Genomic DNA, 110,710 nt, shown 5'->3' with positions numbered 1-110,710 from the left:
GCCCCGAACCCAACCACTTGACAAACACAGAGGAACCCTCAAGGAGTCCTTCACGGACTTCAGGACGCGGCCACATGGCGACAAATCGGGCATTCCGACACTGTTAGCGTCCTTTGTGGATAGTCAGCGGATGTGGGCTGCGCAGCTTGAGTCCCTGGCCGACGGCAATCAGCAAAGCGGCAGCTGCCCGGCGACCTCGGCTCGAGCGCGGTCACCAGCCTCACCGCCGCCCAACTGACCGCGAACGGCGAGCAGTCGCACACGTTCTCGCGACCCGCGCCCGAACGCAGCTGAAGCCTCCCCGATCTGCCGGGCTGCCCGCGGAGGCGGCTATCCGGACAGCTCCTTCTCCGCCGGGGTGCGGAACTTCGGCACCACTCGCGCCTCCCCCAGCCATTCGCTCAGCCGGGCTGCCTCGGCGTCCACCGCGGCGGTCTTGTCGGCTCCCACGTCCTCCAGCAGGCGAACCACGACTTCGCCGGACGGGCGGTGAGACCAGGCTCCGACGATCCGGCCGTCGCTCCAGACCGTGGGGCCGATATTGCCGCTGCGATCGAACAAGGCGGCGTGGTGCGGGCCGACGTACCAGTCTCGCGACTGCCAGCCCATCGCCGTTGGGTCCAGGGCCGGGAGCAGGGCGATCCACGGGTCGGGTGCGGGGACCGGGGCGAGGTCGTCGGGCAGGGCGATTGCCGGTTCGCCGTCCAGGTCCACCTCTGCCGGGCCGACGGCGGCCAGCGCCGTTTTCGTTTGGCCCGCATTCCAGCCGGTCCACCAGCGGAGGTCGGCGACCGGGGCGGGACCGAAGGCGTAAAGCCATCGCCGGGCCAGGGCGGCTCGGGCTTCGTCTTCGGAGAGGGCTGGCCAGTCAGCGGAACCAGGGGCGGGACGAGGTGGCCGGGCATCGGAGCGGCCCGAACGGGCACCGGCCGCGGGGCGGCCCGAACCGCCAACAGCGCCCGAACTGGAGCTGCCTCGCCCGGCTGCGCCACCGGAATCGGAGCGGCCCGAACCGCCAACGGCTTCCGAATCGGAGCGGCCTCGCCCGGTTCCGCCGCCGGGGTCGGCGTGACCCGAACCGGCACGGGCGGCGGGGCGGCCCGGGTTGTCGTCAGGGCCAGAGCCGGATCCGGCGGCGCCTTCTGCCAGCCAATCGGTCAGCGGGGACCAGTAGTACTGCGTGCTTTGCCAACTCCCCCGCGGGCGGCCCCGCACGATGTGTCCTTCTGCGGCCAGCTGGAACAACACCCGGCTGGTCACGTTGCCGATCGACTCGTACGGCTTTCCCTTAGCCATCTGCAGTTGCTGGCGCAGCCGCGGTTCGTCGTCCGCCAGTTGCTGGGCGGTTGCCGATCCTCTGGCGCGCAAGGCTTTTTCAACACTCGCCATCACCTCGTCCAGCCATTCGGCGGGATTCGGGACGTTGTCCGGGTGGCCCAGGGTGCCCAATTGCTTTTCCAGCAGGCGGCGTTGGCGGGCGGCGATGTCGTAGGAACAGGCCGCCTGTACCTGGGCGGCGGTGGCGACATCGGTGACGAACACGGTGCGCCGCATGCCCAACAACCGCAAAAGGGTGCGCCGGGAGTACAGGGCTTCTTCGACATCGGCGACCGAGACCCCGTGCACGCGCGACCACGAAGACAGGTACACCGAGGCGGGATCGGTGGCGTGCAGCGCGACGACGCCGTCGACTGCTTCCTCGACGGTCGTCGTCCGGGCCGCCAGGTGGTGGCGTACGCCGAGGCGGGCCCGGCGCTGGGCGAGGGTCATCTTCACGACTCGATTCCTACCAGGAGGGTCCGACAGAAATCGCCTCCGCGCTGGTCAAGTGGACATACCGGCGAGCATGGCGGTGCGTACACGAGCCCGGAACCACAGTTGGGCGGGGTCTGCGGCGGTGCGCGGGTGCCAGGCCAGGCCCAGTTCGATCGGGGGCAGGTCCAGCGGGATGTCGAAGGTTCGCAAGCCCAGAGCAGTCAGGAACGGGTCCAGCCAGCCCGCGATGCCGATGGTCACGAGATCGCTGCTGCTCGCCAGGATCAGGGCGCTCGGGTGGCCGGGGACTACTACGGCGACTCGGCGATGCAGGCCCAGCTGAGCCAGCGCGGTGTCGATCGGGCCGGATTGCTTGCCTCGGCGGGAGATGCCGATGTGCTCGGCGGCGGCGAAGCGCGCTGGATCCACCCGCGCGTCGAAGAGTGGATTTCCTTGCCGTGCAATGCCCAGGACTGCCGATTGCACCAGAGGTTCTGTGCGGGTTTCGGGGTCGTGATGACCGGCGGCACCGATCTCGAGGTCTACCCGGCCGTCGCGCAGGGCACCACTGTCCTCAGTGGACTCAGGCAGGAAGACGACCTCGACGTGCGGGGCTTCGGCCTGGATGCACGCGGCAAGGGGGCCAGCTAGGCCGCTGACCACCAGGTCGGCGGCTTGGATGGTGAAGGTGCGACGCAGGTCCGCGGGGGTGAAGCCGGGGCCGGGGCCCAGGATGCGGTCGGCGCGGTGCACCAGGGCGGTGACTTCGTCCTTCAGTTCCAGCGCGCGCGGGGTCGGGACCAGGCCTTGGCCCGCGCGCACCAGCAGCGGGTCACCGGCGGCGCGGCGCAGTTTGGCGAGGGTGCGGCTTACCGCGGCGGGCGAGCTGCCCAGTCTGGCCGCGGCGCGCGTGACGCTGCCTTCCTGCAGAAGGACGTCCAGTACGCGCAAGAGGTTGAGGTCCATGGCCATCCGGAAGGTTTGCGTGCAGCGGAAGAATTCCGTGCCGATTCTTGCATCGACGCGCAATCCGCGACAGCCCAGAGTGGAGCTGGCAAGCCACCAGAGGAGAAAACCTATGCGAGAAGCGATACTCGCGGTCGCGGGAGCGAAGGGGCCCGCGGTCGCGTTCTTCGACGTCGGGTCCGGGAAGCATCTCGGCACCGTCGAAGTGCCTGCCCAGCCGCACGATCTCTGCTTCGACCCGGTCCACCGGCTGGTCTGGTGCGCGAGCGCGTACCGCGACGGGGCCTATCACCGCCACGGCGAGCGGGCGACCGAGCTGACGGCGATCGATCCGGATTCGCGTGAGATTCTGGAGGTCGTCGATCTCTCGCCGGATCACGCGCCGCACGGGTTGGCGGTCGACCCGATGCGAGGGCTGTTGTACGCGACCGTCGAGGCTGGCCCGGGGAGCGAAGGTGGTCTCGTGGTGGTCGACACCGCGACGCGGCGACCGGTGCGGCATCTCGCGACCGGCGCGCCCGGGCCGCATTGGGTCACGATCAGCCCGGACGGGCGGCGCGGGTTCGTGACCAACAAGGAAGCGCCGTTCGTGTCCTTTGTGGACTTGGACAGTGGAGAGGTCGAACGCGTCTCCGTGCCGGGCAGCGAGGGGCTGGAGGTTTCCCGGGACGGCAAGCGGTTGTACGTCGCGACGCCGTATCTGGACAACGGCACCGAGCCGGTTCGCGCGACGCCCGGAGTCCGGGTGTTCGACGCGGTTACCGGGTCGCTCGAAACCGTCCTTCAGACGGAACGTCCGGTGCTGCCGATCCACTGCACAACCGCGGGCGAGGTGCTCGCCGCCGAGCTGGGCGGGCAGTTGCTGGCGTTTTCGGCTGCCAGCAACGAGTTGCTCGGCTCGATGGAGCTGCGGACGGAGTTTCCACTGGCCATCCTGTCCGATCCGGACGGCCGGATCGCCTTCGTGTCCGGAGCGGCATCGACCGCGGTGGAGGTCATCGATCTCGAGACCCGCACCCTGGTGACCACTTTGGACACCGAAGCGGCGGGAGCACCGGGCGGACACGGGCTGGCATACGTGCCCGTCGGCTGACGGGTCTCGGCGCGCGGTGTGCCGCCAGGACAGACCGCGCGCCAGCCGTCAGGCCGGTTGTTCTTCTTCGGCAGGCGAATCCACCGAAGGAGAAGTAGATGCCCGGCTGAACATCCGCGTCGCCGAAAGCCGTGCGACCCCGTCCGGATCCCCGAGGTCGTCGAGGGAGTTCCGGATCGTCGCGTCCACCGACAGGTACTTCCGCCCGGCGCGCAGGTCCGCGTCGTTGCGCAGCCGCACGATCAGCGGGAATTCCGCCAGCGCGCCCGCGTCGAACAGGCCAGTCGTGTAGATCAGCTGCACGCCCAACGCCTCCGCCACGGCCCGCTGCAGTTCCAGCAGGTACCCGGCAGAAGCACGGCCGATCGGGTTGTCCAGGAACAGCACACCCGAATGCCGGTTCCGCGCCTTGCCCCGGTTGTTGGCGCGCAAAGCCGCCAGCGTGCAGTACAGGATGATCGCCGCGGTCAGCTGCTGGCCGCCGGAGAAGACGTCGCGGATTTCGGACACCCGCTGACGTTCGGTGCGCAGCACGGAGTCCGGCTTGAGCATGTCGACCCGGTACCCCTTGGGCGAGGCGACGTGCACCCCGCGCAGCACCAGCGACAGCCCGTCGCGCTTCACGTCGCGGCCGTCGGCGGTCTTGCCCGCGGCCGCCTCGTCGACGACCTCGCCCAGTTTTTCCGCCAGCACATGGTCTTCCAGCTCGGTGAACCGGATCCGCAGGAATTCCTGGCCGGACCAGTCGCCGAGCCCGTCGGGCAGCCGCGACACCCGCTGCGCCGAGCGCAGGGTGCGCAACGCGCCCTCGACCATGCCCTGCAGCCGCGTGATGATGCCGCCGCGGTGCCGGTCGATCTGCGCGAGGTCGTCGGTGAGGGTCCGCAACCGGGGCCGCAGCGCCTCGCCCCATTCCGCCGCGTGCGCGGGAAGCTGGTCCCGCTTGACGGAAATCACCTGCTGCCGCACCGGCGTGCTGAGCTTCTCGAACCGCTTCTCGGTCGCGTACTGCGCCAGCTGGTCCGCCGCCGCGCGCACCCGCCGGTCGCCGGAGTCGGCCGCCGACTGCGCGTCGTTCAGCACGGTGTTGAGCTGGTTGTACCGAGTCCGCGCGGACTCGACATCGCCGTCGTACGCATCGGCCGGATCCTCAGAACGCAAGTGCGCCAACGATTCCGACAGCAGCCCGAAGCCGGACGCCGAAACCTTGGCCGCGTCCAGCGTCGCGTCCGCCGCCGCTCGGCGTTCCTGCAGCTCTTCCCACTTCCGGGCCGCCGCGGACACTTCCAGCGAAGCCGCGTCGATCAGCTCAAGACCGTGCTCGATGTCGCGCGGTCGCTCGGCCGGAGAAGCGACGCCGGTCTGCAACGGCAGGACGTCCAGCTCGGCCCGACGCGTCGACACCTGGCCGATCGCCTCGGTGCGCTCTTCCTCCAAAGCGTCGACGACCCGCCGCGCCCGCGCCAACGCCGCCGCCCGCGCGGAAGCGTCCGAACCGTCCGCTGTCTCCAGCAAGGTCGCGGCACGCACTCGGACCTCTTCGTCCAGTGCCTCCAGCGCGGACGAGGCCGCCGCCTCAGCGGATTCCGCCTGCTCCAACTCGGCGCGGAGGTCGCTGCCGACCTCGACCTTCGCATACGACTCCGACGCCGACGCAAAGGTGCGCCGCAAGGCGTCCACCGGTTCCGAAGGCGCTTCGACGTCCTCCGGCAGCTCCGCCGCGCCCGGCACCTCAGCCAGTTCGGAACGCGCGGTGGTGACGGTGCGGCGGTGTCCGTCGGCGGTCCGCTGCTCCTCCCCCGCCTGCTCGCGCAACCGCGCCGCCCGCGCCGACGCCTCGGCTGCCGACGTCTCCGCGCGTTCCGCGATTTCCGTTGCCCGCTCGACTTCTTCGGTCCATTCCGCGACGCGTGCGGCCCGAGTGGACAGTTCGCCGAGCCGACGCGCCTTCTCCTCGGCTTCCGCGGCAGCCGTCCGCAATGCCGGGACACGTTCCCGCAAAGAGGTGGCTTTTTCGCTCAACCGGGCGAATTCCGCCTCCGCCTGCCCGAGCGCGGTCTGCGCGGTCTCCCGCGCGACGCGAGCGGTTTCGGCCTGCTCAGCGAGCGTCCCGATCGCACCGGCCGGGTAGTCCTCGCGCCAGGTGGTGAGCTTCCACGTCAACGCGCCGTCGTTGGCCAGCGACTCCGACAGCTGCTCCAGCCGGCGCTGCCGTTCCGCATGCCGCTGCGCCACGGCTTCCCGCTCGGTGTCGGCGGCTTCCTCGTCGTACATCGCCGGGTTCGGCGGCACGAGGAACTCGACGCCCGCCGCCGCCGGGACATCGGCATCCTGGAACGCGTCCGTGGTGCCGACCGCGACGACCGCGCTCGGCAGCAGCCGCTCGGAGGACAGCACCTCACGCGCCCGCTTCACCTGCGCCGCGTCGTTCAGCAGCACCCCGGCGACGAGCTGCGGCATCCGCTCCAGCACCTCGTCGCGCCGCACCGAGTCCAGTTTGGACAGATAACGCCAGCCCGACCACGCGGTGATTCCGGCCTGCTCCAACGCATCCAGCGCGGCCTGCACGTCCTCCGGCGGCGGCAGCAGCCCGCCCGAACCGAGCGCGGCGAGCGCGCGTTCGTCGGCCGACTCCTCCATCCGCAGCGCGGTCTGTTCCTTCTCCACCGCCGCGCTCGCGTCCCGCAAACGCTGCAGCAGCACCGGAAGGTCGCTCTCCAGCTTGACGTCGTCCGCGCCGAGCAGCTCCATCAACCGCGGCTCAGCGGCCAGCGCGTCAGTACGCCGGTGCGCGCGTTCGAGGTCTTCGGCCGCGCGCACGAGACGGTCCTGAGTGGATCCGGCGAGCTGGTGTGCCTCGTTGACCGAACGCTGCGCCGCCTGCAGATCCTCGCCGGCCCGGTCGAGTTCCTGTTCCCGGCGAACGGATTCCGCCGTCGTGGCCTCCGCTTCGGCCCGCGCCGCCCTGGCCGACTCGGCGACGTCCGCACCGGACGTCAACAGTCCACTGCGGACCGACTCCGAGATCTCCTCGCGCAGCTCAGCGATCCGCGACGACAGCCCGCGTGCCTCAGCCCGACGGCCAGCGGCCAGGTTCGCCGCCTCGTCCCGCTCGGTCTGCGCCTTTTCCGCTTCAGCGCGCAACGCGTCCGCGTGCGCCTCGGCTTTGTCCGCCTGCCGCTGGGCATCACGCGCCAGCGAAATCAACCCGCGCCCCAACGCGACCGCCGCCGCATCCCGCGCGGCCAGCGCCGGTTTCGCCTTCTCCTCGCGGTTTCCGACCAGCTCGCGCAGGTCTTTCGCCTTGCGCGCGGCGTTCAACCGGTTCAGCACAGTCGCGGTTTCGCGCCACGCCTCGGCTTGCGTCTTCGCCTCGGCCAGCTCGCCGTCGACGCGCTCCCGTTCGATCTGCGCTTCTTCCAGCCGCAGCACCGCGACCAGCCGACGCAGCTCGGTGACACCCGCGGTCAGCCGCCGATGGTCGCCCTCGGCGAGCTTTTCGGCGGACCGCACCTCCTCGACGTGCTCCTCCAGACCCGACAGCCGCGCGTTCTCCAGCTCGTTGCGCGCGTGGATCCGCCCGGCCAGCTCGCCGAGGTCTTCCCGCGCCGATTCCGCGATCCGCCGCGACGCCGCGGCCACGCCCTCTTCCTCGGCAAGCGGGCCCAGCAGTTCCAGCGCACCCTCGACGAAGTCCTTCTCCGCCATCAGATCGCCGCGCTGCGACAGGTTGTTCGCGTACGTCGACACGACCTCGGCGAGGTCCTTCGGCTCGTCCTCGGACAGCACCGCGCGCAGCAGGAACTCCACGAACGCCTCGTCGGTGGAGAACTGGAACGCGTCGGCCGCCTCGCCCTCGCCCGCGTTCATCGCGCGCTGGTAGCGGAACAGCTCCGTGTCCAGGCCGAGCAGGTCGAGCCGCCCGGTCCACTCGTGGTGCCGGCGCGTCCAGAACAGCTCCAGCTCCGGTTCGGCCATCGCCGCGCCCGCGATCCGGTCGTGGAACCCGGACATCGTCAGCAGCCTGCCGTCCTCGGTCAGCGGCAGCGAATCGAGCGCGACGTCGGCGGTCGGGCGGAAGCAGTACCAGGAGTCGACCAGGTTTTCCGAGTCCGCGGACGTCACGTGCCCGCGCCACTCCGACACCTTGCCGGTGATCACCCGCTGCCCGGTCTCGACGTGCAGCCACTCCAGCACCACGTGCGCGACGTCCTTGGCCGTCACGAACTTCTCCAGCACCTTCGTGCTCGTGGTGCCCACGACCTGGCGCCGCCCGGGCAGCATGACCGAGAAGATCAGCTTGATCAGCACGGACTTGCCGCCGCCGTTCTCCAGGAACAGCACGCTCGCCGGCGACGGGCGGCGCACCGGGCCGCCCGCGTGGATGCCCGCGGAGAACAGCGCGTCCTGCTTCGGCGCGGTGATCGTGGCCCCGACGCCGCTGAAGTCCAGCACCACGTCCTGGTACCGGGCGCCCGCCGGGCCCACCGAATGCAGGCGGACCCGCGAAAGCTCGTACATCCGTTTCCCCTCTACCGCGCCTGTTCCGCCCGCTGGTCCGTGAAGGGAACCCTGAGGGACTCTGATTCCCTCAGGGTTCCCCTCACGGACTTCGGTTCCCTCACTGCAGCGTGTCCGAGGCGGTCGCGCGCAGTGTTCCCCCGGCCCCGGCGACCGCGACGACGTCGAGCGCGAGCAGGTCGTCGAACGCGGCGTCCGCGGCCAGCTCCCGCACCTGGATCTGATACCGCGGCGTCGTCCGGTAAGTGCCGCCCTGTTCGTCGCTCACCTGCACCAAAAAGCCTTGATCGGCAAGGAAACGCAGCGCCCGCGACACCATGCCGCGCGTCGTGTCCGCCGCCATCCGGCCGTCCTTCGTCGCCGCGGCGGCGGGACGGCGGGCGTACGCGCGCCATGCCTGCTCCAGCTCCGGCGCGTCCGCGAGCGGGTCGTTGTTCGCCTCGGCCAGCTGCGCCCGCTCGTCAAGCACGCGCGCGGCTTCGCGGACCATCGCGTCGACCTGCTCGACGCTCACGCGGCCGATGTAGGTGTCGTTGGCCAGGTCGTCCGGCCGCGGGTAGCCGAGCGCGGCCGTCGCGAGGTGGATCAGGCCGTGCAGCACCTTTTCCGTCTCGCGCCGCTCGCGGATCTTGGCTTGCCGCGCGTAGCTGTCCATCTTGATCTCGAAGACGGACTCGTCGGTGGCGGCGAGCACGCAGCCGGCCTGCTGCGTCACCTCCAGCACCATCAGCCCGAGCCCGGACGCGACGGCGTGGGTGAGCGCCTTGAACGCGTTGTCCTCGCCGTAGCGGCGCACCAGCTCGCCGTACACGACGTCGCGGGCGGGCAGTTGCTTCGGGCGCATGCCGAAAGCGACGAGGCGCGCGGCGGCCTCGGCGTCGACGCTCGTGTGCGTCACGGGCATCAGGCGACCTCCTCGGTCTCGTCGTGCTCGTCGTGGCCGATCGCAAAGCGCCCCAATGTGGCATTGGGTGCGTCGCACGCACCCAACGCCACATTGGGTGCGTCCCATGCACCCAACGCCACATTCGGTGCAGCACACGCACCCAATGTGGCATTGGGGCGTTCGAGGCGCGCCGAGAGAAACTTGCTCAAGCGACCTCCTCGGTCTCGTCGTCAGCTCGTTCGACCTCCGCGGTGGACAGCAGCAGATCGGCCCCGCCGAAGTCCGGGTCGTCGAGCAGGGTGCCGTCGTCGACGGCGAGCAGCACGTGGCGTTCCCCCTGCCGGCGCGCCGCGCCGACCTCGGGACTGTAAGCGTGCACCGCACGCAGCGCGACCAGGGACGCCAGGTTCGGCTGTCCGGAGCGGCGCGCGTCCTCCAGCAGCCCGGACAGCCGGCGCGGCACGTCGGGAAGGTCGAGCAGTTCGTCGGCGAGACGCCACACGTCGTCGCCGAAGCGGTCGGTCACCTCGGCGGGCACCAGCTCCGGTTCCGGCACCTCGCCGACCAGTTGGTCACGTTCCGGGGCGGGCCGCAGCAACAGCGACACCAGCGAGGACAGCGACGGCACGACCGGCGTCGTGATGCCCGCGACGGCGTGGAAGAAGTGCTCGGCGGGCGCGGTGGCGTCGGCGAGCGGCAGTCCGAGCGTCGGCATCAGGAGCTGGCCGAACAGGTCGATCGTGGCCCGCTGCGGCGGTCCGGAGAACTGCTGGCGGTCCTGTTCGGCGCGGAAGACCGCACCGGCGTCGGCCAGCCGCGACTGGAGCCGGGTGTGCCGCCGGATGCAGTCGGCGACGATGTCGACCAGTTCGGCCGCGCGGCGCTTGTGGTCGGCGTCCTCGGATTCGTCCCGTGCGGTGGTGATGTTCTTCAGGATCGCGTTTTCCGCGCGGAACCGGGACTCGATGTGCCCGAGCGCCGATTCGATCAGCTCCGGCACCTCGCTCTCCCAGTCGACCGCGCGCACGTCGCGGCGGGTGGCATCGAGCTTCGCGCGCAGCGTCTCGCCGTACTGCACGGTGCGGTAGCGCGCCTGTTCCGCGGCGAGCTTCGCGTCGGCGAGGCGGCCGCGGTTGATCAGGTTCTCCAGCTTCACCTCGGCCGCGATCTGCGCCGACTCGACGTCCGTGTCCAGCGCGCCGACCAGCACGTTGATCGCCTCGTCGGTGGCGCGCAGGTACACCTCGCCATCCGGAGCGGCCAGCTCGACCAGGAGCTTGAAGTCGAACTGGCGGCGCTGGTAGCCGCCGGGACCGAGCGAGCCGTAGACGCGCCGGAAGCCGCGGTCGGTGGTGCCGACGTTGATCAGGTTGTCCAGCACCCACTTCGCGACGCGCACGTGCTCTTCCGGCATCCGCGAGGGCGCCTGCAGCGAGATGAACGGCAGCAGCCGGTCGATGACCTGGTCGTGGCCCGCGCCGGTGTCGAAGTCCATCGCGATGGTGACCTGGTCGATCGTGTGCAGCGCGATCTCGGCCATCTGGTAGACGGTGGCGTCGGCCCAGTCGAGCTTCGCCTTGCGCGCGTCGAGGTCGTGCAACGGCGCGGTGCAGGCGAGCGCCTTCAGCCGACGGGTCAGCCCCTCGTCGGCGAGCCCGGCCGCGCCCATCTCGTCGTATCGCACAGCAGGTCAGGCTAGTCGGCCTGCCCGGGCGCCCGCACACGCGGACGGCTAGCGTGGCGGGCATGCGGGAGATGAGCAGGGCGGAGTGGTGGGAGTTCGCGAGCGAGGGCACGCGGACCGGGATGCTGGGGATCGTGCGGGCCAACGGGGCGCCCGTCGTCACGCCGGTGTGGTTTCTGCTGAACGAGGGGCCTGCCGGTGACGAATTGATCTTCACCACCGGCACCGACACGCTGAAAGGCAAGGCCCTGCGCCGCGACGCGCGGCTCTCGCTGGCCGTCGACGACCAGCGGCCGCCGTTCTCGTACGTCCAGTTCACCGCCGAAGCGGAGCTGCACCACGACCTCGACGAAATGCGGGAGTGGGCCACCCGGCTCGGCGCGCGGTACATGGGCGAGGAGAACGGCCCGGCCTACGGCGAGCGCAACGCCGTCCCCGAAGAATCCCTCGTCCGGGCGAGGATCACGAAGGTGATCGCGCGGGCGGACATCGCCGGCTTCTGACCTTCGGTTCACCCGGCAGCACGCTCCGCGGCACTCGCTGCGGAGCGTGATGCCGCGATCGCACTATTGACACCGCACCTGCCGAGGGTGTGTGATCTGTCCCGATAAATAGGAAACTTTCCTAACGAAGACTCTTGAGCATTTCCGCCGCCGCCCCGATCCCCCTCAAGCAGGAGGCCCCCGTGGCACGACGCTCGACGTTGAGCGCGCTGTTCGCCGGTACCGCGGCGACCGCGCTCGGCTGCGCACTGCTGACCCCCGTGACCGCGACCGCGGCGACCGGGGATTACGAGTCCGAGGACGCGACACTCTCCCAGGCCAAGATCGCCACGAACCACTCCGGGTACTCCGGCAAGGGATTCGTGGACTTCGACAATCTCGTCGGCAGCTACGCCGACTACTCGGTCAACGCGGCACAGGCCGGCACGCACACGCTGACCTTCCGCTACGCCAACGGAACCGCCGACGACCGGCCGATGAAGCTCGTGGTCGACGGCGGCGACAAGGGCACGGTTTCCTTCCCCGCCACGGGTTCCTGGACGACGTGGAAGACCGTCACCGCGACGGTGCAGCTCACCGCGGGCGTCAACCACGTCCGCACCGTTTCGGCGTCCGCGAACGGCGGGCCCAACACCGACAAGATCACCGACAGCTTCAGCGCACCGGCCGACAACGAGCCGCCGACGCCGCCGAAGAACTTCCAGGCGTCGAACATCCGGCCCACCGCGGCCGATTTCCGCTGGGACCCGGCGACGGACAACGTCGGCGTCACCCGGTACGAGATCAACCGCGGCGGCAACACGCTGAAGGTCGTGGACGGCAAAACGACCTCGGCGACCGTCGACCAGCTGACGCCGAACACGTCGTACGACATCTCGGTGATCGCCTACGACGCGGCGGGCAACCCGTCGCAGCCGAGCAACGTCGTCGGCGTGAAAACCCCGCCCAGCGACGACAAAACCCCGCCGAGCGTGCCCGGTTCGCTCAAGTCCACCGGCAGCACGTCGGACAGCATCTCGTTGTCCTGGAAGGCTTCCACCGACGACAGCGGCTCGATCGCGGGCTACGACGTGTACCAGGGCAAGGACGTCGTCTCGACCACGACGCAGACTTCGGCGACGGTCACCGACCTCAAGCCGAACACGTCCTACACGTTCACCGTGAAGGCGCGTGACCCCAACGGAAACGCGTCCGCGGCGAGCAACGCGGTCACCGCGAAGACCACCAACAGCAGCGGTGCCGGCGGTGGAATCCCTTCGTACGACAAGGACATCGCGAAGGTCGACCTCGGCTGGGCAGTCGGATTCCTGCCGAACGGCAACGCGCTGGTGACCGAACGGGACCGGTTCGAACTGCTGCAGATCACCCCGGACGGCAAGAAGACGACGCTCGGCAAGATCCCCGGCGTGGTCACGACGAACGGCGAGGGCGGGCTGCTCGGGCTGGCGATTTCGCCGCAGTGGAACACCGACCACGCGGTGTACCTGTACCACACGTCGTCCAGCGACAACCGGATCGTGAAGGTCACCTACGACGGCACCACGCTGTCGAAGACCACCACCCCGGTGCTGACCGGCATGTCGAAGAACCAGTACCACAACGGCGGCCGCATCGCGTTCGGCCCGGACGGCAAGCTGTACGCCACCGTCGGCGACGCGAAGGTGAAGGCCAACGCGCAGAACAAGAGCTCGCTCAACGGCAAGATCCTGCGGCTCAACCCGGACGGTTCCGCGCCGAGCGACAACCCGTTCTACGCCACCGGCGGCAACGCCCGGTATGTCTGGAGCTACGGGCACCGCAACCCGCAGGGCCTCGCCTGGGATTCGCAAGGGCGGCTGTGGTCGTCGGAGTTCGGCGAGAGCAGCCAGGACGAGCTGAACCTGATCCAGAAGGGCGGCAACTACGGCTGGTCGGCCTGCGAGGGCACGATCGGCGACTGCAGCGGGACGATCGCGCCGAAGAAGACGTGGCCGACCTCGCAGGCCGGGCCGTCGGGGATCGAGATCGTGAACGACTGGATCTACATCGCGGCGGTGACCGGCAAGCAGCTGTTCGCGACGCAGATCAAGGGCGACAGCATCGGCACGGTGTCCGCGGTGTTCTCCGGCCGCTGGGGCCGCCTGCGCTCGGTGACCAAGACCCCCGACGGGCACCTGTGGGTGACCTCGACGAACAACGACAAGCTCGGCGGCACGCCGGACACCATCGACAACGTGGTGGTGCAACTGAAGTTCCCCGGCGCGGCGATCGCCGGATAAGCCGCGGCAGGGGTGACCGGAGCGGCGCCGGTCACCCCTGCCGCACCTCATTCTTTCAGGCTCCGGCCACCAGTTCGTAACAACGGATGCGCGCCTTCGCGTCGAAGACCGGGACCGTGACCATGATTTCGTCCGCACCAGTCTGCTTCGCCAGCTCAGCCAGCCGCGCTTGGACCTGCTCCGGTTCGCCGTACGCCTGCGCCGCGCGGAAGTGCGCGAGCTGCGGAACCATCTCCGGCGCGAACTCGTACTCGGCGGCCTGCTCCGGCGTCAGCATCGGCTGGTCTCCCCCGCCGCCGGTGAGCAGGTGGGATTTGAGGACGTTCATCGGCCCGGACAGGTATTCGGCCTCGGCGTCAGTGTCCGCGCAGATCGTCTCTACGCACAGCAGCACGTACGGCTCGGACCGCCACTTCGACGGCTGGAACTTCTCCCGGTACCGCTCCAGCGAGGGCGCGGTGTTGTCCGGCCGGATGTGATGCGCGAACGCGATCGGCAGCCCGCGCTCGGCCGCGACCTCCGCGCCCGCCGGACTGGAGCTGAGCAGCCACGGCTCCGGAACGGTCACTCCGCCCGGGAGCACCTTCTCGCCGCCGAGATGCCTCAGCAACTCGTCGACATCCGCGTGGTAGTCGGCCTCTCCCGCCGGTTCGGCTCCTCGGCGCAGCGCCCGGATGATCTCCGGATCAAGCGCGCCGGGCCCGCGTCCGACGCCGAGGTCAACACGGCCGCCGCTAAGAGCGGAGAGCGTGCCGAACTGCTCGGCCAGCGCGAACGGCGCGTGGTTCGGCGCGAGGACCCCGCCGGACCCGACCCGCACCTGCGACGTCACCGCGGCCGCGTACGCCGCGAGCACCTGCGGGGACGCGCTGGCGATGGCCGGGGAACCGTGATGCTCGGCGAACCAGAGGCGGTGGTAGCCAAGGTCGTCGAGCCGCCGAGCGACTGTGGAAAGCGGCCCGAGCGCCGCCGTGGCCGACTGCCCGGCTTCGACGAGCGCGAGTTCAAGTGCGGAAAGCGGCACATCGATCATGGCCCCCACGGTAGCGAACCCGGTGGTGTGGCGGGGGTGATTTGTCCACTGTGGACGGGGTTTTGCCGGGGCGACGCCGCTGAGCCGGGCGGGGTGCGGTCCGGGTGCCCTCGTGAGCGCTAATCCCGGTTCTCACCGGCATCGCCACGCACGAGCCCGCCTGGCAGCGGACCAGGGCTTCCTCGCGGGTTCGTCGCGGCTGGGACCGCGGGCGTTGCGCGCCTCTCGCCTTGGCTGGCACCGGCTGCCGTCCTTCTTCTCGGCCACAGCACCAGCAGCCGCGCCGCCCCCAGCCAGGTGCCAAGCGCCTCTCGCCTTGCCTGGCACCGGCTGCCGTCCTTCTCCTCGGCCGCAGCACCAGCAGCCGCGCCGCCCCCAGCCAGGTGCCAAGCGCCTCTCGCCTTGCCTGGCACCGGCTGCCGTCCTTCTCCTCGGCCGCAGCACCAGCAGCCGCGCCGCCCTCAGCCACGTGCCGAGCGCCTCTCGCCTGCCAGCGCCGCAGCCGTCGTTCCCCTCGGCCGCGGCGCCAGCAGCAGCCGTCAGGCTTCTTCTTCCAGCATTTCCGGCGTCACCGCTGATTCGGTGTCCGGGATGCTCAGTTCCTTCGCCCGCTTGTCCGCCATCGCCAGCAGCCGCCGGATTCGTCCGGCTACCGCGTCTTTCGTCATCTGCGGGTCGGACAGCTGGCCCAGTTCCTCGAGCGACGCCTGGCGGTTCGACAGCCTCAAGCGGCCGGCGGCGAGCAGGTGGTCCGGGGCGGTGTCGCCCAGGATCTCCAGCGCGCGCTCCACCCGGGCAGCCGCCGCGACTGCCGCGCGGGCCGAGCGGCGCAGGTTCGCGTCGTCGAAGTTGGCGAGGCGGTTGGCGGTCGCGCGGACCTCCCGGCGCATCCGGCGTTCTTCCCACTGCAGCACGCTCGTGTGCGCGCCCAGGCGGGTCAGCAGGGCTCCGATGGCGTCACCGTCGCGGACCACGACCCGGTCCGCGCCCCGTACCTCGCGGGACTTCGCCTGGATGCCCATCCGGCGGGCGGCACCGACCAACGCCAGCGCCGCTTCCGGACCCGGGCAGGTCACTTCCAGCGACGACGAACGGCCCGGTTCGGTCAGCGAGCCATGCGCCAGGAAGGCACCGCGCCAGGCCGCTTCGGCGTCGGCCACCCCGCCGGACACCACGGCGGCGGGCAGGCCGCGCACGGGGCGTCCGCGCTGGTCGATCAGGCCGGTTTGCCGAGCCAAGCCCTCGCCGTCCTTCACCACGCGCACGACGTACCGCGTCCCCTTGCGCAGGCCGCCGCTCGCGGTGATCACGTGCACGTCCGAATGATGCCCGTACAGCTCGTGGATCTCCTTGCGCAGCCGCCGCGCGACCGAACCCGTGTCCAGCTCCGCCTCGACCACGACGCGGCCGGCCACGATGTGCAGCCCGCCCGCGAAGCGAAGCAGCGACGCGACCTCCGCCCGGCGCGGCCCGATCTTCGTGATCTCGAGCCGGCTCAGTTCGTCCTTCACCGCGGCGGTCATCGCCATGTACTGCCCCTCCTGCCTTTCGCTGCGCGCCCGCCGTCACCCACAGTGCTCCCCGCCGAGGCCTAGTGCCTCTCGCATGCACTGGGCGAGCGCACCAGGATCATGCCGTCCCGCCACGACCGGGTCGGCCACCGCCCCCAGGCAGGCCCTCGCTCCCAGGCGTTCGGCCGCCCGGCGCAGGCTTGCCGGGTCAGGGACGGAATCACGGTCCGCGACGACGGCGTCGACCCGCAGCGCGGGCGCGTGCTCGAAGAGTACGTCCAGATGCCGCTCCGGGGAGAATCCGCCGGTTTCCCCCGGTTGGGGGACAAGATTCAGCACGACGACCTTGGTGGCGCTCGTGCGCACGAGCGCGTCGTGCAGATCCGGGACCAGCACGTGCGGCAGCACGCTGGTGAACCACGAGCCGGGGCCGAGGAACACTACGTCCGCCTCCAGCACCGCCTCGATCGCCTCCGCGCAGCCGCGCGGCGGGCGTTCCTGGCGGCCCGCCGGGTGCAAGGTGATGCGGTGCACCTGGCCGGGCGTGCTGGCGACCGCGACCTGGCCGCGGATCCGCCGGATCGCGTCCGGGTTCTCGCTGTCGAGGCCGCTGACCTCGCCCTCGATCTCCAGCGGCTCCGGCGACATCGGCAGCACGCGGCCGGAGATGCCCATCAGCCTGCTCGCCTCGTCGAGCGCGGCCACCGGGTCGCCGAGCACCTCGAACAGCCCGGCGAGCAGCAGGTTGCCCACCGCGTGCCCGGCGAGCGCGCCGTCGCCGCCGAAGCGGTGCTGGAACACCTCCGCCCAGAGCCGCCCGCCGTCCTCCGCGGCGAAGGCGGCGAACGCCTGGCGCAGGTCGCCCGGCGGCAGCAGCCCCAGTTCGCGCCGCAGCCTGCCGGACGACCCGCCGTCGTCGGCCACCGTCACCACCGCCGTGACGGCGCGGGTGATCCGCCGGAGCGCGGTCAGCGTCGCGTGCAGCCCGTGTCCCCCGCCCAGCGCCACCGCGCGCACGTCACTCCCGGCCAAGATCCCGGTGCACCACCTTTACTGCCATGCCGTCCTCATTGGACAGTCGCTGGGCGAGTTCCTCGGAGATCGCGACGCTGCGGTGCTTGCCGCCGGTGCAGCCGACCGCGAGCGTCAGGTACCGCTTGCCCTCGCGCTTGTAGCCCGCGCCGATGAGCCGCAGCAGCTGGTGGTAGCGGTCGAGGAATTCCTCGGCGCCTTCCTGCGACAGCACGTAATTGCGCACCTCGCCGTCGAGGCCGGTGTGCTCGCGCAGCTCCGGGATCCAGAACGGGTTCGGCAGGAACCGCACGTCCATCACCAGGTCGGCGTCCATCGGCAAACCGTACTTGTAGCCGAAGGACAACACGGTGACGCGGGTCTGCGTGCTGGCCTCGGAACCGAACGCGTCCTCGATTTTCGCGCGCAGGTCGTGCACCGACAGCGCGGACGTGTCGAGCACCAGGTCGGCCTCTTCGCGCAGCGGCGAAAGCAGCTTGCGCTCGGCGGTGATGCCGTCGGCGAGCCTGCCGTCGCCCTGCATCGGGTGGCCGCGGCGGACCGATTCGAAGCGGCGCACCAGCACCGCGTCGGTGGCCTCGAGGAACAGCACGCGCGGCTTGTACCCGCGCGCGTCCAGGTCCTTGATCACCGAGGCCAGGTCGTCGGTGAACGCGCGCGAACGCACGTCCATCACCACCGCCACCTTCGTGATCGCCCCCCGCGCCTGCGCGCCGAGCTCGACCATCGTGGCGATCAGCTCCGGCGGCAGGTTGTCGACCACGAACCAGCCGAGGTCCTCCAGGCATTTGGCCGCCGTGGAGCGGCCGGCGCCGGAGAGGCCCGACACGACCGCGACCTCCATCCCGCTGCCCCGTTTTTCCTCTTCCGCACTCACTTGTGTGCTTCCTTCCCGATCACGACCCCTGGTCCCCTCCCGGTACTGCCCGCGGTGCGGCGCCGGTCTCCCCGGCCAGTGCCGCCACCACGGCCTCGGCGGTGCGCCTGCCGAAACCGGGCACCGCTTCGATTTCCTCGACCCGGGCCTGCTTGAGCTTCTTCACCGAGCCGAAGTGCTTGATCAGCGCGGTGCGCCGAGCCTGCCCGAGTCCGGGCACACTGTCCAATTCGGACGTCTGCATGCGCTTGGCGCGTTTTTCGCGGTGGTAGCGAATGGCGAACCGGTGCGCCTCGTCGCGCAGCCGCTGCAGCAGGAACAGCGCGTCGGACGTGCGCGGCAGGATCATCGGATCCGGTTCTCCGGGCAGCCACACCTCTTCGAGCCGCTTCGCGAGCCCGACGACGGCGATGTCGGTGATGCCGAGTTCGGCGAGCACGTCCGCGGCCGCGGTGGCCTGCGGGCCCGCGCCGTCGACGACCAGCAGGTTCGGCGGGTAGGCGAACTTGCGCGGGCGGCCGGTCTCCGGGTCGATCCCGGCGCGCACCGGGCGGACCGCCTCGTCCCCCGCTTCCTCGGCGGTCTCGTCCGCGATTTCCGTTGTCTCGGCGGCGTTTTCCGCGGTTTCCTTGAGATAACGGTGGAATCGCCGACGCACGACCTCCGCGATGGACGCGACGTCGCCCTCGGTCGCCGCCTCGCGCAGCGCGAACTTGCGGTACTCGGACTTGCGCGGCAGCCCGTCCTCGAACACCACCAGCGACGCCACGACGTCGCTGCCCTGGATGTGGCTGATGTCGATGCATTCGATGCGCAGCGGCGCGGTGTCGAGCGCCAGGTAGTCCTGGAGTTCCTGCAGCGCCGCGGACCGCGCGGTGAGATCGCCCGCGCGGCGCAGTTTGTGCTGGGTGAACGCCTCCTTGGCGTTGCGCTCCACCGTTTCCGCGAGCGCCTTCTTGTCGCCGCGCTGCGCGACCCTCAGCCGCACGCGCGACCCGCGCAGGCCGGACAGCCACTCGGCGACCGCGTCGGCGTCCGCGGGCAGCTCCGGCACCAGCACCTCGCGCGGGACGACCGGGCCGGTCTCGACGTCGTCGCGGCCCACGCGGTCGGATTCCTCGCCGTAGAACTGGGTGAGGAAGTGGTCGACCAGCGCCTGGACGTCCATCTCCTCGGCCTTGTCGATCACCCACCCGCGCTGCCCGCGCACGCGCCCGCCGCGCACGTGGAACACCTGTACGGCGGCCTCGAGTTCGTCGTGCGCGAAGGCGACGACGTCCGCGTCCGTGCCGTCGCCGAACACCACGGCTTGCTTCTCCATCGCGCGACGCAACGCGCCCAAGTCGTCCCGCAGCCGCGCGGCGCGTTCGAACTCCAACTCCTCGGACGCGGCGGCCATCTCGCGTTCGAGCCGCTTCACCATCGCGTCCGTGCGGCCGGCGAGGAAGTCGCAGAAGTCCTCGACGATCGCCCGATGTTCGTCCGCGGACACCCGGCCCACGCACGGGGCCGAGCACTTGTCGATGTAGCCGAGAAGGCACGGCCGCCCGATCTGCCCGTGGCGGCGGAAGACGCCGGTGGAACAGGTGCGGGCCGGGAAAACGCGCAGGAGAAGGTCGAGCGTCTCGCGGATCGCCCACGCGTGCGAGTACGGCCCGAAGTAGCGGACGCCCTTCTTGCGCGCGCCTCGGTAGACGTGCAGCCGGGGGAATTCCTCGTTCAGCGTGACGGCGAGGACCGGGTAGCTCTTGTCGTCGCGGTAGCGGACGTTGAACCGGGGGTCGAACTCCTTGATCCAGTTGTACTCCAGCTGGAGCGCCTCGACCTCGGTGCCGACGACGGTCCACTCGACGCTCGCCGCGGTGGTGACCATCTGCCGCGTGCGCGGATGAAGGCCGGACAGGTCGGCGAAGTACGAGTTCAGCCTGCTGCGCAGGCTCTTCGCTTTGCCGACGTAGATGACCCGCTTGGCGTCGTCGCGGAACTTGTAGACGCCAGGCGAGTCCGGGATGCTCCCCGGCTGAGGTCGGTAGGTGGTCGGATCAGCCACGTGCCCCACTGTATGGCGAGGGTCCGACAGTTTCCGTGAGACCCCTTGCTGCGGGCGGCTTCGACCTCTCAGGAAAGCTGCTCAGCCGAGTCCAGCAGGTACTGCGGCAGCTTGCTGCTCGCGGCCAGGACCTCGACGCCCACCAGTTGCCCGCTCTCGCCGAAATCGAGGTTGATCATCCCGTCGACCGCGACGGGGTCGCACGGATACATGTACGCCGACTTCGTGGAATCGCCCGGAGCCGTGAAATAGATGTAGGCCGCGTTGGCTACTCGGTCGTAAGTGACTCTGACTTCCGCCATCGCTTCTCCCCGTCTTCGCCGGTAGAAGCCGGCCTGCCGTAGCCTAGCCTCGCCGGCCCGCCGAACGATCAGGGAGCAGCCATGACCGTCCGCGTCGCCACCTGGAACGTCAACTCCATCGTTCCCCGGCTGCCCCGCGTGCTCGACTGGCTCGACCGCACCGCGCCGGATGTCCTCTGCCTGCAGGAGCTCAAGAACACCACCGAAGCCTTCCCCGCCGAAGAGATCACCGCGCGCGGGTACGAGGTCGCCGCGTATGGGCTGGGACGATGGAACGGTGTCGCGATCCTCTCCAAGATCGGGCTCGACGACGTGGTGCGCGGGCTGCCGGGCGAACCGGGCTTCGACGGGCAGGCCGAGGCGCGCGCGATCGGCGCGACGTGCGGCGGGATCCGCATCTGGTCGGTGTACGTGCCGAACGGGCGCGAGCCGGAAAACCCGCACTACGCCTACAAACTCGAGTGGTTCGAGAAGCTCAGCGACCTCGTCGGCGAAGAACTGAACCACGCCCGCCCGTTCGCGGTGCTCGGCGATTTCAACGTCGCGCCAACCGACCAGGACGTCTGGGACATCTCGGTTTTCGCCGAGTCCACGCACGTCACCGAGCCCGAACGAGCAGCGCTGAAGAAGCTCCGCGACGCGGGACTGTCCGACGTTTTCCCGCGGCCGCTGAAGTACGACCACCCGTTCACGTACTGGGACTACCGCGGTGGGAACTTCCCCAACAACAAGGGAATGCGCATCGACCTCGTCTACGGGAACGAGGTTTTCGCCAAGGCGGTCACCGATTCCTACGTGGACCGCGAGGCCCGCAAGGGCAAGGGACCGTCCGACCACGCGCCGATCGTCGCGGATCTGGAACTGGATCCGGAACTGTAAGAACTCAGGCCTCGGTGGCGGCCCGGTGCAGCTTTCGCAGCGCGCGCACCGCCAGCACCGCGCGTTCCCGGTCCACGGCCTGCACGGCCATCACCGAGAAGTACTCGTCGTCCGGCAGTTCCAGCCGGGCCCACGACGCGCCGTCCGGGAAGCTGATCGACAGCACCTGATCCCAGGTGAACACGCGGCGCGCGAGGACGTTGCGGACCTCGATGCCGGTGGCGTCCGCGCGGACGCGGGCGTTGCCGAACAGCATCGTGCCCGCCGACAGCGCGATGCCGATGCCGATCATCGCGATCTGGTCCGACACCTCGAACACGGCTCCGGTGTGCGAGCCGCGCAGCAGGACCGCGACCACCACGAACGCCGCGAGCAGCGCCACCGCCAGCACGCTGCACATGACGAGCGCCCGGCGCGGCCGGATCACGAGGGTGGTGTGCTGCTCGGTCATCACGCTCACACGAATCCCCGCTCGGTCCACGGCTTGCCCAGACCGCGCAGCACGTGCGCGGTGTCGAGCGCCGCCACGGCCGCTTCGTAGCCTTTGTCCTCCACGGAGCCGGGCATGCCGGAGCGGTCGAGCGCCTGCTGCTCGGTGTCGCAGGTCAGGACGCCGTTGCCGACCGGGGTGCTCTCGTCGAGCGCGACCCTGGTGAGGCCCGCGGTGACCGCGTCGCACACGTACTCGAAGTGCGGGGTGCCGCCGCGGATCACGACGCCCAGCGCGACGACCGCGTCGTGGTTGCGTGCCAGCGCCTGTGCCGCGACCGGAAGCTCCACCGCGCCCGCGACGCGGACGACTGTGGGCTCTTCCTCCAGCTCGGCGTCCTTGGCCGCGGCGAGCGCGCGTTCCAGCAACACGTCGGTGATCTTCGCGTTCCACCGCGTCGCGACGACCGCCAGCCGCAGGGACTTGCAGTCGCGCAGGTCGAGCGCGGCTTCCGGCCGCCCCTCGCCGCTCATCGCGTGGTGTCCTCCTCGGTGCCCTGGTCGGACGCCCCGACCTGGTCGTAGTGCTCGAGCTGGCTGAGGTCGTGCCCCATCCGGTCGCGCTTCGTGCGCAGGTACCGCAGGTTTTCCGGGTTCGGCGAGATCGGCAGCGCGACCCGGCCGGTGACGCGCAGGCCGTAGCCCTCGAGGCCGACCCGCTTCGCCGGGTTGTTCGTGAGCAGCCGCATCGACCGGACGCCGAGGTCGCACAGGATCTGCGCGCCGGTGCCGTAGTCGCGCGCGTCGGCGGGCACGCCCAGCGCCAGGTTCGCGTCGACGGTGTCCGCACCCGCGTCCTGCAGCTGATACGCCTGAAGCTTGTGCAGCAGGCCGATTCCGCGGCCCTCGTGCCCTCGGATGTACAGCACGACCCCGCGGCCCTCGTCGGCCACCTTCTGCAGCGCGGCGTCGAGCTGCGGGCCGCAGTCGCAGCGCAGCGAGCCGAAAACGTCGCCGGTGAGGCATTCGGAGTGGACGCGGACCAGGATGTCCTCGCCGTCGCCGATCTCGCCGTACACGAAGGCGACGTGCTCGATCCCGTCGAGCAGGCTGTCGTACCCGACCGCGCGGAACTCGCCCGCGGGCAGCGGGATCCGCGCCTCGGCGACGCGCTCGACCTGCTTCTCGGTGCGCCGCCGGTAAGCGATCAGGTCCGCGATCGAGATGATCTTCAGGTCGTGGTCGGCGGCGAACACTTCCAGCTCGTCGCGCCGGGCCATGTCGCCCTCGTCCTTCTGCGACACGATCTCGCAGAGCGCGCCCGCCGGGTGCAGGCCCGCCAGCCGGGCCAGGTCCACCGCGGCCTCGGTGTGCCCGGGACGGCGCAGCACGCCGCCTTCCTTGGCACGCAGCGGCACCACGTGCCCGGGGCGGCGGAAGTCCTTCGCGGTGGCTTCGGGATCGGCCAGCAGCCGGGTGGTGTGCGCGCGGTCGGTGCCGGAGATGCCGGTGGTGATGCCCTCCGCCGCGTCGACCGTGACGCTGTACGCGGTCCCGCGCTGGTCCTGGTTCGTGTGGTACATCGGCGGCAGGTCGAGCCGGTCCGCCTCGGATTCGGTCAGCGCGACGCACACGTAGCCCGAGGTGTAGCGCACCATGAACGCGAGCAGCTCCGGCGTCGCCTTCTCGGCGGCGAAGATGAGGTCGCCCTCGTTCTCGCGGTCCTCGTCGTCGACGACGACCACCGCTCGCCCGGCGGCGATGTCCGCGATCGCGGCCTCGATGGCGTCAACGTCCACCACCGCGCCCGCCCCGCACGGGGTCCAACCGGTCTGCGGCTCGGCCGCCTTCGTCTCGCTCACGGGTGCTCCTTCGCTGCCGCCGCCGGGTGGATGTCACACATTGTGCGCGTTCGCCGCCACGTGTGGCGCAGTGAGCTTCTCCACGTACTTCGCGACGACGTCCACTTCGAGGTTCACGTGGTCGCCTTCTTCCCGCCTGCCGAGGGTCGTCACCTCGAGCGTGGTGGGGATCAAAGCGACCGAAAACCGGTCCTCCGAGACGCTCGCGACGGTGAGCGAAACGCCGTCGACGGCGATCGAACCCTTCTCCACGACGTACCGCGACAAGGCCGGGGGCAGGGAGAACGTCGTCACGCCGCGCTCGTCGCGGGAAACGAAAACGCCGGTGCCGTCCACGTGGCCCTGCATGATGTGCCCGCCGAGCCGCCCGCCCGCCGGGGTCGCGCGCTCGAGGTTCACCGCGTCGCCGACGGCCACCTTCGCGAGGCTCGAACGCTGGAGTGTTTCGTTCACCACATCGACGGTGAACTCGCCGCCGGAGACCGTGACGACGGTCAGGCACACGCCGCTGACCGCGATCGAATCGCCGTGGCCCGCGTCCGAAGTGACCAACGGGCCGCGCACGGTGAGCCGAGCCGCGTCGGTGAGCTGCTCGACCGCGGTGACCTCGCCGACCTCTTCGACAATTCCCGTGAACACTGCTGCCTCCTCGCCCGGCCGCCGCCCTCGGTGGCCCTTCCATCCAACACCCGTCCGGCCCCGGGAGCTTCCCGGGCCGTACGTCAGCTGACGCGGAGGCGAGCGGCCTGCGCACGCAGGGCGGCGACGGCGCGGCCCGGGTCCTCGGCGCCGTAGACAGCCGAGCCCGCGACGAAGCAGTCGACGCCCGCTTCGGCGGCCTGTTCGATGGTGTCGGCGTTGATCCCGCCGTCGATCTCGACGACCAGCTTGAGGTGCCCGGTGTCGACCAGGCGGCGCGCGGTGCGCACCTTCTCCAGGACGTCGGCGATGAACGACTGCCCGCCGAAGCCCGGTTCGACCGACATGACGAGCAGCGTGTCGTAGTGCTTGAGGGTTTCGAGGTGCGGTTCGAGCGGTGTGCCCGGCTTGATCGACAGCCCCGCCTTCGCGCCCGCGGCGCGCAGGTTCTTCGCCAGCATGACCGGGTCCGCGGCGGCTTCCGCGTGCACCGTGACGTTGTACGCGCCGGCCTCGGCGTAGCCGATCGCCCAGCGGTCCGGGTCGTCGATCATCAGGTGGCAGTCGATCGGGACGTCGGTCGACTTGAGGATCGACTGGACCACCGGGAGGCCGAGGGTCAGGTTGGGCACGAAGTGCGCGTCCATGACGTCCACGTGCACCCAGTCGGCCCGGGTCTCCCCGGGGCGCGCGACGGCCGCGATCTCCTCGCCGAGCTTGGCGAAGTCGGCGGACAGGATGCTGGGTGCGATGAGAGGTGAAGCCACGACCCGAGTGTAGGAGGACCCGGTTCCGGCCTGTTCACCGGCCGTGACCCCACCGGAGTTCGCTTTCCGGACACCGGGCGCTCATCCGGATTCTCCGTATCGAACACATCGGCGAGCACTAATGGGTCACCACCGGAAGTTCCGGACGAGAAGCACCCCGAGGAGAATCATGAGAACCGTCTTGGCAGGCCGCCGCAAGTGGCTGGCCGCGGGCGCGCTGGGCGTCGCGATGGTCGCCGCGGCCCCGGTCGCGATCGCCGCGCAGGGCAACCAGGACGACCAGGGCGCGCGCGCCGCTTCGGCCGGCGCGGGCGACCGCACGCAGGAGGTCCGCCAGGCGATCCAGGGCGGCCACGCGCGCAACGTCATCCTGTTCATCGGCGACGGCATGGGCCAGTCCGAGATCACCTCGGCGCGCAACTACGAGCGCGGCGCGGCCGGCCGGCTCGCGATGGACGAATTCCCGCTGACCGGTGACTACACCACCTACGCGGTCGAGAAGGGCAACCCGGCGAAGCCGGACTACGTCACCGACTCCGCGGCGTCCGGCACCGGCTGGGCGACCGGCACGAAGACCTACAACGGCGCGATTTCCGTGGACGCCTACGGCAACCCGGTCCCGACGCTGCTCGAGCTCGCCAAGCGCGGCGGCCTGCGCACCGGCGACGTGACCACCGCCGAGGTCCAGGACGCGACCCCGGCCGTGCTCGGCGCGCACGTCGTCGACCGCGACTGCAAGGGCCCGGACGAGACCGCCAAGAAGTGCGCGCAGAACGCCAAGGAGAACGGCGGCGCGGGCTCGATCTCCGAGCAGCTCGTGCAGACCCGCCCGGACGTGCTCCTCGGCGGCGGCGCGAAGTACTTCGACCAGAAGGCCACCGCGGGGCAGTTCAAGGGCAAGCCGGTTCTGGAGCAGGCCAAAGCCGCCGGGTACAACGTGGTGAACACGGCTGACGACCTGGCGAAGGCTCGTCCGGGCAAGCCGCTGCTCGGGCTGTTCGCGTCGGGCAACATGCCGGTGAACTGGACCGGCCCGAAGGCGACGCAGGGCGGCACCGCGCCGACTCGCTGCACCCCGAACCCGGCCCTGCCGAAGACGCAGCCGAAGCTGGTGGCTCAGACGCAGAAGGCGTTGCAGTTGCTGGAGGACCGGCGCAGCAACAAGGGCTTCTTCCTGCAGGTCGAGGGTGCTTCGATCGACAAGCAGGATCACGCGGCCGACCCGTGTGGGCAGATCGGCGAGACGATCGACTTCGACGCGGCTGTCGCGGCTGGGCTTGCTTACGCCCGCAGCCACACGGACACGCTGGTTGTGGTGACCGCGGATCACGGGCACACCAGCCAGATCGTGTCCAACGACGCCAAGACGCCTGGCCAGACCGCGACGCTGATCACCAACGAGGGCGCGAACATGACCCTCAACTACGGCACCGCGCTGCCCGGTTCCTCGATGGAACACACCGGCACGCAGGTCCGCATCGCGGCTTACGGGCCGCAGGCGGCGAACGTCGTGGGGCTGACCAACCAGACCGACCTGTTCGGCACGGTGAAGCGCGCACTTCGCCTGCGCTGAGCCGCTGAGGTCCGTGAAGGACTCCTTGAGGGAATCAGATTCCCCCAAGGAGTCCTTCACGGCTTTCTACGCAGGCGAGGGCAGCAAGTCGAGCGGTTCCGACCAGGGGCGGCGCGGGTCGAGCCGGTGCAGCCGGACGCCAGCCTCGGTCAACGTGTCGAGGTGCCGCTGCCAGGCCGGATGGTGCTCCCGGGTCGGCTGGATCTGATAAGCGACGACGATGGTGATTCCTGGTGCGCCAAGGACATCGCCTAGCAACGTGAGTGCCTGATTGTCCGCGATCCCCAGCGCCAGCTTCGCTACCGAGTTCGCCGACGCGGGCGCGAAGAGGAACACCTTCGGGTCCGGGTGCGGACGAGGTTCGCCGGGCAGCCGGGACGTGCTGCGCACCGGAAGGTCCGTCGTGGCTTCGAGTTCGCCCAGGCCGCCGGTTGCTTTCAGCCAGCCCCAGGCCGTCGGGGTGAGCGTGATGGCGAGCCGCCAGCCTCGGGCGACCGCTGGTTTTGCCAGCTCGTCGGTGAACCGGGTGTCCAGTCCGCCGCACGAGCTGGCGACCAAACCTAGATCCGTCACGGTTTGCGCAGCACCGCGCAGAACATCGCGTCGGTGCCGTGTCGGTGGGGCCACAGTTGGACGTACGGGCCGTCGCCGAGGTGCGGGACGTCGGGGAAGAACCCCCGGGCGTCCACGATCTCGGACTTGGTGCGGCGGGCGGTTTCGCCTACCACGCCTTCGGTTTCGGCCAGGTGCGGCGAGCAGACGACGTACGTGACGATGCCGCCCGGACGCACCAGGTCCAGCGCCGCCATCAGCAGTTCGCCTTGCAGCTTGGTGAGGTCCGCGACGTCCGACGGCTTGCGGCGCCACCGGGCTTCGGGGCGTCGGCGCAGTGCGCCAAGGCCGCTGCACGGGGCGTCGACGAGGATCCGGTCGTAGCCCGGTTCCAAGCCGGATTCGCGGCCGTCGGCGACGTGCACGGCGACCGGCAGGCCCTCGGTGGCGTTCTCGATCAGCCGGGCGCGGTGCGGAGCCTTCTCCACGGCGTCCACGTGCGCGCCGCTGATCTTGGCCAGTGCGCCGAGCAGCGCCGCTTTGCCGCCGGGACCCGCGCACAGGTCCAGCCAGCGTTCGTCGGAGCCCTCCAGCGGGGCCTTGGTGACGGCGATGGCGCACAGCTGGCTGCCTTCGTCCTGCACCGCGGCAAGGCGTTCGCGCACCGGTTCCACGTCGGCCGGGTCGCCCGCGCCTGCGGGCAGGTGCACGCCGTAGGGCGAGTACGGCGCGGGGTCGCCGCCGGTGATCGCGGCCAGTTCGTCGGCGCTGATCTCGCCGGGGCGCGCGACCAAGTGCACCTCGGGGCGGGCGTCGTCCGCTTCGAGGGCGGCCTTCAGCTCAGCGCCCTTGTCCCCCAACGCTTCCGCGAACGACCGGGCGACCCAGCGCGGGTGCGCGGTGCGGAGCGCGTACGCGCCGATCGGGTCCGTGGCCTCGTCCGGCGTCAGTTCGTCGAGCCACTGCGCTTCGTCCTTTGCGGACACCGCGCGCAGAATGGCGTTCGTGAATCCCGTTGCCCACGAACCGGCTTCGGCGCGCACGAGGTCCACAGTGGACCCGACGGCGGCGTGCTCCGGGATCCGGGTGCGCAGCAGCTGGTAGACGCCGAGCCGCAGCGCGTCGAGCACCACCGGGTCGGTCTTCTCGATCGGCCGGTCGGCGCACGCGGCGATCACCGCGTCGAGCAGCCCCTGCGCGCGGGCCGAGCCGTAGGTCAGCTCGGTGGCCAGCGCGGCGTCGCGGCCGCTCACCCGGCGTTCCCGCAGCAGCTGCGGGAGGACGAGGTTGGCGTACGCGTCCTTCTCGCGCACGGCGCGCAGCACGTCGAACGCCACCTGGCGGGCCGGGTCGATCTCCGGCGGACGCCGCGGTCCTTCTTTGCGCGGAGCCGGACGGCCCCGCTGCGGCCGTGACGGCCGCCGTTCTCCACGCTCGTTCACCGCAGGCGCTCTCCTTCGTCGATCCTCGTGCCGCGCGCCCAGTCGGTGGCAGCCATCCGTTTCTTGCCGGCGGCCTGGACCTCGCCCAGCCGCACCGGTTTCGTCGCCGTGCCCACGAGCACGCGCTTGCGCTCGACCACCAGCTCGCCCGGCCGCGGACCGGGTTCGTCGAGCACGGTGACCGGCCCCAGCTTGAACCGCTCGCCGCGGAACTCCGCCCACGCGCCGGGATCCGGGGTCACCGAGCGGATGTGCCGATCGACCGCCGAAGCCGGGTCCGCGAACGACACCCGCGCGTCCTCGACGGTCACCTTCGGCGCGTAGCTCATGCCCTCGCCCGGCTGCTCGACCGCGCGCAGCGTGCCGTCCTCGATGCCGTCCACGGTGGACACCAGCAGATGCGCCCCGGACTCGGCGAGCCTGCCGAGCAGCGCGCCGGACGTGTCGGCCGGGCCGATCGCCTCGGTCACCACGCCGAACACCGGCCCCGCGTCGAGCTCCTTCACGATCCGGAAGGTGGACGCGCCGGTCATCTCGTCCCCCGCCCGGATCGCCGCCTGCACCGGGGCCGCGCCGCGCCACGCGGGCAGCAGCGAAAAGTGCAGGTTGACCCAGCCGTGCGCCGGGATGTCGAGCGCGGACTGCGGCAGCAGCGCCCCGTACGCCACGACCGGGCAGACGTCCGGCTCCAGCTCGCGCAAGCGGGCGAGAAACGCCGGGTCACCGGCGCGGGCGGGCGTGAGCACCTCGATGCCGTGCTCGTCGGCGAGGGCCCCGACCGGGGACCGCAGCACCTTGCGACCGCGCCCGGCCTGGGCGTCCGGCCGCGTGACGACCGCGACGACCTCGTGCCGCCCGGACTCGATCAGCGCGCGCAACGACGGCACGGCGGGTTCCGGGGTGCCGGCGAAAACGAGACGCATCACCGCACCTCCGGAAGGGAAAAGGGGATTTCAGGCTGGTCGGACATCGGAAGCGAGTCTAGAAGACCCCGCCCCCGGCGGCGCGGCGCGGGCAGCCAGCCGGGGCTGGTGCCAGGATCGGGTATATGACCACGCTGAAGGCGACCCTGCACGACGACCTCACGACCGCGATCAAGGCGAGGGACCAGCTGCGCTCGGCGACCCTGCGCCTGACCCTCTCGGCGATCGGCTACGAAGAGACCGCAGGCGACAGCGCACGCGAACTCTCCGACGACGAGGTACTGAAGATCATCACCCGAGAGCTGAAGAAACGCCGCGACGCAGCCGAGGCCTTCGAGAAGGCAGGCCGCGCGGAGTCAGCCGAACGCGAACGGGCTGAGGCTGAGGTCCTCACCGGCTACCTGCCCGCCCAGCTCTCGGACGATGAACTGCGCGGCTTGGTCACCGAGGCGGTGACGGAGACCGGTGCCTCGGGGATGGCTGGGATGGGTGCCGTGATGAAGGCCGTTCAGCCGAAGATCGCCGGACGCGCGGAAGGCTCCCGCGTCGCCGCCGAGGTGAAACGCCAACTCTCCGCCGGATAGCTCCTCGCCGCCCTCGCCCGCTGGCACTTCGGTCGCGCCCCGCAGTCCGTGAGGGCCACCTTCACGGACTCTGAGTCCCTCAGGGTTCCCCTCACGACCCGCCGCAGTCCGTGAGGGGCTCCTTCCCGGAATCTGATTCCCTCAAGGAGCCCTTCACGGACCACCCCCGCCCGCTCGCCCGCTCGCCGCCGCAATGCGCCCCAACGCCACATTGGGTGCGTCACACGCACCCAATGTGGCGTTCGGTGCGTCACACGCACCCAACGCCACATTGGGGCGCTAGCCCCCGCCCGAAACCGCAACCGGTGCACCCAACGCCACATTGGGGCGCTAGCCCCGACCACCCACCAGCCCGCAGCCGGTGCACCCAACCATCGAGGCACCCACACCACCCCCGCGCCGTAGTCACAATCAGCTTCGGGGTGCCCCACGCAACCACTCAAAAGCAATGTCGCCGCCAGGCGACGAGCCGAATCACCGACCCCCAGGCCACCGCCAAGGCAACACAACCTCAGCGGCCCCCTGCCCCCTCCTCACCGGCTCAGCAGCGGCAATCCACCGCCCGTCGCGCAAACTCTCCACCCCGGTAGAAGCCCCGATCTCCGCAGGCGAAGACGAAAACACCTGCCCCCGTCCCTGCAAATCAGCAACCTCCGGCTGAGCCAAGAACCCAGCCTCAACATCCGCCTTGGCAGAATTCCGCTGAGAAGCCCGAGGAGCAGCAATAGCGTCCTCCAACGACAACCCGCGATCAATCCGCCCCAGCAAAACCTGCAGCACAGTCGTAATAATCGACGCACCCCCAGGCGACCCAGTAGCAAAGAACGGCTTCCCGTCCCGCAAAACCACAGTAGGAGCCATAGAAGACCGAGGCCGCTTCCCAGACCCAGGCAGATTAGGATCCGGAACCCCAGGCGTAACGGGCACGAACGAGAAGTCAGTCAACTCGTTGTTCAACAGGAACCCGCGCCCAGGCACGACAATCCCACTACCGCCCTCCTGCTCGATGGTAAGGGTGTAAGCGACAACATTCCCCCACTTGTCCGCCACCGTAAGGTGAGTAGTGTTCTCCCCTTCATAAGGCGTAGGCGCCCCCACAGAACCAGCACCACAAGGTTGAGGGTGCCGAGGATCGGCAGGCGCGACCGGACTAGTCGCAGCGCGGTCCCGAGAGATCAAACAAGCCCGGCTGTCCGCGAACTCCTGACTGAGCAACTCCCGAGCCGGAACATCCACCACCGCGGGATCGCCGATCCATCGGTTCCGATCAGCGAACGCATACCGCGAAGCCTCCAGGAAATACTGCAGATAGTCCGCCTTGCTGGCCCCGCGCAGATCGTAATTCTCCAGAATATTCAAAGCCTCGCCCACGGTAAGCCCGCCGGACGAAGGCGCGGGCATCCCGTAAACGTCCAACCCGCGGTACTCAGTATGCGTAGGCTCCCGCTCAATAGCCCGATACGCAGCAAGATCCCCCAGAGAAAGCTTCCCCGGACGAACATTCAGGGAAGAAGCAGGATCGACCGGCGGCCGCTGAACAGTCCGGGCGACATCCGCCCCGATGTCCCCCCGGTACAATGCATCCGTCCCCCGCCGCCCCAACTCCCCGTAAGTACCGGCCAGATCAGGATTCCGGAACACCGTCCCCGGCGCCGGCGGCTGCCCGCCCGGCAGGTACAACGACCGGGTGGACGGGAACGCGGCGAACCGTCCGGCATTGTGCGCGACCTGATCATGGAACGTCTGATCAACCACGAACCCCTTGCGCGCCAACCGCTCCGCCGGGGCGATCGACTGCGCGAGCGACCGCGTCCCCCACTTGCGCAACGCGTCACGCCACGTAGCCGGAGTACCGGGCACCCCCACGCTCAACCCGCTGGTCACCGCATCCGCGAACGGCAACGGCTTGCCGTTCTCCACGAACAGGTTCTCGTCCGCGGTCTTGGGCGCGGTCTCCCGCCCGTCGAGCGTATGGACCTTGCCGGTCTTCGCGTCGTAGTACACGAAGAACCCGCCCCCGCCGATGCCGGCCGAGAACGGGTCCGTGACGCCGAGTGCGGCCGCGACGGCGACCGCCGCGTCGACGGCGTTGCCGCCGCCGCGCAGCACCTGCGTGCCGATGGCCGTGGCGTCGGCGTCGATGCTCGACACCGCGCCGAGGTAGCCGGTCGCGACAGGCGATTTAGGAGTGGGAACGGCGGCCGAGGCGCTGGCCGCCCCGGCCGTGGACACCAGGGCGGCCACGGAGAGCACCGCGAGGATTCGCTTTCCGGTCGTGGGCATGCGGGCGAGTCTGCCCCGCGGCAGAACCGGTGTCCACACTCATTTCGCGGCCGCCATCGCCACCGCGGTCAGGGTCGCCAGCCCGCCGACGCCCGCCGCCCCGACGACCAGTCCGGCGATCGCCGCGACCGACGCGGCCAGCTTCACCGCGAGCCCGGCGATCCAGCGCAGCACCCGGATCAGCGCGACCAGCACCACGAGCGCGAGCACCAGCACCCCGGCCGGCACGCCTTGCCCGCCGCTTTGCGCGGCGGCCAGCACGGTGGTCATATCCGCACCTGTATCCGCGGTTCGCGAAGGTCTTCGCGCCCGAACTCGCGCATGTTCTCGTACGCCCGCCTGCGCAGTTCCTCACGGGCCTGAACGCGCTTGCGCTCCGAACCCAGCTGCCACACCCAGCGCCAGCCCGCGGCCGTCGCGATCAGGGAGCCGGCGAGGATCACCAGGAACGCCTGCGCGACAAGCCCGTGAAGCGATTCGAAACTCAGCAGCACCAGCAGCGCCCACACCTGAGCGACGGTGAACGGGACGACCAGAGCTGCCGCGTACACCCCCCGACGCCAGCGAACCGGCTGAGGAGCGGGAAGAAACGGTTCCATGACTGCCTCCCTCGGTGGTGTGTATCCAGAAAACCCCGGCGGAGCCGGGAGATCTGTGTCAGCTGACACGTTCAGCGGGCGAGCCTCCGCAATTCCGCGAGCCGGTGGATGGTCACCTGGCCGCGCGCGGTGCTGATCACCCCCTGGCGGCGGAGTTCCCGCGTCACCCGTGCCCACGATTCGCGCGAAATCGCCGCTGTCATCGCGAGTTCCGCTTGCGTGCCGGGCACCGAGACCTCGATGTCCGTGCCGCGCCGCACGCCGTGCTGCACCGCCAGCTGCATCAGCTGCGCGGCCACGCGGCGGGTGCTCGTCCCGCCGCCGAGATCGAGCCACTGCCGTCCGACGTCGCGCATCCGGTCGGCCAGGACTTGCAGCAGCGCCCAGGAGATCGCCGCCTCGCGCCGGCACAGCGCGACGAACCGCGCGGCGGGCACGACCAGGACGTCCAGTTCGTCGAGTGCCTGCACTGTCGCCGACCTCCGTCCGCCGTCGATCACGGCCAGTTCGCCGATCACGTCGCCCGCGCCGCGGACGCCGATCACGACCTCGCGCCCGTCCGGCGTCGCGTTGGTGATCCGGACGTGCCCGGTCAGCAGGAGAAGCACCACCGAGGCCTGCTCGCCTTCGCGGCAGAGGACGTCTCCGCGCCGGTAGGCCTTGCGGACGGACAGCTCTTCGAACTTCGCGCGGTCCGCGGCGCCCAGCGCCGGCCAGAACCCGATCGTCTCCACAGCGGTCCACCCTCCTCGTCGCCGGCCGGACCGCTCAGGCGATCAGTCCCGCTCCCGGCCGGACGGCGTCAGTGGTGCGGACCCAGCCCCGCGTCCGCTGCCCGCCGACGCGCACGTGGAAGGCGTGGGTGAAAGAGCTGCGGTCGATCCCGGCGTAGCCGTGCCGGACGACCGAGCGGTGGATCGCGTTCGAGACGACGAGCGCGAGCGGGCCGGAGGAGCTGCGCAGCCTGCGTCTCAGATCGGCCGCGTCGAGGAGCCGGCAGGCGATGTCGATGTCCTCGCCGTAGGGCCCGTGCGTGTCGTAGTGCACCTCGCCGGCGTGCACCGAAACGCGCAGCCGGAAGGCCAGTTCGGGATCCTGGTCGCCGTGCCGGGCGAGCAGTTCGGTCAGCGCGGGCACGACGCGGGCGAGCAGCACCGTCTTCGGGACCTCGTCGACCGGCCGGACGAGGCACAGCGCCCCGTCGCCCCGGTCGATGAACGGGTCCCGGAACCGCTCGGTGATGCCCCCGGCCAGGAACGCCTCGTCGAGCAGGTCGAACAGGACCGAACGGAGCCCGGCCCGAGCCGGGTTCGTACGGGTGGTCGACCCTTCGATGTCGACCACCACGATGGCTCGGTGTACTGGTGCCTGTACTGCTGAGGTGTCCATGACCGCCCCCCTATTTCAGGAAGCTATTGAAATCTAGTAGACTTTCACAGCAGCTACTATAAGGGTGGGCCCGGACTGAAACAATGGTGTCGCGCACACGACATCTTTCGTTCAGCCCAGGGTCTGGTCCGAGATTGGCAACCCCTGAACGCTCGCCGACACTCCACCCCGGCCCGTCCGGCCACCCCGGCGTCCCGGGTGTAGAATCCCCGCCATTCACGTCTGACTGAACTTCACTGAAGGGTCTGAAGTCGTGTCTCAGCCCAACCCCGCGCTCGCCGCTCGCCTGCGTACCCTGCGCAAGGAGAGCTGGTCCGACGTGGTGCTCACCCAGAAGCAGCTCGCCGAGGCCTTCGGCGTGAGCAACGGTCTGCTGTCGTCGTGGGAGAACGTGGCGAAGCCGGTGACGCCCCCGCCGCCGCGGCTCGAGGCGTACGCGACCTTCTTCGCCACTCGCCGTTCCGTCCATGGAGCCAAGCTTCACCTCCTGGACATCGGGGACCTGACGGACGACGAGCGCACCGTCCGCAAGGAGCTGCTCGCGGAGCTGCAGGCACTGCGCGGCGACCTCGAAGACCCGCCCGCCCAGCCGGTCTTCGCGCCCGCGAGCCTGTGGCACTTCCCGCCGAACCAGGACATCGTGATCGTCTGCGCGCAGCTGCCGGAGAAGTACCGCATCGCCTACACCGACCCGTCCAGCCCGGACTACGTGAACCTCTACACCTACGCCGACCCGGACGCGCTGATCGAGCTCTACGGCCACATCCGCGCGTGCAACCCGGCGAGCGACGTCACCTTCCGCACCACTGACCAGAACACGACCCTGTCGGCGGACGAGTACACCGCGCACCTGGTGCTGCTCGGCGGCGTCGACTGGAACCCGCAGACCCGCGCGCTGCTCGACCGGGTCGACGTGCCGGTCCGTCAGATCAGCCGCAAGGGCGACGAGGAGCAGCTGGAAAGCGGCTTCGAAGTGACCCGCGCGGACGGGACGACCCGGTTGTTCAGCGCCAAACTCCGCAACGGCGCCCTGATCGAAGACGTCGCGCACTTCTACCACGGCGTCAGCCCGCTCAACCGCAAGCGCACTGTGACCGTGTGCAACGGGATGTACGGCCGCGGCACCCTCGGGGCCGTACGAGCACTGACCGACCAGCGATTCCGCGACCGCAACCAGGCCTACCTCGACCAGCGCTTCGCGGGCGCGGATTCCTTCAGCATCATCAGCCGGGTCCCGGTCTTCGACAACCAGGGGCTCACCCCCGACTGGACCCTGCAAGAAAACCGGCTGCACGAGTGGCCAGAATCGAGCCTCCCATGACCGCGACCGTCGCAGCGCCGGCGCAGCACACGACGCACCAGCGGCTGCTGCATCACGTCGCCGCCGAGGATGCGCCGCAGGCCCAGCTGGACGCGATCGTCGTGCCGAACGGCCGCCCCGCCGCCTACCTCAAGGGCGCTTTCCGCGCGGCCCGCGAGGTCGACGCCACAGTCCTGTTGTTGTGCAGCAAGAGCGCACGGGCGACCGACGCGGTGCTCGCCGCGAAGCGCGCCGGGGCCCGCGTCCGCGCGATCGACACCGACGAAGTCGCTGGCATCCGCACCGTCCCCACCTTCGCGACAAGCAAGCTGCTGCAGGCGAAGCGCCTCGCGCGGCGCACTGACACAAGCTTCAAGCGCAACCTCGGCGTGCTCGTCGCCGACCTCGCCGGATGGCAGCGCATCCTCTTCCTCGACGACGACATCCACCTTTCGCAGCCTGGCGATCTGCGCGCCGCCGCGGGCCTGCTCGACGAATACGCGGCGGTCGGCCTCGCCAACACCGGCATGCGGGACAACTCCGTCGTGTGCCATGCCTACCACGACTCCGGAGGACAGCAGGACACGTTCGTCGGCGGCGGCGCGCTGGCGGTCGGGCGCGACGCGTTCTCCTCGTTCTTCCCGGACATCTACAACGAGGACTGGTTCTTTCTCCTCAGCGGCACCGGGTTGCGTGCCACCGCGGTCACCGGCTTCGCGCACCAGGACGACTACGACCCCTACCGCGACACCATGCGGGCCCGGTCGGAGGAACTGGGCGACACTCTCGCCGAAGGCCTCTACTGCCTGTTGGACAACGGCATGAGCATCGCCGACGCGACAGTTGGGCACTGGGCGAGCTTCCTGGAAAGCCGTCGGGCGTTCATCAGCACCACGCTTCAGCAGGTCCAGGACGCGCCGTACCTGACCGGTGCGTACGAGGCCCGGATGATCGCGGCGCTGAAGGCCGCGCTCGGCCGCAGCCTGCTGATCGAGCCGGACCTGTGCGTCCGGTATCTGCGCGCCTGGCAGCGGGACCGGGACACGTGGCAAACGCATCTGCAGTCGTGGCGTGCGCGGCATGGGGTGCAGGGTGATCCGGACGCCGCCTTCGACACGCTGGGGATCTCGGAGCTCGTGCACAAGTCCTGAAGGTTCACCGCTCGCCGCACGTGCGGCCGGCCAGCGGCGCGGGACGGTCGTCCGGCAGCCCCTTCACCAGGACATGGCAGCGTTCGGCCTCGGAAACCGTGCGCCCGTCGGGCGAAACGTGCTCCGCGTAGCAAACGACGGTGCCGTGGCCCCAGTCTCGGTAGCCGAGGCGGCGGTACAGCCGGGCGGCGCGGGTGTTGTCCGTGCGGACCGCGAGCGCGCCGAGGGCGTGGCCGTGGCCGGCCAGATAGTCCTCGGCCGCGTGCACGAGAGCCGCGCCGATGCCGCGGTTGCGCGCTTCCGGGGCGACTTCCAGGTGAGTCAGCAGCGGAACGCCCGGCAGATGGCCGCGGATCGGCGGTTCCTCGGCGTCTTCGAGCCACAGGTACACGGCGCCGACCGGCCGCGCGGAGCACCACGCGGTGAACAGGACGCCGAGCCCCTTCGCCTGCCGGGTGAACCGGTCCTCGAAGAACCCCTGGTCGCCGAGGATCCCCGCCAGCGCCGCGAGGTCCGCCTGCTCAGCCGGCCGGATCGAGACGTCGCCCATCAACGCCGACTCCTGTCCGCAGGACCGGGCACGGGACACGCGAGCGGGAGGCCGGCCCGGAGCCGGCCCGGGCCGCGGTCCTGATCTTGGCCGCCCGGCCTCAAGAGTAAGTGCGCGCTGGGTAGGCGCGAAGACTGCAGATGCCGCAGCCCGGTACTGCGGACGGAGCAACCGGCTACCCTGCGCGACCGCGCCCCTCCCCCGGTTTCCACCTCTCCAATACACCCCGGGACGAACCGGTTCAAACGGAAATCGCACAGCAGCACGGAAAACCGCTTCCGGGGCGGGATTCAGCGCGGGAATTAGCGGCTGGCTAGATCGGGTTCAGCGGATCCAGTTGCGCGCGTGGAAGTTTGCCCGGTTCGCAGGCCGGTCACGCCCCGCGTTGCCAGGGCGCGCCAGCGGCACCTGTTTCAGCGGCGTCTCGCGGCTGTGTGCCGACGCCAGTTCCGCCAAGCGGCAAACCGGACGGCTCCAACGGAACCCGCACCGGGTCGAGCGCTACCGCTTTCCGCGCCGGAACCGTCCGCGCGCCACCGCCTAAATCAGGTCCAGCGGATCCAGCTGCACCCGCACCGGCTCGACCGCTTTCCGGGCGTCGCGGCGGGCCACCGCGTCCCGCACGACCGTCGCCAGGGCGCGACCGTCCCGGCGGGCCACCCGCACGAGCGCCCGCTCGCGTTCCGCGTTGCCTTCGTCGTCGAAATCGCCCAGCGGGACGGGGCCTAGCACCTCGCCGGTCTCCGGCAGCGGGAGATCGTCCAGCACGCTCGCCACCGCGGCCGGACTCCCCTCGACGCTCGCCATCCGCATCGCGGGCGGGAAACCCAGTTCCCGGCGCTGCTCCAGTTCCTGGCTCGCGTGCCAGCCAGGGTCCCAGCGCACCAACGCCTGCACCACGGGCAGCCCGGCTTCCGCGCCGACGACGACCCGGCCCCCGCTCGCCGCCGGACGGACCAAAGCACCGGCGGCCATCCAGCGGCGGAGAGTTTCTTCCGCGGCGCGCAGATCCTGGCGGCCGAGCAGCGCCCAGCCGTCCAGCAGCAGCGCCGCGCCGTAACCGCCTTCGGCGACCGGTTCCGCGCCTGGTGTGCAGACCACCAGAGCCGGGCGGCCAGGGACGGTCGCCAGCACTTCGGTGGCACCGGAGGTTCGGACTGGCACCCCGGGGAAAGCCCGGCCCAGTTCCTCGGCGGTGCGTTTCGCGCCGACGACGACTGCTCGCAGCCGGACGGAACCGCAAGCGGGGCAACGGAAAGCGGTCTCCGGGACGCCGCACCACCGGCAGGCTGGCGGGCGCGGGGCACCGTCCACCGAACCGCCGGGCAGCGCGAGCGGACCGGCGCAGCGGCGGCAGTGGGCGGGCGTTCGGCATTGGCCGCAAGACAATCCGGGGACGTAACCGCGGCGCGGGACTTGGACCAGAGCCGGTAGTCCGGCGGCGAAAGCTTGGCGTGCCGCTTCGAAAGCGACTGCGGGCAGGCGGGCGACGCGGGCGGCTTCGTCGCGCGCTACGTCGAAGTCTTCGCCGACCGGGGTCACGCGCGGGGCGGCGGCGCGGAGTTCAGTGCGATCGGCCTGGATTTGTTGTGCCCAGCCGGATTCCACCAACAGTTGCGCTTCGGCGGTTCGGGCGAATCCGCCGACCAGGAAGGCGGATTTCGTTGCGTGGGCCCGATCCATCAGCACATCCCGCACGTGGGGGTACGGGGCATGCGGATCCAGGTGCAGGTCGTCGCCATCGTCCCAGACCACGAACAGACCTGGGTCTTTGACCGGGGCGAACATTGCCGCGCGGGTACCGACTACTACGCGGACCGCGCCTCGCAGGACGGAAAGCCAGCGGCGGTATCGCTCTGCCGGTCCCAGACCAGCGATCAGTGCCGCGACGCCTTGTTCTCCGACGAGTTCGATGCAGGCGTCGTGCACTCGGGTCAGGTCGCGGTGGTCTGGGACTACCAGGACCGCGCCCCTTCCCTGGGAAGCTGCGGTGGCGGCTGCTTCGGCTAGGCGGCGGGGCCAGTCTTCGCCGGGGAGGGCTTGCCAGACTGCGTTGGCCGGGCCGCCTTCGGTCACGGCTTCGAGGAAGGCTTCGCCGCGTTGGTAGCGGGCCCAGGCGGAGACATCCGGCGCGGGCGGTGTCGGGGCCGGTTCTGCGGGTGGCTCGGCTTCTGTCTTCGCGTGTCGCGGGGGCAGGGCGAGGCGGAGGACGTCGGAGAGGGTTCCGGCGTAGCGGTCGGCTACTGAGCGGCAGACGGCGTGCAGGGCCGGTGGGAGTACGGGTTCGCTGGAGGTGACTCGTTCCAGGTAGGCGAGTTTGCGTTCGTACTCCGTGGTGTCGGTGCGTTCGATGAGGTAGCCGTCGACTAGCTGGCCGGCGAAGCGCACTCGGACCCGGCAGCCGGGGACTGCGGATTCGTGGAGTTTTTCCGGCACTTGGTAGTCGAAGGTGCGGTCCAGGTGGGCTAGCGGGATGTCGACCGCGATCTTCGCTACGGGGAGTTCCGGGGCTGGGGCTTGCTGGCCCTTGGTGGAGCGGGGTTTGCGGGCGGGTTTCTTCGCCGGGGTGGCCTTCGGCTCCGGGGTGGAGCGCGGAGGCTCCGGGAGGTCCCATAGGGGGGTGGGTTCGGAGCTGGTCACTCGGAGATCTCTACCAGACTGGTCCGACGGTCTTGCCGTGAGCGTCGACCCTGCAGGGCTAGTGGTTGCGTGGGGCACCCCGAAGGTTGATTGTGCTGACGGTTCGGGGGTGCTTGTCAAGGCGGGAAAGATGCCTTGACAAGCACCCCCGAACCGCAGGGAGGCTTCGTATCGGGGTTGGGGCAGGGCCGGGTGCCTCGAACGTTGGGTGCGGCGGCGGCGGGATGGGCTGGCTGCCCGGCTCGGTGGGTGCGTCGGCTGCGCGGCTGTCCGTGAGGGGAACCCTGAGGGACTCTGAGTCCGTGAGGGTTCCCCTCACGGACTTCGGCCTAGCCGCCTCGCCCGAAAGCCGTGAAGGGCTCCTTGAGGGAATTAGATTCCCTCAAGGAGCCCTTCACGGACCAAGAAAACTGATCAGGCGCCGGCCAGGGAGCGCAGGGCGTCCGCGCGGGCGGTGCTTTCCCACGGGAGGTTCAGATCCGGGCGGCCGAAGTGGCCGTAGGCCGCGGTCGGGGCGTAGATCGGGCGCAGGAGGTCCAGGTCGCGGATGATCGCGGCGGGGCGCAGGTCGAAGACCTCGCTGATGGCCGATTGGATCTTGGTCGGGTCGACCGTTTCGGTGCCGAAGGTCTCGACGAACAGGCCGACGGGGGCGGCCTTGCCGATCGCGTACGCCACCTGCACCTCGACCCGTCCGGCAAGCCCGGCCGCGACCACGTTCTTGGCCACCCAGCGCATCGCGTACGCGGCGGAGCGGTCCACCTTGGACGGGTCCTTGCCGGAGAACGCGCCGCCGCCGTGGCGGGCCATGCCGCCGTAGGTGTCGACGATGATTTTGCGGCCGGTGAGCCCGGCGTCGCCCATCGGGCCGCCGATCACGAAGCGGCCGGTGGGGTTCACCAGGAGGCGGGTGCTGTCGGTGTCGAGGCCCAGTTCGGCCAGCTCCGGCTCCACGACGTGCTTGCGCACGTCGACGCCGAGCATCTGCTCCAGGTCGATCCCGTCCGCGTGCTGGGTGGAGACCACGACGGTGTCGAGCCGCACCGGCTGTTCGCCCGCGTACTCGATGGTGACCTGGGTCTTGCCGTCCGGGCGCAGGTACGGCAGCACGCCGTCTTTGCGGACCGCGGTCAGCCGGCGCGAGAGGCGGTGCGCTAGCGCGATCGGGAGCGGCATCAGCTCGGGCGTGTCCGAGCAGGCGTAGCCGAACATCAGGCCCTGGTCGCCCGCGCCCTGGCGGTTGATCTCGTCCTCGTCCGATTCCACGCGCGACTCGTACGCCGTGTCGACGCCCTGGGCGATGTCGGGCGACTGCGACCCGATCGCCACGTTCACGCCGCAGGAGTTGCCGTCGAAGCCCTTGGCCGACGAGTCGTAGCCGATGCGCAGGATGACGTCCCGCACGATGGTGGGGATGTCCGCGTACGCCTCGGTCGTCACCTCGCCCGCGACGTGCACCTGGCCCGTCGTGATCAGGGTCTCGACGGCGACCCGGCTGCGCGGGTCCTTGGTCAGCAGGCCGTCGAGGATCGAGTCGCTGATGGCGTCACAGATCTTGTCGGGGTGGCCCTCAGTCACGGATTCCGACGTGAACAGCCTTTTCGTGGACGCAGACACGACCTCGTCACTTCCCTCGGTCAAGCGGTGGCGCCCCACCGGATTTCAGGCGCTCCTGGCACAGCCCACCCTACCCAGCGGGCCTGTAGCTAGAGTCGACGTTGGATCAACGCTGTTACGGCATCCCACAATGTGGCCGCCAGCCGCGCCTTCGCGCCCTGCGCGATGACCTGCTCGGTGCCGTCCGCGGCGAGCAGCCAGCCCGAATTGTCCTCGGTGCCGAAGGCTTTTCCGTCGCCGACCGCGTTGACCACGAGCAGATCCGCGCCCTTGCGCCGAAGCTTGGCGCGGGCGTGGTCGAGCACACTGCCGTTCTCGTCACCGGTTTCCGCGGCGAAACCCACCACGATCTGCCCGGAACGCCGTTCCCGCACCACTTCGGCGAGGATGTCGGCGTTGCGGTCGAGCGTGATGACCGGGTCCGGGCTGTCGTCCGACTTCTTGATCTTGTGGTCGGCCAGCGACGCGGGCCGGAAATCCGCGACCGCGGCGGCCATCACGACGACATCCGCGTTTGCCGCGGCGGAATGCACCGCTTTGCGCATTTCTTCCGCGGTGGACACGCGGTGCAGCGTCGCGCCCGCCGGGGCGGGGAGTTCGTCGGTGTGCCCGGCGACCAGCGTGACCTCGGCGCCGCGCTGCGCGGCGACCCGGGCGAGAGCGAAGCCCTGTTTGCCGGACGAGCGGTTGCCGAGGAAGCGGACCGGGTCGAGCGGTTCGCGGGTGCCGCCCGCGGAGATCACCACGCGGAGGCCTTCGAGGTCTCGCGGCAGCGCCTTCGGTTCGGCGAGCAGCAAGCGGGCCAGGTCGACGATCTCGGCCGGGTCGGCGAGCCGTCCCTTGCCGGTGTCGACACCCGTCAACCGGCCCGCCGCGGGTTCGGTGACGACCATGCCGCGCGAGCGCAGCAGCGCCACGTTGTCGCGGGTGGCCGGGTGCTCCCACATCTCGGTGTGCATCGCCGGGAAGAAGGCGACCGGGCACCGGGCGGTGAGCAGGGTGTTCGTCAGGAGGTCGTCGGCGAGCCCGTGCGCGGCCTTGGCCAGCAGGTTCGCGGTCGCCGGGACGACCAGCACGAGGTCGGCCTCCTTGCCGACCCGCACGTGCTGCACCTCGGGCACCTCGGTGAAAACCCCGGTGTGCACCGGGTTCCCGGACAGCGCCTCGAAGGTCGCCGCGCCGACGAAGTTCAGCGCGGCCTCGGTGGGCACGACGCGGACGTCGTGCCCGGATTCGGTGAGGCCCCGCAGGACCTCGCACGCCTTGTAGGCGGCGATGCCGCCGCCCACGCCCAGGACGACCCTGGGCTTGGCGTCACTCACCCTCGGTGTGCTCGAGCAGCCCGCCGTGGATCTCGCGCAGCGCGATCGACAGCGGCTTCTCGCGGGGGCCGGGCTCGACCAGCGGGCCGACGTACTCCAGCAGGCCCTCGCCCAGCTGCGCGTAGTAGTCGTTGATCTGCCGGGCCCGCTTGGCCGAGTAGATCACCAGCGCGTACTTCGAGGAGACCTTTTCGAGCAGGTCGTCGATCGGCGGGTTGGTGATGCCTTCGAGCTCTTCCAGCGTCGCCTGTTGCACAGTCACTCGGGGTGCTCCGTATCGTCACATCGAGCGGCGGCAGAATCGCCACCGCCGGTAATCAAGTCTAGCAACCGCCGCGCGGCGACCTCGACGTCGGCGTTCACGACCCGCTCGTCGAACTCCCCCGCCGCGGCCAGTTCGCGTTCCGCCTCCGCCAGCCGGGCGGCCACCGCGGCCTCGGTCTCGGTGCCGCGACCGGTGAGCCTGCCGACCAGTTCTTCCCAGGACGGCGGCATCAGCATGACCAGCCGCGCTTCCGGCATCGCGGCCCGGACCTGCCGGGCGCCCTGGAGTTCGATCTCCAGGACCGCCGGACGGCCGTCGGCCAACGCCTTCTCCACCGGCTCGCGCGGCGTGCCGTACCGGTTGCCCGCGAACTCGGCCCATTCCAGCAGCCGGTTGCCGGCCACCATCCGGTCGAATTCGGCGGAATCCACGAAGTGGTAATGGTTTCCGTCGACCTCGCCCGGCCGCGGCGCCCGCGTCGTCACCGAAACGCTGAAGTACAGGTTCGGTTCGAGCAGGCGCAGCTGTCCCACCACACTCGACTTCCCGACGCCGGAAGGGCCGGAGACGACGGTGAGCCGGGGGCGGGAGATGTCTCCTGCCCCCGGCTCACTGCCGCGGTCGGCGCCCCGGGTCACCGGGTAGTCCTGACCGACGCCGCTCACTCGCCGCTGAACTCGGCCAGCAGCGCCTTGCGCTGCCGGTCGCCGAGCCCGCGGAGCCTGCGGCTGGGGGCGATCTCCAGTCGTTCCATCGTCTGCTGGGCGCGCACCTTGCCGACGCCGGGGAGCGCCTCGAGCAAGGCCGAAACCTTCATCTTGCCGAGGACTTCGTTCTCCTCGGCCTGCTTCAGCACGTCGACCAGAGTGGTACCGCCCCGCTTCAGCCGCTCCTTCAGCTCAGCACGGATGCGGCGGGCGGCGGCGGCCTTCTCCAGCGCCGCAGCACGCTGTTCCTCTGTCAGCTGGGGAAGTGCCACGTTTTCCTCCGGTAGTTCTCACATCTGGGTGGGTGACGCGACGGTACCCACCCCTGAGCAGGGGCCACAATGCGGGGGTGGCTGGTGGAGCGCGATTCCGGGGCCTGCTATTGGCCTTTTTCGCGCAGTCCCGCCAACCGGCCGTTCACCTCTTGGGCCGCACGGCGTAACGCGCCGGTGTCCGGGCCGTGGCGCAGCAGGTCGCGCGAAGACGCCGGGAGCAGGCCCGGAAGGCCTTCCCCGAAGACTGCCCGCAAATCCGCCTCAGTTGCCCCCTGCGCCCCGAAACCGGGCGCGAGCACCGGTCCGTTGAGCTGGCTCAGGTCGACTTCCCCAGGAGCCACAGTGGCCCCTACGACCACACCGACGTCGCCGTACGGCTCAGCACCCGCATTGTGGTCCGCAGCAGCGTCTACGACGCTCTGAGCGACCGTACGGCCGTCTTCGAGCCGCGCGCGCTGCAACGCGTTCGCTTCTGGGTTGGACGTGCGCGCGAGGACGAAGAGCCCGTTGCCCGCTTCGCGCGCCGCCGCGACAGCCGCGTCCAGCGCGCCGAAGCCGAGGTACGGCGACACCGTGGCCGCGTCGGCGGTGAAAGCCGCCTTCTCGGCCACGTACGCCGCCGTATAGGCCGCCATGGTGGAACCGATATCGCCGCGCTTCACATCCAGCAGGACGAGCGCTCCGGCGTCGTGGGCGACGTCCACGACGCGTTCGAGCACCGCCACTCCGGCGGACCCGAACGCCTCGAAGAACGCCGACTGCGGCTTCACGATCGCCGCCACCTCGCCCAGCGCCTCCGCGGCGCTGAGCGCGAAGCGTTCGAGCCCGCTCGAGTCGAGCGGCAAGCCCCACGACTCGATCAGACCCGGATGCGGGTCGATCCCGGCGCACAGCGGCCCGCGCGCGGCCACCGCTTCGGCCAGCCGGGCCCCGAACCGCGCGGTCACGACGTCGCCTTCAAGGCCGCCTGGAGGTCCTGCAGGCTGCGCACGCCGATGTCGCCGCGGATAAGCGCTTCGATGCCGTGCACGGCCGCCGCGGCGCCCTGAACCGTGGTGACACAAGGAATATCGCGCGATACCGCGGCAGTCCGGATTTCGTAACCGTCCACGCGCGGTCCGCTGTTTCCGTACGGCGTGTTGATCACCATGTTGACCTCGCCGGCGAGGATCACGTCGACGATGTTCGGCTCGCCGGTTCCCGGGTCCGGCTCGGAGTGCTTGCGCACGACCGAACAGGCAACCCCGTTGCGCCGCAACACTTCCGCGGTGCCGGAGGTGGCGAGGATTTCGAAGCCGAGGTCGGCCAGCCGCTTCACCGGGAAGACGAGCGAGCGCTTGTCGCGGTTGGCGACGGAGACGAAAACCCGGCCCGAGGTGGGAAGGGATCCGTAGGCGCCGCTCTGCGATTTCGCGAATGCTTTCCCGAAGGAGGTGTCGACGCCCATGACCTCGCCGGTGGATTTCATTTCCGGGCCGAGCAGCGAGTCGACGCCGTGTCCTTCCGGCGTGCGGAACCGGTGGAAGGGCAGCACTGCCTCCTTGACCGCGACCGGGGAATCGGCGGGCATCCGGCCGCCGTCGCCCTCGGCGGGCAGGACGCCGGAGGCGCGCAGGTCCTTGATCGTCGAGCCGGTCATCACCAGCGCCGCGGCCTTCGCCAGCGGGACGGCGGTGGCCTTGGAGACGAACGGGACGGTGCGCGAGGCGCGCGGGTTGGCCTCCAGGACGTAGAGCACGTCGTCTTTGAGCGCGTACTGCACGTTGAGCAGGCCGCGGACGCCGACGCCGCGCGCGATGGCCTCGGTGGAGCGGCGGACCGCGTCGAGGTCCTGCGCGCCGAGGGTGATCGGCGGCAGTGCGCAGGAGGAGTCGCCGGAGTGGATCCCGGCTTCCTCGATGTGCTCCATGACGCCGCCGAGGTAGAGGTCCTCGCCGTCGAACAGCGCGTCGACGTCGATCTCGATGGCGTCGTCGAGGAACCGGTCCACGAGCACCGGGTGCTCGGGGGTGACCTCGGTGGCGCGGCGGATGTAGCCGGCGAGGGTCTCCTCGTCGTAGACGATCTCCATGCCGCGCCCGCCCAGCACGTAGGAGGGGCGGACCAGCACCGGGTAGCCGATCTCGTCGGCGATCCGCTTCGCGCCCTCGAACGAGGTCGCCGTGCCGTACTTCGGCGCGGGCAGCCCGGCCTCGGTCAGCACGTCGCCGAACGCGCCGCGGTCCTCGGCGAGGTCGATCGCCTCCGGCGGCGTCCCGACGACCGGGACCCCGGCGTCGGCCAGCCGCTGCGCGAGCCCGAGCGGGGTCTGCCCGCCCAGCTGCACGATCACGCCGGCGACGGTGCCGGACTGCTGTTCGGCGTGCACGACCTCCAGCACGTCCTCGAACGACAGCGGCTCGAAGTACAGCCGGTCGCTCGTGTCGTAGTCCGTGGACACGGTTTCCGGGTTGCAGTTGACCATCACGGCCTCGAACCCGGCCTCGCGCAACGCGATCGCCGCGTGCACGCAGGAGTAGTCGAACTCGATGCCCTGCCCGATCCGGTTCGGGCCCGAGCCGAGGATCAGCACCTTCGGCTTGTCGCCCTGTGCCGCAACCTCGGAGACGGCCGCGGGGTCGGTCTCGTAGGCCGAGTAGTGGTACGGCGTCTTCGCCGCGAACTCCGCCGCGCAGGTGTCGACCGTCTTGAACACCGGCCGCACGCCCAGCCGGTGCCGCAGCGCCCGCACGCCGTCCTCGCCCGCGAGTTCGGGGCGCAGCGCGGCGATCTGGCGGTCCGACAGGCCGGTGCGCTTCGCCCGCCGCAGCAGGTCGCCGTCGAGCACCGGTGCGTCGCGGACCTCGGCGCCGACCTCGCCGATCAGCGCGATCTGGTCGATGAACCACGGGTCGATGCCGGAGGCCTCGTGCACCTGCTCGACGGTCGCGCCGAGCCGCAGCGCCAGTTCCACCTCGTAGAGGCGGCCTTCGTGCGGCGTGCGCAGCGAGTCCAAAGTGGACTCGGCAGTCGCGCCCTCGGGGTCGGGCAGCGTCCAGAACCCGGTCGCCTTCGTCTCGATCGACCGCATCGCCTTCCCGAGGGCTTCGGGGAAACTGCGGCCGAACGACATCGCCTCGCCGACGCTCTTCATCGTCGTGGTCAGCGTGGGGTCCGCGCCGGGGAACTTCTCGAACGCGAACCGCGGCACCTTCACCACGACGTAGTCCAGCGTCGGCTCGAACGCCGCCGGGGTCTCGCCGGTGATGTCGTTGCGGATCTCGTCGAGGGTGTAGCCGATGGCCAGCTTCGCCGCGATCTTCGCGATCGGGAAACCGGTCGCCTTCGACGCCAGCGCACTGCTTCGCGACACGCGCGGGTTCATCTCGATCACGACCATCCGGCCGTCGGCCGGGTTGAACGCGAACTGGATGTTGCAGCCGCCGGTGTCCACGCCGACCTCGCGCAGCACCGCGATGCCGACGTCGCGCATGACCTGGAACTCGCGGTCGGTCAGCGTCATCGTCGGCGCGACGGTGACCGAGTCGCCGGTGTGCACGCCCATCGCGTCCACGTTCTCGATCGAGCACACGACCACGACGTTGTCGTGCTTGTCGCGCATCAGCTCGAGCTCGTACTCCTTCCAGCCGAGCACGCTCTCCTCGATCAGCACCTCGGTGACCGGGGACTCGGTGAGCCCGGTCGAGGCCAGCCGCTCCAGGTCCTCGGGCGTGTGCGCCATGCCCGAGCCGAGGCCGCCCATCGTGAACGACGGCCGGATGACCACCGGCAGGCCCAGTTCCTCGACCGTGGACCGGACCTCGTCCATGTCGTGGCACACCCGCGAGCGCGGCACGTCCGCGCCGATCGCGCGCACGATGTCCTTGAACTTCTGCCGGTCCTCGCCGCGCTGGATGGCGTCGATGTCCGCGCCGATCAGCTCCACGCCGTACTTCTCCAGCACGCCGCGCTCGTGCAGCGCCACCGCGCAGTTCAGCGCGGTCTGCCCGCCCAGCGTCGCCAGGATCGCGTCCGGGCGCTCGGCGGCGATGACCTTCTCCACGAAGTCCGGCGTCACCGGCTCGATGTAGGTCGCGTCCGCGAACTCCGGGTCCGTCATGATCGTCGCCGGGTTCGAGTTCACCAGGGACACGCGCAGACCCTCGCTGCGCAGCACCCGGCAGGCCTGCGTGCCCGAGTAGTCGAACTCGGCCGCCTGCCCGATCACGATCGGCCCGGAGCCGATCACCAGCACGTGCTGGATGTCCGTCCTCTTCGGCATCAGGCCTTCTTCTCCATCAAGTCAACGAATTCGTCGAACAGCGGCGCGGCGTCGTGCGGACCCGCTGCCGCTTCGGGGTGGTACTGCACGGAAAACGCGGGCACGTCGAACGCTCGCACGCCTTCGACCGTGTCGTCGTTCGGGCAGTAGTGGCTGATCTGCGCGGCTCCGTAAGGGGAATCGAACCGCTGGCCCGGCTCGCCTTCGAGGGCGAACCCGTGGTTCTGCGCGGTGATCGCGACCCGGCCGGTCGCCACGTCGATCACCGGGATGTTGATGCCCCGGTGCCCGTAGCGCATCTTGTAGGTGCCCAAACCCAAGGCGCGGCCGAGGATCTGGTTGCCGAAACAAATCCCGAACAGCGGAATCCGCTGCTCCAGAACGGTTTTCGTCAACGCGGTCGCGTGCGCGGTGGTCGCCGGGTCGCCGGGACCGTTGGACAGGAACACCCCGTCCGGCTCCAGCGCCAGCAGCTCCTCCGCGCTCGTGCTCGACGGCAGCACGTGCACCTCGATGCCCCGCTGCGTCATCAGCCGCGGCGTGTTCGACTTGATCCCCAGGTCCAGCGCCGCGACCCGGAACCGCCGTTCGCCCTGCGCCGCAACGACATACGGGGAGTCCGTGGAGACCTCGCCCGCGAGATCCGCGCCCTTCATCGGCGGGCTCGCCAGCACCTCCGCGACCATCTGCTCGTCGCTGCCCAGCGCGTCGCCGGAGAACACGCCCGCGCGCATCGCGCCCTGCTCGCGCAGATGCCGCGTCAGCGTCCGGGTGTCCACCTCGGAAATCCCGACCACGCCCTGGCGCACCAGTTCGTCGTCCAGCGTGCGCTTAGCCCGCCAGCTCGACGGCGTGCGCGCGGGATCCCGCACGACGTAACCGGAAACCCAGATCCGGGCCGATTCGTCGTCCTCGTCGTTCCAGCCCGTGTTGCCGATCTGCGGCGCGGTCTGCACCACGATCTGCCGGTGGTACGACGGGTCGGTCAGCGTTTCCTGGTACCCCGTCATGCCGGTGCAGAACACCGCCTCGCCGAGCGTCCGCCCGCGCGCGCCGTACGCCGCGCCGCGGAACACCCGGCCGTCTTCGAGAACCAGGGCGGCGGGGCCGCGAGTGCCGGTGCTCACTGGGCACCTCCCTTGATGTCGTGATCTGTGTCTTTCGGGGGACGGACCCCCGAACCCCCGGCGGGGGCACTGCCCCCGGGCCCCGGGGAAAGCTCTTCGATCCATTGTGGATAGTCGTCTAAGTCGTCGCCGCGGAACCCGGTGTCCAGCTCGACGTCGCCGAGCCGCCAGGTGATCACCAGCAGCACGTCAGTGCCGGTCACCTTCCCGGCGAGCCGCGAGTCGCGGCGGATCCCGGTGATCGAGGCGCGCGGGATCCAGAAGTCCGGCAGCCCGCCGCGTTCCACGGCCACCCCGTCCGGGTGCAGCCGCCAGACCGCGCCGGACCGCGGGCCCGCGCCTCGCGTGACGACGCGGTCCTGCCAGTTGCCCGCGGTCGTGGTGCCCACGCACACGCCGACGGATTCCAGCTGGAACTCGCCGGGCTCGGCCGGGATCTCCGGGAACGGCGCGATCCGCGCGCTCTGCGAACGCGCCTTGCGCCGCCAGCCCATCCACATGCCCCACAGGCACAGCAGGAAGAAGACGACGATCCCCAGCGTCAGCAGCAGCCGCTCCATCAGCAGATCTTCCCCTCGCGCGCGGTGATCCGCCCGCGCAGCAGGGTCGCCGTCACCACGCCGGGCAACCGCATTCCCTCGTACGGGGTGTTGGCGGCGATGCTGGCCAGTTCGGCCCCGCGCACGGTCCACTCGGCGTCCGGGTCGACCAGCGTCAGGTTCGCCGGTTCGCCCGCTTCGATCGGCCGGCCGTGCCCGGCCAGGTTCCCGACCTCCGCGGGCCGCTCGCTCATGACGCGGGCGACGCCGCGCCAGTCGAGCAGGCCGGTCTTGACCATCGTCTCGGCGACCACCGACAGCGCGGTCTGCAGGCCGAGCATGCCGGGCCGGGCCGCGGCCCATTCGGTGTCCTTGTCCTGCGGGGCGTGCGGCGCGTGGTCGGTCGCGACGCAGTCCACGACGCCCTCGGCCAGCGCGGCGCGCAGCTTCTCCGCGTCGCCGCCGGTGCGCAGCGGCGGGTTGACCTTGTTGACCGGGTCGTAGGTCTCCAGCCGGTCGTCGGTCAGCAGCAGGTGGTGCGGCGTGACCTCGGCCGACACCTTCGTGCCGCGTTCCTTCGCCCAGCGCAGGACGTCGACCGTGCCCGCGGTGGAGACGTGGCAGACGTGCAGCCGCGCGTTCGCGTGCAGCGCCAGCAGGCAGTCGCGCGCGACGATCGACTCCTCCGCCGAAGCCGGCCAGCCCGGGTAACCGAGGCGCGACGCCTGCTCGCCCTCGTGCGCCTGCGCGCCGACGGTGAGCCGCGGTTCCTCGGCGTGCTGGGCGATCACGGCGTCGAGCGCGGTCGAGTACTCCAGCGCGCGGCGCATCAGCAGCGGATCCGCGACGCAGACGCCGTCGTCGGAGAAGACGCGCACGGCCGCGGTGCCCTTGGCCATCGTGCCCAGCTCGGCGAGCTTCTCGCCCTTGAGCCCGACGGTGACCGCGCCGACCGGGTGGACGTCGACCAGGCCGACTTCCTGCCCGCGCCGCCACACGTGGTCGGTGACGAGCGAGTTGTCGGCGACCGGATCGGTGTTGGCCATGGCGAACACGGCGGTGTAGCCGCCCAGCGCGGCGGCAGCGGAACCGCTGTCGACGGTCTCGGTGTCTTCACGGCCCGGCTCGCGCAGGTGCGTGTGCAGGTCGACGAATCCGGGCAGCAGGACCTGGCCCTTGGCGTCGAGCACCTCGGCGCCCTCGGGAACGCTCACCGCGCCGATGGCGGCGATCACGCCGTCCTCGATCAGGACGTCCACCGGCTCGCCCTCGCCGTACGGGCGGGCACCCTTGATCACGATGCTCACGCGGCAGCTCCTTCACTGGCCAGGAGGTGGTAGAGGACCGCCATGCGCACGTGGACGCCGTTGCGGACCTGTTCGGTAATGGCTGAGGAGGGGGAATCCGCGACCGCGGAGGCGATCTCCATGCCGCGCAGCATCGGGCCGGGGTGCAGCACCACGGCGTGGTCCGGCAGCAGCTCCTGACGACGCGCGGAGAGCCCGTAGGAGATCGAATATTCGCGCGCCGACGGGAAAAAGCCCCCGTGCATGCGCTCGGCCTGGACGCGCAGCATCATCACCGCGTCGACCGCGGGCAGCTCGGCGTCGAGATCGTGCGACACCGTGACCGGCAGCTTCTCCACGCCGACCGGCAGCAGCGTCGGCGGCGCGACGAGCACCACCTCCGCGCCGAGAGTGCTGAGCAGATGGATGTTCGACCGCGCGACCCGGCTGTGCAGGACGTCGCCGACGATCGCGATCCGCCGGTCCTTCAGCGAACCGAGGCGCTCGCGCAAGGTCGCCGCGTCCAGCAGCGCCTGGGTCGGGTGCTCGTGGGTGCCGTCGCCCGCGTTGACCACCGCGGTGCCCGGACCGGCGAGCCAGCCGGACAGCCGGTGCGCGGCGCCCGAAGCGGGGTGCCGGATGATCACGCAGTCGGCGCCCGCGGCGGCCAGGGTGAGCGCGGTGTCCCGCAGGGATTCGCCCTTGTTCACCGAGGAGCTGGACGCCGAGACGTTGATCACGTCCGCGCTCATCCACTTCCCGGCGATCTCGAACGACACCCGGGTGCGCGTGGAGTTTTCGTAGAACAGCGTGATGACGGTGCGGCCGCGCAGCGTCGGCAGCTTCTTCACCTCGCGGCCGAGCAGCGTGTGCTTCAGCTCGTCGGCGGTGTCGAGCACGGCGGTCGCGGTGTCCGCGTCGAGCCCGTCGGTGGCGAGCAGGTGCTTCACCGGGTTTCTCCTTCCGGCGCGCGCAGCAGCACCGCGTCCCGGCCGTCGGTTTCGGACAACAGCACGGAGACGCCCTCGGCGCGCGCGGTGGGCACGTTCTTGCCGACGTAGTCGGCGCGGATCGGCAGCTCGCGGTGGCCGCGGTCGACGAGCACGGCGAGCTGGACGGCACGCGGGCGGCCGTGGTCGCGCAAGGCGTCGAGGGCGGCGCGGATGGTGCGGCCGGAGAACAGGACGTCGTCGACGAGGATGACGACCCGGTTGTCGATCCCGCCCGGCGGCAGCTGCGTCTGCTCGAGAGCACGCGGCGGACGGCGGCGGAGATCGTCGCGGTAGAGGGTGATGTCGAGGGCGCCGTGCGGCGGCGCGACCCCGGCGAATTCGCCGATCTTCCCGGCGAGGCGCGCGGCCAGCGGAGTGCCGCGCGTGGGGATGCCGAGCAGCACCGGGTACTGCTCGGGCGGACCGGCTCCGAGAGCGGTCTTCTCGATGACCTGGTGGGCCATCCTCGCGATCGTGCGCGCGACATCACCGGCGGACAGCAGCTCGCGCTCTCCCGCCGGCTCCGCCGCGCCACGCGGACGTGACGACAAGGCGGACCTCCTTCCCCGCCTCTCTGGACGGGTCCTTAAAGGACGTCGGCAACCGGCTGCTGCCGGAAACCGCACCGACAGTAGCAGGACCGGTCAATCAGTCTTCCGGGTGGTACGCGCACGGCCGCCACCTGCACGGACCGACCTACTGCTTGACCTGGTGACAACTATGCGTAACCATTACTCTGAGTATTCGACTCGAGGAGTCCCCGGCCCGGTCCTCCCGGCCGGCGCGGGGTGAGGAAACGGAGAACCACCAGATGGGCGATTACGCCAAGGCGCTCGGGGCCAAGCTCCGCGGGATCCGCCAGCAGCAGGGCCTGTCCCTGCACGGGGTCGAGCAGAAGTCCGGCGGACGCTGGAAGGCCGTCGTGGTCGGCTCGTACGAGCGCGGCGACCGGGCGGTCACCGTCCAGAAGCTGGCCGAGCTGGCGGACTTCTACGGCGTTCCGGTGGTCGAACTGCTGCCGGAGGGCCGCGTCCCGTCCGGGGCCGAGCCCGCCACGAAGATCGTGATCAACCTGGAGCGGCTCCAGCAGCTGCCCGCGGAGAAGGTCGGCCCGCTCGCCCGGTACGCGGCCACCATCCAGAGCCAGCGCGGCGACTACAACGGCAAGGTGCTCTCCATCCGCACCGAGGACCTGCGCTCGCTCGCCATCATCTACGACATGACCCCCGGCGAGCTCACCGAGCAGCTCATCGACTGGGGCGTCCTCCCGCCGGAAGCCCGGCCGTCCAAAGAGGACTGAGGACCGATGGCGGCAGCGGCCGTGCACGACGCGGCGGGCTTCCCGCACCCGGGGAACCGGGAACGCCCGCCGCGCTTCGGGTAGGGCCGGGGCTGCCGAAATCCTGTTCCGGACCTGCCGCAGACCCAGTTCCGGAGCCGCTGAAGTGCCGCTTCCGGAGCCACTGAAAGCCTGGTCCGGAGATGCCGAAGTCCTGGTTCCGGAGCTGCCAAAAGCCCGGTTCTGGAGCCGAAATCCCGGTTCCGGAGCTGCCGAAGCCCCGATTCTTCCGCCGTGCTCGACCGGGTTGACCTCGGGTGATCCGAGTCGATCCCGACCGCGGTCGCGCTGACGCGCCCGTTCGCCGCGCGGCGGACCCGTCTGAATTTCTCCGCTTTCCCGCTGGGAACCGGATCCGTCCGGGTCCGACGCGTTTTCCGCTCCGGGCCGCGCCTCCGGGAATGGTTTCCTCGCCCCGACCACTCCCCCGCTCCGGAATTCTGGTTTCAGGACGAATTCCCTGACATGGCTTGCAGTTCGGCTTCGAACGCCGACTTGCATCAGCGACCGCTCACCTCGCGCGGCGCGAAAAATTGGTGCCGCTTAGCGGTTTCCGCGGTTTCATGCCGCGATTCCCGTCGCACGGCGCGGATTTCCCGGTCGGCCGCGGTTCCGCCGTCCGTGCCGGGCGACTGCTCACTCACCGCAGCGGATCCCGAAGACGACGGCCCGGAACTCGCCGGATCACCACGAAAACCGGCCGGGCCGGGCCGCCGCGAATGGCGCCCGCCGACCGGTTCTGATTCCGCTCGGTGATCAATTTTCGCCGGAACGCCCCTCGCGCCGGCCGCCGCGGCCCGGCGTGCCCCGATCAGGCAGCGGCCATTCAGGTGGCCGCTTTCCCCCAGCCGGGTTACCTCTGACTACCGGGCCGCCGGACTACAGCACCGCGCGCAGGCGGTCGGCGATCGTGCCGATGCGGCCGAGGACGCCGTTGATGAACCGCGGCGAGTCGTCCGTCGAAAGCTCCTTCGCGAGGCCGACCGCCTCGTCGATCGCGACCGCGTCGGGGACGTCGGCCGCCCACAGCATCTCGTAGACGCCGACGCGCAGGACGGCCAGGTCGACCGGCGGCATCCGCTCGAGGGTCCAGCCCTGCGAGTGCTCCGCCAGGAGTTCGTCGATCCGCTCGCGGTGGGCCGTGACGCCCTCCACGACGGTGATCGTGTAGTCCGCGACCGGGTCGACCTCGACCGCGCCGACGCGGTCGGCCAGCAGCGTGACCGCGTCGGCCGACCGCTGGGCGGCCTCGTAGAGCATCTCGACCGCGCGCCTGCGGGCCTGTCGCCTGCTGATCGCGCCGCCGCGGTTCGGGTGCGGGGGGAGCTTGTCCGCCATCAGCTGGAGACGCGGCCGAGGTAACGGCCGTCGCGGGTGTCGACCTTGATCTTCTCGCCGGTCGAGAGGAACAGCGGGACCTGGATCTCCGCGCCGGTCTCGAGCGTCGCGGGCTTGGTGCCGCCGGTGGAGCGGTCGCCCTGCAGGCCCGGGTCGGTGTGCTGGACGAGGATCTCGACCGAGGTCGGCAGCTCGACGTACAGCGGCTCGCTCTCGTGCACCGCGACCTGGACCTCGGTGTTCTCGAGCATGTAGTTCGCGTTGTCGCCGACGGTCTCGGCGGGCACGGTGATCTGGTCGTAGGTGTCGCCGTCCATGAAGACGAAGTCCGCGCCGTCCTTGTACAGGTACGTCATGTTCCGGCGGTCCACCGTCGCCGTCTCGACCTTCGTGCCCGCGTTGAAGGTCTTGTCGACGACCTTGCCGGTCAGCACGTGCTTGAGGGTGGTGCGCACGAACGCGCCGCCCTTGCCCGGCTTGACGTGCTGGAACGCGGTGACGCTCCACAGCTGGCCGTCCAGCTTGAGGACGAGTCCGTTCTTCAGGTCGTTGGTGGTGGCCACGAGTCTTCAGGTCTCCTGTGTTCGATCTCTTCGGCCGCGGCCGTCAGACGGCCACGAGGTCCTTGGTGCTCAGGGTGAGGAGTTCGGGTCCGGAGTCCCGCACGACGAGCGTGTCCTCGATGCGCACGCCACCGCGCCCCGCGAGGTACACGCCGGGCTCGACGGTGACCGCCATACCGGCGGACAGTGTACCGACGCCCGCCGCGGCCAGGCTCGGTGCCTCATGCACTTCCAGCCCGACGCCGTGGCCGAGACCGTGCGCGAACTGCTCGCCGTACCCCGCGTCGGCGATCACCGAGCGCGCCGCGGCGTCCACTTCGGACACCACAGCGCCGGGGAGGACCGCCTCGCAGCCCGCCGCCTGCGCTCGGTGCACCAGGTCGTAGATCTCGCGCTGCCAGTCCGCGGGCTCGCCGATAACGACCATGCGGGTCATGTCCGAGTGGTAGCCGTCGACCGTGGCACCGAAGTCGAACTTCACGAAGTCGCCGCGGCTCAGCTCGGCCCCGGTCGGCCGGTGGTGCGGGATCGCCGAGTTCGGCCCGGCGGCGACGATGGATTCGAACGAGATCCCGGACGAACCGTGCTCCAGCATCCGGTTCTCCAGGTCGCGGGCCACTTCCAGCTCGGTCCGGCCCGGGCGCACTCCCCCGGCCTCGATCAACCCGGCCAGCGCGCGGTCCGCGGCCGCGCACGCGGCGCGCAGAGCGGCGATCTCGACCTCGTCCTTGACCGCCCGCAGCTGCTCGGTCAGCCCCGGCGTGCGGATCAGCTCGACCCGGTCGAAGGGCACCTTGAGGTTCTCGTGCGCCTCGACGCTCACGTGCTGGCTCTCGAACCCGGTCCGGCCGTAGTCCGCGAGCCGGCTGCCCGCGTGCGCCGCGAGCGCACGGGCGCTGGCGCGGTCAAGCACGCGTTCCAGGTCCGGCACCTCCGACTCCGACTGGGTCGTGTAGCGCCCGTCGGTGCAGAACAGTGTCTTCGCGTCGCCGCCGGCGTGCACCAGCAGCGCGGCGTTCGACCCGGTGAACCCGGTCAGGTAGCGGATGTTGAGCAGATCGGTGACCAGCAGCGCGTCGACCCCGTTCTCGTGGAGCAGGGCGGCGAGCGCGGCGCGGCGGCGAGCGTGGATTTCCGGCACGCGACCAGCTTAACCAGCGGCTTCCGGCCGTCGCCCGGCAACGGTTCGAGGACGGCCTACTGGCGGTTAACTTCGGCGCGCCTACACTCCGTCCATGCTGGGTGCCTGGTTGACGCGCGGGCTGGTCATGGCGGTCGTGCACGCCGCCGCGATGACGCTGCTCGCGAAGTGGTCCGTGTTCCACCCGACCGGCCAGACGCTGTTCACGTCGCTCACCATCGCCGTGCTGGTCGGCCTGGCGGCGCTGTGGAGCGCGATCGACGGCTGGCGCGGCCTGCGCGACAGAGGGCGCGCGTGGTTCATCGCGTCGCTGGTCGCGGGCGTGTGCTCGGGCATCCTGTACGTGATCGGGCGGGCGATTTTCGTCGACCAGACCGGGGTTTCCGAGCTGGGAGCCGCGCTCACCGGCGGGGCGGCGTTCTCCGCGCTGCTCGTGCTGGTGCCCGCCGGGCTGGGGCTGTTCGTCGGCGGCCGGATCCGGCGTCCGGCGGCGGAGGAAGACTCCTCGGGCTCTTCTGACCAGGAGCCGGACGACGAGGACGAAGACGGCACCGGCAGCCGTTCCGGCGAACTCGAACTGCCGCCGAGCCCGACCCCGCGGGCCGCTCCGAAGCCTTCGCCGGTCAGCCGCCCAGCGGCAAACCGCGGGCGGCGCCGTCCCACTGTTGCGGGTCGATCTCCTGCACCCCGGAACCGTTGAGCGACACGATCGTCGTGTCCGGCAGGCCGTAAAGCTGCCCGTCGAGCACCATGCCGTAGCCGCGGCCGTACGCGTGCACGATGGTCGCGCCGGAGCGCAGACGGGTCTTCACCGGCACCTCCGGCACCTGCGGCAGCGGACGGTCGACCAGCTCTCCGGCGAGTACCGAGGCGACTGAACGCCGGTCGATCCGGATGCGCTCGCCGCGGCGGTAGAGGTCGATCATGCGGTCCGGGGACGGCATGGCGACGCCGTCGAAGGTCGCAGTGCTGCGCGTCGGGGTCGAGCAGCCGCCCGCGCCTTTCACGTCGAGCCCGAAGTGCTTCAGCCCGCTCGGCGCGCCCGCCGGGCCGATCTCCGTGGCGCGCACGACGTCCAGCGAGACCAGGTCGCACGGATCGCTGACCGACGTCGGCGCGTGCCCGTCGGGACGGCGGACGAGGCCGGGGCCTTCCTTCCACGCGCCCGGGAGCACGACCGGTTTGTACGGCTGCATCGTGAAATCGCGGTCCCAGAAGGTGATCGTGGTCCCGTCGGCGGTCTCGTGCGCGATGGCGAAGGCGTCGAGCGCGCCGACCCACTCCAGGTCCACGCTGAACGCGTCGACGACAGACCGGGTGCGCGGCGCCGCGGTCGTCGCGGTGGGTTCGAAACCCTTCTCCCCCAACGCTTCCACGCCCTCGCGGAACGCCGGGTCGTGCGCCCGGATGACGAACTGGCCCGCCCCGTTCCAGCCCGCCGCGCGTCCGGTGGTGTCGGTGAACATCAGGTAGTACCAGCCGTCGAGGAAGACCACCGAGGGCTGGCCCGCGCCGTAGACGTTGGCGCGGTGGACGTCGTGGGACGCGCCGAGGATCGGTTTGCCGCCGTTCGACCGGGTCCAGTGGATGCCGTCCGGACTGGTGGCCATGCCGATCGCGTTGCCGAGCGCGTGATCGCCCGCCGCGCCGGTGTAGTACATGAAGTACGTGCCGCCGACGCGCAACACCGACGGGTCACAGGTGTGCATGCCGTCGAAGTTCCCGGGCGCGCCGGACAAGACCGCGGGCGGCGCACCGCCACCCGGTCCGGTGAAGGGTCCGTCGGCCGAGGGACCCTCGGCGTAGAGAATGTCGTCCCCTGGCGGCGGAGCGCTGCTGTACTGGCTGCACCACCAGATCCGGGTGCGGCCGTTCTCGACCATCACGGTGGGTCCGTAGTTGTAGGACGCGTCCGCGGCCCCCGCGACGACCACTCCCCCGCTCGCGCGACTGGCCCCAGCGGTGAGCGCGACATCCGCCGCCCGAGGCGGATCCTTCGGAACCTGCGGCGCCCCGCCCGCGATGCCGCCGTGATCGGTGCCCTCCGCTTGCGGCTGGGCCGTCGTCTGGCTGCACCCGGAAACGAGGGATCCGGCGATCAGCAGCGAGAGCAGCTGACGCACGGGTCGCCGACCCCCACGACGAAACGGGTGCATGATCGCCGAGTGTAGCGACAGCGGCACCGGATGGGTGAACCACGTCGCGCATCTGCTGGTCGGGAGGCGGGTTTACCTGGGGCTTGCTTTGCGCTGTTTGCCACGGCGGGGTCGTTCGCGCCTCGCGACCGGCGAACCTGGTGGGTGCGGGGGCGGAAAGCGCGCTGTGCCGCCGAAATCGTCCTGCCGCAGCAGGGCTTTCCCGCCGATGTCAGGCCGAATGCGCAGCGATCCAACGCAGCGCGAGCGCGTAACCGTCCACCCCGAGACCGGCGATCACCCCGGTCGCGATGTCCGAAAGCACGCTGTGGTGCCGGAATTCCTCCCGCTTGTGCACGTTGCTGATGTGCAGCTCGAGCAGCGGCGCGGTGAGCTGGGCGGCGGCGTCGCGGACGGCGATCGAGTAATGCGTCCACGCCCCGGCGTTCAGCACGACCGGCGCGCCCGCGCCGGCGGCCTCGTGCAGCCAGCCGACCATTTCGCCCTCGTGGTCGGTCTGGCGCACCTCGACGTCGAGACCCAGTTCCTCGCCGGTCGCGACGCAGAGTTGCGCGAGGTCGTCGTGCGTGGTGGAGCCGTAGACGGCCGGTTCGCGTTTGCCGAGCCTGCCGAGGTTGGGGCCGTTGAACACGAACGCCTTCACAGCAGCACGCTCCCGCCGTTTCCCGTGGCCTCGGCCGCGATCGCCGAGTACGCGGCGGCGAGCAGGGACGGGTCGGGGCCTTCCAGCCTGCCGGGTTTGCCGAGCCCGTCCAGGACGACGAACCGCAGCACTCCGGAGCGGGTTTTCTTGTCGCCCTTCATGCTTTCCAGCAGCTGGGGCAGCGCGTCCGCGTCGTAGGCAGTGGGCAGGCCGATCAGCTTGAGCACGGAGGCGTGCCGGTCGGCGGTGGCGTCGTCGAGGCGTCCGGCCAGGCGGGCCAGTTCCGCGGCGAACACCAGGCCCACGCTGACCGCCGCGCCGTGGCGCCAGCGGTAGCGCTCGCGGCGTTCGATGGCGTGGCCGAGGGTGTGGCCGTAGTTGAGGATTTCGCGCAGGTCGGACTCGCGCAGGTCGGCCGCGACGACGTCGGCCTTCACCTGGATCGAGCGGCGGACCAGCTCCGCGAGCACGTCGCCCGCCGGGTCGAGCGCCAGTGCCGGGTCGGCCTCGATCAGCTCGAGGATCCTTGGGTCGGCGATGAAGCCGGTCTTGACGATCTCGGCCATCCCGGCGACGAGTTCGTTGCGCGGCAAGGATTCCAGCGTCGCGAGGTCGACCAGGACGGCGGACGGCTCGTGGAAGACGCCGACGAGGTTCTTGCCCGCTTCGGTGTTGATCCCGGTCTTCCCGCCGACCGCCGCGTCGACCATGCCGAGCAGCGTCGTCGGCACGTTCACCAGCCGGACGCCGCGCATCCAGGTGCCCGCGACGAACCCGGCGAGGTCGGTGACCGCCCCGCCGCCGAGCGCGACGACCACGCCGCGCCGGTCCAGCCCGATCCGGCCGAGGACTTCCCAGCAGAAACTGGCGACGGAGAACGCTTTGCCGTCCTCGGCGTCGGGAATCTCGACGCGGTGCGCGTCGAGCCCGGCCGCGGCCAGCTCGTCGCGGACGGCCTCGGCGGTGGCGGTGAGCGTCGGCGGGTGGATCAGCGCGACCTTCGACGCGTCGGCGAGCTGCTCGGTGAGTTCGCCGAGCAGGCCGCGGCCCACGAGCACGTCGTACGGCTGCGCGGTGGCGACCCGGATCCGGACGGGCTGGGTGGCGGACACGGGTTCTCCTCACTGCTCCCGGGCCCGGTGGTCCTGGAGCGGGGTTTGCGGTCCGTGAAGGGAACCCTGAGGGACTCAGAGTCCCTCAGGGTTCCCCTCACGGACTTGAGCGGGCGCGAGGGCGGCGACGGCGGCCGCGACGACCTCTTCGGGCGTTCGCTTGTCGGTCTCGATCTCGACGGTCGCCACCTCGCGGTACACCGGCAGCCGCTGGTCGAGCAGGGCCTTGAAGGTCGCGCGGGGGTTGATGCCGGCGAGCAGCGGGCGGGCGCTGGACATGCCAGTGCGCTGGACGCCGGCGGCGAGGCCGACGTTCAGGAAAACCACCGTGTGGTCCTGAAGCCGTGCGCGGGTGCCCGGGGTGAGCGGGGCGCCGCCGCCGAGGGAGAGCACGCCGTCGTGTTCGGCGAGTGCGGTGGCGACCGCTTCTTCCTCGATCGCGCGGAACGCTGGCTCGCCGTCGTCGGCGAAGATGTCCGAGATGGCGCGTCCGGTACGGGCGACGATGTCGTCGTCGGTGTCGCGGAAGGTCACGCCGAGCGCGGCGGCCAGCAGCGGGCCGACCGTGCTCTTGCCGGAGCCCGGCGGCCCGACGACGACCGCGCGCGGGCTCACCAGCGCTCCTCGAGCGCCTTCAGGTACGCCTGCGCGTTGCGCCGGGTCTCGGCCAGCGAGTCGCCGCCGAACTTCTCCAGCGCCGCGTCCGCGACGACCAGCGCCACGACCGATTCCAGCACCACGCCGGCGCGCGGCACCGCGCACACGTCGGAGCGCTGGTGGATCGCGACGGCGGGCTCGCCGGTCCGGACGTCCACTGTGGACAGTGCCTTGGGCACGGTCGAGATCGGCTTCATCGCGACGCGCACCCGCAGCGGTTCGCCGTTGGTGATGCCGCCTTCGAGCCCGCCCGCGCGGTTCGACCGGCGCGTGACGCCGACCGGCCCGGTGCCGCGGTCGATCTCGTCGTGCGCCTGGCTGCCCCAGCGGCGGGCGGTGGTGAAGCCGTCGCCGACCTCGACGCCCTTCATCGCCTGCACGCCCATCAGCGCGCCGGCGAGCCGCGCGTCGAGACGCCGGTCCCAGTGCACGTGCGAGCCGAGGCCCGGCGGCAGGCCGTAGACGATCACCTCGATCACGCCGCCGACGGTGTCGCCGGCCTTCCGCACCGCGTCGACCTCGGCGATCATCGCCTCGGTCCCCTCGGCCGAGAACGCCCGCACCGGGCTCTCGTCGATCGCCGCGAGATCGCCCGGCTGCGGAAGCGGGCCGTCGGGCGCGTCGGCGCCGCCGATCGAGACGACGTGGCTCAGCACCTCGGCCCCGAGCAGCTGCCGCAGGAAGTTCCGCGCGACAGTGCCGAGCGCGGTCCGCGAAGCCGTCTCGCGGGCGCTGGCGCGCTCCAGGACGGGACGGGCCTCGTCGAAGCCGTACTTCTGCATGCCGGGCAGGTCGGCGTGCCCCGGGCGGGGCCGGGTCAGCGGCTCGTTGCGGGCGAGCCCGGCGAGCTCGGCCTCGTCGACCGGGTCGGCCGCCATGACCTTCTCCCACTTGGGCCACTCGGCGTTCTCGATCTGGACGGCGATCGGGCCGCCCTGGCTGACCCCGTGCCGGACCCCGCCGAGGAACTGGACCTGGTCGGTCTCGAAGCCCATCCGCGGGCTGCGGCCGAACCCGAGCCGGCGCCGCGCGAGCTGCGCGGAGAGGTCCGAGGTCGTCACCTCCACCCCGGCAGGCAGCCCCTCGAGCACAGCGGCGAGGGCGGGTCCGTGCGATTCTCCAGCGGTGATCCAGCGCAGCACCGGACAATCCTGTCACGGCCTGTCCGGCGGCCTGGCAGAGCCCCTGGCCTCAGGTGATGCCCGTTCCAGCGGCTGGGAAGACCGCGCACGCCCAGGTGGCCAGAACCAGGCCGGGGCCGTAGGGGACGCGGAGGGGACCGGCGCGGATTCGGGAGCTGGCGGGGTTCGTCGACAGCGTGGGGGCTGCGGACGTCGGCGCGGGAGCCGGGACGGTTGGCGGCGCGGGGACGGTTGGCGTGGGAGCAGCGGCTGTTGACACAGGACCCGGGACGGTTGGCAGGCCGGTGACGTCGGTCGGCACAGCGGCAGCGGCTGCCGGGCCGGGTTGACGGGATGGCGCGAGGGTAGAAGCTCGCGAATCGCGGAAGTGGCGGATCCGGCGGATCAGCCACATCGGCACCACAGCAGCCAAGCTCACCAGTGCCGCGAGGACGGCCGCCACGGCAGGAGCCAGTCCGCCGACCGCGCCCAGGACGGCACCGAAAGATCCGGCAAGTTTGACGTCTCCGGGGCCGAGACCGCCCGCTGACAAGCGGTGGACGATCAAGTGCGTACCGCCGAACAGCAGGCATCCCAGGGCGGCTCCGGCGGCCAGTCGCCATCCTCCGCCGCTGAGAGCGGCGAGGGTGATTGTCAGGGCGACAGCGGGATAAGCGGGCAGGGTGAGGATGTCCGGGAGGCGGCGGTGTCGGGCGTCAGCCAACGCGAGGGGTACGCCTAGCACCGAAACCAGCCATGCGACCGGCAGCCACCAAGACGGGAGCGCGCCTGCGTCGGCACGTGCGGCGGCCACTGCGGCTGCCGCGGCGGCGACCGCCACGGCGAGCACGGCCGGTATCGGGGCGTCGGCTTTCTTCATCATCACCAGCAGCACGGGGACCACCGCCCCTGCTGCCAGCACTGTTGTCAGGACCATGCGGCCAAGCCTGCCGCCGGGGCTTGGACCAGGGCAAACAGATCGGGGTGCGAGGGGACCCCTCGTGCGCGACACGCCGGAAGGTTCACTCGACGGAGGCAAAACGGCGCAGTGCCCCGGCTCGTCGACAACGCGTCGGTGATTGATTCCAGGGCAGCGTCGGTGATTGACCCTGGACGGCGTCGGTGACCGCCCCTCGGGCGGCGGAGACAGAATTCAGACCCGGGACGGAGCCAGAACCCCTTCCTCAGCAAGAAAAGCCCGGCGGTGCTCAGTCGGATTGACCCCGCGCACCCGCTTGAAAGCCGAACTGAACCCGAACGCGTCCGAGTACCCGACCACCCGGGCCACGTCCGCGATCGGCATCGACGGCTGTTCCGTCAGGAGGTCCGCGGCGAGGGTCATCCGCCAGCGGGTCAGGTACGTCATCGGCGGCTCCCCCACCAGATCCGCGAAGCGCTTGGCCAAAGTGGACCGCGACACCCCGGTCCGGGCCGCGAGCGTGACGACCGTCCACGGGGCTGCCGGATCCGCGTGGAGCAATCGCAGGCAGGCACCCACGACGGGGTCCCGTTGCGCCGCCCACCAACGCGGAGGCGAGCCGCCGGGACGGTCGAACCAGTCGCGCAGGATGCAGACCAGCATCCAGTCCAGCAGGCGGTCCAGGACGATCTGCTGCCCTGGCGCGTCGACGGCCAGTTCGGCGGCCAGATGGTGCAGCACGGGGTCTTCCTCGGTCGAGGAAGGCGGCCGGACGACGACCGGCAGCGCGTCCAGCAAAGCGGACATCCGGCCGCGGCTCCGGACCGGGTACGCGCCGACGATCAGGTTGGTTTCGCCATGGAACGGGTCGTTCCAGCCCAGGTGATGCTGGGTGCCGCCCTGGTCGGGAGTGGCGCAGAACTCGCCGCATTCGACCGGGACAGCGGGCGTGTCCAGGCTGTCGACGAAGGAGAACGGGCCGCGCACCAGGATGGTCTCCCGGGCGCGCAACAACTCCGGCGGATGGTCTTCCGGCACGATCCATCCCTCGCCGCTCAGCAGCGTGCACAGGGTCAGCGGGGCACTGTCCACGAAGCGCAGCGACCACGGCGCCGACAGCGCCGTACAGCCGAACAACGAGCCGTGCGCCCGGACCCCGCGGATCAAATCGCTGAACGCGTCCACTCACCCGAGGTTAGACGAATGGACAGGCGATCCGGCTTCTCACCTATGGGATCGTCCAAGCGAGCCCGGTTGAATCCCAGTCATGAGCACTCTCACCGACCACGATCTCGAGTTCCTCCGCCGTCCCCTGCACGGCTTCCTGACCGTCGCCGCCGGACCGCGGCCGCCGCAGCCTCGGCCGGTGTGGTTCGAGGCCACCGACGAGGGCACGATCCAGCTGTTCACCGCCCCGGACTCGGCCAAGATCCGCCAGCTCAGCGAGGACCCGCGCGCGTCGATCGTCGTCGCGGCGCCGGTCGGGGAACCGGAACGCTGGGTGTCCGTCGCCGGGCGCGTCACGATCGAGGCCGACGGCGGGCATGACCTCGCCCGCAGGCTCGCCGAGCGGTACTGGGACCTCAGCACCCCGGAAGGCCAGGCCGGAGCCAAAATCCTGCAAGACCTCCCCCAGGTCCGGGTCGTCATCCACCCGGAGAAGGTGCACCGCTACGCGTTCTGAGCCGTCCGCCGCGCGCGGATCGCCTGCACCAGCAGCACCAGGCCGCAGATCACGCACACCGCTTCGGTGATCACGCCCCAGTACTCGTACTGGCTGTTGAACTGGTCGTGCACGCCGTAGAAGCCCACCGTCACCGACAGCAGGTAGGCCAGCAGCGTCACGCCGCCGAAGCCCAGTGTGAAGAACGCAGGCAGCCAGTGCCGCCAGGCGAGAAGGGCGACGGCGATCACCACGCCGGCGATCCCGTTGACCAAGAAGAGCGGCCCTACCACCGGGATGTCCGCGTAGCCGCTGCCCCAGTACAGGTAGAAGTGGATCGCCGCGGAGCCCGCCAGGCCCGCAGCGCCCAGCACTCGCATCCACGTAGTCACCATGGGCGTCTCCTTACCGTGCGGAATGCCGGATACGGACTACACGCACGGGCGACCGCGACGGTTCACCGGCACCCGAAGCCGCCCCGATTCGTTGCACAGGGCATGACTGCCGAACTTCACTCCCGCCGCTCCGCACTCGTCTCCGGGGCGGCCGTCGCAGGGACCGCCGCCGTCGCTCTCACCGCCTGCGCGAGCGGCGACAGCGGGTCCGGACAGGCCGCGCCGAAGGCGGGCGGGAAGGTGATCGCGCTGGCGGAAGTGCCGGTGGGCCAAGCGAAATCAGCGAAAACGCCGGACGGGCAGGAGGTGCTCGTGGCCCAGCCGTCGGCGGGGACGGTCGCGTGTTTCAGCGCCGTCTGCACGCACCAGGGCTGCACGGTGAACCCGCCGCGAAACGGTCAGGCGAGCTGCCCGTGCCACGGTTCGGTGTTCGACGCGCTGACCGGCGCGGTGAAGCAGGGACCGGCGAGCCAGCCGCTGCCCAAAGTGGCCGTGAAGATCGAGAACGGCGAGATCGTCACGGCGTGACCGGGATCGCCCTTTGCGGACATTCACTGTCCACAAAGGGCTCCGGTGATCAATCGTTCCAGGTGAACAACTCGTCGCCGGCGGCGACCGTGCGCCCGCCTTCGAGGCCGGCGAGCACGTCCGCGGACGCGTCGAGGCCGACGACCGGGACGATCGGCGAGTAGCCCTTGGCGGCGACCGCCTCGGGGTCCCAGCCCACGATCGGCTGGCCCGCCCGCACCTTCTCGCCCTTGACGACGTGCAGGGTGAACCCCTCGCCCTTCTCCTTGACCGTGTCGATGCCGAGGTGCACGAGCACCCCGCGGCCGTCCTCAGTGGCCACGACGTACGCGTGCGGGTGCAGCGTCACCACGGTCCCGTCCACCGGCGCGACCGCGTCGGCGCGGCCGCCGGACGGCTTCACCGCGATGCCGGGGCCCACCATCGCCTCGGCGAACACCGGGTCGGGCACCTCGGTGATCGCGACGACCTCGCCCGCGACCGGGCTCAGGATCGGCAGGCTCACATCAAGTCCTCGATGTCGCTGGCGATGGTGTCCGCCTCCGGCCCGACGATGACCTGGACCGCCGAGCCCATCTTCACGACGCCCATCGCGCCGGCCGACTTCAGCGCGGGTTCGTCCACGAGGGACATGTCCTCGAGCTCGCACCGCAGCCGCGTGATGCAGCCCTCGATCTCGATGACGTTGTCCGCGCCGCCGAGCGCCGCGAGAATCTTTTCCGGCCTGTCATCCGCCATCGCGGCCTCCTCGTATCCCGTTGGTTTTCCACTCGGAACAGGTGCGCTCCGCCACCATTACTACGCCGTTTGCCGCCTTGCCGAGCGAGCCCGGCCACGAACGGATAACGGTGGTTGACACCCGCTCTCGCTGCGGAGCATCCTGCCCCATCAGATCATTGGTCTAGACCGGAACGTACCAATCTTCCGGCGCGGACGCGAGCACCGGCCCGGTGCGCGAAGCGAGGGAGGGTGACACCGAGATGAGTGCGGCCGCGCACATTCCGCCGTCCGACCCCGCCGAGCGCGTGGTGAACGGGCCGACCCCGAAGCACGCCCAGCTGCGGGAGATCCTGCGCCGCCTGGTGGAGCGCGAGCTCCCGCCGGGCTCGCCGATCCCGTCCGAGCGCGAGCTCGCGCAGCACTACGGCGTCTCGAGGCTCACTGTCCGCTCGGCGATCGGGAAGCTCGTCGAGGAAGGACTGCTGGCCCGGGTCAGGGGCAAGGGCACCTTCACCGCCGCCCGGCGGATGGAACTGCAGGTGTACCTGATGTCGTTCACCGACGACATGCGCCGGCGCGGGCTCACCCCGACCACCGAAGTGATCTCGACCTCGACCGAGGTCCCGCCGGTGACTTCGGCGCACGCGCTCGGCCTGTCCGAGGGCGTGGCGGCGCACCGGCTCGTGCGGCTGCGGCGTGCCGACGGCGTTCCGCTGGCCGTCGAACGCGGCTGGTACCACGCGGGCCGGACCCCCGGCCTGCTCGACCTCGACCTGACCCGTTCGCTGTACGCCCAGCTGGCCGACGCGTTCTCGCGCCGCCCGGACCAGGCGTACCAGACGGTGTGGGCCGAATCCGCGGACCGCGAAACGGCGCGCTTGCTCGGCATGCGCACCGGCAGTCCGCTCCTGGTGTTCCGCCGGGTCTCCAGCTCGGGCGGCGAACCGGTCGAGGACATGACGTCCTGGTACCGGGGCGACCACTACCAGGTGACCATGCAGCTGGACCGGAACACCCCGGGTTCCGGCGACCAACCCCACAATGGAGGTATCCGATGAGCGCCACCACCGCGGCTGGGGCTAGCGGAAAGAAGAAGGGCGGTGGCCTTGCCGGGCTGCAGCGCTTCGGCCGCAGCCTCATGCTGCCGATCGCGACCCTGCCCGCCGCAGGTCTGCTGAACCGGCTCGGCCAGCCCGACGTCCTCGGCAAGGACGGCCTCAACTGGGGCAAGGCCGCCGACGTGATCGGCGCGGCGGGCGGCAGCATCTTCAACTGGCTGCCGCTGATCTTCGCGATCGGCATCGCGGTCGGGTTCGCCCGCAAGGGCGACGGCTCGACCGCCGTCGCCGCGGTCATCGGCTGGGTCGTGTTCAACAACGTGATCCAGGTGATCGCGCCGATCAGCAGCCAGCAAGGCTACAAGGCACCGTGGGAAGGCCAGCCCATCCACTGGCCCTACAGCGTGCTGACCGGCATCGTGTCCGGCATCGTGGCGGCCCTGCTCTGGCAGCGCTACCACCGGATCAAGCTGCCGTCCTGGCTGGCTTTCTTCGGCGGCCGCCGGTTCGTGCCGATCATCACCGCGCTGGCGATGCTCGTGCTCGGCGTCGTCTTCGGCCTGGTCTTCAAGTACGTCGACGAGGCGATCACCTCCGCGGGCAAGGCCGTCATGGGCTCGCCGGTGGTCGGCAGCGGCGTCTACGGCCTGCTGAACCGCCTGCTCATCCCGGTCGGCCTGCACCAGCTGCTGAACGTCCCGGTGTGGTTCATCTTCGGCGGCGGCGACCTGAACAACTTCTTCCACCACGTGGACGGCTCGGGCGCGTTCATGACCGGCTTCTTCCCGATCATGATGTTCGCGCTGCCCGCCGCGGCGTTCGCCATCGTGCACACCGCGCGTCCCGCGCAGCGCAAGCTGGTCGCCTCCATCATGATCTCGGCCGCGCTGACCGCGTTCATCACCGGTGTCACCGAGCCGATCGAGTTCGCGTTCATGTTCGTCGCGTGGCCGCTGTACATCTTCCACGCGGTGATGACCGGCATCTCGCTGGCCGTCTGCAGCGCGCTGGGCATTCGCCTCGGCTTCTCGTTCTCCGGCGGCGCGATCGACTTCGCGCTGAACTCGTCGCTGGACACCGCGCACAAGGCGTGGCTGCTGATCCCGATCGGGCTCGTGTTCGCCGTGATCTACTACTTCGTGTTCCGCGTCGTGATCACCAAGTTCAACCTGCGCACGCCGGGCCGCGAGGACGACTCGATCGAGGGCGACCTCGAGCGCACGGCCGCGAAGTAACACCCGAGAAAAGCAAGAGAGGTACACCATGCCGGAGAAACGCGTCACCGTGGCCAGCAAGGTGGGGCTGCACGCCCGCCCGGCCGCACTGGTCGCCAAGGCGGCCGCGGCCCAGCCGGTGGCGGTGCGGATCGCCAAGAACGGCGGCGAACCGGTGGCCGCCGGCAGCGTCCTCAACCTGATGACCCTCGCCGCCGCGTACGGCGACGAGGTCGTCATCAGCGCCGAGGGCGACGGTGCCGAGGCGGCGGTCGAGGCCGTCGCCGAGCTGGTCGCCACCGACCTCGACGCTCAGTAGCGATACCGCTCCACGGGGAAAACACGAACCGTGCGGGGCTCCGGAACTTCCGGGGCCCCGCACGGTTCGTTGCGTCAGGGCACTCCGAAACAGCGGCTCAGCGGGCCCTATTACGCTGGCGGGCATGGAGAGTCTGCGCCTGATCGACGAATGGCCCGTGGACAACGCCGCGGCCGGGGTGGTCTCCGCTTCCGGCGAGGTGCGCGGACGCCACGGCGACCCCGCCCGGCCGTTCCGGCTCGCGTCGGTCACGAAGCTGCTCACCGCCTACACCGCGCACATCGCGATCGAAGAGGGCGTCGTCGAGCTGGACACGCCTGCCGGGCCGGAGGGCTCGACCGTCGCGCATCTGCTCGCGCACACCTCCGGGCTCGCCTTCGACGCGCACAAGGCGATGGCCGAACCCGGCACGCGCCGGCTGTACTCCAACGCCGGGTTCGAGGAGCTCGCCGACGCGCTGGCCGAGCACTCCGGCATCGAGTTCGCCGAGTACCAGCGCGAAGGGCTTTTCGAACCGCTCGGCATGACGTCGACCCGGCTGGACGGCTCCCCCGCCGCCGGTGCGGTATCCACATTGGACGATCTGCTGCGGTTCGCCGCGGAGTTGCAGTCGCCCAAGCTGCTCGCGCCGGAAACCCTCGCCGCGGCCACCGAGATCGCGTTCACCGGCCTGAACGGCGTCCTGCCCGGCTTCGGGCACCAGAAGCCGAACGACTGGGGTCTCGGCTTCGAGATTCGCGACCACAAGAGTCCGCATTGGACGGGCGCGAACAGCTCGCCGCGCACGTTCGGCCACTTCGGGCAGTCCGGGACTTTCCTGTGGGTGGACCCGGAGGCTGGCCACGCCTGCGTCGGGCTCGCCGACCGGTCGTTCGGGCCGTGGGCCGCGCAGGTCTGGCCGCCGTTCACCGACGCCGTGCTGGCGGAACTCCCCGCGTGAGATTCCGGTCCGCGCTGGCCGCGTCAGCCCTGCTGCTCGTCGCGAGTTGTTCCGCACCGGCCGCGCAAACCCAAGCGCCGCAAGCATTGCCCGCGCCGGACGCGCCGCTTCCGTTGGGCACCAACGGTGCTGCCGCGCCCAAGCTCGACTGGACACCGTGCCACGGCGGTTTCCAGTGTGCGACCGCGCCGGTTCCGTTGAGCTACCGCGAGCCTGGTGGCGCCAAGCTGAATCTCTCGGTGATTCGCATGCCCGCCACCGATCCCGCGCACCGCGTCGGGTCGCTGGTGATCAACTTCGGCGGCCCGGGCACCGACGGGGTCGGCGAGCTGATGCGGTTCGGTCCGCGGTACCCGGACGAGCTGCGAGCCAAGTTCGACCTGGTGAGCTTCGACCCGCGCGGAATCGGCGGCAGCGCCCCGGTGCAGTGCCCGGGAACGCCGCCGGCGGCCGGTTCTCCGTTACGGGACAGCGCGGCGTTCTGGACTGCGAGCGCGGCCGTCGGCAAGGCGTGCGCGGCGGGCACTGGTGCCGAGCTGTCGCATCTGTCGACGGCGAATGTCGCACGGGACATGGACTTGCTCCGGCAGTCGCTCGGCGAGCAGCAACTGAACTTCTACGGCTATTCGTACGGCACGTATCTCGGCGGCACCTACGCGAACCTGTTCCCCGGCAAACTGCGCGCGATGGTCCTCGACGGGACGCTCGACCTCGTCGCGAACGCCACCGGACAACCGGGTCAGCAGCACGAACCGGTCGACGTGCGCGCCGACGTCGCAACGGCTCAGCAGCAGGAACTCGAAGCGTTCTTCGCCGCCTGCGACGCTGCCGGACCGGGCAAATGCGCGTTCGCGGGCGGTGACCTGAAACAGAAATTCGCCTCGGTCTTCGCTCGGCTGACGCACGGTCCGGTCGGCGGCATGACGGTCTCGTCGTTGATGGAGACCATTGACCGAGCGCTGTATCAATCGTCCCGGTGGCCGCGGCTGGCGAAGACGCTCGCCGGGCTCGTGCCGTCGACAGCGGTCTCCCCCGCGCCGGTGCTCGACCCCCGCGTGCCCACGCATTCGCCCGGCTTCCTCGCCGTGCAGTGCCTGGACAGCGAACTCCCGCAAGACACCGCCAGCTACACTGAACTCGCTGCCGCTGAAGTGAAACGCCAGCCGTACTTCGGAGTCGCGCCGGTGTTTTCGATGGCGCAGTGCGTCGGCTGGCCCGCGCGGGACGAGGACCGGTACCTCGGTCCGTGGAACCGGTCGCGGCAGCATCCGATCCTGATCCTGGCCAACCGGAACGACCCGGTCACGCCGCTCGCCAACGCTCAAGCCACCGCGCGGGAACTCGGCGACGGCCACGTGGCAGTGGTGGACGGTGCCGGGCACACGACGCTCGATGTGCCCAGCACGGCCGCTTCCGCCGCAATGGCACGGTATTTCGTGGATCTGACCTTGCCTCCGGACGGGACGGTCTACCCGCCGACAGTGCGGGCATTCCCCTGAGCTTGTTGTTTAACCGGTGTGGTTGCGGTGTTGTTCGAGGGTGAGGATCAGCCAGGAGCAAGGCCAGCCGGGGATCATCTGGGCTTGGCCCTTGCCGCGGGCGTAGGTGTGGCAGAACCGCCGCTCGGGACTGCACGCGGGTCCGGACGCAGCCAGTGCGACACGTCCACGGCCAGCACGATCCGCCCGTTCGCGGCACGAGGCACGGGCAGGCGTGCCAGGGCGGTGCGCAACCGGTCGGTCTCGATGCGGCCGTGGTTGATCGCGTCGTAGCCAGCGCCGCGTCGGGCAGCTCGAACAACGCGTCCGCCCGGCCGGCCTCGTGCACACTGATCAACTGAAGCCATCGGTTGTGATCTTCCTTCTGCCGCAAGAAAGAGACGATCAACCAAGAGGCTTCACCCATGATCAACCGGGCCCACGCACCATCGCCACCTGGTTAAACAACAAGCCCAGAGCAGGCGAGCCCGCCCTCGAACCCAGTGTGGTCCGGTCATCGCAAGGCCGCTCCCGTCATGCCGGACTCCGCCGTCGAGCCGGGTGCCTGAGCAACTTCCGGCGGCGCCGGAGGCGAAGCCGCGACCGGCACCGAACCGGTTGCGGGCGGTCGGTAATGAGCGGTATTACGGAGAGGTTTCTGGTCCGGGTCGAGGAGAGCTGGCGGGATCCACCAGACGACGCTGTCCCGGATGGCGATGCGCCAACCGCTGTGGTGCAGCAGGCGGTGGTGGCGTTCGCAACACAAGGCCTGGTTTTCCAGATCAGTCGATCCGCCGTCGGCCCAGTGCACGACGTGGTGCGGGTTCGTCCATTTCGGACCTCGGTCGCAGCCGGGGAACGTGCAGCCCAGGTCCCGGACCGCCAGCGCACGACGCTGGGCCGCAGTGGCGGTGCGAGCGGACCGCCCGAGGTCGAGGATCTGGCCCTCGCCGCCCAGAACCGCCGGATACACCTTCGCGTCGCACAGCATCCGCCGCAACCGCGACACCGGCAGCACCGTCCCGTCCTCCAGGAACGCCGCGCGGGCAGCGCCTTGCAGCTGCTCCAGACTGACAGTGACGGTCGCGACGGCGCGTTCGCCGGCCTTGGTCGGCAGGTCGGGGGCACTGGCCGCGAGGTCGGCGATCGCGGCGAACGCGTCGCCGTCGCGCTCCGCGGGTGTGCGGGGATCCGGAACGCCGGTCGCGTCAGCGGGATCCGGTGCCGCCAAGGGCACGAGGAGCTGCTCGACCAAAGCTCCAGTTTCGCCGTCGACCTCGCCGGTGAAGCGGAAGCGGCCGGTGTGGGTCCAGTGACAACGGAATTCCCGCCACGGCCGGGCCGCCTCGCCGGAGCGTTGGCCGGAGCCAGAGCCGGTGTCGTCGCCAGACGGTGCGGTGCCGTCACTGTCCCAATAGCCGCGCAGCCGCGCTGCGGCACGCCGCACCACAGCTGGATCGGCCTGCACCGCCAACGTCACCAGAGTTTCCTCGGCCACGGCACAGTCTTCAGACGTCAGCCAGTCCGGGGCGTCGGCAAGGCACTCCGCGATCACAGCGACATGCTGCGCGGTAATCTCGCCCACAGCGAGCGCCTTCCCGGTCAGCGGCAGAGCCGCGGTGGCCTGCGCGACGCGGGTGCGCGCGTCTCGGCGGGTCAAATGCAAGACCGCGCACAGGAAGGCGGCGGTCGAAGAATAGCCCTCGATGATCTCGCCGGTCGCCTCGAATTCCCGGATGCCCGCCAGCTGCCTGGCATAGACGGTGTTCAGTTGTCGCTGCGTGTCTCGGAGCAGTTCCGCCAGCTTTAACGCCGCCGGGCTCTCGATCGGTCTGGGCATACAGCCAGGATATAGAACGTATGTTCGATTCTTCCGTCGCTCAGATCGGTGAATCCGCGTCACCCTTGCGAAAGCCCGAACTCACCCTCCGGAACCAAAAATCCGCTGCCACGCCACAAAACCGCCACTCACGACGCCGCCCGGCAGGCCCTACTCGGTCAGGTCAGCACGTTGATCGGCTCGCCCGCCTGGAACGCGGCGATGTCCTCCACCGCGCCGCCGTAGAAAATCTCGTACGTTTCCCGGCTCACGTAGCCGATGTGCGGGGTCAGGATCGCGTTGTCCAGCGTCCGCAGCGGATGGTCCGAGGGCAGCGGTTCGACGTCGTAGACATCCAGCGCGGCCGCGGCGATCTTCTTGCCGCGCAACGCGTCCAGCAGCGCCGTCTCGTCCACGATCGGACCGCGCGAGGTGTTCACCAACAGTGCGGACGGCTTCATCGCGGCGAATTCGGCCGCACCGACCAGACCCCGGGTGCGCTCGGACAGAACCAAGTGGACCGACAACACATCCGCCCGCGCGAACAAGTCCTCTTTGGACACCGTCGTCACGCCGTGCTCCGCCGCCCGCTCCGGGGTGAGATTCTGGCTCCACGCAATCGGTTTCATCCCGAACGCCTGGCCGATCCGCGCGACCTCGGCGCCCAGCCTGCCGAGCCCGAGCAGGCCGAGCGTCTTGTCCCGCAGCGCCATCCCGAGCCCGACCTGCCAGCCGCCCTCGCGCATCGAACGGAACTCGAGGGGCAGATTGCGCGCACCGGCCAGGATGAGTGCCCACGCGTGTTCCACCGTCGGCGCGGCCAGCGCCCCGGTCGCGGAGACGACGACGCCGCACCGCTTCGCCGCGGCCAGATCGATCGCCGCGTTCCGCCGGCCGGTGCTGACGAGCAGTTTCAGCCCGGGCAGCCGGTCGAACACCGCGGCCGGGAACGGCGTGCGCTCGCGCATCGCGACCACGACGTCGAACCCGGCCAGCCGCGCGACGGTCTCGTCCGGCCCGGCGAACGGCTCGCTGAACACCTCGATCTCCGCCCCGAGCGACGCCCACTCGGCGCACTGGAGAGCCACGTTCTGATAGTCGTCGAGGATCGCGATCTTCATGCCGCCCACCGTAACCCGAGGGTCAGGCGTTGCGCGCCCGCTCGATGATCTCGTCGATCACGTCGTTCTTCGCGTCAGCGTAGTTCTGCACGTACTCCCAGACCCGCGCGGCGAGTTCGCGCTTCTTCGCCAGGTACAGCGCCAACTCCTCCGGATGGGCGCGCAGCCGGTCGCGGAAAAGCAGATAGCGCTCGGTCTGGCCGTTGCCCGGCGAATGGACGTGCAGGTTGACGTTCGTGTCCGGGCCTTTGAAGCAGCGGTGCTTCTCCCAGTCCGGTTCGCGGATCACCAGCCGGTAGCCCGCCGCTTCGAGGTCGGGCACATACGCCGCCTCGTCGTCCGAATCGGGCACTTCGAGCAGAATGTCGACGATCGGCTTCGCGGCGAGGCCCGGCACCGAGGTGGAGCCGACGTGTTCGAGCAGCAGCACGCGTTCCCCGAGCGCCGCGCGGATCCGCGACGCCTCGATGTCGTAGAGCCGAGGCCATTCCGGGTCGTACTCGGCGAGCGTGACGGTGGTGCCGAGCTTCGGCGCCTCGCCCACCCATGCCGCCTGGATTTCTTCCTCGCCGAACTGTTGCCTGGTCACAGTGGATCCCCCTGATGCTGATGGAAAACAGCCCGTCAGGATATCAGGAAATCGGCAGCGGCAGAATGTTTCCGCTCGCCTCGCGCAGCGCCGCCCGCATTTCCTCGCGCGGTGCCGGTCGCCCGGTGAACTGCTCCGCTTGCCCGAATGCCTGGTGCAGCAACATGTCCAGCCCGGTCGCGAGCCGTCCCCCGCGCCGCTCGACCGCTTCGGCCAGCGGAGTCGGCCACGGGTGGTAGATCACGTCGAGCACGCTGCCGACCCGGGACAGCTCCGCGACGTGCGGCACGACCGCGTCCGGCGGCACCGTGTTGACCAGCACCGCCGTGCTGTCCGACAGCTCCGCGAAGTCCACTTCGGACCATCGCAGCACGTCCACGTCCAGACCCGCGCGCTTGGCCGCGTCCACGGTTTCCGAAGCTCGCGCCGGTTCCCGCACCACCAGACGCACCGTCGTGACGCCCAGCGCGGCCAACCCGACCACGGCAGCCGCGGCCGTCCCGCCCGCGCCGAGCACCACGGCCCGGTCGCTCGCGGAAGGCGAGTAACCACCGGCGTACCGCAGGGCTCCGGTCACGCCGTCGACGTCCGTGCAGTCGGCGAGCCAACCGTCCGGACGGCGCACGAGCGTGTTCGCCGCACCGACCGCCGCCGCGCGCGGGGTGACCTCGGCGGCGTAGTCCAGCGCAGCCCGTTTGCCGGGCATGGTGACCGAAAGGCCGACCCACTCCGGGCCGAGACCGTCGACGAACCCGGGCAACTCGGCCGCGTCCGTTTCGACGCGGTCGTAGGTCCAGCCGTCCAGGCCCAGTGCCGCGAACGCCGCGCGGTGCAGCACCGGAGACAGCGAATGCGCCACCGGCTTGCCCAGCACCGCCGCGCGGCGCGGCCGGTCATTTGAGGACGCCACGCTGCTCCGCCAGGGCCCGGTTCGCGTTGTGCTGGTCGTTCGTGACCGCGAAGCAGGAATGCCCGTCCTTCTCGCATTTCACGAAGTACGCCCAGTCGCCGGGGGTCGGGCTGACCGCGGCCTTGATCGCGTCCATGCTGGGCACCGCGATCGGCGTCGGCGGGAGACCGTAGTTGGCGTAGGTGTTGTACGGTCCCGCTTTCGCCCGGTCCTCGGGTTTCGTGAGCAGCGTCGGGCGGTCCAGCACGTAGTTGACAGTGGAGTCCAGCTGCAGCCTGATTCTCTGCGAGAGCCGGTTGTAGATCACTCGCGAAATCTTGCCGAAGTCCGGCTTGATCGCCTCGCGTTCGATGAGCGACGCGATGATCAGCGTCTCGTACGGCGATTTCCCCGGCCCGGTGTTCTGCGCGGTGAGGCCGGACGCCTGAATCGTGTCGGCCGACTGCTTCACCAGGTCGGTGATCAGCTCGGTCGCGCTCCAGCCGGGTTTCACGTCGTAGACGCCGGCCGCGATCAAGCCTTCCAGGCGTTTGTCCTTGCTCAGCGCCTTGCCCGCGTCGGCCACTGCCCACTCGGGCGCGCCGAGCGCCTTGAGGTCGGCGTCGGCGACCGTCTTGCGCAGCTGGTCCACCGGAATGCAGGTGCTCTTGCCGTTCAAGGTCGCGCACGACGCCTTCGACATCAGGCTGAACACACCCGGCGTCACCTTGCCGTCGGGCTGCGTGATGTCGTCGAACTGCGTGTACGGCCGGATTTCCAGCCGCCCGACGCGCGCGGTCGGCGAGGTGATGAGGGTGACCGCCTCGTCGCCCGACATGTGCTGACGCAGCAGGTAGTAGCCCTGCTGGATCTTGCTGAGCGCGGTGTTGTCCGCGCCCGCCTTCACGAACGCCCGGGAACTCGCGACCACGCCCGCGTCGGTGAGCTTCGCGCCGATCGCGGACGTCGTGTCGCCCTGTTCGACCTGCACGAGCGCGTCGCCTTCGCCGGAACCGTCGAAGTCCGCGTAGCCGAAGATCTTCTGGTACCCGAAATAGGCACCGCCGCTGAGCAGGACGAGCACGAGCACCGCGGCGATCCAGCCGATCGCGCGCTTGCGCTTCTTCTTGCGGGGCTTCTTCGCGGGCGGCTCCTCGACCGGCGGCTCGGCCGCGTCTTCCGGGTAGCCATCCTCGTCGTAGCCGTCGTACTCGTCGTCGTAGTCCTCGTACTCGCCGTATTCGTCGTACTCGTCCTCGAAGAGGCCGTCGATCGGCTGCTGGTCGTCCGGGTGCTCCGGTTCGTGCGCTGCAGCAGGCACGGTGGGGATCACTTCGGTGGGCTGCTCGACCGGCTGCCGGCGCGGCGGCTGGTTGCGCGGGTCGCGCGGCATCGAAGCGTCCGCGAACCGCGGGTCGCGCGGCATGGAGGCCTCAGCGAACCGGGGATCCGGCGGCATCGAGGTGTCGGCAAAGCGCGGGTCCGGCGGCATCGACGTGTCGGCGAACCTGGGATCGCGCGGCATCGAAGCGTCGGCGAACCGCGGATCCGGCGGCATGGAGCCGTCCGGCGGCGGAGCGGGCGCGCGCCGGGCCGGAGGCGGCGGTGGCATGTCCGGCGCCCGGCGACGGCCAGGCGCGACGGCTTCCGCCGGCACGTCGACGTCATCCCGGCGACGACGGCCGGACGGAGGCTCGACGTCGACCGGCGGCGGAACGTCGTCGCGGCGACGGCGACGCCCAGCGGGCGGCTCGGCTGGCGGCGCGTCCTCGAGGCGGCGACGGCCTGCCGGAGGCTCGGCGTCAACCGGCGGAACGTCCTCGCGGCGACGGCGTCGACCGGCTGGCGGCTCGACGTCCGCGGGCGAAACCTCGTTCCCGCTCACCGGTGCGTCACCGGGAGCTATGCGGCGCGGACGGGCGCGCGGAAGGTCGTCGGCCGCGTGCGGCGGCAGATCCCAGTTCTCCGTCGAGCGCTTCGGGCGCTCCGCGGGCGGCGGGGCCGGACGGCGGCGCCGGGTCGGCGGCGCATCAGCGGCCGGGCGGCGCGGCGGCTCGGCAGGAGGCATCGCGTCCGGCGCGACGCGACGGGTCGCTTCGCCGGCCGGGCGAGGCGCGCCCTCGGGCGCGCGGCGGCGTCCTTCCGCCGCGGGAGGACGCTGCGGCACATCGCCACGCGGACGTCGTCGTTCTCCAGACGGCGGCATGCCGTCTGGAGCCTCGCCGCGCGCGCGGCGAGGAGGTGGTTCGTCTTCAGGCTCGCGCCGCCTGCGCCGCCCGCCCGGAGCTCCGGAACCCGCTGCGGGGTCCGGGAAATCCGGGGTGTCGGGGTTGCGCAGCCGACGGCGGCCGCCCGGATCGCCGGGGCCGCGGGGGTCGGTCATGAGTCGCCTTTCCGGGCGCGGTGCGCGGCGGCGGCGTCGAGCCAGGCTTGCAGGATCTCGACTGCCGCTGCCTGGTCGACCACGGCGCGCTGCTTGCGTCCCTTGACCCCCCGCTGGGACAGCATTCGCGACGCGGTGACCGTCGTCAACCGCTCGTCTGCCAGCCGCACGGGCACGTCCCCCACGCGCCCGGCGAGCTTCTCCGCATACGCGACCGCGATGTCCGCGGCCGCGCCCTGCCGGTTCGCCAGCGTCCTCGGCAAGCCCACGATCACCTCGACCACCTCGTGTTCGGTGACGAGGTCGGCAAGCCGGTCCAGATCGCTGTCGTCCTTCGCATCACGGGAGAGGGTAACGAGCGGGCTCGCGAGCACGGGGGCGGGATCGCTCAGCGCGACCCCCACCCGGACAGACCCGACATCGACCGCGAGCCGCCTGCCCCGTCCCGGATCGGACTCGCCGGGCCGATCCGGGCCTCTCCTGCGGTTAGCGGCCAACGTTCGCGATCCACGCGCGCAGCGCCGTCAAGGCCTGCTCCGCGCCGGCCGGGTTGCTGCCGCCGCCTTGGGCCATGTCCGGCTTGCCGCCGCCGCGTCCGCCGATCGCCTCGGCGAACGACGGCACGAGCTTGCCCGCCGCGATCCCCTTGTCGCGCGCCGCGGAGGTCGTGGCGACCACGAAGGCCACCTTCTCCCCCGAGGGCGCGAACAGCGCGACCACCCCGGCGCGTTCGCCGAGCCGGCCGCGGATGTCCGACGCGAGCGCGCGCAGGGCGTTACCGTCGACGTCCGGCACGACCTCGGCGACCACCGAGACGCCGGAGACGTCCTGCGCCTTGTCCAGCAGCGCGCCCGCCGAACCGAGCACCTGCTGCGTGCGCAGCTGCTCGATCTCCTTCTCCGCGTTCTTCAGCCGGGTCAGCACGTCCTCGATCCGGCCGGGCAGCTCGTCGGACGGCACCTTGAACGTGTTCGCCAGCTGCGAAACGAGCAGCTGCTCCTTGCGGACGTGCCTGAGCGCGTCCGGGCCGACCAGCGCCTCGACGCGGTGCACGCCGGAGCCGACCGACGCGTCCGACACCAGCTTGACCAGGCCGAGCTGGCCGATCCGGCCGACGTGCGTGCCGCCGCACAGCTCGCGCGAGTACTCGCCCATGTCGACGACGCGGACGTCGTTGCCGTACTTCTCGCCGAACAGCGCGACCGCGCCCAGCTCGAGCGCCTTGTCCTTGGTCGTGGTGTAGCTCCGCACCTCGACGTCAGTCTGCAGGTAGTCGTTCACTTCCTGCTCGACCTCGGTGAGGATGTCCGCCGACACCGCACCCGGGGTGGTGAAGTCGAACCGCATCCGGCCCGGCGCGTTGAGCGAACCGGCCTGCGCCGCACGCTTGCCGTACGCGCCGCGGACCGCCGCGTGCACGAGGTGCGTGGCCGAGTGCGAGCGCTCGATCGAGAGCCGCCGGTTCGCGTCCACCGACCCGGTGAGCCGGGTGTCGATGCCGACCTCGCCCTCGGTGACCTCGACGCGGTGCACGAACAGGCCCGGCACGATCTTCTGCACGTCGAGCACCTTCAGCTCGACGCCGTCGCCGACCAGCACGCCGGTGTCGGCGATCTGCCCGCCGCTCTCGGCGTAGAACGGCGTGCGGTCGAGCACCAGCTCGGCCTTGCGGCCCGCGGCGACGCTGCGCACCGGCAGGCCGTCCTCGAGCAGGCCGACGACCTTCGCGTCCGCCTGCAGCTCGGTGTAGCCGAGGAACTGGGTTTCGCCGTGCTGCTCGAGCACCTTGCGGTACTCGGAGAGGTCGCCGTGGCCGCTCTTGCGCGACGCCGCGTCCGCCTTCGCGCGCTTGCGCTGCTCCTCCATGAGCGTGCGGAAACCGGCCTCGTCCACGCTCAGGCCCTGTTCGGAGGCCATCTCGAGGGTCAGGTCGATCGGGAAGCCGTAGGTGTCGTGCAGCTGGAACGCCTTGTCGCCGGCGAGGACGTCGCCGCCGCCCTTCTTCGTCTCGGCCGCGGCCAGGTCGAAGATGCGCGAACCGCTGGTGAGGGTGGCGAGGAACGCCTCCTCCTCGACGCGCACGACCTCGGAGATCCGGTCGAAGCCGCTGACCAGCTCGGGGTACGTCGGGCCCATGGTCTTGCTGACGACCTTCGCGAACTCCTGCAGCACCGGCTCCTGCACGCCCAGCAGGCGCGTGGAGCGCACGATGCGGCGCAGCAGCCGGCGCAGCACGTAGCCGCGGCCGTCGTTGCCGGGGGTGACGCCGTCGCCGATCAGCAGCACGCCGGTGCGCGCGTGGTCGGCGATGACGCGGAAGCGCACGTCGTCGGCGTGGTTGGCGCCGTAGCGGCGGCCGGAGAACTCCTCGGCGCGGCCGATCACCGGGCGCACCAGGTCGGTCTCGTACACGTTCTCGACGCCCTGCAGGATCGTCGCGACGCGCTCGACGCCCATGCCGGTGTCGATGTTCTTCTTGGGCAGCTCGCCGATCGGCGGGTGGCCCAGCTTCGGGCTCTGCTCGCCGCGGACGTCCTGCATGAAGACGAGGTTCCAGATCTCGATGTAGCGGTCCTCGTCGGCGACCGGGCCGCCCTCGCGGCCGTACGCGGGGCCGCGGTCGTAGTAGATCTCCGAGCACGGGCCGCCGGGACCGGGCACGCCCATGTCCCAGTAGTTGTCCTTGCCGTCGCGGACCTGGATGCGCTCGCCGGGCAGGCCGGTGAGCTTGCGCCACAGGCCGGCCGCTTCGCTGTCCTTCTCGTAGACGGTCGCCCAGATCCGGTCCGGGTCGAGGCCGAAGCCGCCGTCGTCCTGGGACTTGGTGATCAGCTCCCAGGCGTTCTCGATCGCGCCTTCCTTGAAGTAGTCGCCGAACGAGAAGTTGCCCGCCATCTGGAAGAACGTGTTGTGCCGGGTGGTCTTGCCGACCTCGTCGATGTCCGGCGTGCGCACGCACTTCTGCACCGAGGTCGCGCGCGGGTACGGCGGCGGGGCCTCGCCGAGGAAGTACGGCTTGAACTGGACCATGCCCGCGTTGACGAACAGCAGGTTCGGGTCGTCGAGGATCAGCGGGGCGCTCGGCACGCGCGTGTGGCCCCGGCTTTCGAAGTGGCGCAGGAAACGGTCGGTGATCTCGTGTGTGTCCACGGGTACGTCCTTGTGCTGAAGACCCGGCTTCGGCCGGGGAAGGAAACGGGGGTCGGAGGCGGCGGAAGGCGCGCGGAGATCAGCCCTCCGCCCGGCGAGCTCGCCGGGCGGGGCGACGTGCGGCGTGCCTGCCCGCGCCCGAAGGCGGCGTGACGGCGGCGGTCCGCTCCTCGACCATGTCGTGCAGCTCCTGTTCCCGTTCGTTCATCCCGGCGCGCACCTCGGCGCCGAACGAACCGACGGCGCCCGCGAGTTCCCGCACGGCGTCGCCCACGTTCGATGCTAACCCGGCGGGCGTGGCCTGACGAGCGGTTTCGCTGGCCTTGCGGCTCAGCGCGACTCCCGCGACGACCCCGACCCCGAGCCAGAACAGCCGCTTCACTTCTTCCCCCGGCGGGCCGGGCGCTGCGCCTTCGCGTCCTGGCGCTTGCGGCGCGCGCGGATCGCCTTGCTGATCCCGTACGACAGCGCGGCGGTCTTCACCAGCGGGCCGCCGAGCGTCGCGGTGAACACCGAAGACAGCGCGGACACGTTGCCGCTCACCGCCTGCGCGTTCGCGGTGATCCCGTCGACGCGCTCAAGCTGGGTGTTGACGTGCGTGATCGTCTCGTTGGCCCCGATCAGGATCGGGTCGCTGTTCTCGTGCGCCTTGCGGATCGCGATCGTCGCCTCGTCCAGCGTGCGGCCGAGCTTGAGCAGCGGGATCGCCAGCAGCAAGACCAGCAGTACGAAAGCTCCTGCGGCGATCAGCGCGGCGATCTGCCCTGCCGACACGGGCCCTCCTCGGGTGGTGCGGGGTCTTAGGTGGTGTGAGGTTACCGCCTGTGGCTGTGTTTGATTGCGGCGGCTTCGCCGCCGCGGCGAGATCGCCTGGAAGTCGGCGTGTCAGCGAGCGGTGCGCCCGCCTGGGGGCGGTCACACCGCTCGCTGACACGCCGACGCGATCTCGCGGTTGGGCGGCGGGAGAAAAAGGTCGCGGAGACGGGTCCGGGGCTGGTCTGCTCGGGCGATGGACTCTTCGAACGGCCCGCTCCCCCGCGTGCTCGCCGGACCGGGCGGGCCCGCCGCCGACGTGCTCGCCGAGCTTCCCGGCGCGGACCTGACCACGCTGCAACTGGAAGTAGCCCGTCGGCGCGCCGCGAAACTGCGGGGCCCGGACGTCCTGCGCCGCTATCGCGCGGACCGCTTCACCACGCCAGCGCCGTTGCCGTTCGAGGTCTTGCGCCGAGTCGAAGACGCCCTGCTTTCCGCTGCCCCGCCGGAATTCGAACGGGTCACGCTCTCCCCGGTGACCCCGCTCGGCACTCACTCCACAGTGGCCGGACTGTCCCAGCACCGCGTCGTCCCGACCGGCCGCGGCACAGAAGTCGCCGCAGACCCGACAAACGGACTCGCGCTGGAAGCCGCAGTCCGCCGCACCGGTTCCTCGCCGGTACGGCTCACCACCGTGCAACGCGTCGTCCGAGCCCAACCTCCGGGCCCCGGACTCTTCGCACACTTCTCCCTGTTCGCCGCCGTCACCGCCGGTCGCGACCGCGGGAGCCTGGCCTTCGAACGCGAACACCTGGTGGAACACGCCCGATTCCTCACCACCGCAGTACGCGCCGCCGGTGCCCGTGCAGCAGGCTTCGAAGTGACCACTTTGGACAGTCGCTTCGCCGACTTCGCCGCTTCGGTGCAAGACGCGCTGCCGGATGTCGAGGTCTCCGACGCATCAGACCGCGCCATCGGCCGCGATTACTACTTCGGCCTCTGCTTCACCGTCACCGCGGACTTCGGCACCGGACCAGTCCCCGTAGGCGATGGCGGCTTCACCCCCTGGACCGCGCGCTTGCTGGGAAACGCGAAGGAACGCCTGCTCGTCTCCGGCATCGGCGTGGACCGAGTCGCGTCGCTGCTCAATGCCCCTTCTTGACGATCCCTTCGTACACCGCCGCCATGTCGTCCTCGCCATGCCCCGCTTCGACGGCGCTCTCGAGATGCGCCAACGCAGCCGCCGCCCCGCCGACGTCGATCGCGTGCCCCGCAGCCTCCACGACGAGCCGCGCGTCCTTCGCCGCGAGCGACGCCGGGAAGCTCGCCGGGTACTCGCCGGACAGCATCATCGGCCCCTTCGCTCGCGCGTAAGGAACGTCGAACCCAGTGCCGCTCATGACGTCGAAGAACAACTGCGGGTCCACCCCCAGCACGCGCGCCAGGGCGAGACTCTCGCCGGTACCGTTGGTGAGCGCGAGAATCCAAGCGTTCATCACCAGCTTGAGCCGCGTCGCCGTGCCAGGTTCAGTGCCGAGCCAGCGAGTCTTCGAGCCAATCGCGTCGAACACCTCCGCGGCCCCGTCGTGCACGTTGTCCGGCCCCGCCGCGAGCACCTGCAGTTGCCCTTGCTCGGCGGGCCCCTTCGTCCCCATCACCGGACAATCCACGAACGGAACCCCAGCCGCGACGGACGCCTCCGCAAGCCGATCAGCCCACTCGACCCCGACGGTGCTGGTCTGCAACCAAATCGTCCCCGGCTCCAGCGACAGCCCCCGAAACACCTCCGCGACCGCGGGCCCGTCCGCGAGCATGGTGACCAGAAAGTCGGCCCCCTTCACCGCTTCGCCGGGAGTCTCGACAACCGTGACGCCCTCCGCGGCAAGCGGCTCAGCCTTCGCGAGCGTGCGGTTCCAAGCCCGCACGCTCAGCCCAGCGCGAGCAAGATTGGCGGCCATCGGACGGCCCATGATTCCGGTGCCGAGGAATGCGACTATGGTCATCCGGCCATCGTGCCGCCAGCCGCGCAGATCGGCAGGATCAGCGGCTCCGCGCTGCCCCTCTTTGGCTTGCCACGATCAGTGACCAACACGGCGAACCGGACCAATCCCGCCACCACCCGCTCCCTGCTTGTCCGTGAGGGCCACCCTGGGGGACTCAGAGTCCCTCAGGGTTCCCCTCACGACCCTCGACGGTCCGTGAGGGGCTCCTTCACGGAATCTGATTCCCTCAAGGAGCCCTTCACAGACCGCCCGCCCTGCCGCGATCGCGACGCACCCAATGTGGCGTTGGGTGCGTCGCATGCACCCAATGTGGCGTTCGGTGCGTCGCATGCACCCAATGTGGCGTTCGGTGCGTCAGACGCACCCAATGCCACATTGGGGCGCTAGCCCCAACCCGAAACCGCAGCCGGCGCACCCAACGTTCGAGGCGCCCAGGCCCCTCCCAACCACCAAACCGCACCGGTGCACCCAACGTTCGAGGCACCCAGCCCCTCCCCCGCACCCCGATACGAAGCGTCCCTGCGGTCTGGGGGTGCTTGTCAAGGCATCTTTCCCGCCTTGACAAGCACCCCCAGACCGTCAGCACAATCAACCTTCGGGGTGCCCCACGCAACCCACGGGCGCAATGTCGCCGCCAGGCGACAAGCCAAATCACCCACTCAACACCGAGCCGCCCACCCGCTCAGCAACCAACTCCTCAAACCCGGGAAACTCCCCAGGCACCAACGCCCGCACAACCCCGCTCCCTCCGGCCTCAGCCCCACCAGGACGCCGAACCCGAACGGTCACCAAATCCGGCCCGCCGTCATGCCAATGCCGCACCCCAGCCGGAACCGTCAACACATCCCCGGCCTCGCAGAGCACCGCATGCACCTCACGCCCAGCATGCAGATACCAAACCGCGGCCCCCCGAACGAAAAACCGATCCTCGGCGCCGTCCCCGAGACGCTCGACAAGCCCCGGCTCCCCAGTCACAACATCAACCGAGCAACCCTCGCCGACCCGAGACTCGACCAACCCCCGGTACCGAGCCGACAAGTCACCCTCGGAGCCGCCTTCACCAACGGGGAACCGGGCAAACCCAGCCCCCACCCGCCCCAGCTCAGCGACGATCGCCCCCGTGTCCTCAGTCCGCAGGAGCACATGCCCAGGCTGATCGTCAGGCCACACGGTCAACAGCGTCATCGCCGCTCCCCTCTCCTTGAAGAGAAGCAACCGACGACACAGCCGAATGTTCCCGCCCACGGCACCACCGAGCAGAAAGTGGCGCCCCTCACTCAGCCCACAAGACCGCTCAGGCTTGCCGCTCCCCCCGGATAGTCCGCCGCAACCGAGGCACCCGCTCCGCCAGCGTCCGCTCCCCGCCCCGCTGCGTGGGCTCGTAATAGTCCCGCCCCACCAGCTCATCCGGCGGATACTGCTGCGCCAGCACCCCCTCCGGCACGTTGTGCGGATACCGGTACCCCTGCGCGTTGCCCAACTGCTTGGCCCCCGCGTAGTGCCCGTCCCGCAGATGCGGCGGCACAGTCCCGATCGCCCCCTTGCGAACGTCGCTCAACGCGGTGTCAATCGCAGTGACCACAGCATTCGACTTAGGCGCGGTAGCCAGATGGATCGTCGCCTGCGCCAACGCGAGCCGCCCCTCTGGCATCCCGATGAACTGCACCGCGTGCGCCGCCGCCACGGCCGCCTGCAACGCGGTCGGATCGGCAAGCCCGACATCCTCGCTCGCGTGCACCACCAACCGCCGCGCCAGGAACCGCGGATCCTCCCCCGCCTCGATCATCCGCGCCAGGTAGTGCAGCGCCGCGTCGACATCCGACCCGCGAATCGACTTGATGAACGCGCTGATCACGTCGTAGTGCTGATCGCCGTCCCGGTCATACCGAACAGCGGCCTTGTCCACAGTGGACTCAACGACGGCCAGGTCGATCGTCTTGTTCTCCGTGGCAGACGCGGCATCCGCGGCCGCCTCCAGCGCGGTCAGCGCACGCCGCGCGTCCCCGCCAGCAAGCCGCACGAGGTGCGCCCGGGCTTCGTCAGTGAGCGTGAGTTCCCCGCCGAGCCCGCGCTCGTCGGTCAACGCGCGCTCCAGCACAGCGACGATGTCGTCGTCAGTGAGCGGCCGCAGCTGCAGCACCAACGACCGCGACAGCAGCGGCGACACCACCGAGAACGACGGGTTTTCCGTGGTCGCCGCCACCAGCAGCACGGTCCGGTCCTCGACCGCGCCGAGCAGCGCGTCCTGCTGGGTCTTGGAGAACCGGTGCACCTCGTCGATGAACAGGACGGTGTTCTCGGTGTTGTACTGCCGGCGCCGCCGAGCCTCCTCGATGACGCCGCGTACCTCCTTGACGCCCGCCGACAGCGCGGACATCGCGACGAACCGGCGTCCGGTGGCGATCGACACCAGGTTCGCCAGTGTGGTCTTGCCGGTGCCGGGCGGGCCGTAGAGCAGCACGGACGCCGGGGCCGCCCCCTCGACCAGCCGGCGCAGCGGAGCCCCTTCCCGCAGCAGGTGCTGCTGGCCGACCACCTCGTCGAGCGTGCGCGGCCGCATCCGGACCGCGAGCGGCGACGTCGCCGGGTCGGCCTGCGGTTCGGCCGGGTTCGCTCCGGTGGGTTCCGGCGGCGGCCCCGCGTCGGGGTTCACCGTGAAGAGTTCGTCCTGTGCCACGCTGACGACGGTAACCGACCACCCCGACAATCCCGCTCGCCCGGCCCCGCAGCGCCGCCGGAAGGGCAGACTGGGGCGATGGTCTCCTCGGTCGCGGTGTTGTCCGATATCCACGGCGTGCTGCCCGCCCTCGACGCGGTCCTCGCCGAACCCGACGTCCAAGCCGCCGATCTCGTCGTCCTCTGCGGCGACCTGGCCGCGGGCCCACTGCCCCGGCAGACCCTGGACCGGCTGGTCTCGCTCGGCGAGCGCGCGGTGTGGGTGCGCGGCAACGCGGACCGCGAACTCGTCACGCTCGCGTCCGGCGGCCCCACCAAGATCCCGGACCCGATCGGCCCATGGGCCGCGACCCAGCTGCGGCCGGACCAGGTGGCGCTGCTAGCCGGATTGCCGTTGACGGTCACCCTGGAAATCGACGGACTCGGCGAAGTCCTGTTCTGCCATGCCACTCCACGCGACGACGAAGAGGTCGCGCTCGTAGACAGTCCGCTGTCGCGCTGGGCCGAAGTCCTCGACGGCGTCACGGCGGAAACGGTCGTATGCGGCCACACCCACATGCCGTTCTTGCGGCTGGCCGACCGCTGCCGGATCGTGAACCCGGGCAGCATCGGAATGCCCTACGGCACAACAGGTGCGCACTGGGCGCGACTCGGCCCCGGCGTCGAGCTGCGGCGCACGGCGTATGACGCGGAGGCCGTGTGCCGAGAGCTGGCGGAAACGTCGGAGTACCCCGGAATTCAGGGCTGGAACGACTATTTCGTACGGAATCCGGCGTCAGATGCCGAGGCCTTGCGGGTATTCAGCCCACGCGCTCACGGAACGAGCGCCACATAATGACGGCGGCATAAGGCAGAAACTCGCGCCCGCGCCGCCACAGCCACGGCACCCCCTTCGCGACGAGCCAGCCAAAGTGCCCGGCAGCGCTTGGCTCCACTCCCCCGGAGCAAGTGAGACTTACCGGCTCCGGGATCGCGTAACCCGCCGCTGCGGCAAGGTCCGTGAAACCCTGGGCGAGCAAGCGGTGCCCCAGTTCGGACGGATGCAGCCGGTCAACGCTCCACACGGTGAGGTCGTAAGCACCGGGCAGAGCGTCCAGGTCCAGGCAAGCTATGCCTTCTGTTTCCACCACGCGGTCGATCGCCTCGTTCAGTTCCGCCACGCGGGCGCTCAAAGCCCGCTTGAGCGAGGGCGGAAGCCGAAAGACCTTGCTGTGGTCATGAAAACGTACTGGCAAGACGGTAGTTCCGACCGCCGTGAGCTCACGGACGATCGCGGTGAGGTCAGCCGCGATGTCGTCCGGGTTGAAGTCTGGCCGGAGGGTGTCATTCATGCCCACGACGACCAGCGCTACGTCCGGCTTGTGAGCAAGCGCCAGCGGAAGCTGGTCGGTGCGTACACAGGCCATCCTCGCGCCAGTAAAAGACGGATTCAGGTAGCCGGTTTCGTCGACGCCCAGGGCCTGCGCGACCAAGGGCCCCACTCCACGCCAGCCACCGCGACGGGGAAGCGGGTCGCCCAGCCCCACGGCGGTCGAGTCGCCGAGGATCACCAGACGTTCGGCTTGGCGGAGGGCCGGGGCTCGTTCCGGGACAGGTTCTCGGGCTGCGGCTGGGGTGACTCCGACGCTGATCACGGTCACGACCAAGACCATCCGGTATCGAAACTCACCGCTGGTGATGGGAAGGTAACGCGGTATGGACGGAGGTGGGAACTTCCGGTACCTGACGAGGACGAGGTCTGATTTAGGGCATTTGAGCCTTCGCCGACAGCAGTCGCGCGCCGCCAACTGTCGCCGCCAGGCGACGACCGCCCCGCCTAGGACAGGAACTCAGCGAAAAGCCGGATAAAACGCCAGATCAGCATGCGGCCCCAACCGAGCACCCAACGCGGCTGCAACCCGAGTGGAGTGCTCAGCAACCTCAGTCAACCGCGAATAACCCGCATGCCGAGCCAACTCACGCCACCACGTGACCAGCGCCGCCTCCCGGCTGACCGGTGTGGCATGCCTGCTCAAGTCAAGATGGGGAAGCAAATCCCGAGTAGCCTGCCAAACCTGCAACATCTCGCTGACAGTCAACTGCCGAGCCAACTCAACGTCATCAGCGAACGACGGCCACACATCGACGATCTCAGCCCGCCAAGCAGCGATCATCGCCTCGCTCATCCCCGCGGGCAGGGCCATCGCACGGGGATCGGACACGAACGGCAGCCGCAGACAAGACGCATCCACCAGCGCAGTGCGAACCCGCCCCCGCTCGAAGTCCAAAAAGCGCACCCCGGACCCCGTGACCAGGTTGTTCTCCGGAGCAAGCTCAACAGGACTAAACGCCCGAAAGGCAGCCGACCGAGCCTGCGCGACAGCCTCGGCAAGGCGCTCGCGCACCGCCTCAGGAACGGGCACATCGAGCAAGTCGGACAGCAGCTCTTCGACGTCGTCAACCAGCCCCGACAGCCCGTCGTTGTCGGTCCGCACCGGCCCGCCCAGCCGCCGCAGCAAAGCATTGAAATCAGCCTCGCGACTGGCAGTGCTGGCGTGCAAACGCCCCAACGACCGAGCCCAAGACAGCAAAGCCCGCTCAGCCGCGCGAGAGTCCCGGGCAGCCAGCTTGTCCTGCAGGGTAGGCGCCCGCCCCAGGTCCTCGATCACCAGCACCCGATGCCCGCCGTCGTGAGCCAGCAGCTCAGGACACATCCGCTCGTCCGGAGCCAGCGCGGTGAACAGCTGGTAGCTCACCGCCTCCTGAGCGAACGGATCGACCCGCCCGGACTCCGGCGGATCCGGATAGTGCTTGACCACCAGCGTCCGCGGCAACGCGAACGAGGAAGACACGACTCGCGCCCGGACGACTGTCGCCGGTCCGCTCCCGGAGAGGTGCTCCGGCGAAACCAGCGTGATCGCACTCCCGAACCGGCGCGTGAGCACCGCCTCGCCCGCCGCGACGGCCGCGGCGACGGCGAGTTCCCCGGCTTCCGCCCGGACTCCGGCGTCGCCGGCGGAGGAGGTGTCGACTGTCATTGTCACCGACCCTACTCGTGACTGAGCAACCATGACCACAACGTTCCGGGCGCCGGGACGCGCCCGGATTCACCCACGGGAAAGCGGACGCAGCAATGCCTCGGAACGTTGCTTGCGTCGGCGAACTATCAGCACAATGGCCGCAGCAAGAACGATTCCGAAGAGGTTGACCAGCAGCTGCAGCACCGAAAAACCGGCCCGGTCCCACCGCCCCGCGACGGCCGCGACCATCGCGTAACCGGCCGCGGGAACAGTCGTCACCGAAATGAACACGCCGACCAGCGCGGCCGATTTCGCCGACGTCATCGCGAGCATTCCGGCCGCCCCGGCGAGCAATGCCACCACGAACGACGCGGGCCCGACCTGGTACACGAAATCGACCTGGTGGTTGTTGACGATCGCGTGCGGGTCGAAGAGCCCGGCCGTGCTGCCGAGCAGGACGCCGAGCAGCGTGATCGCCATGGAGACCGGGAATCCGACCGCCAGCGCCACCCCGGCCCGGCGCACCAGGTCCCAGCGGCTCAGCACCACGCCGACCGCGATCGCGGCGAGCGGGCCGAACTCGGGCCCGACCACCATCGCGCCGACGATCGTGACCGACGAGTCAGTGAGCACGCCGACCGCGGCGAGCAGGCACGCGATGGCGAGAAACGCCTGGAACGTGGCGTTCCACCGCGATTCCTCGCCGGTGCGGCCGAGCAGCTCCTGCCACACGACCGCGTCCGCGCCTTCGCCGGGAGCGGCTTCCTCGGCCGCGTCGGCGGCATCGGAAAGCGCCGTGTCCAGCGATTCCAGGGTGATGCCGCCGCTGCGGTCGAGACCGAGCGCGCACAGTGCGTCGACGATGTCGTCGGCCGCTTCCCGCGCGATGTCCGCCTCGATGAGGTCGCCCTCGGGCGAGACGGACGCCCCGCGGTGCACGATCAGGTGCGCCGCGCCCGGGTGGGTGCGCAGCAGCTCCAGCGTCTCGTCAGTGCGCTCCGGCGGGCAGATCGCCCTGAGGTGCAGCACTAGCCCACCCCGCCCCGGCAGCCACCTTCGACGGACACGCTGTCCGTGGCCACTACTTCTCCTGTGCGGCAGCCGATTTGTTCTGCGGGACAACCGGTTTCGCGTCGATCCCGGCTTCCTTGCGCTGCTGCGCGGTGATCGGCGCGGGCGCCGCGGTGAGCGGGTCGTAGCCGCCGCCGGTCTTCGGGAACGCGATCACGTCGCGCAGCGAGTCGGCCTTGGCCAGCAGCATCACGATGCGGTCCCAGCCGAACGCGATGCCGCCGTGCGGGGGCGCGCCGAACTGGAACGCTTCGAGCAGGAAGCCGAACTTCTCCTGCGCTTCCTCCTCGCCGAGGCCCATCAGCGCGAACACGCGCTTCTGGACGTCCTCGCGGTGGATACGGATCGAGCCGCCGCCGATCTCGTTGCCGTTGCAGACGAGGTCGTAGGCGTAGGCGAGCGCGTTGCCCGGGTCCTGCTCGAACTTGTCGATCCACTCCGGGGTCGGCGAGGTGAACGCGTGGTGCACGGCGGTCCACTTGCCGGAGCCGACCGCGACGTCGTCGCCGATGTCCTCGACCGGCGCGAACAGCGGCGCGTCCACGACCCACACGAACGACCAGGCGTCCTCGTCGATCAGGCCGAGCTTGCGGCCGATCTCGTCGCGCGCGGCGCCGAGCAGCGGCTGCGCGGCGGAAATCTTGCCCGCGGCGAAGAAGACGCAGTCGCCGGGCTTCGCGCCGGCGGCTTCCGCGACGTTCGCGCGCTCGGTCTCGGAAAGGTTCTTCGCGACCGGGCCGCCGAGCGTGCCGTCCTCGTTGACCAGGACGTACGCCAGGCCCTTCGCGCCGCGCTGCTTCGCCCACTCCTGCCAGGCGTCGAGCTGACGGCGCGGCTGCGAGGCCCCGCCCGCCATGACGACCGCGCCCACGTAGGGGGCCTGGAACACGCGGAACGGCGTGTCGGCGAAGAAGTCGGTGAGTTCGGTGATCTCGAGGTCGAAGCGCAGGTCCGGCTTGTCGGAGCCGTACTTGGCCATCGACTCGCGGTAGGTGATCCGCGGGATCGGGGTGGCGATCTCGTGGCCGATCAGCTTCCAGAGCGACTTCACGATGGCCTCGCCGACCGCGATGACGTCGTCCTGCTCGACGAAGCTCATCTCGATGTCGAGCTGGGTGAACTCGGGCTGCCGGTCGGCGCGGAAGTCCTCGTCGCGGTAGCAGCGGGCGATCTGGAAGTAGCGTTCCATGCCGCCGACCATGAGCAGCTGCTTGAACAGCTGCGGCGACTGCGGGAGCGCGTACCAGGAGCCGGGCTTGAGGCGCGCGGGCACGAGGAAGTCGCGGGCGCCTTCCGGGGTGGAGCGGGTCATCGTCGGCGTCTCGATCTCGACGAAGTCCTGCCCGTGCAGCACCTCGCGCGCGACGCGGCTGACCTCGCTGCGCAGCCGGATGGCGGCCGCCGGACCGCTGCGGCGCAGGTCGAGGTAGCGGTACTTGAGCCGGACCTCCTCGCCGACGTCGACCCGGTCGTCGATCGGGAACGGCAGCGGAGCGGCCTCGGACAGCACGACGAGCTCGGTGGCGAGCACCTCGATGTCGCCGGTCGGAATGTCGGGGTTCGCGTTGCCCTCGGGCCGCCGCGACACCTCGCCGACGACCTTCACGCAGAACTCGGAGCGCAGCGCGTGCGCTCGCTCGGCCATCTCGCCCTCGCGGAACACCACCTGCGCGACGCCGCTGGCGTCCCGGAGATCGATGAAGATGACTCCGCCGTGATCGCGCCGCCGCGCCACCCAGCCGGTGAGGGTGACGGTCTGACCGGCCTGCCCGGCACGCAGAGTGCCGGCTTGATGAGTGCGGAGCACTGCGACTGCTCTCCCTAGGTCCACGAGTTCGGGTGCGGCGGCGTGTTCGGTTGTTTGGCCGAGCACGCATTTCGCCGGATACAGAGGCTAACGAACCCGGTGCTGGGGGGCGCGGGCAGGTTTGGGTCGGGGTGGTGGGGCGGGTGGGGTTGGGGTGGTGAGGGGCGGCGGGTCGGGTGGTGGGCGGGCTCGGGCTGGTGGGTGTGGTGGGGCTCGAGTGGCGCGTGGTGACGTGGGCTGGCTCGGACCGCACGGCTGGGACAGCGACTGGTTCAAGCGGCAGACCGGGCAGGCGAAGTGGCTCGGGCGAGCGGCAGAAGTCGGGCCGAAGTGACGGGTGGGCGCGGGTGGTGACGCGAGTTAGCTCGGACCGCACGGCTGGGACAGCGACTGGTTCAAGCGGCAGACCGGGCAGGCGAAGTGGCTCCGGCGGGCGGCAGAAGTCGGGCCGAAGTGGCGGGCGGGTGCGAGTGGTGACGCGAGTTAGCTCGGGCCGCCGGGCAGGCGCGGCGGCTGGTTCAGGGGCGGTGCGAACGCCCCGGAGCTGAGGTGGTGGCAGGTTCGGTCAGCCTGTCTCATTGCATGGATCGCAGTGCGGAATCCGGGTTGCCCGCGTCCCGTGCCGCGGGCAGACTCGCCGCCCCAAGCCGCGGTCGCCCCGAACGGCATTCGCACGGCTTCCGGCTTCCGGCGCAGTCCGCACTGCCTCGAGCGGCCCAGGCTGGGCAGACTCGAGCCGCCAGTCCAGCAAGTCACAAGAGCCGCAACTGCTCAGCCTCCCCCGCTCGCTGCTCCGGTACCGCAGTCTCGGTCTCCTCCGGCGGAGCCGCTTCCGTCCTGGTCTCCGAATGCGCCCGAGGTGCCCGCGGATCCAACCCATGCCGCCGCAGCAAGGGGCCGACCACCGTGGCCAGGCGTTCCCGGTAGCCGCGGTCGGCGTAGCTTCCTCGGGCGTACAGGCGGCGGTATCGCGGGGCCAGCTCGGGGTACTCCCGTTTCAGCCACTCCGCGAACCACTCCCGGGCGCCTGGTCGCAGGTGCAGCGGCAGCACCGTCACTCTGGTCGCCCCAGCCTCGGCCAGTTGGGCGAAAAGCGGGTCTAGAGCCTCGGGGGAATCCGTCAGGTACGGCAGCACCGGCGCGACCATTACTGAGCACGGCAGCCCGGCCGCCGCAGCCTTGCGGATTAGGTCCAGGCGGGCGCGCGGGGTCGGGGTGCCGGGTTCGAGACGACGTTGCAGGTCGCCGTCCAGCAGGGCTAGTGACACTGCCAGGTGGACTGGGACGTCCTTGCTCACCGACTCCAGCAGAGGCAGGTCTCGGCTCAGCATGGTGCCCTTGGTGAGGATCGACAGCGGCGTGCCGGAGTCGGCGAGTGCGCGGATGATCCCGGGCATCAACCGATACCGGCCTTCGACGCGTTGGTACGGGTCGGTGTTCGTGCCCATCGCGACCGGTTCTCGTTGCCAGCTCGGGCGTTTCAGCTGCGCGGTCAGCACTTCCGGGGCGTTGATCTTGACCACGACTTGCGTATCGAAATCCCGGCCGGCGTCGAAGTCCAGGTAGGTGTGGGTGTTCCGGGCGAAGCAGTTGTGCGACACCATCCCGTCGGCGATGAAATCGCTGGTGCCCGTGGTGATGTCGAACAGCGGCAGCTCCAGCCCCAGCGGCGAGACGCTCGTGACCGTGCGCCGGACGCCGCCGATGACGGTGCCGTCCAGGGAGCGTTTCCATTCAACCGCTGGGTCGACCAGGTGCAGGAATCGCAGCACCTCGCCGGTGCCGCCGGTGAGCCGCGCTTGGCGGCGGCCGGGATGCTGACGGTGGCCGACGGTGTCGTAGCTGAACGAAAAACGGTCCAGCGCGGCGAACAGCATGTCCACGACTTCGTTCTCGTCGTGCGCGATGGAAAGCGTGCCGCGCCGGTAGCCGCCCGCGAGATCGAACAGTCCGGCCAGGAATCCGCGCGCCCAGTGGGCGTCCGGCTCTCGCGGGATTCGCATGAAGCCCACTGACGAGCCGAAATCGGGCAGGTACGCCAGCGCTCGCGTGGCGGCGTCCGATTCCGCCGCGAAACCGCCTGAGCGGAGCATTCCGCACAGGTAACCGGCGCGGTAGCCGAGTGTGTCGTCCAGCGTGCGGGCGAACCGGCCGGCACCGACCAGTTCCGTGCCGGGTTCCAGGTGCGGCCGTTGCGCGGTGCCGAGTTTGCTGCCGGTGACGTACTTCCAGCCGCGCGCGCTGAGGAACCGGTGGTCCGGTCCGGCGACGATCCGCGTGCCGTCGTCGAGCGTGACGCGGTACGCCGGGCGCACTGTGGTCCAGTGCGCGAGCACCTCGGTGGGCACGAGCCTGCGCGCGACGCCGTGGCCGCGCGTGCCCATGATCCGGTCGCCCACGCGCAGGTCGGCGATCGGCTTCGAGCGGCCGTCGGCCATCAAAACCGGCGTGTCGCCTTCGAGGCAGTACGTGCACGCGTGCGAACACCCGCGATACGGATTGACCGACCACCGGAACGGCACGGCGGACGACTCGGGCACCCGGTTCAGCACGGACCGGGCGCGCACCTCGTGAAAGGTGACGCCGCCGAACTCCGGCGCCCGCACCGAGCGCACCACATCCCCGAAGGCACTGAGACCGGGGAGTGCCGGCTCCTCCTTCCCCGCTCGCAACTGTTCCCAACGCACCCCAACAGTCGAACACATGTTCTAAAGCCGTGTCAAACATATGTTCGAACACCCCTCGAACGAGCGAGGCGGAAGCTCAGCCGGAGAACCGCTCCAAGGCACGGATCTTGTTCGTCGCGTCGAGCGCCGCCACCTTGTACGCCTCGGACAGCGTCGGGTAGTTGAACACCGCGTCCACCAGGTAATCCACCGTCCCGCCGCAGCCCATCACCGCCTGTCCGATGTGCACGAGATCAGTCGCGCCGGTGCCGAATACGTGCACTCCCAGCAATTTCCGGTCCGCCGTCGACACGAGCAGCTTCAACATCCCATAGCTGTCCCCGGAAATCTGGCCGCGAGCGAGCTCCCGGTAGCGCGCGATACCGACCTCGTACGGCACCGAGGACGACGTCAGCTGTGCCTCGGTCGCACCCACGTACGAGATCTCCGGGATCGTGTAGATCCCGATCGGCTGCAACGCGCCGATGTCGTTCGCCGGTTCGCCGAACGCGTGGTACGCGGCAAGACGGCCCTGATCCATCGAGGTCGCCGCCAAAGCCGGGAATCCGATCACGTCGCCGACCGCGTACACGTGCTCGACCGACGTCCGGTAGTGCTCGTCGACCTCCAGCCTGCCGCGCTTGTCCGCGCTGAGGCCCGCGTTCTCCAGCGTCAGCGCGCCGGTCATGCCCTGCCGCCCGGCCGAGTACATCACCGCGTCCGCCGGGATCCGCTTGCCGCTGACCAGCGTCGTCACCGTGGCGTCGTCGGAGACCGCGACGTTCGCGACCTTCTCCCCGAACCGGAACGTGACGCCGAGGTCGCGCAGCTGGAACTTCAGCGATTCCACGATCTCCGGATCGCAGAAGTCGAGCATCTGGTCGCGCTGCTCGACCACGGTCACCCGCGAGCCGAGCGCGGCGAACATCGACGCGTACTCGATCCCGATCACCCCGGCGCCCACCACGACCAGCGACGACGGGATCGTCTCCATCGCCAGGACCTCGTCCGAGTCGAGCACGCGCGCGGCGTCGAAGTCGACGTGGTCCGGGCGCGCGGGACGGGTGCCGGTCGCGATGACGACGTAGTCGCCGGTGATCGTGCGCCGGTCGCCGCGGTGCTTGCCGTCGACCAGGACGGTGTGCGGATCGGCGAACGAGCCGATGCCGCCGATGAGATCGACGTGGTTGCGCAGCAGCTGCGCGCGCACCACCTGGACCTCCCGCCCGATGACGTGCTGCGTGCGCGCCATCAGGTCCGCGATGGTGATGTCCTGTTTCACCCGGTAGCTCGCGCCGTACAGCTCGCGCTGGTTCATCCCGGTCAGGTACAGCACGGCTTCGCGCAGCGTCTTGGACGGGATGGTGCCCGTGTTGACGCACACGCCGCCGACCATGTCGTGCCGGTCGACGACGGCGACTTTCTTCCCCAGTTTCGCCGCCGCGATGGCGGCTTTCTGCCCTCCCGGGCCCGAGCCGATGACGATGAGGTCGTACTCGTATTCGCTCACGGCCCCGAGCCTGCGCACTCGCGGCGGTCCGCGCAAGTCCTCACGACCGGGTCGTCACCGGCTCGTCAGCAACAATTCGGCTGGTCAGGACCGCAAGGCGCCCCGGCGGCGGTGCAGATCGGCGACCGACCCGAGCGCGGCGTCGAGTTCCTCGCGCAGCAAAGCGGCCTGTTGCGCGGCGACGTCCTCCCCCAGCAACTCGGCGGCCCGCCCCTCCTCCAGCAACGCCAGGGCGTCCCACGGCGACGACGCCAGCTGTCCGCTCAGGACACCCGCATCAGGCGGCGACAGCTGTTCGGCCAGACCAGCCGTACCCGCGGCGATCAGCGCGGCGACGACGAGGTGTGGCTGGGCGTCCGCTCCCGCGAAGCGGAACTCCAGCCGCGGCGCGGATGACGTCCCGCACAGCCGGATCGACGCTGTCCGGTCATCCAGTCCCCAGCGCAGTTCGCGCGGCGAGAACGGAGCGGTGCGGAGCCGGACGTAGCTGTTCCAGGTCGGAGCCCACACCGCGGACAACGCTCGCGCGTCCCGGAGCACTCCGGCCAGAAATGCTCCCAGCGCGAAGGGAAACCCGACTGGCCCGGCTGAAGTGGACAGTGACAGATGGACGTGACAGGAGTTCCCCTGGCCCGCTTCCGGCGCAGCCAGATAGTCGGCTTGCGCACCGTGCTCGGCGGCCACCCGCCGGGTCGCCATCTGCAGCAGCAACGCGTCATCGCAGGCCGCGAGCGCGTCCCGATGCCGCAGGACGACCTCGTACTGCCCCGGATGACACTCCGCCCGCGCCGATTCCACGCCCAGACCGGCCGTCGCGGAACGCAGATCAGCCAGCAGCGGCGCGAGGCGTTCGGTGCCGCCGACGGCGTAGTCCACGCCATGCGCGGTGAGCGGATCCCCTTCCAGGTCCCGGAAAACCACCTCGTGCTCGATCCCGATCGACGGAACCAGCCCGTGCTCCTCCAGCCTCGCCAGCTGCCTCCGCAACACCGTCCGCAGCGCGAGCCCAGCCGGTTCTCCGGACGGGAAGTCCGCGTCCCCGACCACCGCCCACGTCTGATCGCCGAGCGGGAACGCCGTCGCCGCGTCGAGCCGCACACGCAGGTCGCCGAACCCGCCGAGATACGGCTTCAGCGGGCCGATCTCCGGCAGCGGCTCGCGCTCCGGCGTCCAGGCGAAGATGTAACTGCACACGCCGTATCCGCTGTCCAGCACCTCGGCGGCGAACGGCGCGGCCAGCTCGACCGCCGCGAACCGCGCGTGCGGATCGGGCACCAGCAGCACCAGCCGAGCGCCGTCCTCGGCAAGCACTCGACGCAGCACCTCAGCCGCCGCCGAGCCCGCTTCGGCGCGCACGGCCAGCGACCTCGACCCGACCGGACGGTCGAACGGGCTCACCAGGCACCGTCCGGATCGGGCGCGTGCAACGGGTTCGGCACGCGACCCCAGCGGACGTCGAACTCGTCGTCGCGCTCGACCTTGTCGAAACCCTGTCCGGCGAGGTGCTCACGGTTGAGCGTGACGCGCTCGACGTCCGGCGCGAACAGCCGGCAGGCGTCGAATCGCTCGGCTACCTCAGGGTTTTCGTCGCGATAGCGGCCGACTACCTCCCGTACCAACGCCCAGAAGTCGCCCCGAGCCAGCCCGAGATCGTCCAGCAGCAGCTCCGCCCAAAACCGCAGCTGGCCGGAGAAAACCGAGCTGAACAACGATTGGGCGAGCAGATGCGCGGGCCAGCGCAGCATGTCGGCATCGGCGTCCGGGGGAAGGTCCGCGTAGCAGGGAAGTTCCTCGTCCAGCAGGTCGACACCCTGCGCGAAGTCCTTGATCGCGACCCGCAGCGGGCGGCCGTCCGTGTCCACCACCAGCACGAGATTCTGGCCGTGCGGGCAGAATCCGACGCCGTACTGGAGCAGCCAGTGCAGCAACGGCGTGAGCAGCAGGTCGAACAGCCGCGACAGCCACACCGCCGCACCGTCGCCGGACTGCGTGATCAGCCTGGTCAGCACGGTCTCGCCGGCGGCATCGCGGTACGGCAGCGCGGCGAAGGAGATCGCCTGCTCCCCCTCGTCGAGCCGGGCGACGAGCGGCTCCCGCCACAGCGCACCGAGCGTCTCGTGGAACCGGTACGGCAGCTCCTCCAGCGACCCGAACAGCGGGTGCTGCACCGAAACGCTTGCCACCTCGCCGAGCAATTCGAAGCGGTACTTCTCGGACAGCAGCGGATCGGCCGCGTCGATCCCGCGCAGCCATTCGGTGACCGACGGCCCCGCGAGCGTCGCGGCGGAGTTCAGGCCGCGGTAGACGAGCGTATTTCGTACGGACACCGCGGTTTTCACGTCACGGCGGTCGGGCCGCGAACGGTTGGCCAAGGTCCGCACGGTCTGATGTGGACGGTAGACGTCGCCGCTCTCCCCCAGCTCGGCCATCCGGCCGGTCGCCAGCTCGGCCGCGTAAAGCGTGCCGATGATTTCGTCGGCCTGCCAAGGATGCACCGGCACCCAGACGTAGTCGGCGGGAGCGCCGAGACGCGCCGTGCGGGCGGTGAACTCGGTGCGGGTCGACTCGTCCAACTCCTCGCGCAGCAAGGTTTCCGCGTCGAGTCCGGCGACGCTGCGGAACTGCGCCAGATCGCGATGCACGGCGTACCAACGCAACCGGATGTCGGCACCGGACTCCGGCGCGTAACGCGCGCGGTCGCGGGCGGAGAAGCCGACGCGGCCCTTGTTGAGCACCAGCCGGGGGTGACCGGTGAGGTGGCCGTCGGCGAGGTTGTAGTCCATCGTGGACAGTGCGGCGGCGGTCGGTGCGCGGAGCAGCCGGGTCGCCTCGTTGGCGACCGTCGAGGTCAGCTCGGCGAGGACGTCAGCAAGCCGGAGGCCGGTGAGCCCGAGCCGTTCCCGCGCGTCGACGATCAACGTGCGCGGGTCGTCCGCCGGGGCTTCCGCACCGCGAGCGACCCGGATTGCGCTGCCGGGCAACACTGTCCACGATTCGAACGCGCCTCGGCGTGCCTCGAAGCGGTACGAAACATCGCCGGGCAGGTCGAGCTGCCAGCTGCGATGCCCGACCCGCGTCGGTTCGCCGGGCACCGGCACCAGCATCGCTTCGTAAGACAGCTCGCCGAGCATCTTATGCGTGACGAGCGAGCCCGCGGCCCGCCAAGCGGCGTCGTCGGTCAGGGTCACTGGTCCTCCGTCTGGTCGAGGCCGAACGTGGTGAACGCCGTCCGTTCGGGCAGGTCGTACACCGGTTTTCCGCATATCGCGTTGAGAATCGCCGCGGCTCGCCACGCGCCGAGCCCGAGATCCGGCGCGCCGGGGCCGTGCGTGTGCCGTTCCGCGTTCTGCACGAACAACGGTCCCGGCACGTCGAGTTCGACGCGATAGTCGGCACCGATCACGAGCCGTCCTTGCGCGTCGCGGCGAACCGCTTCGCCTAGCCCCTGCAGTAGCGGCCCGGTCGGTGTTTCCGCGTAGCCGGTGGCAGCTACCACAGCGGCCGTCCGATGCACAGCGGTCGTCCCTTGCTGGGCATGCCGCAGCCCTAGCTCGATCCCGTCGCCGACGCTCGCGGACACCACCTCGACGCCCGGCGTCAGCACCGCGCCCGGCCAGCCGCCGCCGATGCTCCGCCGGTACAGCTCGTCGTGGATCTCCGCCATCGTCTCGGCGTCGATCCCTTGGTACAGCTGCCATTGTGTCGGAAGAAGCTTGTCGCGGGCCGCTTCGGGAAGGCCGTGGAAGTACGCCGTGTAGTCCGGGGTGAACTGCTCCAGGCCGAGCTTCGAGTACTCCATCGGCGCGAAGGCAGTCGTGCGCGCGAGCCAGCGCAGACCGTCCATAGTGGACCGCGAGCGCAGCAGATCGAGAAACACCTCCGCTCCTGATTGCCCCGAACCGACGACCGTCACCGAATCCGCGGCGATCAGCTCAGACCGGCGCGTGAGGTAGTCAGCGGAATGCGCAGCAAGGACATCCGGCGCGGATACCAAGGGCTGCAACGGTTCTGGCACGCTCGGCTGCGTTCCGACGCCGAGCACGACGGCCGCCGCCAACACCGGATCCGCCCCAGAGACGGTCAGCTCGAACGCCTCTTCGCTGTCGATCCAGCGCAGCCCGGTGACCTCGTGCCCGAACCGGCACGACGGCAGCCGGGACGCCGTCCAGCGCGCGTAATCGTCGTACTCGGCGCGCGGCAGATGGAACCGCTCGGCGAAGTAGAACGGCAGCAACCGGCCGCGTTCCCGCAGGTAGTTGAGGAAGGAATGGCGACTGGTCGGGTCGACGAGCGTCACCAGATCGGCGAGGAACGGCACCTGCAGCGTCGCGCCGTCCAGGAGCAGCCCGGGGTGCCAGCGGAACTCGGGGCGCGCGTCGAACAGCACGACCTCCAGCTGGTCGAGCGGATCCGCCAGCGCGGCCAGCGACAGGTTGAACGGCCCGATCCCGACCCCGGCGACGTCGTAGCGCCTCACGACGCGACCGGGCTTTCCCGCGAGACGTTCATGCGCGGGTCCGCAGCGACGGTGGCCACAGCGTCGAGCAGCGCCCGGTAGTCGGCCGGTTCGGTGTGCGGATGCAGGAGAGTGAGCTTGAGCCACAGCTGCGAAGCACCGTCCGGACCAGTCGGCAACGCGCCACGACCGATCACCGCGATGCCGTCTTCCAGCAACGTCCGGCGCACCTGCGCGACCAAGTCGTCCCCGGTCAACCCAGGCAATTCGTCCGCCACCACCGGGCGGAAGACCACTGTGGACAGTTCAGGCGCACCCCACGACCGCAACGCCGGATGGCCCTCGACCATCGCGTGCACTCCGGAAGCGTTGGCACAGCAGCGTTCCACGAGCGCACCGATCCCGGACGTGCCGAGCGCGCGCAGCGTGACCGCCATCCGGAACGCGTCCGGACGCCGGGACGTGCGCAGCGAACGACCGAGCAAATCGGGCAGTCCGGCTTCAGTGTCGTCGTCGGCGTTGAGGTATTCGGCGCGGACGGTAAGCGCCTGCAGATCAGCCTCCCCGCGCGCGCAGAACACCCCGGCCGCGACCGGTTGCCAGCCGAATTTGTGCAGGTCAAGCGCGACCGAATCGGCCAGCTCCAGACCTGCGACGCGGGAGCGAAGGGTTTCGCTGCAGAGCGCAAGACCGCCGTACGCCGCGTCGACGTGCAGCCGCGCTCCAGTCCGGCGGCAGATCTCGGCGATCTCCGGCAACGGGTCGATCCGCCCGGTGTTCGTGGTGCCAGCGGTCGCGACGACCACGGCCTGCGCACCGAGCGGTGCCAACGCCTCGGCCAGCGCGGACGGGACCATCCGGTCGTCCACGCACGGCACCACAACCGGCGCGGGCAGTCCCAGCAGCCACGCCGCGCGGGCGACGCTGTGGTGCGAATTAGCGCCGCAAACCGGTCGCGTGACACCGGATTCGCGAGCGAGCAGGAGACCGAGGAGGTTGGATTCGGTGCCGCCGGAGGTGACGACGGCGTCCGGGCGGGCGGCGTCCGGGTAGCAGAGCCGGGCGAGGCCGGTGGTGAACTCGCGCTCGATCTCGCTGGCGACCGGGGCCTGGTCCCAGGAGTCCATGGACGGGTTCAGCGCGGAGGCGACGACGTCAGCGGCGACGGAAACCGCCAGCGGCGGGCAGTGCAGGTGCGCGGCGCACGCCGGGTCGGCGGGGTCGGCGGATCCGGCGGCCAGCAGGGCGGAAAGCTCTTCCAGCGCTTGTTCGGCCCCCACTCCATGACGCGCGAGCCCAGAGGATTGACCACGGGCGAGCGTCGCCGCCACCGCGGCCGGGCCACCGGCCGGGACCGGCCCGCCGCGTTCCGCCGTGCCCGCCGCCATCCCGCGCAACGCCGCGGGAAGCAGTCGGGCCAACCGGTCCGCGCCGCCGGACCCCCCGGCGAGCCACTCCGCCGAAGCGACGCCGGACCCGGGCCCGGAGGCCGCCGGCACTGAGGGCGCATCCGCCATGGAACCGCCTTTCTTAGGGTAACCTTGCCTTACCCTGCGCAACAATACGGACACCCACCGACGTCCCGCGACCGGGGCCGCCCCCGTGCCCAGCATGCTGGGCAAACCGCCCCCACGCGTCGCCCATTCGAGGACCCCGCTTCCCCCCGAACGCCGCAGCACACCAGGGCCCGCCCAGCCCCCATTCACCGCACAAAAACGGCCAGCGCCCCCGCGAAGGAGCACCGGCCGCTACCTAAGATTTCAGCGCTTCAGACCAGCCCGAAACAACCGCCGACTTGAGTCAAGAGCGATTCCAACTGGACCGAAACGCGGGATCGCGTCGGCGTGTCGAGGAGCAGCGTGCACGGCCCCCCGGGCCGGGCGCGCTGCTCCTCGACACGCCGACTTAAAGGCGATCCCGCCGCGACGGCGAAGCCGGCGCCATTAAACACAGTTCCCGCACGCGACTACGAAGCCGGTGTCATCAAAGCCCTATGAATCCACTCAACCTGCGTACGCATCAGGTTCTCCGCAACCTCCTCAGCCTGCGGAGTCATGTGCGTCGCACCAGCGAGCGGCAAGAATCCGTGCGCACGCCCCTTCGCCAACAGAGCCGACGAGAGCCGAAGCGCATGCGCCGGAAAAACATTGTCGTCAGCCAAACCGTGCACGATCAGCAGCGCCCGCTCAAGCGAACCGGCGCCCGCGATGAGCGAGTTGTGCTCGTAGCTTTCCGGTTCGTCGTCCGGCTTTCCGAGGTAGCGCTCGGTGTAGTGGGTGTCGTACAGCGACCAGTCGGTGACCGGCGCGCCCGCGACCGCCGCGTGGAACACGTCCGGGCGCCGCAGCACGGCGAGCGCGGACAGGTAGCCGCCGTAGGACCAGCCGCGGATCGCGACCCGCTCCAGGTCCAGCTCGGGGTACGTCTCGGCGGCCGCGTGCAGGGCGTCGACCTGGTCGGCCAGCGTGACGTCGGCGAGCTTGCCGGCGATCTCCTTCTCCCACGCCGGTCCGCGGCCGGGCGACCCGCGACCGTCCACGACCAGTACGGCGAAGCCCTGGTCGGCGAGCCACTGCGGGGTCAGGAAAGCGTTGCGGCTCTGGAGAACCCGCTGCGCGTGCGGTCCGCCGTACGGGTCGAGCAGCACCGGGAGCTTGCCCTCGTCCGGCTCGTATCCGCGCGGCAACACCAGAGCTCCGCGCAGCTGGCGCTCGCCGAGCGTCAGCCAGGTCAGGTTCGGCACGATCTCCGGGTCCACAGTGGACGACTCGATCGAACCCACCTCGATGCCGTCCCGCAGCACGGTCACCTTCGGTCCGCTGTGGTCGAGACTCCACGAGGAAAGCACCGTGAGCGCCGCGCTGCCCGAACCGACATGTACACCGTCCGTTGTGGACAGACGACTCACCGTGTCGCCTTCGGTGCGGTACAGGTGGATCTGCGTCGGGTCGGTTTCCGAAGCGGTGAACAGGATTTCTTCGCCGACGTGCAACACCATCCGCAGCTGCATCCCCGGCGGCGTGACCGGCTTGCCGTCCACGAGGAGCCGGTGATCGCCGTCCGCCGCGCTTTCCACCACCAGCTTGCCGTCCGCCGTCCACGCGGGCACGCCCTGGAAGATCTCGACCCAGTGCTCGTCGGTCTCGGTGTGCACCTCGGCGACCGAGCCGTCGGCCGGGTCCAGCGCGAGCACGGTGAGCTGCTTCTGGTCTCGCGGCTGCACGGCCAGCAGCGGCTTGCCGCCCGCCGACCAGTGCACGGTGACCAGGTACTCCCAGTCGCCTTGCGCCACATCGACGCGGTTGCCGTCGAGATCCAGCACGGCCAGCGACACCTCGGCGTTCGGCGAACCAGCCGACGGATAGGCCACGACGTTCGCCGGCTGCTGCGGGTTCGCCGGGTCGCCGATCGTCCAGCGCGGCACCGGCCCGCGGTCCGCGCGCTCCACGATCACGCTGCGCCCGTCCGGCGCCCACCAGTAGCCGCGCGTGCGGTCCATCTCCTCGCCCGCGATGAACTCCGCGAGGCCCCAGGTGACGTCCTCGTCGTCCTCGCCGACGAGCACGCGGTCCTCGCCGGTCGCCAGCTCGATCACGCGAAGCCGACGCTCGCGCACGTACGCGACGTGCGTGCCGGTCGGGTTCGGCCGCGGGTCGATGACGGAACCGTCGACCAGGATGCGCGTCTCGCCGCTCGCGAGGTCGAGCGTGTAGAGCTTCCCCGACAGGGTGAAGGTGACGACGGTGAACGCGTCGTCGACGCCGAAGGCCACCACGCCGCCGCCGGTCTCGCGGGCCCGTTCGCGGCGCGCCCGCTCCTCCGGCGGCAGGTCCTCGTCGCCGGACACCAGCTCGGCGGCGTCGATCAGCTTCGTCTCCTCGCCGGTCGCGAGGTCGAACGACCACAGGCTGTGCCGCGGATCGGTGCCGGTGGCGCTGCGCAGGAACAGCACCCGCGAACCGTCCGGGGCGACCCGGAACTGCTTGGGCGCGCCGAGAGTGAACCGCTGGGTGCGGGCCTGCTGGCGGAGGAACGGAACGTCGTCGAGTGCGAAATCGGTCACGACCAGCACTCTTTCAGATCATCAGCCGGGCACGCCAACACCCTGCAGCGCGGCCCGCTGCTCGTCGACGTCGTAGGCCGGCTCCGGGAACTGCGGGTCCATCTCGGTCAGCGTCTCGACCAGCAGCTCGGCGACCGCCCAGTTCCGGTACCACTTGCGGTCCGCGGGCACGACGTACCAGGGAGCGTGCTCGGTCGACGTGCGCTTCAACACGTCGGCGTACGCCTTCTGGTAGGCAGGCCACTGGCGGCGCGCCTCGATGTCCGACGGGTCGAACTTCCACCGCTTCTCCGGACGGTCCAGCCGCGCGGTGAGCCGGTTGAGCTGTTCCTCCGGCGAGATGTGCAGGAACACCTTCACGATGGCGGTGCCGCTGTCGGTCAGCTCCTTCTCGAACGCGTTGATCTGCGTGTAGCGCTGCCGTCGCTCAGCGGCGGGGAGCTGTCCGAGGACTCGCGGCACCAGGATGTCCTCGTAGTGCGAGCGGTCGAACACGCCGAGATGGCCCGGCGTCGGGAGCTTCTTGCGGATGCGCCACAGGAAATCGTGCTTGCGCTCGGCGGCCGTCGGCTTCTTGAACCCTGCGTACTGCACGCCCATCGGGTTCACCAGGCCGAGCACGTGGCCGACGGTGCCGCCCTTGCCGGACGTGTCCATGCCCTGCAACACCAACAGCACGCTGCGCGCACCGCCGCCGATCCCCTCCGCGTACAGCGCTTCCTGCAACCCGGCGAGCTGTTCCCCCGCGGACTCGAGTTTCTTGCCGCCCTTCGCCTTCTTCTCCGGCCCCACGGGCGACGAAGCCGGGTCCGGCAGCTCGTCGCCCGCCCGGAGCACGTCGCGGACCCGGTTTCCGTTCTCCTGCTTCTTCGCCATCTCGGGACGATAACCGCACCGGCCGCCGATCCCGGGGACTTCTCCGCCGGTGCGGTCGGGTGTCATCCGGTCGAGCGAGCCGCGCAGCGAATCGCCGGGCAGACCCCTCGATTGCGCAACGAACGACGGGGGAAAGCAACGTTTCCCGGCTGAACTCCCCGCGAACGGGCTCTAGCCTGAACGCATGACAGCGTCCGTCCAGCCTGCCGGCACCGCGCGTCCCACCTCCTCCGACGGCTTCATCGCGCTCGACGAGCAATGGAGCACGCACAACTACCATCCGCTGCCGGTCGTGATCGCCGAAGCCGAGGGCGCTTCGGTGACCGACGTCGCCGGCAAGTCCTATCTGGACTTCCTGGCCGGCTACTCCGCGCTCAACTTCGGCCACCGCAACCCCGAGCTGATCGCCGCCGCGACCGAGCAACTGGGCCGCGTCACGCTCACCTCGCGCGCGTTCCACCACGACCAGCTCGGCCTGTTCTGCCGCGAGCTGGCCGAGCTGACCGGCACCGAGACGGTGCTGCCGATGAACTCCGGGGCCGAGGCCGTGGAATCCGCGGTGAAGGTCGCGCGCAAGTGGGCGTACCAGGTCAAGGGCGTTCCGGCGGGCACGGCGGAAATCGTGGTCGCGGCGTCGAACTTCCACGGCCGCACCACCACCATCGTCTCATTCTCCGACGACGAAACCGCGCGCGCCGACTACGGGCCTTTCACGCCGGGCTTCGTCCAGGTGCCGTACGGCGACGCTGAAGCGTTGAAGGCGGCCATGACGCCGCGCACCGCAGCCGTGCTGATGGAGCCGATCCAGGGCGAGGCAGGCGTCGTCGTGCCGCCTGAAGGGTTCTTCGCCGCAGTACGACGGCTGTGCGACGAGAACAACGTGCTGATGATCGCCGACGAGATCCAGTCCGGTCTCGCACGCACCGGCACCGTGCTGGCGCTGGAGCACGAAGGCGTCCGCGCGGACCTGTGCACGCTGGGCAAGGCCCTCGGCGGCGGCATCGTCCCGGTGTCCGCAGTGGTCGGCAGCCGTGCCGTGCTGGGTGTGCTGAAGCCGGGCGAACACGGCTCGACCTTCGGCGGCAACCCGCTGGCTTGTGCCGTCGGCCGCGCCGTGGTGCGGATGCTGCAGACCGGCGAGTACCAGAAGCGGTCCACCGAGCTTGGCGCACACCTGCACGAGCGGCTGGCGAAGCTGGTCGGCGACGGCGTTTCGGAGGTGCGCGGACGCGGCCTGTGGGCGGGCGTCGACATCGCGCCGGACGGTCCGTCCGGGCGCGCGGCATCCGAGGCGTTGGCCGGGTTGGGCGTGCTGTGCAAGGAAACGCACGACCGCACGCTGCGCGTCGCGCCGCCGCTGGTGATCACCGAGGCCGAACTGGACCGCGGCATCGACGCGATCGCTCAGGTCGTGCGCGGCTGACTTGCCCGGTGACCGCCGTTTTCCGGGCGGCGGTCACCGGGTGGGCATCACCGCGACTGTCGACCCGTCCGGCGAGGCGGTCACGTCGATGCCGCGGCCGTACTCGTCCCGGACGGACGTGCTGAGGCTCCACGTGCCGTCGTTCTCCCGCAGCGCCACCGAAACCTTGTCGCGCGGGAAGCCGGGCATGCGCTCGTCCACCTTCGCGAGAATCGCGGGCAGCGCCTTCGGCGACAGGTCCGACAACGCGAACAGCGGCGCGCCCGGATCCGGCTGGATCGGCGAGGGCCGGTGCTCGACGAGACGTCCGCGATGCCAGTCGTAGTCGTCCGAAGTGCCCGAGCCAGGGCCGGGTACCTGGAACTCGACGTGGTCGGTACGGATGATCGCTTCGTACGCTTGCGGACGGCCGCTCGACTTGGTCAGCAGTGCGGCGACCTCCCGGAAACCGTTCTCGGTGAACGCATCCGCGGTGAGCGCCGGGACGCCCTTCGCGTCCGCGACCAGCTCGCGGTTGCTGTCCTTGCCCGACCGGACGGTCATCGTGATCCCGACGTCCTCGCGGCTGATGCGCACGCGCGCGTCCGCCGGGTCTCCCCCGAACCTCGCGACGAGGCCGGGTATCGCGGCGAAATTGACCTCGCTCGCGGCGAATTGCTTCTCCCGCGCGCTGGTGCTGCTGGAGTCGCGTTTGACCGTACCGCCGCGATAGCTGAGATACGCACCGGGAATTGTGGCGCGCACCTGGTCCGATTCCACTGTCAGGTCCTCGAAACGCTCGCTCTCGGCGGACAGTTTCGCCACGGCAGTACGCAAATCGTCCGCAGTGAACAGGTCCGGCGGGGAGAGCAGCTGGCCGAGGACGTCGTCGCGGATCGGCACCAGCAACGCCGACGCGATGACGAGCGTGCTCACTGCTGTCATCGCCAGCCGTCCGGCAGCATTCCCTAACCGCGCTTCAGGTTCCGGCGTCCGGTCCGCGCCGATGACGCCGACCTGCCACGGCCGGTCAGTCCACTCTCGCGGCGGGTCGGCGTCCACCACGACGACACCGGGATACCGCGGACTGTGCTTGACCACGACGACCGTGCCCGGCTGATACGCGACGGAACGGAGCGGATGGATCAGCTCCCGGGCGGGCGCCCGATACGCGGTCTCATTCGGCGGCGCGACGACGAGCTTCAGTTCGGTGACGTAGGCGTCGTTGATCCGCGTCCCGGTCGTTTTCAGGTGCTCGATCTTGGCGAGCGCGCGGTCGCCGTGCTGCTGGACGAAACGCATGCCCTGCGGAGAGGCGGTCCCGCGCAGCGAGCGGGCGCTGCTGCCGAGCGTCAGCACCAGGATGGTGAGCCCGAGACCGATCGATGCGGCCGCGAGGTACCAGCCGTAGCCGAGGACGAACCCGCCGACGATGCCCGCGATCGCGAGCCCGAGCGGCAGCGCGTACACCAGCCGCAGGAACCGGATCAGCCGGATCGCCGGAGACCGCCGCGGTTCTGGTGAATTGAGCACAATTGGTGTGTTTACTGCACTCCGCGCGAAGCCACCAGACGGGGTGCCCATTCAGGCCGACGTCACCTCGACGCCGCTCAGCCCGGTGTTGTCCTGCTGCTGCCCGTCGCCGCCCGGCACCGTGGGGATGTCGCCGGTGCTGAGGCCGGACAGATAAAGCCCGGCCTCGGCACCGGCTTCCGCGGACTGCCGCTTGCGGCGCGCGGTCTCGATCCTCGTCACCACGACCTCGCGGGCGCCGCCGGGCAGCTGAACCACCGCGTTCGCGCCGACCTGGACGGTGCCGTCGACGACCGTGCCGGTGACCACGACTCCGCGCGTCGGGATCTGGTAGATCTCGGAGATCCGGAACCGGAACGGGCCGGACGGAGTTTCAGCCGGACGGCGCGAGAACAGCGACATGGGACAAGCATCGCATCAGGGCGGTTACCCGGCTTTCACCGGCTGGCCGCCGCATGGACCGCCGCGGCCAGCCGGTCGTGCTCCGGATAGGACCAGGTCGCGGAGAACTGCCGCCGCGTGTACCCGAAAGCGATGCCGGTGCGCGGGTCCACGAAGGACTCGGAACCGGCGGATCCGTTGTGCCCGAACGCATTCGCGCTGAGGAACGGGTACCGCAGCCCCTTCGCCTGAAACCCGAGCGCGTACTGGCCCGCGTCGCCGGTCACCAGGTCGCGGCCGGTCGAATGGAGCATGGCGAACTCGCCGAGTGTGCCGGGTTCGAGCAGCGGCGGCCGTCCGTCCAAACCGGACACGGCAGCCGCGTACAACCCGGCCAGCCCGCGCGCGCTGCCGACCCCACCAGCGGAAACCTGGCCCAGCGCCCGCACCCGGCGAGTGTTGACGAACGCCACCTGATCGAGCGGCGGCGTCGAGTCGAGCCCGTAGCCGATGCCGCCCAGGCTGTGCGGTCCCGGAACGTACGGCTGGAACGCCGCCAGTTCCTCCGCACTCGCCTCCCCCGCCAGCACCTCGCGGTACCGGTGCTCTTCCCGCTCAGGCAGCCCGAGGTACAAGTCGAGTCCGTACGGCTCGCGCACCCTCTCCTCGAAGTGCTCCTGCACCGACCGCCCGGTGACCCGCCGAACGACCTCGGCAACAATCGAGAACCCGGCGAATCCGCTGTAACCGTACGCAGATCCCGGCCGCCAGAACGGCCGCTGCCCAGCCAACCTTCGAGCAATCACCCGATCGTCCGCAAGCTCCTCAGCTGAGA

98 protein-coding genes and 2 pseudogenes are annotated in these 110,710 nt (G+C 70.3%); 20 read left to right on the top strand and 80 right to left on the bottom strand.

All coding sequences use genetic code 11. From position 1 onward, the window contains the following. Positions 1–330: 330 nt before the first annotated feature. Entirely contained in the window at positions 331–1,770 is a 1,440-nt protein-coding gene (locus ACFORO_RS25520) for a winged helix DNA-binding domain-containing protein (protein WP_377874163.1), read from the bottom strand. A gap of 54 nt (positions 1,771–1,824) precedes the next feature. Then, positions 1,825–2,721 carry a LysR family transcriptional regulator gene (locus ACFORO_RS25515; protein ID WP_377874142.1) on the bottom strand — a complete coding sequence of 299 codons (897 nt, stop codon included), beginning with the start codon at positions 2,719–2,721 and terminating at the stop codon, positions 1,825–1,827. A 112-nt stretch (positions 2,722–2,833) separates the two neighbouring features. On the opposite strand from ACFORO_RS25515, the gene ACFORO_RS25510 reads away from it, so the two are divergent. Continuing rightward, positions 2,834–3,814 (top strand): YncE family protein, encoded by a 981-nt coding sequence (locus ACFORO_RS25510; protein ID WP_377874143.1) that lies wholly within the window; start codon positions 2,834–2,836, stop codon positions 3,812–3,814. Between the two features lie 48 nt (positions 3,815–3,862). Here ACFORO_RS25510 and ACFORO_RS25505 read toward each other — a convergent pair whose 3' ends face one another. The 4 genes from ACFORO_RS25505 to ACFORO_RS25490 all read right to left on the bottom strand — a co-directional run bounded on the left by ACFORO_RS25505 (position 3,863) and on the right by ACFORO_RS25490 (position 10,890). Further along, on the bottom strand, positions 3,863–8,335 hold the full coding sequence (locus ACFORO_RS25505) for a hypothetical protein (RefSeq protein ID WP_377874144.1): 4,473 nt from the start codon (positions 8,333–8,335) through the stop codon (positions 3,863–3,865). A 100-nt stretch (positions 8,336–8,435) separates the two neighbouring features. Continuing rightward, on the bottom strand, positions 8,436–9,239 hold the full coding sequence (locus ACFORO_RS25500; RefSeq protein WP_037814632.1) for a hypothetical protein: 804 nt from the start codon (positions 9,237–9,239) through the stop codon (positions 8,436–8,438). Continuing rightward, positions 9,239–9,430, bottom strand: a complete 192-nt coding sequence (locus tag ACFORO_RS25495) for a hypothetical protein (RefSeq protein WP_377874145.1) — start codon at positions 9,428–9,430, stop codon at positions 9,239–9,241. The genes ACFORO_RS25500 and ACFORO_RS25495 overlap by 1 nt, the downstream gene beginning before the upstream one ends. Then, on the bottom strand, positions 9,427–10,890 hold the full coding sequence (locus ACFORO_RS25490) for a hypothetical protein (RefSeq protein WP_377874164.1): 1,464 nt from the start codon (positions 10,888–10,890) through the stop codon (positions 9,427–9,429). The genes ACFORO_RS25495 and ACFORO_RS25490 overlap by 4 nt, the downstream gene beginning before the upstream one ends. 77 nt (positions 10,891–10,967) lie before the next feature. Here ACFORO_RS25490 and ACFORO_RS25485 point away from each other — a divergent pair, with 77 nt between their 5' ends. After that, on the top strand, positions 10,968–11,408 hold the full coding sequence (locus ACFORO_RS25485; RefSeq protein ID WP_377874146.1) for a PPOX class F420-dependent oxidoreductase: 441 nt from the start codon (positions 10,968–10,970) through the stop codon (positions 11,406–11,408). 209 nt (positions 11,409–11,617) lie between these two features. Beyond that, positions 11,618–13,663 (top strand): annotated as a pseudogene (locus ACFORO_RS25480) (PQQ-dependent sugar dehydrogenase); the annotation flags it as partial. A 58-nt stretch (positions 13,664–13,721) separates the two neighbouring features. Here the strand turns inward: ACFORO_RS25480 and ACFORO_RS25475 are convergent. The 6 genes from ACFORO_RS25475 to ACFORO_RS25450 all read right to left on the bottom strand — a co-directional run bounded on the left by ACFORO_RS25475 (position 13,722) and on the right by ACFORO_RS25450 (position 20,471). Further along, on the bottom strand, positions 13,722–14,699 hold the full coding sequence (locus tag ACFORO_RS25475) for an LLM class flavin-dependent oxidoreductase (protein ID WP_377874148.1): 978 nt from the start codon (positions 14,697–14,699) through the stop codon (positions 13,722–13,724). A 539-nt stretch (positions 14,700–15,238) separates the two neighbouring features. Then, on the bottom strand, positions 15,239–16,228 hold the full coding sequence (gene whiA / locus ACFORO_RS25470; RefSeq protein WP_093574335.1) for a DNA-binding protein WhiA: 990 nt from the start codon (positions 16,226–16,228) through the stop codon (positions 15,239–15,241). 36 nt (positions 16,229–16,264) lie between these two features. Beyond that, complete coding sequence (locus ACFORO_RS25465) at positions 16,265–17,227, bottom strand: gluconeogenesis factor YvcK family protein (protein ID WP_354738665.1); 963 nt, start codon at positions 17,225–17,227, stop codon at positions 16,265–16,267. A 1-nt stretch (position 17,228) separates the two neighbouring features. Then, positions 17,229–18,086, bottom strand: coding sequence for an RNase adapter RapZ (gene rapZ, locus ACFORO_RS25460; protein WP_020658140.1), 858 nt, complete (start codon positions 18,084–18,086; stop codon positions 17,229–17,231). A 52-nt stretch (positions 18,087–18,138) separates the two neighbouring features. Further along, positions 18,139–20,169 (bottom strand): excinuclease ABC subunit UvrC, encoded by a 2,031-nt coding sequence (gene uvrC, locus ACFORO_RS25455; protein WP_377874149.1) that lies wholly within the window; start codon positions 20,167–20,169, stop codon positions 18,139–18,141. A gap of 68 nt (positions 20,170–20,237) precedes the next feature. Beyond that, positions 20,238–20,471, bottom strand: coding sequence for a DUF2283 domain-containing protein (locus tag ACFORO_RS25450; RefSeq protein WP_377874150.1), 234 nt, complete (start codon positions 20,469–20,471; stop codon positions 20,238–20,240). An 81-nt stretch (positions 20,472–20,552) separates the two neighbouring features. On the opposite strand from ACFORO_RS25450, the gene ACFORO_RS25445 reads away from it, so the two are divergent. Beyond that, positions 20,553–21,350: an exodeoxyribonuclease III gene (locus ACFORO_RS25445; RefSeq protein ID WP_377874151.1), complete on the top strand. Its 798-nt coding sequence runs from the start codon at positions 20,553–20,555 to the stop codon at positions 21,348–21,350. Between the two features lie 4 nt (positions 21,351–21,354). Here ACFORO_RS25445 and ACFORO_RS25440 read toward each other — a convergent pair whose 3' ends face one another. From ACFORO_RS25440 to rpe, 5 genes are all read right to left on the bottom strand, one after another. Further along, complete coding sequence (locus tag ACFORO_RS25440) at positions 21,355–21,801, bottom strand: PH domain-containing protein (protein ID WP_377874152.1); 447 nt, start codon at positions 21,799–21,801, stop codon at positions 21,355–21,357. A gap of 5 nt (positions 21,802–21,806) precedes the next feature. Further along, positions 21,807–22,313, bottom strand: a complete 507-nt coding sequence (gene ribH, locus ACFORO_RS25435; protein WP_067579223.1) for a 6,7-dimethyl-8-ribityllumazine synthase — start codon at positions 22,311–22,313, stop codon at positions 21,807–21,809. Further along, positions 22,310–23,581, bottom strand: a complete 1,272-nt coding sequence (locus ACFORO_RS25430; RefSeq protein ID WP_354738663.1) for a bifunctional 3,4-dihydroxy-2-butanone-4-phosphate synthase/GTP cyclohydrolase II — start codon at positions 23,579–23,581, stop codon at positions 22,310–22,312. The genes ribH and ACFORO_RS25430 overlap by 4 nt, the downstream gene beginning before the upstream one ends. A gap of 93 nt (positions 23,582–23,674) precedes the next feature. After that, on the bottom strand, positions 23,675–24,280 hold the full coding sequence (locus tag ACFORO_RS25425; protein WP_344267282.1) for a riboflavin synthase: 606 nt from the start codon (positions 24,278–24,280) through the stop codon (positions 23,675–23,677). A gap of 83 nt (positions 24,281–24,363) precedes the next feature. Next, positions 24,364–25,047 (bottom strand): ribulose-phosphate 3-epimerase, encoded by a 684-nt coding sequence (rpe, locus tag ACFORO_RS25420; protein WP_377874153.1) that lies wholly within the window; start codon positions 25,045–25,047, stop codon positions 24,364–24,366. Positions 25,048–25,216: 169 nt separating this feature from the next. Here rpe and phoA point away from each other — a divergent pair, with 169 nt between their 5' ends. Further along, positions 25,217–26,620, top strand: coding sequence for an alkaline phosphatase (gene phoA / locus ACFORO_RS25415; RefSeq protein WP_377874154.1), 1,404 nt, complete (start codon positions 25,217–25,219; stop codon positions 26,618–26,620). Between the two features lie 66 nt (positions 26,621–26,686). Here phoA and ACFORO_RS25410 read toward each other — a convergent pair whose 3' ends face one another. Genes ACFORO_RS25410 through fmt form a run of 3 tightly spaced genes read right to left on the bottom strand, consistent with a single transcriptional unit; the run spans position 26,687 to position 29,537 of the window. Continuing rightward, complete coding sequence (locus tag ACFORO_RS25410) at positions 26,687–27,193, bottom strand: flavoprotein (RefSeq protein WP_354738311.1); 507 nt, start codon at positions 27,191–27,193, stop codon at positions 26,687–26,689. Continuing rightward, positions 27,190–28,614: an RsmB/NOP family class I SAM-dependent RNA methyltransferase gene (locus ACFORO_RS25405; RefSeq protein ID WP_377874155.1), complete on the bottom strand. Its 1,425-nt coding sequence runs from the start codon at positions 28,612–28,614 to the stop codon at positions 27,190–27,192. Before ACFORO_RS25405 ends, ACFORO_RS25410 begins: the two co-directional genes overlap by 4 nt. After that, entirely contained in the window at positions 28,611–29,537 is a 927-nt protein-coding gene (fmt, locus tag ACFORO_RS25400) for a methionyl-tRNA formyltransferase (protein WP_354738308.1), read from the bottom strand. The genes ACFORO_RS25405 and fmt overlap by 4 nt, the downstream gene beginning before the upstream one ends. Positions 29,538–29,662: 125 nt before the next feature. Here fmt and ACFORO_RS25395 point away from each other — a divergent pair, with 125 nt between their 5' ends. Beyond that, positions 29,663–30,121: a GatB/YqeY domain-containing protein gene (locus tag ACFORO_RS25395; protein ID WP_377874156.1), complete on the top strand. Its 459-nt coding sequence runs from the start codon at positions 29,663–29,665 to the stop codon at positions 30,119–30,121. 474 nt (positions 30,122–30,595) lie between these two features. Here ACFORO_RS25395 and ggt read toward each other — a convergent pair whose 3' ends face one another. From ggt to ACFORO_RS25370, 5 genes are all read right to left on the bottom strand, one after another. Continuing rightward, on the bottom strand, positions 30,596–32,404 hold the full coding sequence (gene ggt, locus ACFORO_RS25390) for a gamma-glutamyltransferase (protein ID WP_377874157.1): 1,809 nt from the start codon (positions 32,402–32,404) through the stop codon (positions 30,596–30,598). 39 nt (positions 32,405–32,443) lie between these two features. Beyond that, positions 32,444–32,674, bottom strand: a complete 231-nt coding sequence (locus ACFORO_RS25385; protein WP_354751158.1) for a hypothetical protein — start codon at positions 32,672–32,674, stop codon at positions 32,444–32,446. Beyond that, positions 32,671–33,003 carry a hypothetical protein gene (locus ACFORO_RS25380; protein ID WP_354751157.1) on the bottom strand — a complete coding sequence of 111 codons (333 nt, stop codon included), beginning with the start codon at positions 33,001–33,003 and terminating at the stop codon, positions 32,671–32,673. The genes ACFORO_RS25385 and ACFORO_RS25380 overlap by 4 nt, the downstream gene beginning before the upstream one ends. 71 nt (positions 33,004–33,074) lie before the next feature. Next, positions 33,075–33,737, bottom strand: coding sequence for a Crp/Fnr family transcriptional regulator (locus tag ACFORO_RS25375; protein WP_354751156.1), 663 nt, complete (start codon positions 33,735–33,737; stop codon positions 33,075–33,077). A 34-nt stretch (positions 33,738–33,771) separates the two neighbouring features. Continuing rightward, positions 33,772–34,392 (bottom strand): hypothetical protein, encoded by a 621-nt coding sequence (locus ACFORO_RS25370; RefSeq protein WP_377874158.1) that lies wholly within the window; start codon positions 34,390–34,392, stop codon positions 33,772–33,774. Between the two features lie 253 nt (positions 34,393–34,645). On the opposite strand from ACFORO_RS25370, the gene ACFORO_RS25365 reads away from it, so the two are divergent. Further along, positions 34,646–35,713, top strand: a complete 1,068-nt coding sequence (locus tag ACFORO_RS25365) for a helix-turn-helix domain-containing protein (protein ID WP_377874159.1) — start codon at positions 34,646–34,648, stop codon at positions 35,711–35,713. Further along, positions 35,710–36,843, top strand: a complete 1,134-nt coding sequence (locus tag ACFORO_RS25360) for a hypothetical protein (protein ID WP_377874160.1) — start codon at positions 35,710–35,712, stop codon at positions 36,841–36,843. Before ACFORO_RS25365 ends, ACFORO_RS25360 begins: the two co-directional genes overlap by 4 nt. Before the next feature lie 4 nt (positions 36,844–36,847). Here the strand turns inward: ACFORO_RS25360 and ACFORO_RS25355 are convergent, their stop codons facing one another. The 14 genes from ACFORO_RS25355 to pyrR all read right to left on the bottom strand — a co-directional run bounded on the left by ACFORO_RS25355 (position 36,848) and on the right by pyrR (position 52,975). After that, complete coding sequence (locus ACFORO_RS25355) at positions 36,848–37,393, bottom strand: GNAT family N-acetyltransferase (RefSeq protein ID WP_377874161.1); 546 nt, start codon at positions 37,391–37,393, stop codon at positions 36,848–36,850. Positions 37,394–37,933: 540 nt separating this feature from the next. Then, positions 37,934–40,033 carry a primosomal protein N' gene (locus tag ACFORO_RS25350; RefSeq protein ID WP_377874162.1) on the bottom strand — a complete coding sequence of 700 codons (2,100 nt, stop codon included), beginning with the start codon at positions 40,031–40,033 and terminating at the stop codon, positions 37,934–37,936. Positions 40,034–40,447: 414 nt separating this feature from the next. Next, positions 40,448–41,650, bottom strand: a complete 1,203-nt coding sequence (gene metK / locus ACFORO_RS25345; RefSeq protein ID WP_037819197.1) for a methionine adenosyltransferase — start codon at positions 41,648–41,650, stop codon at positions 40,448–40,450. A gap of 89 nt (positions 41,651–41,739) precedes the next feature. Beyond that, positions 41,740–42,972 (bottom strand): bifunctional phosphopantothenoylcysteine decarboxylase/phosphopantothenate--cysteine ligase CoaBC, encoded by a 1,233-nt coding sequence (gene coaBC, locus ACFORO_RS25340; RefSeq protein ID WP_377874749.1) that lies wholly within the window; start codon positions 42,970–42,972, stop codon positions 41,740–41,742. Then, positions 42,965–43,234, bottom strand: coding sequence for a DNA-directed RNA polymerase subunit omega (rpoZ, locus tag ACFORO_RS25335; protein WP_020658117.1), 270 nt, complete (start codon positions 43,232–43,234; stop codon positions 42,965–42,967). The genes coaBC and rpoZ overlap by 8 nt, the downstream gene beginning before the upstream one ends. After that, the gene (gene gmk, locus ACFORO_RS25330; protein ID WP_377874752.1) at positions 43,231–43,902 is read right to left on the bottom strand and encodes a guanylate kinase; all 672 of its coding nucleotides are present in this window, start codon (positions 43,900–43,902) and stop codon (positions 43,231–43,233) included. The genes rpoZ and gmk overlap by 4 nt, the downstream gene beginning before the upstream one ends. After that, entirely contained in the window at positions 43,899–44,216 is a 318-nt protein-coding gene (gene mihF, locus ACFORO_RS25325; RefSeq protein WP_003096398.1) for an integration host factor, actinobacterial type, read from the bottom strand. The genes gmk and mihF overlap by 4 nt, the downstream gene beginning before the upstream one ends. 107 nt (positions 44,217–44,323) lie before the next feature. Next, on the bottom strand, positions 44,324–45,166 hold the full coding sequence (pyrF, locus tag ACFORO_RS25320) for an orotidine-5'-phosphate decarboxylase (RefSeq protein WP_377874755.1): 843 nt from the start codon (positions 45,164–45,166) through the stop codon (positions 44,324–44,326). Next, positions 45,163–48,480 (bottom strand): carbamoyl-phosphate synthase large subunit, encoded by a 3,318-nt coding sequence (gene carB, locus ACFORO_RS25315; protein WP_377874757.1) that lies wholly within the window; start codon positions 48,478–48,480, stop codon positions 45,163–45,165. The genes pyrF and carB overlap by 4 nt, the downstream gene beginning before the upstream one ends. Further along, a complete protein-coding gene (gene carA / locus ACFORO_RS25310) occupies positions 48,480–49,607 on the bottom strand; it encodes a glutamine-hydrolyzing carbamoyl-phosphate synthase small subunit (RefSeq protein WP_354750811.1) in 1,128 nt (375 codons plus the stop codon). Before carA ends, carB begins: the two co-directional genes overlap by 1 nt. Beyond that, a complete protein-coding gene (locus ACFORO_RS25305; protein ID WP_377874760.1) occupies positions 49,604–50,167 on the bottom strand; it encodes a PH-like domain-containing protein in 564 nt (187 codons plus the stop codon). Before ACFORO_RS25305 ends, carA begins: the two co-directional genes overlap by 4 nt. Further along, positions 50,167–51,453, bottom strand: coding sequence for a dihydroorotase (locus tag ACFORO_RS25300; RefSeq protein WP_377874762.1), 1,287 nt, complete (start codon positions 51,451–51,453; stop codon positions 50,167–50,169). The genes ACFORO_RS25305 and ACFORO_RS25300 overlap by 1 nt, the downstream gene beginning before the upstream one ends. After that, on the bottom strand, positions 51,450–52,382 hold the full coding sequence (locus tag ACFORO_RS25295; RefSeq protein WP_377874764.1) for an aspartate carbamoyltransferase catalytic subunit: 933 nt from the start codon (positions 52,380–52,382) through the stop codon (positions 51,450–51,452). Before ACFORO_RS25295 ends, ACFORO_RS25300 begins: the two co-directional genes overlap by 4 nt. Further along, positions 52,379–52,975 (bottom strand): bifunctional pyr operon transcriptional regulator/uracil phosphoribosyltransferase PyrR, encoded by a 597-nt coding sequence (gene pyrR, locus ACFORO_RS25290; protein WP_116203800.1) that lies wholly within the window; start codon positions 52,973–52,975, stop codon positions 52,379–52,381. Before pyrR ends, ACFORO_RS25295 begins: the two co-directional genes overlap by 4 nt. 260 nt (positions 52,976–53,235) lie before the next feature. Here pyrR and bldD point away from each other — a divergent pair, with 260 nt between their 5' ends. Next, positions 53,236–53,724 carry a transcriptional regulator BldD gene (bldD, locus tag ACFORO_RS25285; protein WP_003096372.1) on the top strand — a complete coding sequence of 163 codons (489 nt, stop codon included), beginning with the start codon at positions 53,236–53,238 and terminating at the stop codon, positions 53,722–53,724. A 918-nt stretch (positions 53,725–54,642) separates the two neighbouring features. Here the strand turns inward: bldD and nusB are convergent. From nusB to ACFORO_RS25270, 3 genes are read right to left on the bottom strand one after another with little or no spacing between them, the layout of a single operon-like run. Then, positions 54,643–55,101: a transcription antitermination factor NusB gene (gene nusB, locus ACFORO_RS25280; protein WP_354750815.1), complete on the bottom strand. Its 459-nt coding sequence runs from the start codon at positions 55,099–55,101 to the stop codon at positions 54,643–54,645. After that, positions 55,101–55,664 (bottom strand): elongation factor P, encoded by a 564-nt coding sequence (gene efp, locus ACFORO_RS25275; protein WP_354750816.1) that lies wholly within the window; start codon positions 55,662–55,664, stop codon positions 55,101–55,103. Before efp ends, nusB begins: the two co-directional genes overlap by 1 nt. A gap of 43 nt (positions 55,665–55,707) precedes the next feature. Continuing rightward, positions 55,708–56,805, bottom strand: a complete 1,098-nt coding sequence (locus ACFORO_RS25270; protein ID WP_377874768.1) for a M24 family metallopeptidase — start codon at positions 56,803–56,805, stop codon at positions 55,708–55,710. Between the two features lie 94 nt (positions 56,806–56,899). Here ACFORO_RS25270 and ACFORO_RS25265 point away from each other — a divergent pair, with 94 nt between their 5' ends. After that, a complete protein-coding gene (locus tag ACFORO_RS25265; RefSeq protein WP_354750818.1) occupies positions 56,900–57,505 on the top strand; it encodes a B-4DMT family transporter in 606 nt (201 codons plus the stop codon). Here ACFORO_RS25265 and ACFORO_RS25260 read toward each other — a convergent pair. From ACFORO_RS25260 to ACFORO_RS25230, 7 genes are all read right to left on the bottom strand, one after another. Further along, positions 57,429–58,919: a beta-xylosidase gene (locus tag ACFORO_RS25260; RefSeq protein WP_377874804.1), complete on the bottom strand. Its 1,491-nt coding sequence runs from the start codon at positions 58,917–58,919 to the stop codon at positions 57,429–57,431. The genes ACFORO_RS25265 and ACFORO_RS25260 overlap by 77 nt on opposite strands. Positions 58,920–59,172: 253 nt before the next feature. Continuing rightward, positions 59,173–59,604, bottom strand: a complete 432-nt coding sequence (gene aroQ, locus ACFORO_RS25255; protein ID WP_377874770.1) for a type II 3-dehydroquinate dehydratase — start codon at positions 59,602–59,604, stop codon at positions 59,173–59,175. Beyond that, positions 59,601–60,716, bottom strand: coding sequence for a 3-dehydroquinate synthase (gene aroB, locus ACFORO_RS25250; RefSeq protein WP_377874773.1), 1,116 nt, complete (start codon positions 60,714–60,716; stop codon positions 59,601–59,603). The genes aroQ and aroB overlap by 4 nt, the downstream gene beginning before the upstream one ends. A 75-nt stretch (positions 60,717–60,791) precedes the next feature. Then, positions 60,792–61,331 carry a shikimate kinase gene (locus ACFORO_RS25245; protein WP_377874775.1) on the bottom strand — a complete coding sequence of 180 codons (540 nt, stop codon included), beginning with the start codon at positions 61,329–61,331 and terminating at the stop codon, positions 60,792–60,794. Beyond that, positions 61,328–62,515: a chorismate synthase gene (aroC, locus tag ACFORO_RS25240; protein ID WP_344267350.1), complete on the bottom strand. Its 1,188-nt coding sequence runs from the start codon at positions 62,513–62,515 to the stop codon at positions 61,328–61,330. The genes ACFORO_RS25245 and aroC overlap by 4 nt, the downstream gene beginning before the upstream one ends. A 49-nt stretch (positions 62,516–62,564) precedes the next feature. After that, positions 62,565–63,431, bottom strand: coding sequence for a prepilin peptidase (locus ACFORO_RS25235; protein WP_377874777.1), 867 nt, complete (start codon positions 63,429–63,431; stop codon positions 62,565–62,567). A gap of 216 nt (positions 63,432–63,647) precedes the next feature. Further along, positions 63,648–64,598 carry an AraC family transcriptional regulator gene (locus tag ACFORO_RS25230; RefSeq protein ID WP_377874778.1) on the bottom strand — a complete coding sequence of 317 codons (951 nt, stop codon included), beginning with the start codon at positions 64,596–64,598 and terminating at the stop codon, positions 63,648–63,650. A gap of 82 nt (positions 64,599–64,680) precedes the next feature. Between ACFORO_RS25230 and ACFORO_RS25225 the strand changes: the two genes are divergently transcribed. Next, positions 64,681–65,097, top strand: a complete 417-nt coding sequence (locus ACFORO_RS25225; RefSeq protein WP_377874780.1) for a pyridoxamine 5'-phosphate oxidase family protein — start codon at positions 64,681–64,683, stop codon at positions 65,095–65,097. Here ACFORO_RS25225 and ACFORO_RS25220 read toward each other — a convergent pair. Then, positions 65,085–65,471 (bottom strand): hypothetical protein, encoded by a 387-nt coding sequence (locus tag ACFORO_RS25220; RefSeq protein ID WP_377874782.1) that lies wholly within the window; start codon positions 65,469–65,471, stop codon positions 65,085–65,087. The genes ACFORO_RS25225 and ACFORO_RS25220 overlap by 13 nt on opposite strands. 102 nt (positions 65,472–65,573) lie before the next feature. Between ACFORO_RS25220 and ACFORO_RS25215 the strand changes: the two genes are divergently transcribed. Further along, a complete protein-coding gene (locus ACFORO_RS25215) occupies positions 65,574–65,999 on the top strand; it encodes a Rieske (2Fe-2S) protein (protein WP_377874784.1) in 426 nt (141 codons plus the stop codon). Positions 66,000–66,048: 49 nt separating this feature from the next. On the opposite strand, the gene ACFORO_RS25210 is transcribed toward ACFORO_RS25215, so the two are convergent. Further along, complete coding sequence (locus tag ACFORO_RS25210; protein WP_354745241.1) at positions 66,049–66,504, bottom strand: PTS sugar transporter subunit IIA; 456 nt, start codon at positions 66,502–66,504, stop codon at positions 66,049–66,051. Continuing rightward, positions 66,501–66,737: a PTS glucose/sucrose transporter subunit IIB gene (locus tag ACFORO_RS25205; protein ID WP_344267364.1), complete on the bottom strand. Its 237-nt coding sequence runs from the start codon at positions 66,735–66,737 to the stop codon at positions 66,501–66,503. The genes ACFORO_RS25210 and ACFORO_RS25205 overlap by 4 nt, the downstream gene beginning before the upstream one ends. 242 nt (positions 66,738–66,979) lie before the next feature. Here ACFORO_RS25205 and ACFORO_RS25200 point away from each other — a divergent pair, with 242 nt between their 5' ends. The 5 genes from ACFORO_RS25200 to ACFORO_RS25180 all read left to right on the top strand — a co-directional run bounded on the left by ACFORO_RS25200 (position 66,980) and on the right by ACFORO_RS25180 (position 71,749). Then, on the top strand, positions 66,980–67,777 hold the full coding sequence (locus ACFORO_RS25200) for a GntR family transcriptional regulator (RefSeq protein WP_354745243.1): 798 nt from the start codon (positions 66,980–66,982) through the stop codon (positions 67,775–67,777). Beyond that, positions 67,774–69,012 (top strand): PTS transporter subunit EIIC, encoded by a 1,239-nt coding sequence (locus ACFORO_RS25195; protein ID WP_377874786.1) that lies wholly within the window; start codon positions 67,774–67,776, stop codon positions 69,010–69,012. Before ACFORO_RS25200 ends, ACFORO_RS25195 begins: the two co-directional genes overlap by 4 nt. Before the next feature lie 28 nt (positions 69,013–69,040). Next, entirely contained in the window at positions 69,041–69,310 is a 270-nt protein-coding gene (locus tag ACFORO_RS25190; RefSeq protein WP_377874788.1) for an HPr family phosphocarrier protein, read from the top strand. Positions 69,311–69,434: 124 nt separating this feature from the next. Further along, positions 69,435–70,250, top strand: a complete 816-nt coding sequence (locus ACFORO_RS25185) for a serine hydrolase domain-containing protein (RefSeq protein ID WP_377874790.1) — start codon at positions 69,435–69,437, stop codon at positions 70,248–70,250. After that, positions 70,247–71,749 carry an alpha/beta hydrolase gene (locus tag ACFORO_RS25180; RefSeq protein ID WP_377874792.1) on the top strand — a complete coding sequence of 501 codons (1,503 nt, stop codon included), beginning with the start codon at positions 70,247–70,249 and terminating at the stop codon, positions 71,747–71,749. The genes ACFORO_RS25185 and ACFORO_RS25180 overlap by 4 nt, the downstream gene beginning before the upstream one ends. 74 nt (positions 71,750–71,823) lie before the next feature. Here ACFORO_RS25180 and ACFORO_RS25175 read toward each other — a convergent pair whose 3' ends face one another. The 10 genes and pseudogenes from ACFORO_RS25175 to ACFORO_RS25130 form a co-directional block, all read right to left on the bottom strand. Beyond that, complete coding sequence (locus tag ACFORO_RS25175; RefSeq protein WP_377874794.1) at positions 71,824–72,096, bottom strand: transposase; 273 nt, start codon at positions 72,094–72,096, stop codon at positions 71,824–71,826. Between the two features lie 146 nt (positions 72,097–72,242). Then, the gene (locus tag ACFORO_RS25170) at positions 72,243–73,568 is read right to left on the bottom strand and encodes an HNH endonuclease signature motif containing protein (RefSeq protein ID WP_377874796.1); all 1,326 of its coding nucleotides are present in this window, start codon (positions 73,566–73,568) and stop codon (positions 72,243–72,245) included. A 158-nt stretch (positions 73,569–73,726) separates the two neighbouring features. Then, entirely contained in the window at positions 73,727–74,668 is a 942-nt protein-coding gene (locus ACFORO_RS25165) for a D-2-hydroxyacid dehydrogenase family protein (protein WP_377874798.1), read from the bottom strand. Between the two features lie 25 nt (positions 74,669–74,693). Beyond that, a pseudogene (locus ACFORO_RS25160) lies at positions 74,694–75,257 on the bottom strand (GrpB family protein); the annotation flags it as partial. Positions 75,258–75,300: 43 nt separating this feature from the next. Continuing rightward, positions 75,301–76,167 carry a shikimate dehydrogenase gene (locus ACFORO_RS25155; protein ID WP_377874800.1) on the bottom strand — a complete coding sequence of 289 codons (867 nt, stop codon included), beginning with the start codon at positions 76,165–76,167 and terminating at the stop codon, positions 75,301–75,303. Then, on the bottom strand, positions 76,151–78,529 hold the full coding sequence (mltG, locus tag ACFORO_RS25150; RefSeq protein ID WP_377896639.1) for an endolytic transglycosylase MltG: 2,379 nt from the start codon (positions 78,527–78,529) through the stop codon (positions 76,151–76,153). Before mltG ends, ACFORO_RS25155 begins: the two co-directional genes overlap by 17 nt. Beyond that, positions 78,526–79,026, bottom strand: a complete 501-nt coding sequence (ruvX, locus tag ACFORO_RS25145) for a Holliday junction resolvase RuvX (RefSeq protein ID WP_377896638.1) — start codon at positions 79,024–79,026, stop codon at positions 78,526–78,528. Before ruvX ends, mltG begins: the two co-directional genes overlap by 4 nt. Next, complete coding sequence (gene alaS, locus ACFORO_RS25140; RefSeq protein ID WP_377896637.1) at positions 79,016–81,679, bottom strand: alanine--tRNA ligase; 2,664 nt, start codon at positions 81,677–81,679, stop codon at positions 79,016–79,018. The genes ruvX and alaS overlap by 11 nt, the downstream gene beginning before the upstream one ends. A 79-nt stretch (positions 81,680–81,758) precedes the next feature. Further along, positions 81,759–82,061 (bottom strand): hypothetical protein, encoded by a 303-nt coding sequence (locus tag ACFORO_RS25135; protein WP_354745264.1) that lies wholly within the window; start codon positions 82,059–82,061, stop codon positions 81,759–81,761. Beyond that, entirely contained in the window at positions 82,058–82,453 is a 396-nt protein-coding gene (locus ACFORO_RS25130) for a DUF948 domain-containing protein (RefSeq protein ID WP_354745266.1), read from the bottom strand. The genes ACFORO_RS25135 and ACFORO_RS25130 overlap by 4 nt, the downstream gene beginning before the upstream one ends. A 235-nt stretch (positions 82,454–82,688) precedes the next feature. Here ACFORO_RS25130 and ACFORO_RS25125 point away from each other — a divergent pair, with 235 nt between their 5' ends. Next, positions 82,689–83,594, top strand: coding sequence for a hypothetical protein (locus ACFORO_RS25125; protein WP_377868170.1), 906 nt, complete (start codon positions 82,689–82,691; stop codon positions 83,592–83,594). Here ACFORO_RS25125 and ACFORO_RS25120 read toward each other — a convergent pair. From ACFORO_RS25120 to ACFORO_RS25110, 3 genes are all read right to left on the bottom strand, one after another. After that, complete coding sequence (locus ACFORO_RS25120; RefSeq protein ID WP_377868169.1) at positions 83,578–84,435, bottom strand: NAD(P)-dependent oxidoreductase; 858 nt, start codon at positions 84,433–84,435, stop codon at positions 83,578–83,580. The two genes, ACFORO_RS25125 and ACFORO_RS25120, sit on opposite strands and share 17 nt — an antisense overlap. Before the next feature lie 651 nt (positions 84,436–85,086). Further along, positions 85,087–85,620 carry a cupin gene (locus tag ACFORO_RS25115; protein WP_377868168.1) on the bottom strand — a complete coding sequence of 178 codons (534 nt, stop codon included), beginning with the start codon at positions 85,618–85,620 and terminating at the stop codon, positions 85,087–85,089. A gap of 109 nt (positions 85,621–85,729) precedes the next feature. Beyond that, entirely contained in the window at positions 85,730–87,112 is a 1,383-nt protein-coding gene (locus ACFORO_RS25110; RefSeq protein WP_377868167.1) for a replication-associated recombination protein A, read from the bottom strand. 78 nt (positions 87,113–87,190) lie between these two features. Between ACFORO_RS25110 and ACFORO_RS25105 the strand changes: the two genes are divergently transcribed. Next, positions 87,191–87,946 (top strand): metallophosphoesterase family protein, encoded by a 756-nt coding sequence (locus ACFORO_RS25105; protein WP_377868166.1) that lies wholly within the window; start codon positions 87,191–87,193, stop codon positions 87,944–87,946. On the opposite strand, the gene ACFORO_RS25100 is transcribed toward ACFORO_RS25105, so the two are convergent. The 12 genes from ACFORO_RS25100 to ACFORO_RS25045 form a co-directional block, all read right to left on the bottom strand. Continuing rightward, complete coding sequence (locus ACFORO_RS25100) at positions 87,912–88,763, bottom strand: SGNH/GDSL hydrolase family protein (RefSeq protein WP_377868165.1); 852 nt, start codon at positions 88,761–88,763, stop codon at positions 87,912–87,914. The two genes, ACFORO_RS25105 and ACFORO_RS25100, sit on opposite strands and share 35 nt — an antisense overlap. A gap of 177 nt (positions 88,764–88,940) precedes the next feature. Next, positions 88,941–90,128, bottom strand: a complete 1,188-nt coding sequence (locus ACFORO_RS25095) for a phosphotransferase (protein WP_377868164.1) — start codon at positions 90,126–90,128, stop codon at positions 88,941–88,943. Positions 90,129–90,197: 69 nt separating this feature from the next. After that, the gene (locus tag ACFORO_RS25090) at positions 90,198–91,139 is read right to left on the bottom strand and encodes a DUF389 domain-containing protein (protein ID WP_377868163.1); all 942 of its coding nucleotides are present in this window, start codon (positions 91,137–91,139) and stop codon (positions 90,198–90,200) included. A 52-nt stretch (positions 91,140–91,191) separates the two neighbouring features. Beyond that, entirely contained in the window at positions 91,192–92,988 is a 1,797-nt protein-coding gene (aspS, locus tag ACFORO_RS25085) for an aspartate--tRNA ligase (RefSeq protein WP_377868162.1), read from the bottom strand. A gap of 752 nt (positions 92,989–93,740) precedes the next feature. Next, positions 93,741–95,693 (bottom strand): intein-containing Rv2578c family radical SAM protein, encoded by a 1,953-nt coding sequence (locus tag ACFORO_RS25080; RefSeq protein ID WP_377868161.1) that lies wholly within the window; start codon positions 95,691–95,693, stop codon positions 93,741–93,743. 58 nt (positions 95,694–95,751) lie between these two features. Beyond that, on the bottom strand, positions 95,752–97,164 hold the full coding sequence (sthA, locus tag ACFORO_RS25075) for a Si-specific NAD(P)(+) transhydrogenase (protein ID WP_377868160.1): 1,413 nt from the start codon (positions 97,162–97,164) through the stop codon (positions 95,752–95,754). An 84-nt stretch (positions 97,165–97,248) separates the two neighbouring features. After that, the gene (locus tag ACFORO_RS25070; RefSeq protein WP_377868159.1) at positions 97,249–98,562 is read right to left on the bottom strand and encodes a glutamine synthetase; all 1,314 of its coding nucleotides are present in this window, start codon (positions 98,560–98,562) and stop codon (positions 97,249–97,251) included. Beyond that, positions 98,559–100,352: an IucA/IucC family protein gene (locus ACFORO_RS25065; RefSeq protein WP_377868158.1), complete on the bottom strand. Its 1,794-nt coding sequence runs from the start codon at positions 100,350–100,352 to the stop codon at positions 98,559–98,561. The genes ACFORO_RS25070 and ACFORO_RS25065 overlap by 4 nt, the downstream gene beginning before the upstream one ends. Continuing rightward, positions 100,349–101,641, bottom strand: coding sequence for a lysine N(6)-hydroxylase/L-ornithine N(5)-oxygenase family protein (locus ACFORO_RS25060; protein ID WP_377868157.1), 1,293 nt, complete (start codon positions 101,639–101,641; stop codon positions 100,349–100,351). The genes ACFORO_RS25065 and ACFORO_RS25060 overlap by 4 nt, the downstream gene beginning before the upstream one ends. Then, positions 101,638–103,137, bottom strand: coding sequence for a pyridoxal phosphate-dependent decarboxylase family protein (locus ACFORO_RS25055; protein WP_377868156.1), 1,500 nt, complete (start codon positions 103,135–103,137; stop codon positions 101,638–101,640). The genes ACFORO_RS25060 and ACFORO_RS25055 overlap by 4 nt, the downstream gene beginning before the upstream one ends. 449 nt (positions 103,138–103,586) lie before the next feature. After that, a complete protein-coding gene (locus tag ACFORO_RS25050) occupies positions 103,587–105,683 on the bottom strand; it encodes a S9 family peptidase (RefSeq protein ID WP_377868155.1) in 2,097 nt (698 codons plus the stop codon). 21 nt (positions 105,684–105,704) lie between these two features. Further along, positions 105,705–106,559 carry a PPK2 family polyphosphate kinase gene (locus tag ACFORO_RS25045; protein WP_377868154.1) on the bottom strand — a complete coding sequence of 285 codons (855 nt, stop codon included), beginning with the start codon at positions 106,557–106,559 and terminating at the stop codon, positions 105,705–105,707. 184 nt (positions 106,560–106,743) lie between these two features. Here ACFORO_RS25045 and rocD point away from each other — a divergent pair, with 184 nt between their 5' ends. Then, complete coding sequence (gene rocD / locus ACFORO_RS25040) at positions 106,744–107,982, top strand: ornithine--oxo-acid transaminase (RefSeq protein ID WP_377868153.1); 1,239 nt, start codon at positions 106,744–106,746, stop codon at positions 107,980–107,982. A gap of 33 nt (positions 107,983–108,015) precedes the next feature. On the opposite strand, the gene ACFORO_RS25035 is transcribed toward rocD, so the two are convergent. From ACFORO_RS25035 to ACFORO_RS25025, 3 genes are all read right to left on the bottom strand, one after another. Beyond that, complete coding sequence (locus ACFORO_RS25035; RefSeq protein ID WP_377868152.1) at positions 108,016–109,494, bottom strand: hypothetical protein; 1,479 nt, start codon at positions 109,492–109,494, stop codon at positions 108,016–108,018. A 51-nt stretch (positions 109,495–109,545) separates the two neighbouring features. Then, the gene (locus ACFORO_RS25030; RefSeq protein WP_377868151.1) at positions 109,546–109,896 is read right to left on the bottom strand and encodes a hypothetical protein; all 351 of its coding nucleotides are present in this window, start codon (positions 109,894–109,896) and stop codon (positions 109,546–109,548) included. A gap of 35 nt (positions 109,897–109,931) precedes the next feature. Next, positions 109,932–110,710: serine hydrolase domain-containing protein (locus ACFORO_RS25025; protein WP_377896636.1), on the bottom strand; the 779-nt coding region annotated here is incomplete at its 5' end.

The sequence above is a fragment of the Amycolatopsis halotolerans genome (assembly GCF_042647905.1).
In the GTDB taxonomy this organism is placed as follows: domain Bacteria; phylum Actinomycetota; class Actinomycetes; order Mycobacteriales; family Pseudonocardiaceae; genus Amycolatopsis; species Amycolatopsis halotolerans.
This window is presented reverse-complemented; position numbering and strand designations above follow the sequence as displayed.

What these genes read in the sequence shown, in the direction of transcription:
- ACFORO_RS25520 (WP_377874163.1), bottom strand. Translation starts at nt 1,770, where the DNA reads ATGACCCTCGCCCAGCGCCGGGCCCGCCTCGGCGTACGCCACCACCTG.
- ACFORO_RS25515 (WP_377874142.1), bottom strand. Translation starts at nt 2,721, where the DNA reads ATGGACCTCAACCTCTTGCGCGTACTGGACGTCCTTCTGCAGGAAGGC.
- ACFORO_RS25510 (WP_377874143.1), top strand. Translation starts at nt 2,834, where the DNA reads ATGCGAGAAGCGATACTCGCGGTCGCGGGAGCGAAGGGGCCCGCGGTC.
- ACFORO_RS25505 (WP_377874144.1), bottom strand. Translation starts at nt 8,335, where the DNA reads ATGTACGAGCTTTCGCGGGTCCGCCTGCATTCGGTGGGCCCGGCGGGC.
- ACFORO_RS25500 (WP_037814632.1), bottom strand. Translation starts at nt 9,239, where the DNA reads ATGCCCGTGACGCACACGAGCGTCGACGCCGAGGCCGCCGCGCGCCTC.
- ACFORO_RS25490 (WP_377874164.1), bottom strand. Translation starts at nt 10,890, where the DNA reads ATGGGCGCGGCCGGGCTCGCCGACGAGGGGCTGACCCGTCGGCTGAAG.
- ACFORO_RS25485 (WP_377874146.1), top strand. Translation starts at nt 10,968, where the DNA reads ATGCGGGAGATGAGCAGGGCGGAGTGGTGGGAGTTCGCGAGCGAGGGC.
- ACFORO_RS25475 (WP_377874148.1), bottom strand. Translation starts at nt 14,699, where the DNA reads ATGATCGATGTGCCGCTTTCCGCACTTGAACTCGCGCTCGTCGAAGCC.
- whiA (WP_093574335.1), bottom strand. Translation starts at nt 16,228, where the DNA reads ATGGCGATGACCGCCGCGGTGAAGGACGAACTGAGCCGGCTCGAGATC.
- rapZ (WP_020658140.1), bottom strand. Translation starts at nt 18,086, where the DNA reads ATGGAGGTCGCGGTCGTGTCGGGCCTCTCCGGCGCCGGCCGCTCCACG.
- ACFORO_RS25450 (WP_377874150.1), bottom strand. Translation starts at nt 20,471, where the DNA reads ATGGCGGAAGTCAGAGTCACTTACGACCGAGTAGCCAACGCGGCCTAC.
- ACFORO_RS25445 (WP_377874151.1), top strand. Translation starts at nt 20,553, where the DNA reads ATGACCGTCCGCGTCGCCACCTGGAACGTCAACTCCATCGTTCCCCGG.
- ACFORO_RS25440 (WP_377874152.1), bottom strand. Translation starts at nt 21,801, where the DNA reads ATGACCGAGCAGCACACCACCCTCGTGATCCGGCCGCGCCGGGCGCTC.
- ribH (WP_067579223.1), bottom strand. Translation starts at nt 22,313, where the DNA reads ATGAGCGGCGAGGGGCGGCCGGAAGCCGCGCTCGACCTGCGCGACTGC.
- phoA (WP_377874154.1), top strand. Translation starts at nt 25,217, where the DNA reads ATGAGAACCGTCTTGGCAGGCCGCCGCAAGTGGCTGGCCGCGGGCGCG.
- fmt (WP_354738308.1), bottom strand. Translation starts at nt 29,537, where the DNA reads ATGCGTCTCGTTTTCGCCGGCACCCCGGAACCCGCCGTGCCGTCGTTG.
- ACFORO_RS25395 (WP_377874156.1), top strand. Translation starts at nt 29,663, where the DNA reads ATGACCACGCTGAAGGCGACCCTGCACGACGACCTCACGACCGCGATC.
- ggt (WP_377874157.1), bottom strand. Translation starts at nt 32,404, where the DNA reads ATGCCCACGACCGGAAAGCGAATCCTCGCGGTGCTCTCCGTGGCCGCC.
- ACFORO_RS25385 (WP_354751158.1), bottom strand. Translation starts at nt 32,674, where the DNA reads ATGACCACCGTGCTGGCCGCCGCGCAAAGCGGCGGGCAAGGCGTGCCG.
- ACFORO_RS25380 (WP_354751157.1), bottom strand. Translation starts at nt 33,003, where the DNA reads ATGGAACCGTTTCTTCCCGCTCCTCAGCCGGTTCGCTGGCGTCGGGGG.
- ACFORO_RS25370 (WP_377874158.1), bottom strand. Translation starts at nt 34,392, where the DNA reads ATGGACACCTCAGCAGTACAGGCACCAGTACACCGAGCCATCGTGGTG.
- ACFORO_RS25360 (WP_377874160.1), top strand. Translation starts at nt 35,710, where the DNA reads ATGACCGCGACCGTCGCAGCGCCGGCGCAGCACACGACGCACCAGCGG.
- ACFORO_RS25355 (WP_377874161.1), bottom strand. Translation starts at nt 37,393, where the DNA reads ATGGGCGACGTCTCGATCCGGCCGGCTGAGCAGGCGGACCTCGCGGCG.
- carB (WP_377874757.1), bottom strand. Translation starts at nt 48,480, where the DNA reads ATGCCGAAGAGGACGGACATCCAGCACGTGCTGGTGATCGGCTCCGGG.
- ACFORO_RS25305 (WP_377874760.1), bottom strand. Translation starts at nt 50,167, where the DNA reads ATGGAGCGGCTGCTGCTGACGCTGGGGATCGTCGTCTTCTTCCTGCTG.
- bldD (WP_003096372.1), top strand. Translation starts at nt 53,236, where the DNA reads ATGGGCGATTACGCCAAGGCGCTCGGGGCCAAGCTCCGCGGGATCCGC.
- nusB (WP_354750815.1), bottom strand. Translation starts at nt 55,101, where the DNA reads ATGGCGGACAAGCTCCCCCCGCACCCGAACCGCGGCGGCGCGATCAGC.
- ACFORO_RS25265 (WP_354750818.1), top strand. Translation starts at nt 56,900, where the DNA reads ATGCTGGGTGCCTGGTTGACGCGCGGGCTGGTCATGGCGGTCGTGCAC.
- ACFORO_RS25235 (WP_377874777.1), bottom strand. Translation starts at nt 63,431, where the DNA reads ATGGTCCTGACAACAGTGCTGGCAGCAGGGGCGGTGGTCCCCGTGCTG.
- ACFORO_RS25225 (WP_377874780.1), top strand. Translation starts at nt 64,681, where the DNA reads ATGAGCACTCTCACCGACCACGATCTCGAGTTCCTCCGCCGTCCCCTG.
- ACFORO_RS25220 (WP_377874782.1), bottom strand. Translation starts at nt 65,471, where the DNA reads ATGGTGACTACGTGGATGCGAGTGCTGGGCGCTGCGGGCCTGGCGGGC.
- ACFORO_RS25215 (WP_377874784.1), top strand. Translation starts at nt 65,574, where the DNA reads ATGACTGCCGAACTTCACTCCCGCCGCTCCGCACTCGTCTCCGGGGCG.
- ACFORO_RS25205 (WP_344267364.1), bottom strand. Translation starts at nt 66,737, where the DNA reads ATGGCGGATGACAGGCCGGAAAAGATTCTCGCGGCGCTCGGCGGCGCG.
- ACFORO_RS25200 (WP_354745243.1), top strand. Translation starts at nt 66,980, where the DNA reads ATGAGTGCGGCCGCGCACATTCCGCCGTCCGACCCCGCCGAGCGCGTG.
- ACFORO_RS25195 (WP_377874786.1), top strand. Translation starts at nt 67,774, where the DNA reads ATGAGCGCCACCACCGCGGCTGGGGCTAGCGGAAAGAAGAAGGGCGGT.
- ACFORO_RS25190 (WP_377874788.1), top strand. Translation starts at nt 69,041, where the DNA reads ATGCCGGAGAAACGCGTCACCGTGGCCAGCAAGGTGGGGCTGCACGCC.
- ACFORO_RS25185 (WP_377874790.1), top strand. Translation starts at nt 69,435, where the DNA reads ATGGAGAGTCTGCGCCTGATCGACGAATGGCCCGTGGACAACGCCGCG.
- ACFORO_RS25175 (WP_377874794.1), bottom strand. Translation starts at nt 72,096, where the DNA reads ATGGCTTCAGTTGATCAGTGTGCACGAGGCCGGCCGGGCGGACGCGTT.
- ACFORO_RS25170 (WP_377874796.1), bottom strand. Translation starts at nt 73,568, where the DNA reads ATGCCCAGACCGATCGAGAGCCCGGCGGCGTTAAAGCTGGCGGAACTG.
- ACFORO_RS25165 (WP_377874798.1), bottom strand. Translation starts at nt 74,668, where the DNA reads ATGAAGATCGCGATCCTCGACGACTATCAGAACGTGGCTCTCCAGTGC.
- mltG (WP_377896639.1), bottom strand. Translation starts at nt 78,529, where the DNA reads ATGACCGACCCCCGCGGCCCCGGCGATCCGGGCGGCCGCCGTCGGCTG.
- ACFORO_RS25125 (WP_377868170.1), top strand. Translation starts at nt 82,689, where the DNA reads ATGGACTCTTCGAACGGCCCGCTCCCCCGCGTGCTCGCCGGACCGGGC.
- ACFORO_RS25120 (WP_377868169.1), bottom strand. Translation starts at nt 84,435, where the DNA reads ATGACCATAGTCGCATTCCTCGGCACCGGAATCATGGGCCGTCCGATG.
- ACFORO_RS25115 (WP_377868168.1), bottom strand. Translation starts at nt 85,620, where the DNA reads ATGACGCTGTTGACCGTGTGGCCTGACGATCAGCCTGGGCATGTGCTC.
- ACFORO_RS25105 (WP_377868166.1), top strand. Translation starts at nt 87,191, where the DNA reads ATGGTCTCCTCGGTCGCGGTGTTGTCCGATATCCACGGCGTGCTGCCC.
- ACFORO_RS25100 (WP_377868165.1), bottom strand. Translation starts at nt 88,763, where the DNA reads ATGGTCTTGGTCGTGACCGTGATCAGCGTCGGAGTCACCCCAGCCGCA.
- ACFORO_RS25095 (WP_377868164.1), bottom strand. Translation starts at nt 90,128, where the DNA reads ATGACAGTCGACACCTCCTCCGCCGGCGACGCCGGAGTCCGGGCGGAA.
- ACFORO_RS25080 (WP_377868161.1), bottom strand. Translation starts at nt 95,693, where the DNA reads ATGTGTTCGACTGTTGGGGTGCGTTGGGAACAGTTGCGAGCGGGGAAG.
- ACFORO_RS25055 (WP_377868156.1), bottom strand. Translation starts at nt 103,137, where the DNA reads ATGGCGGATGCGCCCTCAGTGCCGGCGGCCTCCGGGCCCGGGTCCGGC.
- ACFORO_RS25045 (WP_377868154.1), bottom strand. Translation starts at nt 106,559, where the DNA reads ATGGCGAAGAAGCAGGAGAACGGAAACCGGGTCCGCGACGTGCTCCGG.
- rocD (WP_377868153.1), top strand. Translation starts at nt 106,744, where the DNA reads ATGACAGCGTCCGTCCAGCCTGCCGGCACCGCGCGTCCCACCTCCTCC.
- ACFORO_RS25030 (WP_377868151.1), bottom strand. Translation starts at nt 109,896, where the DNA reads ATGTCGCTGTTCTCGCGCCGTCCGGCTGAAACTCCGTCCGGCCCGTTC.